Source organism: Stenotrophomonas sp. YJH_SMC_46 (assembly GCF_059370315.1).
Genome location: NZ_JCAFTO010000001.1, coordinates 109,741 through 223,439 on the forward strand (window position 1 = coordinate 109,741; position 113,699 = coordinate 223,439).

General features: G+C 66.4%; 100 protein-coding genes and 3 pseudogenes (2 of these 103 only partly in view). 48 read left to right on the plus strand and 55 right to left on the minus strand.

Going from position 1 to position 113,699, the window contains the following annotated elements; genetic code table 11:
- Together ligD and AC5P8C_RS00565 are read right to left on the minus strand one after the other, a co-directional pair.
- Positions 1-232, minus strand: the start of a protein-coding gene (gene ligD, locus AC5P8C_RS00560) for a DNA ligase D (RefSeq protein WP_495218382.1). Its footprint begins 2,318 nt before the window's first position; only the first 232 of its 2,550 coding nucleotides appear in the window; its start codon is at positions 230-232; the stop codon falls past the left edge of the window.
- A gap of 13 nt (positions 233-245) precedes the next feature.
- On the minus strand, positions 246-422 hold the full coding sequence (locus AC5P8C_RS00565; protein WP_019659710.1) for a DUF3606 domain-containing protein: 177 nt from the start codon (positions 420-422) through the stop codon (positions 246-248).
- A 248-nt stretch (positions 423-670) separates the two neighbouring features.
- On the opposite strand from AC5P8C_RS00565, the gene AC5P8C_RS00570 reads away from it, so the two are divergent.
- Positions 671-1,168 (plus strand): YciE/YciF ferroxidase family protein, encoded by a 498-nt coding sequence (locus AC5P8C_RS00570; protein ID WP_019659711.1) that lies wholly within the window; start codon positions 671-673, stop codon positions 1,166-1,168.
- A gap of 39 nt (positions 1,169-1,207) precedes the next feature.
- On the opposite strand, the gene AC5P8C_RS00575 is transcribed toward AC5P8C_RS00570, so the two are convergent.
- From AC5P8C_RS00575 to AC5P8C_RS00585, 3 genes are read right to left on the minus strand one after another with little or no spacing between them, the layout of a single operon-like run.
- A complete protein-coding gene (locus AC5P8C_RS00575) occupies positions 1,208-1,942 on the minus strand; it encodes a DNA-formamidopyrimidine glycosylase family protein (RefSeq protein WP_233652828.1) in 735 nt (244 codons plus the stop codon).
- Positions 1,935-2,702, minus strand: a complete 768-nt coding sequence (locus tag AC5P8C_RS00580; RefSeq protein WP_134734839.1) for a DUF72 domain-containing protein — start codon at positions 2,700-2,702, stop codon at positions 1,935-1,937. The genes AC5P8C_RS00575 and AC5P8C_RS00580 overlap by 8 nt, the downstream gene beginning before the upstream one ends.
- The gene (locus tag AC5P8C_RS00585) at positions 2,699-3,166 is read right to left on the minus strand and encodes a BLUF domain-containing protein (RefSeq protein WP_019659714.1); all 468 of its coding nucleotides are present in this window, start codon (positions 3,164-3,166) and stop codon (positions 2,699-2,701) included. Before AC5P8C_RS00585 ends, AC5P8C_RS00580 begins: the two co-directional genes overlap by 4 nt.
- 303 nt (positions 3,167-3,469) lie before the next feature.
- Between AC5P8C_RS00585 and AC5P8C_RS00590 the strand changes: the two genes are divergently transcribed.
- Positions 3,470-3,793 (plus strand): KGG domain-containing protein, encoded by a 324-nt coding sequence (locus tag AC5P8C_RS00590; protein WP_495218200.1) that lies wholly within the window; start codon positions 3,470-3,472, stop codon positions 3,791-3,793.
- Positions 3,794-3,914: 121 nt separating this feature from the next.
- On the opposite strand, the gene AC5P8C_RS00595 is transcribed toward AC5P8C_RS00590, so the two are convergent.
- The 3 genes from AC5P8C_RS00595 to AC5P8C_RS00605 form a co-directional block, all read right to left on the minus strand.
- Positions 3,915-4,823, minus strand: a complete 909-nt coding sequence (locus AC5P8C_RS00595) for a manganese catalase family protein (protein ID WP_019659716.1) — start codon at positions 4,821-4,823, stop codon at positions 3,915-3,917.
- A gap of 39 nt (positions 4,824-4,862) precedes the next feature.
- Entirely contained in the window at positions 4,863-5,384 is a 522-nt protein-coding gene (locus AC5P8C_RS00600; protein ID WP_019659717.1) for a ferritin-like domain-containing protein, read from the minus strand.
- Positions 5,385-5,540: 156 nt separating this feature from the next.
- Positions 5,541-5,957 carry a hypothetical protein gene (locus tag AC5P8C_RS00605; protein WP_495218201.1) on the minus strand — a complete coding sequence of 139 codons (417 nt, stop codon included), beginning with the start codon at positions 5,955-5,957 and terminating at the stop codon, positions 5,541-5,543.
- Between the two features lie 132 nt (positions 5,958-6,089).
- Here AC5P8C_RS00605 and AC5P8C_RS00610 point away from each other — a divergent pair, with 132 nt between their 5' ends.
- Positions 6,090-6,482: a response regulator gene (locus tag AC5P8C_RS00610; RefSeq protein WP_026346987.1), complete on the plus strand. Its 393-nt coding sequence runs from the start codon at positions 6,090-6,092 to the stop codon at positions 6,480-6,482.
- Between the two features lie 13 nt (positions 6,483-6,495).
- On the opposite strand, the gene AC5P8C_RS00615 is transcribed toward AC5P8C_RS00610, so the two are convergent.
- The 3 genes from AC5P8C_RS00615 to AC5P8C_RS00625 form a co-directional block, all read right to left on the minus strand.
- Positions 6,496-6,894, minus strand: a complete 399-nt coding sequence (locus AC5P8C_RS00615) for a BLUF domain-containing protein (protein ID WP_026346988.1) — start codon at positions 6,892-6,894, stop codon at positions 6,496-6,498.
- 285 nt (positions 6,895-7,179) lie between these two features.
- Positions 7,180-7,677, minus strand: a complete 498-nt coding sequence (locus AC5P8C_RS00620; RefSeq protein ID WP_019659721.1) for a hypothetical protein — start codon at positions 7,675-7,677, stop codon at positions 7,180-7,182.
- Between the two features lie 10 nt (positions 7,678-7,687).
- Positions 7,688-8,851: a zinc-dependent alcohol dehydrogenase gene (locus AC5P8C_RS00625; protein WP_495218202.1), complete on the minus strand. Its 1,164-nt coding sequence runs from the start codon at positions 8,849-8,851 to the stop codon at positions 7,688-7,690.
- A 149-nt stretch (positions 8,852-9,000) separates the two neighbouring features.
- Here AC5P8C_RS00625 and AC5P8C_RS00630 point away from each other — a divergent pair, with 149 nt between their 5' ends.
- From AC5P8C_RS00630 to AC5P8C_RS00640, 3 genes are all read left to right on the plus strand, one after another.
- On the plus strand, positions 9,001-9,189 hold the full coding sequence (locus tag AC5P8C_RS00630; RefSeq protein ID WP_495218203.1) for a hypothetical protein: 189 nt from the start codon (positions 9,001-9,003) through the stop codon (positions 9,187-9,189).
- A gap of 98 nt (positions 9,190-9,287) precedes the next feature.
- Positions 9,288-9,926: a DUF6766 family protein gene (locus tag AC5P8C_RS00635; RefSeq protein ID WP_233652825.1), complete on the plus strand. Its 639-nt coding sequence runs from the start codon at positions 9,288-9,290 to the stop codon at positions 9,924-9,926.
- 3 nt (positions 9,927-9,929) lie between these two features.
- Entirely contained in the window at positions 9,930-10,481 is a 552-nt protein-coding gene (locus AC5P8C_RS00640; RefSeq protein WP_019659724.1) for a cysteine hydrolase family protein, read from the plus strand.
- A 25-nt stretch (positions 10,482-10,506) separates the two neighbouring features.
- Here AC5P8C_RS00640 and AC5P8C_RS00645 read toward each other — a convergent pair whose 3' ends face one another.
- The 9 genes from AC5P8C_RS00645 to AC5P8C_RS00685 form a co-directional block, all read right to left on the minus strand.
- Entirely contained in the window at positions 10,507-10,740 is a 234-nt protein-coding gene (locus tag AC5P8C_RS00645) for a metallothionein (RefSeq protein ID WP_495218205.1), read from the minus strand.
- 260 nt (positions 10,741-11,000) lie between these two features.
- On the minus strand, positions 11,001-11,450 hold the full coding sequence (locus AC5P8C_RS00650; RefSeq protein ID WP_495218206.1) for a BLUF domain-containing protein: 450 nt from the start codon (positions 11,448-11,450) through the stop codon (positions 11,001-11,003).
- Between the two features lie 210 nt (positions 11,451-11,660).
- On the minus strand, positions 11,661-12,506 hold the full coding sequence (locus AC5P8C_RS00655) for an aldose epimerase family protein (RefSeq protein WP_495218207.1): 846 nt from the start codon (positions 12,504-12,506) through the stop codon (positions 11,661-11,663).
- The gene (locus AC5P8C_RS00660; RefSeq protein ID WP_495218208.1) at positions 12,496-13,533 is read right to left on the minus strand and encodes a glycoside hydrolase family 43 protein; all 1,038 of its coding nucleotides are present in this window, start codon (positions 13,531-13,533) and stop codon (positions 12,496-12,498) included. Before AC5P8C_RS00660 ends, AC5P8C_RS00655 begins: the two co-directional genes overlap by 11 nt.
- Before the next feature lie 16 nt (positions 13,534-13,549).
- Positions 13,550-15,034: an MFS transporter gene (locus AC5P8C_RS00665; RefSeq protein ID WP_233652823.1), complete on the minus strand. Its 1,485-nt coding sequence runs from the start codon at positions 15,032-15,034 to the stop codon at positions 13,550-13,552.
- A gap of 59 nt (positions 15,035-15,093) precedes the next feature.
- On the minus strand, positions 15,094-17,787 hold the full coding sequence (locus AC5P8C_RS00670) for a glycoside hydrolase family 3 protein (RefSeq protein WP_495218209.1): 2,694 nt from the start codon (positions 17,785-17,787) through the stop codon (positions 15,094-15,096).
- Positions 17,784-19,478, minus strand: a complete 1,695-nt coding sequence (locus AC5P8C_RS00675) for a glycoside hydrolase family 43 protein (protein WP_495218383.1) — start codon at positions 19,476-19,478, stop codon at positions 17,784-17,786. Before AC5P8C_RS00675 ends, AC5P8C_RS00670 begins: the two co-directional genes overlap by 4 nt.
- 53 nt (positions 19,479-19,531) lie before the next feature.
- Entirely contained in the window at positions 19,532-21,484 is a 1,953-nt protein-coding gene (locus AC5P8C_RS00680) for a sialate O-acetylesterase (protein WP_495218384.1), read from the minus strand.
- Between the two features lie 32 nt (positions 21,485-21,516).
- Positions 21,517-23,691 carry an alpha-glucuronidase family glycosyl hydrolase gene (locus AC5P8C_RS00685; RefSeq protein WP_050563253.1) on the minus strand — a complete coding sequence of 725 codons (2,175 nt, stop codon included), beginning with the start codon at positions 23,689-23,691 and terminating at the stop codon, positions 21,517-21,519.
- Between the two features lie 92 nt (positions 23,692-23,783).
- Here AC5P8C_RS00685 and AC5P8C_RS00690 point away from each other — a divergent pair, with 92 nt between their 5' ends.
- Complete coding sequence (locus AC5P8C_RS00690; protein WP_026346992.1) at positions 23,784-24,836, plus strand: LacI family DNA-binding transcriptional regulator; 1,053 nt, start codon at positions 23,784-23,786, stop codon at positions 24,834-24,836.
- A 26-nt stretch (positions 24,837-24,862) separates the two neighbouring features.
- Here AC5P8C_RS00690 and AC5P8C_RS00695 read toward each other — a convergent pair whose 3' ends face one another.
- From AC5P8C_RS00695 to AC5P8C_RS00730, 8 genes are all read right to left on the minus strand, one after another.
- Positions 24,863-27,421: a glycoside hydrolase family 3 protein gene (locus AC5P8C_RS00695; RefSeq protein ID WP_019659734.1), complete on the minus strand. Its 2,559-nt coding sequence runs from the start codon at positions 27,419-27,421 to the stop codon at positions 24,863-24,865.
- On the minus strand, positions 27,418-28,827 hold the full coding sequence (locus AC5P8C_RS00700; protein WP_019659735.1) for a sugar porter family MFS transporter: 1,410 nt from the start codon (positions 28,825-28,827) through the stop codon (positions 27,418-27,420). Before AC5P8C_RS00700 ends, AC5P8C_RS00695 begins: the two co-directional genes overlap by 4 nt.
- A gap of 31 nt (positions 28,828-28,858) precedes the next feature.
- The gene (xylA, locus tag AC5P8C_RS00705; protein WP_019659736.1) at positions 28,859-30,193 is read right to left on the minus strand and encodes a xylose isomerase; all 1,335 of its coding nucleotides are present in this window, start codon (positions 30,191-30,193) and stop codon (positions 28,859-28,861) included.
- Between the two features lie 43 nt (positions 30,194-30,236).
- Positions 30,237-31,730 (minus strand): xylulokinase, encoded by a 1,494-nt coding sequence (gene xylB, locus AC5P8C_RS00710; protein WP_019659737.1) that lies wholly within the window; start codon positions 31,728-31,730, stop codon positions 30,237-30,239.
- Between the two features lie 164 nt (positions 31,731-31,894).
- Entirely contained in the window at positions 31,895-33,424 is a 1,530-nt protein-coding gene (locus tag AC5P8C_RS00715; protein WP_495218385.1) for a tryptophan halogenase family protein, read from the minus strand.
- 14 nt (positions 33,425-33,438) lie between these two features.
- Positions 33,439-34,461 (minus strand): cupin-like domain-containing protein, encoded by a 1,023-nt coding sequence (locus AC5P8C_RS00720; protein ID WP_233652817.1) that lies wholly within the window; start codon positions 34,459-34,461, stop codon positions 33,439-33,441.
- Positions 34,462-34,464: 3 nt separating this feature from the next.
- The gene (locus AC5P8C_RS00725) at positions 34,465-35,223 is read right to left on the minus strand and encodes a SapC family protein (RefSeq protein WP_019659740.1); all 759 of its coding nucleotides are present in this window, start codon (positions 35,221-35,223) and stop codon (positions 34,465-34,467) included.
- Between the two features lie 129 nt (positions 35,224-35,352).
- Positions 35,353-38,481, minus strand: coding sequence for a TonB-dependent receptor (locus AC5P8C_RS00730; RefSeq protein ID WP_495218210.1), 3,129 nt, complete (start codon positions 38,479-38,481; stop codon positions 35,353-35,355).
- A gap of 421 nt (positions 38,482-38,902) precedes the next feature.
- Here AC5P8C_RS00730 and AC5P8C_RS00735 point away from each other — a divergent pair, with 421 nt between their 5' ends.
- Positions 38,903-39,460 carry a fasciclin domain-containing protein gene (locus tag AC5P8C_RS00735; RefSeq protein ID WP_021202392.1) on the plus strand — a complete coding sequence of 186 codons (558 nt, stop codon included), beginning with the start codon at positions 38,903-38,905 and terminating at the stop codon, positions 39,458-39,460.
- A gap of 99 nt (positions 39,461-39,559) precedes the next feature.
- Here AC5P8C_RS00735 and AC5P8C_RS00740 read toward each other — a convergent pair whose 3' ends face one another.
- Together AC5P8C_RS00740 and AC5P8C_RS00745 are read right to left on the minus strand one after the other, a co-directional pair.
- Complete coding sequence (locus AC5P8C_RS00740; protein WP_021202391.1) at positions 39,560-39,772, minus strand: hypothetical protein; 213 nt, start codon at positions 39,770-39,772, stop codon at positions 39,560-39,562.
- 106 nt (positions 39,773-39,878) lie between these two features.
- Positions 39,879-41,060, minus strand: coding sequence for a serine hydrolase domain-containing protein (locus tag AC5P8C_RS00745; protein WP_495218386.1), 1,182 nt, complete (start codon positions 41,058-41,060; stop codon positions 39,879-39,881).
- A gap of 300 nt (positions 41,061-41,360) precedes the next feature.
- Here AC5P8C_RS00745 and AC5P8C_RS00750 point away from each other — a divergent pair, with 300 nt between their 5' ends.
- Positions 41,361-42,608, plus strand: coding sequence for an arsenic transporter (locus AC5P8C_RS00750; protein ID WP_495218211.1), 1,248 nt, complete (start codon positions 41,361-41,363; stop codon positions 42,606-42,608).
- A 25-nt stretch (positions 42,609-42,633) separates the two neighbouring features.
- Here the strand turns inward: AC5P8C_RS00750 and AC5P8C_RS00755 are convergent, their stop codons facing one another.
- From AC5P8C_RS00755 to AC5P8C_RS00775, 5 genes are all read right to left on the minus strand, one after another.
- Positions 42,634-44,067: an OprO/OprP family phosphate-selective porin gene (locus AC5P8C_RS00755; RefSeq protein ID WP_495218212.1), complete on the minus strand. Its 1,434-nt coding sequence runs from the start codon at positions 44,065-44,067 to the stop codon at positions 42,634-42,636.
- A 134-nt stretch (positions 44,068-44,201) separates the two neighbouring features.
- Entirely contained in the window at positions 44,202-44,978 is a 777-nt protein-coding gene (locus tag AC5P8C_RS00760; protein ID WP_005409726.1) for an ABC transporter permease, read from the minus strand.
- Complete coding sequence (locus AC5P8C_RS00765) at positions 44,962-45,795, minus strand: ABC transporter ATP-binding protein (protein ID WP_014647218.1); 834 nt, start codon at positions 45,793-45,795, stop codon at positions 44,962-44,964. The genes AC5P8C_RS00760 and AC5P8C_RS00765 overlap by 17 nt, the downstream gene beginning before the upstream one ends.
- 13 nt (positions 45,796-45,808) lie before the next feature.
- Entirely contained in the window at positions 45,809-46,867 is a 1,059-nt protein-coding gene (locus AC5P8C_RS00770) for an ABC transporter substrate-binding protein (protein WP_111098466.1), read from the minus strand.
- Between the two features lie 75 nt (positions 46,868-46,942).
- On the minus strand, positions 46,943-48,064 hold the full coding sequence (locus tag AC5P8C_RS00775; protein WP_019659747.1) for a 4-oxalomesaconate tautomerase: 1,122 nt from the start codon (positions 48,062-48,064) through the stop codon (positions 46,943-46,945).
- A 109-nt stretch (positions 48,065-48,173) separates the two neighbouring features.
- On the opposite strand from AC5P8C_RS00775, the gene AC5P8C_RS00780 reads away from it, so the two are divergent.
- Positions 48,174-49,076, plus strand: a complete 903-nt coding sequence (locus tag AC5P8C_RS00780; RefSeq protein WP_010485668.1) for a LysR family transcriptional regulator — start codon at positions 48,174-48,176, stop codon at positions 49,074-49,076.
- Between the two features lie 61 nt (positions 49,077-49,137).
- Here AC5P8C_RS00780 and AC5P8C_RS00785 read toward each other — a convergent pair whose 3' ends face one another.
- Together AC5P8C_RS00785 and AC5P8C_RS00790 are read right to left on the minus strand one after the other, a co-directional pair.
- The gene (locus AC5P8C_RS00785; protein WP_233652814.1) at positions 49,138-49,518 is read right to left on the minus strand and encodes a hypothetical protein; all 381 of its coding nucleotides are present in this window, start codon (positions 49,516-49,518) and stop codon (positions 49,138-49,140) included.
- A 108-nt stretch (positions 49,519-49,626) separates the two neighbouring features.
- Positions 49,627-50,154 carry a DUF6622 family protein gene (locus AC5P8C_RS00790; RefSeq protein ID WP_495218213.1) on the minus strand — a complete coding sequence of 176 codons (528 nt, stop codon included), beginning with the start codon at positions 50,152-50,154 and terminating at the stop codon, positions 49,627-49,629.
- 234 nt (positions 50,155-50,388) lie between these two features.
- Here AC5P8C_RS00790 and AC5P8C_RS00795 point away from each other — a divergent pair, with 234 nt between their 5' ends.
- The gene (locus AC5P8C_RS00795) at positions 50,389-51,540 is read left to right on the plus strand and encodes a serine hydrolase domain-containing protein (RefSeq protein ID WP_495218214.1); all 1,152 of its coding nucleotides are present in this window, start codon (positions 50,389-50,391) and stop codon (positions 51,538-51,540) included.
- A gap of 6 nt (positions 51,541-51,546) precedes the next feature.
- Here AC5P8C_RS00795 and AC5P8C_RS00800 read toward each other — a convergent pair whose 3' ends face one another.
- Positions 51,547-52,419, minus strand: coding sequence for a methylenetetrahydrofolate reductase (locus AC5P8C_RS00800; RefSeq protein ID WP_495218215.1), 873 nt, complete (start codon positions 52,417-52,419; stop codon positions 51,547-51,549).
- The gene (locus AC5P8C_RS00805) at positions 52,419-53,333 is read right to left on the minus strand and encodes a LysR family transcriptional regulator (protein WP_019659751.1); all 915 of its coding nucleotides are present in this window, start codon (positions 53,331-53,333) and stop codon (positions 52,419-52,421) included. The genes AC5P8C_RS00800 and AC5P8C_RS00805 overlap by 1 nt, the downstream gene beginning before the upstream one ends.
- Positions 53,334-53,408: 75 nt before the next feature.
- Between AC5P8C_RS00805 and msuE the strand changes: the two genes are divergently transcribed.
- Genes msuE through AC5P8C_RS00820 form a run of 3 tightly spaced genes read left to right on the plus strand, consistent with a single transcriptional unit; the run spans position 53,409 to position 56,102 of the window.
- The gene (msuE, locus tag AC5P8C_RS00810) at positions 53,409-53,996 is read left to right on the plus strand and encodes an FMN reductase (protein ID WP_495218217.1); all 588 of its coding nucleotides are present in this window, start codon (positions 53,409-53,411) and stop codon (positions 53,994-53,996) included.
- Between the two features lie 57 nt (positions 53,997-54,053).
- Positions 54,054-55,031 carry a DUF1852 domain-containing protein gene (locus AC5P8C_RS00815; protein WP_495218218.1) on the plus strand — a complete coding sequence of 326 codons (978 nt, stop codon included), beginning with the start codon at positions 54,054-54,056 and terminating at the stop codon, positions 55,029-55,031.
- 42 nt (positions 55,032-55,073) lie between these two features.
- Positions 55,074-56,102: a methionine synthase gene (locus AC5P8C_RS00820; protein ID WP_495218219.1), complete on the plus strand. Its 1,029-nt coding sequence runs from the start codon at positions 55,074-55,076 to the stop codon at positions 56,100-56,102.
- Between the two features lie 740 nt (positions 56,103-56,842).
- On the opposite strand, the gene AC5P8C_RS00825 is transcribed toward AC5P8C_RS00820, so the two are convergent.
- Together AC5P8C_RS00825 and AC5P8C_RS00830 are read right to left on the minus strand one after the other, a co-directional pair.
- Positions 56,843-57,586 (minus strand): FadR/GntR family transcriptional regulator, encoded by a 744-nt coding sequence (locus tag AC5P8C_RS00825; RefSeq protein ID WP_019659756.1) that lies wholly within the window; start codon positions 57,584-57,586, stop codon positions 56,843-56,845.
- A gap of 102 nt (positions 57,587-57,688) precedes the next feature.
- On the minus strand, positions 57,689-60,580 hold the full coding sequence (locus AC5P8C_RS00830) for a TonB-dependent receptor (protein ID WP_050563254.1): 2,892 nt from the start codon (positions 60,578-60,580) through the stop codon (positions 57,689-57,691).
- 241 nt (positions 60,581-60,821) lie between these two features.
- On the opposite strand from AC5P8C_RS00830, the gene AC5P8C_RS00835 reads away from it, so the two are divergent.
- Genes AC5P8C_RS00835 through AC5P8C_RS00860 form a run of 6 tightly spaced genes read left to right on the plus strand, consistent with a single transcriptional unit; the run spans position 60,822 to position 68,832 of the window.
- Positions 60,822-62,261, plus strand: a complete 1,440-nt coding sequence (locus AC5P8C_RS00835) for a polysaccharide lyase 6 family protein (protein ID WP_019659758.1) — start codon at positions 60,822-60,824, stop codon at positions 62,259-62,261.
- The gene (locus tag AC5P8C_RS00840; protein WP_019336530.1) at positions 62,258-64,486 is read left to right on the plus strand and encodes an oligoalginate lyase; all 2,229 of its coding nucleotides are present in this window, start codon (positions 62,258-62,260) and stop codon (positions 64,484-64,486) included. Before AC5P8C_RS00835 ends, AC5P8C_RS00840 begins: the two co-directional genes overlap by 4 nt.
- Positions 64,483-65,787, plus strand: coding sequence for an MFS transporter (locus AC5P8C_RS00845; protein ID WP_019659759.1), 1,305 nt, complete (start codon positions 64,483-64,485; stop codon positions 65,785-65,787). The genes AC5P8C_RS00840 and AC5P8C_RS00845 overlap by 4 nt, the downstream gene beginning before the upstream one ends.
- A 60-nt stretch (positions 65,788-65,847) precedes the next feature.
- A complete protein-coding gene (locus tag AC5P8C_RS00850) occupies positions 65,848-66,600 on the plus strand; it encodes an SDR family NAD(P)-dependent oxidoreductase (RefSeq protein ID WP_010485596.1) in 753 nt (250 codons plus the stop codon).
- 14 nt (positions 66,601-66,614) lie between these two features.
- Positions 66,615-67,802, plus strand: a complete 1,188-nt coding sequence (locus AC5P8C_RS00855) for a GDSL-type esterase/lipase family protein (protein WP_026346994.1) — start codon at positions 66,615-66,617, stop codon at positions 67,800-67,802.
- Between the two features lie 10 nt (positions 67,803-67,812).
- Positions 67,813-68,832, plus strand: coding sequence for a sugar kinase (locus tag AC5P8C_RS00860; RefSeq protein ID WP_019659761.1), 1,020 nt, complete (start codon positions 67,813-67,815; stop codon positions 68,830-68,832).
- A 10-nt stretch (positions 68,833-68,842) separates the two neighbouring features.
- On the opposite strand, the gene AC5P8C_RS00865 is transcribed toward AC5P8C_RS00860, so the two are convergent.
- The 5 genes from AC5P8C_RS00865 to AC5P8C_RS00885 form a co-directional block, all read right to left on the minus strand.
- Positions 68,843-69,700: a retropepsin-like aspartic protease gene (locus AC5P8C_RS00865; protein WP_495218220.1), complete on the minus strand. Its 858-nt coding sequence runs from the start codon at positions 69,698-69,700 to the stop codon at positions 68,843-68,845.
- 162 nt (positions 69,701-69,862) lie between these two features.
- Positions 69,863-71,314, minus strand: coding sequence for a S41 family peptidase (locus AC5P8C_RS00870; RefSeq protein WP_019659763.1), 1,452 nt, complete (start codon positions 71,312-71,314; stop codon positions 69,863-69,865).
- Positions 71,315-71,401: 87 nt separating this feature from the next.
- Positions 71,402-72,976, minus strand: a complete 1,575-nt coding sequence (locus tag AC5P8C_RS00875) for a S15 peptidase family protein (protein WP_019336523.1) — start codon at positions 72,974-72,976, stop codon at positions 71,402-71,404.
- Between the two features lie 154 nt (positions 72,977-73,130).
- Complete coding sequence (locus AC5P8C_RS00880) at positions 73,131-74,312, minus strand: YadA family autotransporter adhesin (protein ID WP_227199427.1); 1,182 nt, start codon at positions 74,310-74,312, stop codon at positions 73,131-73,133.
- A gap of 109 nt (positions 74,313-74,421) precedes the next feature.
- Positions 74,422-77,778, minus strand: coding sequence for a S8 family serine peptidase (locus tag AC5P8C_RS00885; protein WP_019659764.1), 3,357 nt, complete (start codon positions 77,776-77,778; stop codon positions 74,422-74,424).
- 339 nt (positions 77,779-78,117) lie between these two features.
- Between AC5P8C_RS00885 and AC5P8C_RS00890 the strand changes: the two are divergent.
- The 3 genes and pseudogenes from AC5P8C_RS00890 to AC5P8C_RS00900 all read left to right on the plus strand — a co-directional run bounded on the left by AC5P8C_RS00890 (position 78,118) and on the right by AC5P8C_RS00900 (position 81,247).
- Positions 78,118-79,418 (plus strand): annotated as a pseudogene (locus AC5P8C_RS00890) (hypothetical protein).
- A 288-nt stretch (positions 79,419-79,706) separates the two neighbouring features.
- Positions 79,707-80,447, plus strand: a complete 741-nt coding sequence (locus AC5P8C_RS00895; protein WP_019659766.1) for a DNA/RNA non-specific endonuclease — start codon at positions 79,707-79,709, stop codon at positions 80,445-80,447.
- Between the two features lie 104 nt (positions 80,448-80,551).
- Positions 80,552-81,247 carry an HAD family hydrolase gene (locus AC5P8C_RS00900; protein WP_019659767.1) on the plus strand — a complete coding sequence of 232 codons (696 nt, stop codon included), beginning with the start codon at positions 80,552-80,554 and terminating at the stop codon, positions 81,245-81,247.
- 7 nt (positions 81,248-81,254) lie between these two features.
- Here AC5P8C_RS00900 and AC5P8C_RS00905 read toward each other — a convergent pair whose 3' ends face one another.
- Both AC5P8C_RS00905 and AC5P8C_RS00910 read right to left on the minus strand, forming a co-directional pair.
- On the minus strand, positions 81,255-81,485 hold the full coding sequence (locus AC5P8C_RS00905; protein WP_495218221.1) for a hypothetical protein: 231 nt from the start codon (positions 81,483-81,485) through the stop codon (positions 81,255-81,257).
- A complete protein-coding gene (locus tag AC5P8C_RS00910; RefSeq protein ID WP_019659769.1) occupies positions 81,482-81,907 on the minus strand; it encodes a VOC family protein in 426 nt (141 codons plus the stop codon). Before AC5P8C_RS00910 ends, AC5P8C_RS00905 begins: the two co-directional genes overlap by 4 nt.
- Before the next feature lie 276 nt (positions 81,908-82,183).
- Between AC5P8C_RS00910 and AC5P8C_RS00915 the strand changes: the two genes are divergently transcribed.
- A complete protein-coding gene (locus AC5P8C_RS00915; protein ID WP_495218222.1) occupies positions 82,184-84,667 on the plus strand; it encodes an aminotransferase class V-fold PLP-dependent enzyme in 2,484 nt (827 codons plus the stop codon).
- A 20-nt stretch (positions 84,668-84,687) separates the two neighbouring features.
- On the opposite strand, the pseudogene AC5P8C_RS00920 reads toward AC5P8C_RS00915, so the two are convergent.
- Together AC5P8C_RS00920 and AC5P8C_RS00925 are read right to left on the minus strand one after the other, a co-directional pair.
- Positions 84,688-85,131: pseudogene (locus AC5P8C_RS00920) on the minus strand (helix-turn-helix domain-containing protein); the annotation flags it as partial.
- On the minus strand, positions 85,128-86,054 hold the full coding sequence (locus tag AC5P8C_RS00925) for a LysR substrate-binding domain-containing protein (protein WP_043396003.1): 927 nt from the start codon (positions 86,052-86,054) through the stop codon (positions 85,128-85,130). The gene AC5P8C_RS00925 and the pseudogene AC5P8C_RS00920, both read right to left, overlap by 4 nt.
- A gap of 92 nt (positions 86,055-86,146) precedes the next feature.
- On the opposite strand from AC5P8C_RS00925, the gene AC5P8C_RS00930 reads away from it, so the two are divergent.
- The 4 genes from AC5P8C_RS00930 (at position 86,147) to AC5P8C_RS00945 (ending at position 88,970) form a co-directional block, all read left to right on the plus strand.
- Entirely contained in the window at positions 86,147-87,187 is a 1,041-nt protein-coding gene (locus AC5P8C_RS00930) for a hypothetical protein (RefSeq protein ID WP_495218223.1), read from the plus strand.
- Entirely contained in the window at positions 87,184-88,065 is an 882-nt protein-coding gene (locus tag AC5P8C_RS00935) for a TolB family protein (RefSeq protein ID WP_049481105.1), read from the plus strand. Before AC5P8C_RS00930 ends, AC5P8C_RS00935 begins: the two co-directional genes overlap by 4 nt.
- A gap of 67 nt (positions 88,066-88,132) precedes the next feature.
- Entirely contained in the window at positions 88,133-88,669 is a 537-nt protein-coding gene (locus tag AC5P8C_RS00940; protein ID WP_495218224.1) for a GFA family protein, read from the plus strand.
- Positions 88,662-88,970 (plus strand): DUF6958 family protein, encoded by a 309-nt coding sequence (locus AC5P8C_RS00945; protein ID WP_495218226.1) that lies wholly within the window; start codon positions 88,662-88,664, stop codon positions 88,968-88,970. Before AC5P8C_RS00940 ends, AC5P8C_RS00945 begins: the two co-directional genes overlap by 8 nt.
- Here the strand turns inward: AC5P8C_RS00945 and AC5P8C_RS00950 are convergent, their stop codons facing one another.
- A complete protein-coding gene (locus AC5P8C_RS00950; protein ID WP_043396014.1) occupies positions 88,971-90,326 on the minus strand; it encodes a sigma 54-interacting transcriptional regulator in 1,356 nt (451 codons plus the stop codon).
- Positions 90,327-90,722: 396 nt separating this feature from the next.
- On the opposite strand from AC5P8C_RS00950, the gene AC5P8C_RS00955 reads away from it, so the two are divergent.
- The 15 genes and pseudogenes from AC5P8C_RS00955 to AC5P8C_RS01025 all read left to right on the plus strand — a co-directional run bounded on the left by AC5P8C_RS00955 (position 90,723) and on the right by AC5P8C_RS01025 (position 104,501).
- The gene (locus AC5P8C_RS00955; RefSeq protein WP_043396017.1) at positions 90,723-91,253 is read left to right on the plus strand and encodes a FapA family amyloid fibril periplasmic chaperone; all 531 of its coding nucleotides are present in this window, start codon (positions 90,723-90,725) and stop codon (positions 91,251-91,253) included.
- Complete coding sequence (locus AC5P8C_RS00960; protein WP_049481099.1) at positions 91,250-91,867, plus strand: FapB/FapC family functional amyloid domain-containing protein; 618 nt, start codon at positions 91,250-91,252, stop codon at positions 91,865-91,867. The genes AC5P8C_RS00955 and AC5P8C_RS00960 overlap by 4 nt, the downstream gene beginning before the upstream one ends.
- 43 nt (positions 91,868-91,910) lie before the next feature.
- On the plus strand, positions 91,911-93,227 hold the full coding sequence (locus tag AC5P8C_RS00965; protein ID WP_019659780.1) for a FapB/FapC family functional amyloid domain-containing protein: 1,317 nt from the start codon (positions 91,911-91,913) through the stop codon (positions 93,225-93,227).
- A 100-nt stretch (positions 93,228-93,327) separates the two neighbouring features.
- On the plus strand, positions 93,328-94,032 hold the full coding sequence (locus AC5P8C_RS00970) for a C39 family peptidase (RefSeq protein WP_241883284.1): 705 nt from the start codon (positions 93,328-93,330) through the stop codon (positions 94,030-94,032).
- Between the two features lie 12 nt (positions 94,033-94,044).
- Entirely contained in the window at positions 94,045-94,794 is a 750-nt protein-coding gene (locus AC5P8C_RS00975; RefSeq protein WP_197577929.1) for a hypothetical protein, read from the plus strand.
- A gap of 46 nt (positions 94,795-94,840) precedes the next feature.
- Complete coding sequence (locus tag AC5P8C_RS00980; protein WP_099559295.1) at positions 94,841-96,133, plus strand: transporter; 1,293 nt, start codon at positions 94,841-94,843, stop codon at positions 96,131-96,133.
- Between the two features lie 45 nt (positions 96,134-96,178).
- A pseudogene (locus AC5P8C_RS00985) lies at positions 96,179-97,069 on the plus strand (NAD(P)-dependent oxidoreductase); the annotation flags it as partial.
- A gap of 101 nt (positions 97,070-97,170) precedes the next feature.
- Complete coding sequence (locus AC5P8C_RS00990; protein ID WP_197577931.1) at positions 97,171-98,310, plus strand: SPFH domain-containing protein; 1,140 nt, start codon at positions 97,171-97,173, stop codon at positions 98,308-98,310.
- A 20-nt stretch (positions 98,311-98,330) separates the two neighbouring features.
- Entirely contained in the window at positions 98,331-99,683 is a 1,353-nt protein-coding gene (locus tag AC5P8C_RS00995) for a TFIIB-type zinc ribbon-containing protein (protein ID WP_111098494.1), read from the plus strand.
- On the plus strand, positions 99,680-99,937 hold the full coding sequence (locus AC5P8C_RS01000) for a hypothetical protein (protein WP_019659786.1): 258 nt from the start codon (positions 99,680-99,682) through the stop codon (positions 99,935-99,937). The genes AC5P8C_RS00995 and AC5P8C_RS01000 overlap by 4 nt, the downstream gene beginning before the upstream one ends.
- 209 nt (positions 99,938-100,146) lie before the next feature.
- Positions 100,147-100,731, plus strand: a complete 585-nt coding sequence (locus tag AC5P8C_RS01005; RefSeq protein ID WP_058982870.1) for an AprI/Inh family metalloprotease inhibitor — start codon at positions 100,147-100,149, stop codon at positions 100,729-100,731.
- Between the two features lie 69 nt (positions 100,732-100,800).
- Positions 100,801-101,760, plus strand: coding sequence for a cation diffusion facilitator family transporter (locus tag AC5P8C_RS01010; RefSeq protein ID WP_495218227.1), 960 nt, complete (start codon positions 100,801-100,803; stop codon positions 101,758-101,760).
- A gap of 72 nt (positions 101,761-101,832) precedes the next feature.
- Positions 101,833-102,468, plus strand: a complete 636-nt coding sequence (locus AC5P8C_RS01015; protein ID WP_495218387.1) for a DNA-3-methyladenine glycosylase — start codon at positions 101,833-101,835, stop codon at positions 102,466-102,468.
- A complete protein-coding gene (locus tag AC5P8C_RS01020; protein WP_019659790.1) occupies positions 102,468-102,662 on the plus strand; it encodes a hypothetical protein in 195 nt (64 codons plus the stop codon). The genes AC5P8C_RS01015 and AC5P8C_RS01020 overlap by 1 nt, the downstream gene beginning before the upstream one ends.
- Positions 102,663-102,782: 120 nt before the next feature.
- Positions 102,783-104,501 carry a sensor domain-containing diguanylate cyclase gene (locus tag AC5P8C_RS01025; protein ID WP_495218228.1) on the plus strand — a complete coding sequence of 573 codons (1,719 nt, stop codon included), beginning with the start codon at positions 102,783-102,785 and terminating at the stop codon, positions 104,499-104,501.
- Here the strand turns inward: AC5P8C_RS01025 and xth are convergent, their stop codons facing one another.
- Positions 104,502-105,293: an exodeoxyribonuclease III gene (gene xth / locus AC5P8C_RS01030; RefSeq protein ID WP_312544757.1), complete on the minus strand. Its 792-nt coding sequence runs from the start codon at positions 105,291-105,293 to the stop codon at positions 104,502-104,504.
- Positions 105,294-105,453: 160 nt separating this feature from the next.
- Here xth and AC5P8C_RS01035 point away from each other — a divergent pair, with 160 nt between their 5' ends.
- Positions 105,454-107,040: an alpha-amylase family glycosyl hydrolase gene (locus AC5P8C_RS01035; protein WP_495218230.1), complete on the plus strand. Its 1,587-nt coding sequence runs from the start codon at positions 105,454-105,456 to the stop codon at positions 107,038-107,040.
- Here the strand turns inward: AC5P8C_RS01035 and AC5P8C_RS01040 are convergent.
- Positions 107,010-107,996 carry a TIGR03885 family FMN-dependent LLM class oxidoreductase gene (locus AC5P8C_RS01040; protein ID WP_233652795.1) on the minus strand — a complete coding sequence of 329 codons (987 nt, stop codon included), beginning with the start codon at positions 107,994-107,996 and terminating at the stop codon, positions 107,010-107,012. The genes AC5P8C_RS01035 and AC5P8C_RS01040 overlap by 31 nt on opposite strands.
- A 59-nt stretch (positions 107,997-108,055) precedes the next feature.
- Here AC5P8C_RS01040 and AC5P8C_RS01045 point away from each other — a divergent pair, with 59 nt between their 5' ends.
- The 3 genes from AC5P8C_RS01045 to AC5P8C_RS01055 all read left to right on the plus strand — a co-directional run bounded on the left by AC5P8C_RS01045 (position 108,056) and on the right by AC5P8C_RS01055 (position 110,006).
- The gene (locus tag AC5P8C_RS01045; protein ID WP_233652794.1) at positions 108,056-108,439 is read left to right on the plus strand and encodes a sensory rhodopsin transducer; all 384 of its coding nucleotides are present in this window, start codon (positions 108,056-108,058) and stop codon (positions 108,437-108,439) included.
- A 100-nt stretch (positions 108,440-108,539) separates the two neighbouring features.
- Complete coding sequence (locus tag AC5P8C_RS01050) at positions 108,540-109,406, plus strand: glucose 1-dehydrogenase (RefSeq protein WP_495218232.1); 867 nt, start codon at positions 108,540-108,542, stop codon at positions 109,404-109,406.
- 6 nt (positions 109,407-109,412) lie between these two features.
- Entirely contained in the window at positions 109,413-110,006 is a 594-nt protein-coding gene (locus tag AC5P8C_RS01055; protein ID WP_495218234.1) for a mechanosensitive ion channel domain-containing protein, read from the plus strand.
- 252 nt (positions 110,007-110,258) lie between these two features.
- On the opposite strand, the gene AC5P8C_RS01060 is transcribed toward AC5P8C_RS01055, so the two are convergent.
- Positions 110,259-111,347 carry a DNA glycosylase AlkZ-like family protein gene (locus tag AC5P8C_RS01060; RefSeq protein WP_495218236.1) on the minus strand — a complete coding sequence of 363 codons (1,089 nt, stop codon included), beginning with the start codon at positions 111,345-111,347 and terminating at the stop codon, positions 110,259-110,261.
- Between the two features lie 36 nt (positions 111,348-111,383).
- The gene (locus AC5P8C_RS01065; protein WP_495218238.1) at positions 111,384-111,986 is read right to left on the minus strand and encodes a TetR/AcrR family transcriptional regulator; all 603 of its coding nucleotides are present in this window, start codon (positions 111,984-111,986) and stop codon (positions 111,384-111,386) included.
- Between the two features lie 241 nt (positions 111,987-112,227).
- Here AC5P8C_RS01065 and AC5P8C_RS01070 point away from each other — a divergent pair, with 241 nt between their 5' ends.
- Positions 112,228-113,699 carry the 5' portion of a TonB-dependent receptor gene (locus AC5P8C_RS01070; RefSeq protein WP_495218240.1) on the plus strand. Its footprint extends 727 nt past the window's final position, so only the first 1,472 of its 2,199 coding nucleotides appear in the window; the start codon lies at positions 112,228-112,230; the stop codon falls past the right edge of the window.

The window sequence follows — 113,699 nt, forward strand, 5'->3', positions numbered from 1 at the left end:
CTTCCACCTCCACCGCCATGCGCTTGACCTTCGGGTCGTAACTGGGCCCCTTGGGCACGGCCCAACTCTTCAGCGCGTCCCCTACCTGAAGGCGGAAGTCATAGTGCCTCCGGCTGGCATGGTGCAGCTGCACCACGAAAATGGCGCGTTGCCCTTTCGGTAGCGCCTTGCCCGGCTCGGGCTCCTTGGTCTTGTCAAAACTGCGCTTGCGGCGGTACTCGACCAGGGACATGGGCAACTCCGCGCTATTTTCCCAGATGCTTACGGACAGCAACGACGGTGGGTCCGACCGCCGCCACAGCAGCACGAAGTTCCTTGGCGGACACGCCCAGCGTGGTGGTCCAGTACTGCAGCTCGTAATCTTCGTTGACGTTGATGCGATCCCGGTCCGGGCGGCCGGTCTTCTGCTTGTCATCGCTCATGGGAGTCTCCGCGCGTGGTCGGGCGTGAAGTGACCGTACCGCCCGGTGCATGGGCACGAGGCGATGCCATTGTGAAGCCATGGCGAAGGCCTGGCGGCACCGGCGCCAACCCGCAGTGGCGGATCCCGCATCGTGAAGGGCACGCGCACGGTTCGCGTGGACCTTCACATGCCGCCTTCACCTGGCACCTGCCTGATCGCAACCGGGAAGACCCTACGCTGATCGCTCCACTCACTGCGGAGCCCAGTATGGCTATCAAGACGGCGGAAGACCTGTTCATCCACGAACTCTCGGATATCTACAGCGCCGAGAAGCAGCTGACCAAGGCCCTCCCACGCCTGGCCCGTGCGGCCGAGAATCCGGACTTGGCCACGGCGTTTGAGACGCACCTGGAAGAGACCCAGGGCCAGATCGAACGCATCGACCAGGTTGTCGAGATCCTGGGCATTCGCCTGAAGCGCATCAAGTGCGCGGCGATGGAGGGCCTGGTGGAGGAAGGCAAGGAAGTGATCGACAGCATCGACAAGGGCCCTGTGCGGGATGCTGCGCTGATCGGCGGCGCGCAGAAGGTCGAGCATTACGAGATTGCGTCCTACGGGACCATTGCCGCGCTGGCCAAGCAGCTGGGCTACAAGGACGCCCTGCCGCTGCTGCTGGAGACGCTTGAGGAAGAGAAGGCCACCGACGAAAAGCTGACCCTGCTGGCCAAGGGCGGCGGCAACGCCAAGGCCGCGCAGGCCGCCTGATCGGCGCGCCTTGGAACCCGGCTGCCACGGACGGCGGCCTCAGTGCCTGTAAAGCACCTGATCATTGGGGCAGAAGAACGTGCGCCGCCGCGTGGTCCCCATGTAGAGCTTGCTGATTGGGCCACCGCACAGGGGACAGACCTTCTTCGTGTGCACCTGCCAATGCTTCTTCAGCTCGAAGCGCCGCTTCCATTCCAGGAAGTCGAAGCTGTAGGCGCGCGCCTGTTCGATCAGCGCGGTAAGCCTGCGTGGCGGCAGGTCGCCCAAGCGGGTGGCGGGGTGCACGCCTATACGGAACAGCACCTCGTTCTTGATGATGTTGCCCACGCCGGCAAAGACCGTCTGGTCCAGAAGCGCATCGCAGACCATGACTTCCGGCATTGCCTTCAGCTTGCGCCGGGCCAGCTTCGGATCCCAGGCATCGTTCATCACGTCCGCGCGCCAGTCGTAGACGTCGTCCAACGGCTCGTCGATCAGCCGCACGGAACACGCATAGAAGTTCAGCTCGCCATTGTCGAACAGCAGGGATACACGCGCCGGGGTTGGCTTCCGTTCGTCGATGCGCCAGCTGCCGAACATCATCAGATGGATGCGCAGTGTGTGGCGGCTGAATTCCAGCAGGAAGTGCTTGCCCCAACTGTGGACCGCCTTGACCCTTCGGCCCTGCAGCGGCGACAGGTCGATGCGGCTGTTTCCGGAGACGGTGCGGACCACGTGCCCTTTGAAATGGCTAGTGGCTTCGCGCAGCAGTACGATGGAAGGACCTTCAGGCATGGGCGTTCTCCTGCAGCAGCGCCTGCAGGCGCAGTGCGTTGCCGGTGGCATGGCCCAGTGCTGTATTGTCCAGTACGAACCAGGCAGGCCGTTGCGCATCAGCTTCGCGCCGCAGCCCTTGCGCCAGTTCCGCCAGGGCCTGTTCGCTGTACGCACTGCGATAGATCTGCGGCTGGCCGTGCCAGCGCCAGTAGCTCCACGCACGATCACCGCCGGGAACCGCTGCCGCCGGCACACGTGCCGGATCTGCGGCTACCCGTGCAACACCATGCGCGCTCAGCAGCGCATCCACGTCCGCCGTGAACCAACTCGGATGCCGCGGCTCGCACGCTACATCGGCCTGCGTGCGCGCGCGCAGGCCCCGCAGGAAGGCTTCGGCCGTGGCCGTGTCGTACACCAGGCTGGGCGGCAGCTGCAGCAGCAACGGACCGAGCTTTCCACCCAGCTCCAGCACGCCCTCAAGGAACTGTTCGAGCGGCTGCATTGCATCGCGCAGCCGACGCTCATGGCTGATCTCGCGCGGGAGTTTCACCGCGAACCGGAAGCCCTCCGGAACGCTCGCCGCCCATCGCGCGTAAGTCCTGGGCTGGTGCGGTCGATAGAAGGAAGAGTTGATCTCCACCATCGACAGGCGTGTGGCATAGCGCTGCAGTAGGCTGTCGCCCGCGCCGAACGCTTCCTGATCCGCCCGCGGCAGCGACCATCCCGCACAACCGACGCGTGGTGGGCCGGACGCAACCGGGGCGGCTGTGGCCTTCATCGTGCCAGCTGCCCGTCTGGTTCGATGATGCCACCCGCGCTTGCTTCCGTCTGCGATTGCGAAACCGACAGTAGTCGATCCAGGGCACTGGTGCCCGACTGCAGCGCCGACGCGCTGCGCACGAATCCGGTCCAGTCGGAAATGGCGATCTTTCCCAGCGCGAGCTCATCCACCCGCACGCTGCGCATCCGCCAGCGCGGAAACTGTCGGCGCCCCACCCTGCCCCGGTTCAGTTCGACGATTCCGCTGTGGCTGCTTGCAGCCAGAATGCGCGTGTACACCGCCTTGACCCCTGCCTCCGGGCCTTCCAGGTACTGCAGGAAGCGCGAGCCATCGAACAGCAATGTGCCGGTGACATCGGCGGACTCGTTGAACTGCACCGCCTCCGCCACGAGTTGCTGCAGCCGCTGTTCCGTCAGGTTGCGGGAGGCTTCACTTACATAGGCAATCGCTCTGAAGGGCATGGCACCACCGGTTGTTGCAGACCGCTCTACCTTAGCCACACCGATCGTACGCGCGGTGAGACCGGTGTGGAGGCTGCGTCGAACTGTGGCGTGTACCTTCCGCATCGCGTTGACGCACGGTTGGGCCGCGGAACGTGTGTCTGCCACTGTGCGCACGCGTGCAGGGATGTTCGTGGAGGCCGGATGAGGAATCAGAGCCTTCCGGATGACGCGACGTTGGCGGTCGTGCCACCGCCGTCTAGCGCCGGATCTGGAAGATGGTCGCTGCCGCCAATGAGGCGGCTGAGCCCAAGGAGACTTTCCATGGCCAACCAGAACCAGAACCAGGGCACCAGCAACCGCGGTTTCGCTTCGATGGACGAGGACAAGCAGCGCGAGATCGCCGCCAAGGGTGGACGTGCCGCGCACGAGTCAGGCAACGCCCATGAATTTAGCTCGGAAGAAGCACGCGAAGCCGGCCGCAAGGGCGGCGAAGCAGTGAGCCAGGACCGCCAGCACATGGCTGACATCGGCCGCGAAGGCGGCCAGAACAGTCGCCGTGGTGGCAACCAGGGCGGCAACCAGGGCGGCGGGCAGCAACAGCAGGAACGCGGCGGCGGCAACAACCGCGGTGGCCAGCAGCGCTGATCGGCGCTGAAACCCGTTGCATCCCTTCGTGGGCGGACGTGATGTCCGCCCACTTTTGTACGCCCCACGCGGCTCAGGGGCGTTGCAACCGGAGCGCCGCGAACGGGCGCCCCGGCTTCTTTCACGGCTCGCGTGGCGGCAGGTCCAGTGCACCTGCACCCGGGCCTGCCCCCAGCTCGGCCCCGGTGGCCGGCCGCGCTTCCGGGTCGGAGAGTGTGCGCAGGGTCATGGCCTGCACCGCAGCTTGTTCGCGCGGGTCCAGGTCCACCGTGCCGCCGCCGTCGCCACCATCCACAGCGGCCTGTGCGTCGCGGTCGCTGACCCGCTCCCAGAGCTCGCCGCTGTTCCAGCTGCCCTGCAGATCGTCGGCGCCGTCACCCTGCGACATGTCCATGTACAGATCGGTGAACGCCGGATCCCCCGGCAGCTTGCCCGGTGGGAAGTTGGGCTGGATGCTGTGCAACGCTTTCTCGAACGACTTCATGTGCGCGATCTCGCGGGTCATCAGGAAGCGCAGCGCATCCTTGATGCCCGGGTCGTCGGTAACGTTGATCAGGCGCTCATACACCAGCTTGGCGCGCGCTTCGGCCGCGATGTTCGAGCGCAGGTCGGCGGTGGGGTCGCCGATCGAGTCGATGTAGGCGGCTGTCCACGGCACCCCGCTGGAATTGACCAGCGCGGGGCCTCCGCCGTACAGGATCTGTTCGGTGTGGCTGGTGCTGTTCTGGCCCAGCAGCCGCATGTCCTCGGCCTCGGCAAGCCCTTCGGACTGGATCGCCTTGGGCCCACGGTTGAGCATGGCGATGATGGTGCCGATGATCTCCAGATGACTGATCTCCTCGGTGGCGATGTCCATCAACAGGTCCTTGCGCCCGGGATCGCATTCGCCAAGTCCCTGGGTGAAGTAGCGCATCGCGGCGGCCAACTCGCCCTGTGGGCCGCCGAACTGTTCAAGCATGAGGCTGGCGAGCTGCGGGTTGGATTCGCGGACGCGCACGGTATACATCAGTTTCTTGTGATGAAAGAACATGAGGGCTTCTCCGGTGGCTGGTGTGGGCTGGCTTAGGGGTCAACGCTTGGCTTGGGCGCCGGGCGTTTCGTCACGGTTGAGGAACGCTCCGACCAGCCCGTCCTGGTGGTCCTCCAGCCAGCGCGCCATGGCAACCTCTTCCTGCAGGATCTGGCCGCACACCGCCGCAATGTCGGGCGCGCCGGCGCGCTCGGCAGCGATCACCAGCGCCCTGTACGTGGCGATCTCGGTGTTCTCGAAGCCGAATGAAAGGCCCACGCTCTTGACCACCTCGTCCTCCATCAGCGTGTTGCCGGCGGCGTGGATGGCGGCGGTCATGCTCGCGAACAATCCCTTCGCGGTGGGCACGCTTCCTCCCAGCGCCTCAATGCACTGCCGCAGTGAGGCAGACTGCCCCTGCGTCTCCTGGACGTGCTGGCTGATGCGTGCGGCAAGCTGGGGATAGTTCTCGATCCGCGAAGCCATGGCCTTCATCATGGTCTCCGCTTCCTGTTCCATGGCGTAGGCGTCCTGCAGCCACTTCAGCAGGCGCTCGCTTCGGGCGGTGTTCTGGTCTGCCATCTCGATCTCCGGTGCGGGGCGACATGCCTCCGGAGACCATCGTGGAGCGAGCGCAATCACCGCGTTGTCGGGCGATGTGAGCCGCCGCAGGTTGGCATTGCACGCAGCGCTGATGCAGCGATAACATCCGCACCCCGGACTGGACCCGGGGCGCCCTCAGGTCGCCAGGGCGCTCGATGCGACCGCGCCCGCCCTGGGGCCCCAGGGGCGGGTGTTCGAAGCGCCCCCGCCGTCCGCCGCCATCACGGCCTGCATCACGCGGTGTTGAGCGCGGTGCCCACCCCCGTCCACGCCCACGACATAGACAAAACGGCCATCAAATTTGGCCTGTGCGCCTTCAAGGGCATCGTCGGCCTGCAATGCCCGCTTCAGCGACTTCATCCATGTCCGTTCAGGCGTACGGTCCAGTTCCACGACAATGGCGGCGCCGCCACAATCGAGCGGCATGCACTCGATACGCAGCACGCCTGGAGAGGCCGCTTCGTTTCCGGATAGAGGCATGACAGAAACTCCGATACAGGGGTCGGCGGCAGTATCCACAGCGCATGCCAAGAAGCCGTCAACGAAATCCATAAGGCCCTCCACGCCTCCTCCACGAGGTTGGTCACGCGCGCAAGGCTTCGCGCCGGACTGACAATGCGCACGCAGGATCTTGATGCAGCACAGCAGAAACTCGTGTTCCCAGGACAACACAGGCATGTACGCATGCAATCCGCAATGAGCCAGCGCAGATGCAACCTGCTGCTGGTGGAAGACCAACTCGACCTGGCCGCACTCATGGAGCACGCCCTTGAGGACGTCGGTGATCAGGTGACGCATGCCTACAGCGTGTTCGACGCTCTCGGGCTGCTGGACACCCAGCGATTCGACGGCGCCGTGCTCGATGTCGAACTTCGCGACGGTGTGGTCTTTCCCGTCGCTGATCGCCTGGCAGAACTCGGCATCCCCTACCTGTTCGTCTCTGCGGTCTACGACCAGTTGGTGCCGCAGCGCCACCGGCGCGCAGCCTTCGTTGCCAAACCGTTCCATGTGAGTCAATTGCAGGACACGGTTCGGCGCGTGCTGGGCGATACCTGCGCGCAGCCGCCCCCGCATTGAATCCATGCAACCGTCACCCCAGGTGCGGGGCTACCACCAGGCCCAGCTGGCGCAGCGCGCCACCACGGGAGAGGCCATCCCAGTTGCCGTGCGCGACGCTGCGGATCTCGGAGGCCTCAACCCACAGCAATCGCATCGACCAATAGGGAAAGAACCTGCCGGAAACCCTGCCGCGGCCCAGTTCGATCAGCTCGCGATGGCTGCGGGCACTGAGAATGCGGCTGTACACCACGTTGATGCTGTCTTCCGGCCCCTCGATGTACTGCAGGAAGCGGAGCCCGTCATAAAGAAGCACACCCGTAACGCCGGCTTCAAGGTTGAAGCGGGCGGTGGCCCTGGCGAGGTCATCCACATGGTCCATGGAAAGCCCCGATGTCGCCTCACTTGCGTAGGCGACTGCACGGAGGGGCACATTCGTTCCTTCTGGCGCAGGAAAAAATTTCCTGCACTTCAATGATCGCCGCGCTGATGTAGGCAGGGATGAGGTGTTCAATCGCCGGGCTACCAGTGCCCTCCCCGAGCTGCACGCTGCGATAACGCGTCGGCAGGCGGGAGCTTCTGCGCTCCCGCGCCGAGCGGTTCAGCGCCAACAGCGTTCACGGCTGTAGATGGTAATGGGCGCAGGCGCCGGCGGCCACATCACTCGGCTGGAAGCGTGGCCTGCCCATGAATACCCTGTGCGGTGATCCTCACCCGGTCAGCGCGGGCGCCTCGCTCTCGCCCTCACGCACTGGAGAAGCTCCCACAGCCAAGGCAGCACCACCAGGCCAGACGCCGGCAGCAGGACCCACCACCAGATCCCGGGTGCTGCCGGTTCCACACTGAGCGACCATCGAGGATGGGCCTGCCAGGCCACCCAGGCCAACAGGACCCACGGCGCGGCATCCAGCACACTGTGCACATGCTGCTCCGCCGGACTGATGCGTCTGCGGCCGTCTGCGCTGACGGTGTCCAGGTAGCCGGCGATTGCGTGAGCAATGACCAGAAGCGCCAGGAGCGTGACCAGCGACAACGTGTTTTCCAGCAGCAGCCACGCCAGCACGCCGCTGCCGATCAGAAGTAGCTGCACCCCATGCAACAGGCTTTCGCGCATCGCGGAGGTGTGTGGAAGGTCGGTCCGGCGGTGAAAATGGAAGTCCAGCGAACCGGCCACCAACCACAGTGTGTACACACAGCCCACGACAATCGCACTCATGGCGCCACGCTCACGGTGTCAGAACGATCTTGCGGCAGTCGTCATCCTTGGCATCAAACATCGCATAGCCCTGCGCTGCATTGGCCAGGCGCATCCGGTGCGAGATGATGTCACCCGGATCCAGCTTTCCTTCCAAGATGGCGTCGAGCAGCTCCGGCATCAGTCCCTGCACGTGGGTCTGCCCCATCTTGAACGTCAAGCCCTTGTCGAACGCGTCACCCAGCAGGAAACCGTGGATGAAGCCGGCATAGACACCAGGGATGCTGACAACGCCGCCGCGGCGGGCCGCGGCGATGCACTGCCGGATCGCCACCCCGCTGCTGCCTTCCAGTTTCACGGCGGTCAGCGCTGACTCCAGCGCACTCCCTTCGGCCTCGAAGCCTACGGCCTCGATGCAGGCGTCTGCGCCCCGCCCGCTGGTCTGGGTCAGGATGTAATCGGCCGGGTCCTCGATCTCCCTGAAGTCGATGGGGGTCACCCCGTAGGCGCGACGCGCGTAGTCAAGGCGGTAGCGAAGATGGTCCACCATGAAGATGGTCTCGGCCCCCAGCAGCCGGCAGCATGCTGCGCTCATCAGCCCCACCGGCCCGGCACCGAAGATGGCCACCGTCGAGCCGGGCTTGACCCCAGCGTTCAGCGCGGCCTGGTAGCCGGTGGGCAGGATGTCCGAAAGGAACAGAACCTGCTCGTCGGCCACGCCTTCCGGGATGCGCAGCGGGCCTACATTCGCCTTCGGCACGCGTACGAATTCGGCCTGCCCGCCGGCCACGCCGCCATACAGATGGCTGTAGCCGAACAATGCGGCCGGAGGCAGTATGCCCTTCTGGTTCAGTGCGGCGCCCTTGCCCGGATTGGTGGTCTCGCAGGCGGCATACTCGGCCAGCCGGCAGTGGAAGCACTCGCCACAGGCAATCACAAACGGAATCACCACGCGATCACCGGGTTTCACCTGGGTCACGCCGCTGCCGACCTCTTCCACCACGCCCATGAATTCGTGGCCCAGCACATCGCCATCGTGCAGGTCAGGAATCTTGCCCCGGTACAGGTGCAGGTCCGAACCACAGATGGCGGTGGCGGTCACCCTCAGGATCAGATCATCCTCGGCCGCCAGCACCGGGTCCGGCACGGTCTCGACGCGCACATCCCTGCGGCCGTGATAGGTCAATGCCTGCATCGCGGTTCTCCAGAAAGATCGGAACACCAGCATCGCAGGGCAGTCCCCCCGCTGCGGTGACATCCGGGTGTGCGCGGCGTTCATTCCGCGGCGCCGTGGCGTTAACCCGGCGCGGTGCAGGCTTCAGGTTCTCGCCGCAGGAGCTGCTCATGAACGACAAGTTGCCTTTCAATCCAACCACGGACGTGGACGATCAGTCGAAGGCCCACACGCCGGACAAACGTCGCAACGACCAGGCCAGGTGGAAGGACCACGACATGCCCGACGATGGGGACGGCCCCAAGGCGGTACCTGAAGACTACGAGCGGCAGGATCCTGACCCGACAGGCAAGCGTTGAGCCCGCCTCACATCCTCGATGCGCAGTGATCACGAGCCCTGCCCTCTTGCCCGCGCATGCTTCGGCACGGTCTCTGGAACAGCTGATCGAGGTGTTGCATGTGGAAACGCAACGGTCTCTCGCTGGTGCTGCTTGCACTCACCGTCGTGTTCATCGTTGGGCAGGCAGTTGCGGGGCAACATGTCCACAACCAGGAGTTGACGCAGCACGGGCGCGCGCCGATCGATCTATGGCACTACCTGGCGACCGGCCACTTCGTCAGCGCCACATTCGAGAACTGGGAGAGCGAATTCCTGCAGATGGGCATGTATGTTCTCCTGACCGTCACCCTTCGCCAGCGTGGCTCGGCTGAATCGCGGCCGTTGGATCCTGCACAGGAGCAGAGCCGCGTCGAGCCAGGACCTACGCCCTGGCCGGTGAGGCGTGGCGGCGTCTGGAAGGTGGTGTACGGTCATTCGCTTGCAATCGCCTTCGGGCTGTTGTTCCTGTTGAGCTTCACGCTGCATGCGTTGGGAAGCTGGCGAGCCGAGCAAGCCGAGCAGCTGTTGCGGGGCCTGCCCGCACCCGGCTTCCTGCAGCACCTGGCCAGCAGCACATTCTGGTTTGAATCGATGCAGAACTGGCAGAGCGAATTTCTCGCCGTGCTGTCCCTGGTTGTACTGACGATCTTCCTGCGCCAGAAGGATTCACCGCAGTCCAAGCCGGTCGAGGCCCCGCACGCACAGACAGGTGATTGAGCCATGGGACAGGATCCATCGACGGCCTTGCTGATCATCGACATGTTCAGCCGTTTCGACTTCCCCGGCGCGCAGGATCTTGCGCCCGTTGCGGAGCGGGCGGCCAGACAGATCCGGCGTTTGAGAGACCACTTCGATGACCGCAGGTGGCCGGTCATCTATGCCAATGACAATTTCTCCGACTGGAAGCGTGACTTCCGACAACAGGTTGCGCAGTGCAGGCGGGACGGGGGCGCAGCCGGGCGGATAGCCGAGCTGCTCTCGCCCCTGCCCGATCACTACTTTGTACTCAAGCCCAAGCACTCGGCGTTCCTCGCCACCCCGCTGCCGGTCCTGCTGGCCAAGTTGGGCGTGCGCCGACTTTGGCTCAGCGGGATGACAGCCGATTCGTGTGTGCTGGCAACCGCGTTGGACGCCAACGCCAGGGAGTTCGACGTCGTCCTGGCAAGGGAGGCCGTGGCGGGGATGCCGTCACAGAAACAGCGGGCAATGGCGCTGCTCGCCGATTCGGGGGCAGCCCGGGTGGCACGAATTGCTTCTCTGGTGCCGGCATGACCAGCGGGATGGAGCAGCATTCGGCTCAAGCCCGGTCTGCGACACCCTTTACACCGGCATGACCGGCGCAATGTGCGCAGCAGAAAATCCGGCCGTTTCCCTCGACACCGTGTCCGATGACGACGCAATCGCAGTGGGCGCAGCGCGGGGCGAACGCATGGATCGCGCATTCGAACGAATCGAACGTGCCGCTACGCCCGCCTCGCTGTACGGTGAAGCTCTTGTCGTAGTCGTTGCCGCAGACATCACAGGTAGCCATCGGGCACCTCCTGCTCTGGAAGGAGCCTGCAGTGTGGCCATCATGGATGTCGGCGGCAGTGAAAGCACCGTGTCACGACTGTGCAGGATCTTCACGCGGAGAGCGGCATGGCACCTGCCCTGCATCGTCCGTCCGGACCCGTCCAATGAACCGGCACGCCAGCATGATCTGCACGATGCAGTGATCGCGGGCAGTGCGGGTTGACTGGAAATGCAGGAGATGACTGCTCGCCCGTAGCGTACGTTGGCAATCCCCTTGCGTTATGCGGCAAGGGCGTACGGCTCCACCAGTCCCACCAGCAGATCCATTGCCGATTGCCCACCGGCCGACGTATCGCCACGCTGCACGAAGCCGACCCAGTCCGCGTGGGCCAGCGACTTCAACTGCCGGGGCTCTACCGCAAGCCAGCGCATCGGCCAGAACGGCAGGCGCCGGTTGCCCACCCTGCCCCGCTGCAGCTCCACCAGCCCTGCGTGGCTGGTTGCGCCCAGCACACGCGCGTACGCCACCCGCAACCCGTCCTCCGGTCCCTCCATGTACTGGAGAAACCGCCCGCCATCGAAGAGAAGCACGCCGGTAACGCCGGCGTCCCGGTTGAAACGTGCGGCGTTGTCGACCAGCTGGTCCAGCCTGTTGCCCTCCTTGCGCCCGTTGTCGCCCACAACAGTTGGGCTGGCTTCGCTGACGTATACCACTGCCCTGATAGGCATCGGTTGCTCCTGTGACGAATCCCCCCAGATTCCGATGGCCTCACCGTAGCCCATCCGAGGACCTGGGATGTTCCCATCGTGTGTATTCCGTGATCCGATCGCCACTATCCGACCAGCGGTGCACCTTTCCTCGGCGTGTTCAGGATCCGCAGCCGGTCGTCCTGCTGTGCCGGCACCGCAGGTTCGGGGAGACGCATGCCAGTGCCAGGCTCACGCCCTGTCCGCTGCCCACGCCAAGTCGAACGTCAACGCGAGGCGCTGGCCGGGCTCCAGCCGGTGCGGCGCCAGCGTGAAGCCGTCCGGCGGGCCGCTCTGCGGCTCCACACAGGTGGCGTGCGGCGTGCCGTCGTAGACCACCCAATGGTCGTGGTCCGAGCGCAGCCGCAGGTGCTGGCCTTCGCGTATCAGCGTGATGTCACTGTCGGCGATGAAGCAGTCATCCCAGGGACCGGTAGTGGGAGCCACACAGGGCAGCGTGGCAATACCTTCCCCGTCCCGCGGGTACATCGCACGAGGCGTGAACAGCAGCCCGTCAGGCTTCCGGAACCAGGGATGCCAGCCCAGCACCGCCGGCATCGCCTGCTCGCCGGCCTGTACCGAAAGGCGCATCTGCAGGGCGTGAGCCTGCAGCTGCAGGTCCAGCATGGCGATGCCACCGAAGGGCCAGTAGCCGTCGCGCGGTAACGCCAGCGACAACCTGGCTGCCGCCGCATCCAGCCGGTCGATCTGCCACGGTCGCGAGAAGCCCAACCCATGAATGGCGTGCCCGTTGAAGTTGAGCGGCAGCCGATGCGGCCTGCCGTCAAAGTGGAACGTTCCATGGCGGATGCGCCCCGCCCAGGGCACCATCGGGTAGCAGCCCCAGGCGATCGCAGCCACCCCGCCTTCCTGCGCATCCACCAGCCACTCCACGCCCCGGTAACGCAGGTGCGCCACGCGCCCGCCCGCCCCTGCGGCGAGCGCAACCTCCAGTCCGCCGCATCTCAGCCAGTGCAGTTCACCGGCCAGCAGCGGGGCCAGCGCATCATCCACCGGCAGCATGCGCTCAGGCCCCATACGGATTGATCGTGCGGATGCTTCCGTCCGGCTCCATGTGCAGCGGTGTGCACTTGGCCGAGCGCAGGTGGGTGATGCCGCCGGACATCAGTGCATCGTGATAGAACAGGTACCACTGCCCTTCGAACTGGCAGATGGAGTGGTGGGTGGTCCAACCGACCACGGGGGTGAGGATCACGCCAGCGTAGGTGAACGGGCCATACGGGCTGTCGCCGATGGCGTAGCACAGCTGGTGGGTGTTGCCAGTGGAGTACGACAGATAGTAGCGACCCTGATACCTGTGCAGCCACGGGCCTTCGAAGAAGCGGCGCGCATGGTCGTCCGCACGCAGCGGCTGGCCATGCTCATCCAGGATCTGCACTTCGCGGGTGGGTTCGGCCAGCTCGGTCATGCAGGCGTCCAGGCGGCCCACGCGCGGCCCCAGGGCCGGCGCGCTGCCCTCGGGTTCCTCGTGGGCCTCGCTGTACTGGTTGTCACGATACTTCTGCAGCTGCCCGCCCCAGATGCCGCCGAAGTACAGGTAGTGGCTGCCATCCTCGTCTTCGAACACGGCAGGGTCGATCGAGTACGCGCCCTTGATCGGCTCCGGCTGGGGCACGAACGGGCCCTCTGGCCGCGTGCCGATCGCCGCGCCGATGCGGAACCGGCCCTCGGCGTCCTTGGCCGGGAAGTACAGGTAGTAGCGGCCATCGCGGCAGGCGGCATCGGGGGCCCACATCTGTTTCCGCGCCCAGGGCACGTCGCGCACGTGCAGCGCCATGCCGCAATCCACGGCCGTGCTGTCGGGCGTATCCATCTTCAGCACATGGTAATCCTGCATGCCGAAGTGGCCACCTTCGTTGTCGAACGGCTGGCCACCGTCGATGTCGTGCGACGGATAGATGTACAGGCGCCCCTCGAACACGTGCGCCGAAGGGTCGGCGGTGTAGATGTGGGTCACCAGCGGTTGCGAAATGGCGTGTGCGGTGAGCTGCGCAAGACGGGCTTCGCTGGCCTGGCCGTCTTCGCCGGCATGGAGGTCGATCATGGTTGTCATCTTGGCCTTACGCGGAAGCGTCGGCGGAACGGCGACGCAGGTGGAGGTCCTGCTCGATGCGGGTCTCGGTGCGCTTGTCGATCCTGTAGAAGAACAGCAGCGCCACGGCGAGCAGGAAAGGAAGGGAGCAGTAGACGCTTACGGTCAAGCGGATGCCCTGCACCACGCCCTCAGGCTGCTGCGCCAGTCCTGCCTGGTAGCCGTAGTGCGCAAGGATGGCCGCAACCAGCGCGCCTCCGACGCTGAGGCCGATCTTCAGCCCGCACAGCATCGCCGAGAAGATGATCGCGGTCGCCCGCCGATGGTTCTTCCACTCCGAGTAGTCCGCGACGTCGGCGATCATCGCCCACAGCAACGGGATGGTGATGCCATAGCAGAAGCCATGCAGCATGAAGGCAGCGAAGGCCACCGCCACGCCCGTGGGTGGAAACAGGTAGAAGGCAAGCAGGAACAGGGTCGAGACAAACAGGGCGCCACCGAAGACGTCGCGCTTGCCGAAGCGATCCGCCAGCCGTCGTGATGCGCCGATGCCCAGGATCATGCAGAGGATGCCGCACGCGTTGAACAGGCTGAACACCGAGGTGGCCGCATCCTTCGGCCAGGTGAACGCCGCGAAACCGGCGCTGGCGAGGGCGCCATTCAATGCACGGATCAGGCCGTTGAAGCCAGAGTTTTCCAGGAAGCCGGCCAGCGCCGCTTCGCTCATGTAGTACTGGAAGTAATAGATGTAGGTGCCGCCTTTCAAGGCCAGGTTGATGAACACCAGCACGGTCAGCGCCAGCATCACCTGCCACGGGCGGTTGTGCAGCAGGTCCGACAGGTCCTGCACTATGCCGCCGGTCTGCTCGCGCGTCGGCACGATGCGTTCGCGAGTGGTGGCGAACGTGATCAGGAAGAACGCCGTGCCGATGATGGCGAATGCGGTCATGACTTGCTCGAAGCCGCGCACCCGGTCGCCATCGCCCAGGATCAGCACCATCGGCATCAGCAGCACCTGGATGATGAACTGCGCGACCATCACAGCCACGAAGCGGTAGGCCGAGAGGCTGTTGCGCTGGGCCATGCTGCCGGTCAGCACGCCGCTCAGCGCCGAGTAGGGCAGGTTGTTCGCGGCGTAGACGCAGACCAGCAGCGCGTAGGTGGCCAGTGCATAGATCACTTTTCCGCGCTCGCCCAGGTCCGGGGTGCTGAACGCCAGCAGCGACAGCACGCCGAACGGAATGGCTGTCCACAGGATCCATGGGCGGAAGCGGCCCCAGCGTGTGGATGTGCGGTCCGCCGCGATGCCGATCAACGGCGTGAACACGAACGCACCCAGCAGGCCCACCACGAAGATGATCGTGGCCGCGGTGGCAGCCGGCAGGCGGTAGACGTCGGTGTAGAAGAACGCCAGGTAGGTGATCAGGGTCTGGAAGATCAGGTTGGCGGCAAGATCGCCCAGGCTGTAGCCGAGCTTCTCGCGTACCGATAGCGCGTGTTCAGTGCTTGCCATGCAGCGGACGTCCTTGAAAAGGAATCTGGTCGAAGCGGAATCGATGCCGGCGGGGATGATCAGTCATGCGCGGGCACCACGGTGAACCTGCCCTGCGCACGTATATCGGCACTGGACGCCCCCACCCTGACCTCGTAGGCACCGGGCTGCACCGCGTACGCCGCGCGCGCCTCGTCATAGTGGCGCAGGGCCTGCGCCGCCTCCAGGGTGAACGTCACCGTGCGGCGTTCGCCCGGGGCCAGCTGGACGCGCTGGAAGCCACGCAGTTCCTGCACGGCGTCGCCGCTGCCAGCGTGCTCGCGCCGCACGTACAGCTGCACCACTTCGTCACCGCTGCGCGCGCCCGCGTTGGCCACATCCACCGCCACGCCCAGGCGGCCATCGGCACGGACACTGTCTGCATCGAGGCGAAGCGTTCCATAATCGAACCGCGTATACGACAGACCGTGACCGAACGGATACAGCGGCGTGCCGCGGAAGTAGCGATAGGTGCGGCCCTCCATGGCGTAGTCGTCGAATGCCGGCATCGCTTCGCCGGCCTTGTAGAACGTGACCGGCAAACGGCCGGCGGGATTGACGTCGCCAAACAGCGCCTGACCGACTGCGGTGCCGCCGCGTTGCCCGGGGTACCAGCTCATCAGGATCGCCGGTAGATGCGCCTGCGCCCAGTCCACGGCGATGGCCGAGCCACCGGTAAGCACCATCACCACCGGCTTGCCGGTGCCGTGCAGGGCCTCCAGCAGGGTGCGCTGCGGCGCGGGCAGCCGCAGGTCGGTACGGTCGCCACCGGCAAAGCCCGGGTAGTTGACCGTCATCTCTTCGCCTTCGACATCGCCGGTGAGTCCACCAACGAACACCACCACATCGGCATCGCGTGCGGCATCGAGCGCTTCATCGAACGGTGCCTTGGCGCCGGGCATGCGCCAGCCCAGGCGCACGCCGGCATCGCGCTGGTCGTCGTAGTACTCCAGCTTCAGCTCATAAGCACGCCCGGCCTGCAGGTCGAGTTCGACACCCTCGGCATGCAGGCGATCCGTGTTCACCCAGTGATCGATCACGCGCTTGCCGTCCAGATACAGGCGGTAGCCATCATCGCCGGCCACCTCCAGCCGGTAGCGACCGGACACGGGGGGCAGCAGCTGGCCGCTCCAGCGGATGCTGAAGCGGTCGTTGGGAATCCCCTGCCCCGGTGCCGCTTCGCCGCGTGCCAGCAGGTTGTCGGTCGGCGAGCCGCGGTCCCAGCGGAAGCCGATCTGCGCGTCGGTACGCACCAGGGCCGGAGTGCCGGACAGGTCGGGCGTGCGGAAGTACTCACCGCGCAGGCCGCGCTCGGGCGACTCCGCCGAGGGCCGCAGGTAGGTCGGCTCGATCAGCGGTGTGGCGCCGGGATCGTCGCGGCCCTCCACCAGGTCGACGCCGCGGGCATAACGCACTTCAACGCCCTTGGCCGCCTCGCGTACGCCCTGCAGGATCGTCACCGGCGCCGCCGGTGTGCCGAAGTAGTTGCCGAGCAGTGCCATGGTGTCGTCGGCAGTGGGTCCGACCACGGCAATGCGCTTGATGTCGCGCGACAGTGGAAGGATGCCGTCGTTCTTCAGCAGCACGAGCGATGCCTGCGCGGCCTTGAGGGCCAGCGCATCATGGGCCGGCGCCTGGTTCACCGAGGCCGGAATGCGCGCCCAGCGCACCCGCTCCGGCGGATCGAACATGCCCAGGCGCATCCGTGCGGTGAACAGGCGGGTCACCGCATCGTCGATCTCCGCCTCGCTGATCAGCCCTTGGCGCACTGCGGCAGGCAGCGTTGCGTACTCCTGGCCGCATTCCAGCTCGGTGCCGTTCCTCACCGCCAGCGCCGCAGCGGCTTCGCGCGTGGTGACGATACGGTGGTGCTTCCAGATATCGACGATGGCCCAGCAGTCCGAGACCACGTAGCCCTTGAAACCCCAGTCGCGTCGAAGCACATCGTGCAGCAGGAAACGGCTGGCACTGGCGGACTCGCCGTACACGCGGTTGTAGGCGCCCATGACCGCATCCACTTCGCCCTCCTTCACCAGCGCCTCGAACGCCGGCAGGTAGGTGTCATACAGGTCGCGCCGGCTGGGCCGTGCATCGAAGTGATGGCGGTCGGCCTCCGGTCCGCTGTGCACGGCCAGATGCTTGGCGGTGGCGTCCAGCTTGCGGTAGACCGGGTCGTCGCCCTGCAGGCCGCGTACGAAGGCCACGCCCATGCGCGCGGTGAGGTAGGGATCCTCGCCGTAGGTCTCCTGTCCGCGCCCCCAGCGCGGGTCGCGGAAGATGTTGACGTTCGGCGACCAGAAGGTCAGGCCCTGGTATCGGCCATGCGCGCCTTCGCGGAGGAACTGGTGGTGCTTTGCGCGGGCCTCGTCGCTGATGGTCGTGGCCACCTGCCCCATCAACGGAACATCGAAGGTCGCGGCCAGGCCGATTGCCTGCGGAAACACCGTGGCCTGCCCTGCCCGTGCGACGCCGTGCAGTCCCTCGTTCCACCAGTCGTAGGCGGGTACCCCCAGCCGTTCGATCGCCGGCGCGGCGTTCTGCATCTGCGCGGCCTTCTCTTCCAGCGTCATCTGCGCGACGAGTGCCGCGGCCCGTTGCTCGAAGCTGGCCGAAACATCCAGCCAGGGCCGCGGCGCGGCTGCGGATGCGGCGGCCGCCACACAGGTCAGTACGAACAGGGCGATCCCACCGCGCCAGGTACGGCGGCGGGCCTTGGACGAAATCGACAGCCTCATTTGCGTCTCCCGTTGCGCTCGTCGCGCGCGAAAGGACCCAGCAGTGCGCCCACGAAGCCGCCTGCCCGGTCCGTACTCAGGACGGTGCCGTCCACCTCGCCTGCGAGCAGTTGCCAGCCCTGCCCATCGCCAGTGTCGAACGAGAACGCATAGTTGCCCTCGTTGCCGGCAATCTTCAGGCGCAGTGCTGCAGGCACCGGTACTTCACGGCTGGCCAGCGTCCGCGTGCTGCGGCCACCGTCGCGCGCTTCGAGGAAGAGCGAGAGACGCCCCCCGCCAAGGTCCCGAACGCCAAGGAAGTACCAGTACGCCTCGCTCTGGAACGCCGCCAGACCGGCGGCAACTCCGGAAGCTGGCGGGGTCATCGCGGTGCTCGCCTCGAAGCGCAGATGCTGCTGGCGCCGGCCGAGAAACGCCGGATTGCGCAGCGTGTCCAGATCCTCGGCGAGCGGGTGCACGGCCAGCATGCCGGGGCGCTTGTGCAGGTCTGCCCAGGCATGCGTGGGCACGCGCACGCGCAGCCACTGGCGATCGAGCGCTGGGCCATCAAAATTGTCGCGCGCTACGAAATTGCCGGTCGACGGGGCCTGGGATGCCTCGCCCTGCATCCACGCGGGGGCCTTGGCCACATAGGGAATGGCCTGGTCAACCGGCAGGATCTGCGGCCAGCCATCCTGCCAGCGTACCGGCAACAGGTAGGTCTCGCGCCCGGTGTTGTAGTGGCGCTTCTGGTAGTTGCGGCTGGCCAGGAACACCGCCCACCACGAGCCATCCGGGCCTTCGACCAGGTCGGCATGGCCGGCATTGGTGATCGGAAGTGGACGGTCGTCCGGCAGTTCGCGCTGGGTCAGGATCGGATTGCCCGTATAGGGAACGTAGGGGCCCCACACCGTGCGGCTGCGCAGCACCACCTGCGAATGCTGCGGCCCGGTACCTCCTTCAGCGTCGGACAGGTAGTACCAGCCCTCCCGCTTGTAGATGTGCGGTCCCTCGATCCAGATGGGATTCTTTGCCGGCTCCACGCCTCCATCAACCAGCACCCGGCGCGGCCCGACCGGCCTGAATGCCGCCAGATCGATCTGCTGCATCCAGATGGCGCGGTGCCCGTCGTAGCGCGGCGGGCCGGGCGGTGCATCGTTGTTGACCAGGTATACCTTGCCGTCATCGTCGAAGAACAGTGACGGGTCGATGCCATCGATGCCGGGCAGCCAGTGCGGATCGGACCACGGACCGGCCGGATCGCGCGCGGTGGCGATGAAGTTGCCACCACTGTCGGTGGCGGTGGTGACGACGTAGAAGGTACCGTCGTGGTACTCGATGGTCGGCGCGAAGATGCCGCGCGAGACGCTCAGGCCGTCGAAATCCAGTTGCGTGGGGCGGTCAATCACATTGCCGATCTGCTTCCAGTGCACCAGGTCGGCACTTTCGAACACCGGAATGCCCGGGAAGTAGGTGAAGCTGGAATTGACCAGGTAGAACCGGCCGTTCGCGCGCACGACGCTGGGATCGGCATGGAAGCCGGCCAGTACCGGATTGCGGTAGTGGCCGGCCGGCAGCGGCACTTCAAAAGCCTGGTCATTGCCGCGGTACTCGAACCAGTCGAAGTACACCGGGGGAGCATCCGGCGGCGCGCTGGCCCGGGTGGTTGCGGCCGACAGCAGGAACAACGCCCCCAGCAGGTGGCGCGCCATCGACCTCAGGCCGGCCCTGTCGCGGGCCAGAGGGGACTGCTTGGACAACGTCATCATCGTCGGGCCTCGGCTTCGGCAATGGGAAGTTCGAACGGGCCGGCCGGCGCCCCGCTGCGGTCGCGCAGCGTGCACACCGGGCCATCGGCCCAGCAGTAGCGCACATGCGTTGCGCGCGTGGACAGCGGGCCGCGCAGCAGGATCCGGCGCGCATCCAGTCCGGCATCGGCGTACTCGCAGTGGCGCGTATGGCCCCTGGCCTCGCACAGTTCAAAGCCGATCGGACGCAGTGCGCCGGTTGCGGTGAGCGCGCCTTCGACATCCTCGAACGCGATTGACACGCCCGCGGGCGTCCGCACGGCCGTGACCGCCCGCGGACCTGACGGTGCCAGATCCTGCTCGCCGTACACCACGTGGCGGGCCACGCGCGCCAGGCGGCGCCCGAGCTCCTGCTTGTTCGGCGGGTGGATGTCGTAGGCATCGCCGATGTCGATGGCAATGGCGAGTCCGCTCCGCGCATCCTCGGCGGCGACGCGCCGCTGCGCCTCGCGCACCTGCGCCCAACCGCTGTCGGCAGGCGCAACCGGCGGCTGGCCATAGTTGGCCAGCTGCACGAGCAGCAGTGGCGTGCGTGCATCGAACTGACGCCGCCAATCGTCGCGCAGCGCACGCAACCGCGCCGCGTACGCCGCGCCATCACCCGTGTTCGATTCACCCTGGTACCACAGCATGCCGCGCAGCCCGAAAGCGCCGAGCGGTGCGATCATTCCGTTGTACAGCGTCGACAGCCCGGTGGCGGCCTGCCAGGGGGCAAATGGCGGCGCCTGTTGGCCCGGCGCCACCCGGTACTTCCACGGACCCTGCAGTGCCACCCGCTCACCGTTGTCGAACTGCAGGCCGTATGCCGTGGCGGGGCCGGCCAGGCCGCCTTCACCGTAGGTGTCCAGCACGTTGACCGCAATGCTGTTGGACCCTGCCTTCAGCAGTCCGCCGGGCAACCGGTAGCGCCTCTGGCCGGAGCCGTACTGGCTGCCCACGGACACGCCGTTCACCCAGGTCACGTCCGCCTCGTCAGCCGATGCCAGCTCCAGGGTCGCGCCGCGTGCAGCCTGTTCAGCGCTCAGCATCACCTGCGTGCGATACCAGACCATGCCGTTGTAGTCGGCAAGTGCGGGCTCGTTCCACCGCTCCCATGCGCCCAGTGTGGCCGGTGCGCGCGACCATCCGCGGTCATCGGCATCCGCCCGCCATGGTGCGTCACCTGACAGTGCGCCCTCGCGTGTGGCCCACCAGTGCTGCCAGTAGCGGCCCCAGGCTGCGCGTGCCTCCAGCGGATCACGCGCAGACCGCGCGAGGATATCGAGGGCCTCATCCAGGCCGCCCTGCCCGCGCAGTGCACCAACGCTGGACCAGGCCTCGATCCGCGAGCCACCCCACGCCGCCTCGATCAGCCCCATCGGCACGTCGACCGTGCGCTGCAGTTCGCGCGCGAAGTAGAAGCAGGTGGCGGAGAAATCGCGCACCGCATCAGGCGTTGCCGATGTCCAGGCAGTGCTGTCGTTGAAGGTCTCCTGTGCCTGCACGGCGGCGTGCTGCGGCACGGTGAACAGCCGGATCCGTGGCATCGTGGCTGCGGCGATCTCGCTGGCTGCGTTGAGCGAGCGCCACATCGGCAGCTCCATGTTCGACTGGCCCGAGCACAGCCACACGTCGCCGACCAGCACGTCGCGCGCCATCTCCCGACGCGTCCCAGCGTTTACCTCCAGCGTGTACGGACCGCCCGCGGCCACCGGGGGCAGCATCGCCTGCCAGCGGCCTGCGGCGTCCGCCCGGCTGCTCACCGCCTGCCCCGCAAACGTCACGGAAACCGGCTGCCCGGGGCTTGCGTGCCCCCAGACCGCAATGGGCCGGTCACGCTGCAGGACGGCGTGATCCCTGAACAGCGGATGCAGCAGTCCCGTCGTCTCCCGCGCCGCGGCCGGCATCGCCACTACTGCCGCAGCCATCATCAACAGCACACACCCGACCGCTCCGAACCTGCTCATCGGCCATCCCCCGGTGCGAACGGAAACTGCAACGCCTGGTAGTACGACAATGGCTGCGGCGGTGGCCGTTCGCCGGCGGGCAATGGCCGTCCGCTGAGCGACTGGAAGTACGCCACGCTGGCGTCACGCCACCATTGCGCTTCGTCGTGCTGGATCTGCAGGAACGCAGCAACGTGCCGATGCCGCTGCGGATCGATCCGGTCGCTCAGGCCGGCCCAGGTGTCCTGCATCGACCGCACCTGGCGCACACCCCGCGAATAGCGCCCGACCAGCTCATCCCAGAGCGTCCCGCCCGAGCGCATGCGGTGATCCCACGGCACATGATGGAACCACAGCAGCAGCGACTCGGGCACCCGCTCGGGGTCGCCATAGATCTCGGCGACCTGCGGGGCGTACTGGCCTACGGCGTTGCTTCCGCCTGCGCTGCGATCAAAACCGATGCCCTGGCTATCTGCGCGGTGGTAGTAGACCGACGTCCAGTCCGCACGCGGGCCGCCGTCCACCCAGGGGCCGGGGCCGTAGTGATGGCCGCGTGCCATGAGGTGATGCAGGCCCAGCGGCGTCATGTAATCCACTGCCGCCTCGCGCGAGTCCATCATCATCCGCACGATCGGGCCGGTCACCTGCAGGTCGGGCGAGAACGTCAGCGCTGCCCAGTCTTCGGCAATCGCGCGCGCGGATTGCTGCGGGTTCCAGGCCAGTCGGCCGAAGGCGTACCAGTTGGCCTGGTCGAAGTGCGAGCCACTCCAGGTACGGTCCATGCCGATGTTGGCGACGCCGGCGATACCGGTGAGTGCGTGGCCCTCCAGCGAACCATCGACCACGCGGGCAACCGTGGAGCCTTCGCCACGGGCATGGGTGTCGGCCTGCAGCACTTCTTCGTAGAGCGTTCCCAGGTACACCAGGTGCGTCGCAAAACCCAGGTACTCCTTGGTGATCTGCAGCTCCATCATCAGCGGCGTGCGCGGCATCGCGCCAAACAAGGGGTGGAACGGCTCGCGCGGCTGGAAGTCGATGGGGCCGTTCTTCACCTGCACGATCACGTTGGGGCGGAAGGCGCCGTCCAGCCCGACAAACTCGCTGTATGCCTGCTTGGCGCGATCTTCGGGGACCTTGTGCGAATACACGAAGGCCCGCCACATCACCACGCCGTTGTAGGGCGCCAGCGCGTCGGCCAGCAGGTTGGCGCCGTCGGCATGGGAACGACCGTAATCCTGCGGGCCGGGTTGGCCCTCCGAGTTCGCCTTGACCAGGAAGCCGCCGAAATCCGGTATGTGCGCATGGATCTCATCGACCTTGTCGCGCCACCAGCGCCGCACGCCGGGATCCAACGGGTCAGCCGTCGCCAGGCCGCCGAGCTCGATGGGCGCACTGAAGCGTGCGCTCAGGTAGACCCGGATGCCATAGGCGCGGAACACGTCGGCCAGCGCGGCGGCCTTGGCCAGATAGGCCGGCGACAGGCTCAGCGCACTGGCGTTGACGTTGTTGAGGACGGTGCCGTTGATGCCGAGCGAAGCGTTGGCACGGGCGTAGTCGGTGTAGCGCGGGTCACGCCATTGCGGCAACGTCTGCCAGTCCCACAGCGAGCTGCCCGCATAGCCACGCTCGACGTAGCGGTCCAGGTTGTCCCAATGGTCGAGCACACGCAGTGCGACCCGCGGCGACTCCCGCACGTTCAGCCCCTGCAGCGGCATGCCACGCTGCAACAGGCGCAGCAGGTGGAACGTGCCATACAGCACGCCGACATCCCGGCGTGCCGCCACCAGCAGCACATCGCGCCCCTCGGTCCGGACCTGCCGGATCAGGAAGCCCTCGTCGCCCAACGTCGCGATCTCGTTGCCGAACGCGGCAACCAGCGCCGAAGACTGCGGCGTACCCAGCACCAGGGCATGGTCAGTAGTGATTGCCGTTCGCATTGGCGGGGCCGTTCCCAGCAATCCAGAAAGGCTCCGCGCAAGCTCGTCGCGGGTGGCGCGCTGCATCGGCGTGCGATCCGGGGCGACCACTTCGGCCAGTTGCCGCCGGTAATCGGCAGCAACCGTTGCGGCAACCGGCTGGTAGCGCATCCACAGCGCATAGCCATCCTCCGCCCGTGCCCCGCCAGCACAGGCCAGCAACACGAGCACGGCGCACAGGCGCGTGCCGACAGCACACAACAACGGCGTTAACATGCGCCTTTGTAGACTACGTCCGGGCCCGGGGCAGCGCATCATCGTCCTTCGCACCCGCGCGGCAGCGCCACCAAGAACAAAGGGATCGTGCATTGGACAAGCCGAAGAAATCGGTTCGCCGCAGAACCGCAGGCGTGACGATCGACGAGGTTGCGGCCCTTGCCGGCGTTTCGCCTATGACCGTGTCGCGGGTGATCAACCAGGGCAAGGTGCGCGACGTCACCCGCGAGCGCGTGCTGCGCGCCGTGCGCGAGCTGGGCTATACGCCCAATCTTGCCGCCAGTTCGCTGGCCGCTGCACAGCACACGCGCATTGCGCTGATCTACACCAACCCCAGCGGCGCCTACCTGCGCGAACTGCTGGTGGGCCTGCTGCGCGTCGCCTCCAGTTCCGCCATCCAGCTGGTCATCGACTACTGGGACAACCTGGATGCCGAATCCGAACGCAAGGCGGCGCGTGCGCTCGCCGGACGCGTCGACGGGGTGATCCTGCCGCCGCCCCTGTGCGAATCGCAGGCCGCCGTAAGCGAACTGGTCAAGGCTGGCATTCCAGTGGTGGCCATCGCATCGGGGCGCCTGAGCGAGGCCCTGTCCTGCGTCCGCATCGACGATTTCAGTGCGGGCAGGGAAATGACCGAGCACCTGCTCCGGCAGGGACACACCCGCATCGGTTTCATCCGTGGGCGCGATGACCTGAGCGCCAGTGCGCTCCGTTACGACGGCTTCGTCACCGCCCTGCGCGAGGCCGGGCTTGCGGTGGAGCCTGGCCTGGTCCAACACGGTGACTACACCTACCGGTCCGGCCTGGCTGCCGCCGAAACGCTGTTGTCCCAACGCCGCCCACCGACCGCGATTTTCGCCAGCAACGACGACATGGGCGCCGCCGCCATCTCCGTCGCGCACCGGCGCGGGCTGGAAGTGCCGCGCGACCTGTCGGTCGTGGGTTTCGATGACACCTCGGCCGCCACCACCGTGTGGCCGGAACTGACCACGATCCACCAGCCCATCGCCTCGATGGCCAACGCGGCCGTCGACATCCTGCTGCGCACCATCCGCCGTCCGGCGGCGGACGCAACGGTGCTGCGCGATCATGTGATGCCGCATCGGCTGATCGCACGCGGTTCGGTAGCCGCGCCGCCCCGGTAGCGGTAGCGGTAGCGGTAGCGCAGGCATCATGTACCGCATCCGAGGGTGACCTCGGCTTCGTTCAGTGCGCCCAGCGCGACGCGTGACACGGAGATCGTCATCGCATCGCCCGTCACCACTGACCACGGTCGGTCGATCGCGTCCAGCTTGGCGCCCGCCTTGGCCAGGCACTTCAGTGGCACGCCAACACGCTTCCACTGGCCTTGTGGAAGCGCCGCCAGCGAGGCCCCGATGGCGATGCGTGCCGAGCAGCCCGCGCCGCAACCGACCGACAGCCACGCCTCACCCTGCGGCGCAGCGTCGACCCGCAGCGTGGTCAGCAGCATCAGGTCGCCGTTGGATTCGCGCTGCAGATCCAGCGCCGTGTGCGACTGCAGTGCAGCGACGGCCTCGCCATTGCCCGACCAGGCCAGGCGTCGCCCATCCTCCTGCGCCAGATGATCCACGCCGGTGATCTTCAGCCGATCATCGGGCAATGCATCCGGCACGCGGGTCACGGTCAGGCCCTGGCCTGCGGCCTGCTCAAGGCGCAGCGCCATGCCGGGGCCTGCATCACCGCGGGCGAAGAACACGCCGGTCGCGCCCTCGTTGCCGGTCGCGCCCGATGCCTCCGGCAGCGCGGCCAGGTCGCCGTTGTCGGCGTAGGTCAGGCCGAAGCCGAACGCAAACAACGGATCGTAGTCCTTCTGGCCAACGTTGTTGGCGTACTGGGTGGCAGTGCGCGGCCAGCTGAAACTGAGCTTGCCCTTGAAATCGTGCTGCACGCGGCCATCGCTTCCGCGCAGCAGTACATCGGCAATGCCGGCGCCTTCCGAGCCCGGCAGCCATGCAGCCACGAAAGCATCGGCGGCATTGATTTCCCGGTTCACCCAGAGCGGCCGCCCGCTCAGGAAGATCGCGACAACCGGTATGCCGTCGGCCTTGAGCCGCTTGAGCAGCGCCAGGTCCGTTTCGTTGCCGGGCTTGTAGGCCAGCGTCGGCCGGTCTCCCTGGAACTCGGCATAGGGGTCTTCGCCAAACACCACCACCGCGACCTCGGGCTTCACTGCATAGCGACCATCGACGGCAAGCACGGCTTCACCACCGGCCGCCCTGGCCTGGCGCGCGATGCCCTCGTAGATCGTGTCCGCATTGGGGAAGTCCTTGCGGCTGGTGCCGGTGCCCTGCCAGTTGAGCGTCCAGCCGCCGGCCTGCTTGCCGACATCGTCGGCACCGTCGCCGGCCACGAGGATCCGCTGCTTCGGCGACAGCGGCAGGAGGCCGTTCTGGTTTTTCAGCAGGACCAGCGATTCGCGCACGGCCTGCCGGGCAACCGCGCGATGTGCCGGCGCGCCGATCAGTGCGAACTGCCCACCAACGGCCCGTGTGGATGGCCTGCCGGCCTCGAACAGCCCAAGGCGGAACTTGACCCGCAGGATCCGGCGCACCGCATCGTCCAGGCGTTGCGGCGTGATCCGCCCATCCTTCACCGCAGCCAGCGTCGTCTCGTAGAAACCCTTCCAGCTGTCCGAGGCCATCGCCATGTCCAGGCCCGCGATGATGGTCGCGGGGCAGTCTGTGGCGGTGCAGCCCTTGACCTGTCCATGACCATTCCAGTCACCCACCACGAAGCCACCGAAGTTCATGCGGCCCTTGAGTACATCGGTAAGGTAGTGCCGGTGCCCATGCATCTTTTCACCGTTGACGCTGTTGAACGACGCCATCGCGGTCTGCGCGCCGGCGGCGATTGCCGGCGGATATCCGGCGGCGTGGATGCGCACCAGGTCCGGCTCACTGATGCGGGTGTCGCCCTGGTCCTTGCCGTCGGTGGTGCCGCCATCACCGAGGAAGTGCTTCACCGAGGCGATCACATGGCGGCCATCGAGGAACTCCGGCGTTCCCACCCTGCCCTGCAATCCCTCCACCATGGCGGCGGCATAGCTGGCCACCACGTCCGGCGATTCGGAGTAGCCTTCGTAGGTGCGTCCCCAGCGATCATCCTGGGGTACGGCAACGGTCGGCGCGAACGTCCACTCCATGCCGGTGACGCGGGTCTCCAGCGCGGTAATGTCACCGATCTGCCGCAGCAGCGCCGGATTGCGCGTGGCGCCCAGCCCGATGTTGTGCGGGAACAACGTGGCACCCATGATGTTGCTCTGCCCGTGCACGGCATCAATGCCGAACAGCAGCGGAATGGCCTTGCCGCCTTTCGAGGTGTCCATCGAGGCGTCGTAGAAGGCGTCGGCCAGCGCCAGCCATTCGGCCGGCGACGCGTCATAGCGGCCACCGGGATCGGAGTTGCCACCGGCCAGGATCGAGCCGAGCCGGTAGCGGCGCACGTCATCGGGGGTGACGCTGGCGATGTCGCCCTGCACCAGCTGGCCGACCTTTTCCTCCACCGTCATGCCGGCCATCAGGTCGGTGATGCGCTTCTCCAGCGCCGGGTCCGCAGCCAGGGGCCAGATGACCTCCGGCCAGGGATCCTTGTCGGTGGCTGCGGCGGCGGCAGCCCGGTCCTGGCCGCGGCAGCCGAGCAATCCCAGCATCAGTGCGGCGACCAGCGCGCCGCTGCGGATTACCAAGGCCTGCGATGTCATGGTGCTCATCCTTCCATCTGCTCCAGTTCCTTGCCCTTGGTCTCGTGCACATGCCGGACCACGAAAATCACCGAGATCACGGCAGCCACCAGGTAGATGCCGTAGGTGGCCGCCAGCCCTGCCGCGGCCAGCAGCATCGGGAACGTCACCGTGACCACGAAGTTGGAGGTCCACTGCGCCGCGCCGGCGACTGCCAGTGCCGAACCGCGGATCTGGTTCGGGAACATCTCGCCCAGCATCACCCACATCACCGGCCCCCAGGACAGATTGAAGAACACGACGTAGGCATTGGCCGCCACCAGCGCCAGCGTGCCCATGCGGCCGGGCAGCTGCAGATGCCCGTCGACCAGCGAACCGCTGGCAAACGCCACCACCACCAGTGCAAGCGACAGCGACATCCCGGCCGAGCCGAACCACAGCAGGGGTTTGCGGCCGATCCGGTCGATCAGCAGCACGGTGACCACGCAGGCACCGATGCTCAGCGCGCCGGACAGCACGTTGATCAGCAGCGCGTCGTTTTCGGAAAAGCCGACCGCCTGCCACAGCACGGCGCCGTAATAGAACACCACGTTGATGCCGACCAGCTGCTGGAAGCAGGCCAGCCCGACGCCGACCCAGACAATCGGGCGGATCCGCCTTGTCGCCCGGCTCTTCAGGTCGGACAGTCGAGGGCGATGATGGTCGTTGGACAACGAGGCATCGATCTCCTCGAGCGTGGCGCGGGCCTTGTCGCTGCCCAGCAGCCGGGTCAGCACCCGCAGTGCATCGTCCTTGCGCCGCTTCACCACCAGGTAGCGCGGGCTCTCAGGAATGGTCAGCAACAGCAGCAGGAACAGCAGCGATGGCGCGGCCTGCATCCAGAACATCCAGCGCCAGGCGGCCTGCCCGCCCCACAGCGGTTCGGTCGACGCGCCCGCTGCGGCCGCCAGCAGGTAGTTGGACAGGAAGGCAGCGGTGAGGCCGGTGATGATCGCGATCTGCTGCACGGTAGCCAGGCGGCCGCGATAGCGGGCCGGAGCGACCTCGGCAATGTAGGCCGGGGAGATCACGCTGGCCGCGCCGACCGCGAATCCACCCACCACCCGCGCGGCAATGAACCAGCCCGACGACACCGCCGCCCCGGCACCGAGTGCCGACAGCAGGAACATCACTGCCGACAGGATCAGCACGTTGCGACGGCCCAAGCGGTCGGCCAGCCGGCCTGCACTGAACGCGCCCACCGCACAGCCCAGCAGCATCGACGCGATCTCGAACCCCTGCATCCACTCACCGGACCGGAACGCCTGGTGCAGGCCATCCTGGGTGCCATTGATCACACCGCTGTCGAAGCCGAACAGAAAACCGCCAATCGTCGCCACCACGCTGATCAGTACGATCAGTCGTGTGTTCTCACCGCTGCCTGCTGCCTGGTTCATCCCCGTCCCCTTGAGTGCGCCGTTGCCGCGCTCAGCGCAGCAGGTACTGGTTGAGCAGGTTTTCGTAACGCTCCTGCTTGCCGCTGGCCTGGCGCGGTTCGCCGAGGCGGGCGGCCAGTGCCGCCAGGTCCGGCAGGCTGAGCGTGCCACGCTCGAACTCCTGGCCGGCGCCACTGTCGAAACTTGCGTAGCGCTCCTTGCGCCATTGCTCCCAGGGAGACTCGGTCAGCAGTGCATGGGCAACCTCCAGGCCGCGTGCGAACGCGTCCATGCCACCAATGTGGGCAATGAACAGATCCTCCAGGTCGGTCGACTCACGGCGCACCTTCGCATCGAAGTTCAACCCGCCCTCCAGCCCACCCTGGCGCAGCACGACCAGCATCGCGCCCACGGTGTCGTACAGATCGCTGGGGAACTGGTCGGTGTCCCAGCCGTTCTGCGCGTTGCCGCGGTTGGCATCGATGCTGCCGAGCAGGCCATGATCGGACGCGACCTGCAGGTCGTGCTCGAAGGTATGGCCGGACAACGTGGCGTGGTTGGCCTCGATGTTGAGCTTGAAGTCCTTGTCCAGCCCGTGTTCCTTCAGGAAGCCCACCACCGTGGCACTGTCGAAGTCGTACTGGTGCTTCATCGGCTCCATCGGCTTGGGCTCGATCAGGAAGTTGCCCTTCAGGCCGATGCTGCGGCCATAGTCGCGGGCCATGGTCAGGAAGCGTGCGAAGTGCTCGATCTCGCGCTTCATCTGCGTATTGGCCAGCGACGCATAGCCCTCGCGCCCGCCCCAGAACACGTAGTGCTCGCCACCGAGTTCGACCGTGGCCTCCAAGGCGGCCTTGACCTGCACCGCGGCGCGGGCCACCACGGCGAAATCGGGATTGGTCGATGCACCGTTCATGTAGCGCGGGTGCGAGAACAGGTTGGCCGTGCCCCACAGCAGCTTGACGCCGGTGGCCTCCTGGCGCGCCTTGGCCAGGCCCACCATGTGCGTGAGGTTCTTCTGGTACTGGCCGATATCATCGGCATCCGGCGCCAGGTCGATATCGTGGAAGCACCAGTACGGCACGCCCAGCTTGGTGAAGAACTCGAACGCCGCGTCCACTTTCGCTTCGGCCGTGGCCAGCGGCGAGCCCGCCTCCCACGGGAACTGCCGGGTACCCGGGCCGAACGGATCGTGCCCGGCATTGCAGAAGGTATGCCAGTAGCACACGGCAAAGCGCAGATGCTCCTGCATGGTCTTGCCACCGATGACCCGGTTTGCATCGTAGACCTTGAAGGCAAGCGGATTGTCCGAGCCCTTGCCCTCGAACGGAATGCGGCCGATGCCGGGGAAGTATTCCTTGGCGCCGATGAAGGGCTGCGTGCTCATGGTGCGTGCTCCTGTCGTTGTACGGGGTGTCGTGGAGGAGCCATCAGCCGCGCTGCAGCGGCGTGATGGCATCAAGATGACTGAGGAAGCGTGCGTAGGCCCGTGCATAGGCATCGCTGCGGTCCGGATCCGGGCGCGCGGAGAGCGTGGGATCGACGGTGACGTGCCGTGCGGTGATGTCGCTGATCGAAGTGGCGTTGCCCTGCGATCGGGCGAGCGACCACAGCGCCTGTAGCGCCGCTCCAAACGCCGCGCCTTCGGCCTGCACCGGGACCTCCACGGGCAGGCCGAACACATCGGCCACCAGTTGACGCCAGGCAGCGCTGTTGCTGCCACCGCCGGTGAGTACGATGCGATCAAACTGCATGCCCGCGCGGACGAAGGCGTCGTAGCCGTACCTCAGGCTGTAGGTCGCGCCCTCCATGGCGGCGCGGTAGAGGTGCGCCGGAGTGAAGTTGGCGGTGTCCAGGCCGGCCAGCACACCCTTGCCGAGCGGCAGGTCCGGCGTACGCTCGCCATTGAGGAAGGGCAGCATCACCAGCCCGCCTGCTCCCGGTGGCGTCGCGCGCAGGTGCGCATCGCCGTCGCGAGTGCTGAAGCCGAAGGCACGGGCCACCTGTTCGGTCGCCACGGTGCAGTTCATGGTGCAGATCAGCGGCAGCCATCCTCCCGTGGACGAGCAGAACGCGGCCCAGGCGCCGTCCGCGTCGATCACCGGCGCGCTGGAATAGGCGAACAGCGTTCCAGACGTTCCCAGGCTCATCGCCAGGCGTCCTTCGGTGACGCAGCCAGTGCCGATCGCGGCCATCATGTTGTCGCCGCCGCCAACGGCCACCTTCACCGCCGCTGCAATCCCGAGCGCGGCCGCGGCCTTCGGCGCGATATCAAAGAGGGCGTCGGGTGCGGCGATCGGAGGCAGGCAGGCGGCAAGATCACGATCAGGATCGGTGGCGCGCAGCAGTTCCTGCGACCAGGTGCGTGTGCGCACGTCCAGCCAGCCGGTTCCGGACGCATCGCCAAGCTCGCAGAACCGCTGCCCGGTCAACACGAAATTCAGGTAGTCGTGTGGCAGCAGGATGGTCGCCAGCCGCGCATAGGCGTCGGCACGGTGGATCCGGGTCCAGGGCAGCTTGGACGCTGTGTAGCCGGCCAGGATCGGGTTGCCCGCCAGCGCGATGGTCCGTTGGAATCCTCCCACGGCGTCCATGATCTGGATGCATTCGGCCGAGGTGCTGGTGTCGCACCACAGCTTGGCCGGCGCCAGTACCTCGCCAGCATCATCAACCGGCACGAACCCATGCTGCTGCCCCGATACCGCCAGTGCGACGATGCGAGCGCGCAGCGAGGGGTCGATCCTGGCAAAGCAGTCGCGCAGGGCCGACACCCAGTCGGCAGGCGCCTGTTCACGGCTGCCGTCGGCACCGCTGTCCAGCGTGAGCGGCGCGCTGGTGACGGCGGCCACCGCTTGCGCCTGCGGGTCGTAGACCAGCACCTTCAGGCTCTGCGTCCCTGCATCGATCCCTGCAACCAGACCCATCGAAACCGCCTCCGATCAACAAAAAGGTAGCGCTAACATTCCGTGGACTCAAAAAGGGGGCGTGCTGCCCGGCCCCCTCGTTGCCACCGCATGCGTCATCGCCTGCGGTGTTCCCGCACTGTAACCAGCTGCAGCGGAAAAAGCGTGCTGCAACGCAAAACCTGCTATGCGTTTGCTGCCGTCGAACGCCACACGTCAACGCCGGACCTGCAGTACTGCGCGATGAACTCCGCCTGGGTCGGCATCTGCGCGGCGGCCTGCTGCACCGGCTGCTGGATGCCCTTCAACAGGGTGCGCAGATCGGCGTCGCTCACTGCCCGCGCCAGCGGATGCGGCGGGCCTGGCGGAATGCCCTGCCCGAGCAGCACGCTGGTCCAGGACTCGATGCGGAACAGCTCGCCGGGGTCCTGCCAGGCGTGCGCACGCTCGCGCCACGCCTGCAACCGCTGCTGCAGCGATCCGGGCACGCTCATCTCGCGACACGCCTTCCACGTCGGTTCGGTGCGCTGCGTTGCGTGATAGTGCAGGATGATGAAGTCGCGCACGTGCTCCATTTCCTGGCGGCTGACATCGTTGTACAACTGCACCAGCGACGCACTGATGCCGTCGAACGGGAACAACTGGATCAGGCGCACCACCGCGCTGATCGTCAGATGGATGCTGGTCGACTCCAGTGGCTCGATGAAACCGCTGGCCAGCCCGAGCGACACCACGTTCCCGTTCCAGGCCTTCAGCCGGCGCCCGCTGCGGAACGGCACGTTCCATGGGTCGCGCAAAGGTGGAGCCCCTGCATCGCGCAGCAGTTTCGCGGCGGCCTCGTCATCAGACAGATGGCGGCTGTCATACACCAACCCACAGCCAACGCGGTGCTGCAGCGCGATGTGCCAGCGCCACCCCGCCTCGTGGGCGATCGCCCGGGTATAGGGCACCGGCGGCGCCACCGCTTCGGTCTGCACCGCCACGGCCCGGTCGCACGGAAGCCATTCGTGCCAGTCCTCGTAGCCGGTGCCCAGCGCCTGCTCGATCAGCAGGCCACGGAACCCCGTGCAGTCGATGAACAGATCGCCCTCGATCACCTGGCCGTCGTCCAGTACCAGCGCCTGAACCGAGCCGTCGTGCGCGTGCTGCCTGACCTGGGCGATCCTGCCTTCGATCCGGCGCAGGCCGTTGGCCTCGGCCCTGCCGCGCAGGAACCGCGCATACAGGCTGGCATCGAAGTGATACGCATAGCTGGCCTGCGGCTGGGTGTGCAGCGAGAAGCGGTCGCCGCGCGACGCGATGCTCTCCAGGCAGAAGTCGCCCAGGTCCGAGGGCATGCCGCGGCGCAGGCTGTCCAGCCAGAAGTGATGGAAGGGAGCCGCCCAAGTGCCATGGCCGATGGTGCCGAACGGATGGAAGAAGCGATCCCCGGGCAGCCGCCAGTTCTCGAACGAGATCGACAGCTTGAAGGTGCCGGCCACCGCGCGCAGGAACTCCTGCTCGTCAATCTGCAGGAAGCGATGAAAGGTGCGGATCGGCGGCACGGTGGACTCACCGACGCCGACCGTGCCGATCTGCTCGGACTCGACCAGCGTGATCTGCAGCTGGTCACGGAACTGATGCGCCAGCGCGCAGCCGGCCAGCCATCCCGCTGTACCGCCACCGGCAATGACCACCTTGCGGATGCGCCCTGCAGGCGTGCTCTCGGTATCCAACGCGGTGCCCTCTCTCAACGGTTGAGCCTGCCCAGCAGCATCGCGCGCATGCGGCGGGCGCGCTGCTCGTCGAACGGTGCCAGATCTCCGCGCGCGGCGTCAGGCAGGTGCTGCCCCGCGCGCTCGCCGGGGCCGAATACGTAGTAACGGAAGAGCCCTTCCCAGGCCTGCTTCTCACGCGCTGGCAGGTCGCGCACGGACCACATCGCGTGCTGCAGCGCCGCCAGCGGCGACCCCAGCCAGGCCGGCGAGCTTCGCCACCAGTAGTTCACCAGCACGTTGAACGGCTCCAGGCTGCGTACATGGTGCCACCACATGCTGGGAATGAAGATCGCATCGCCGGGTCCAAGTACCGCGCTGCGTGCATGCGCCAGCGCCTCGCGGAAACGTGGATGCCGATCGAAGTCGGGGCGCTCGAAGTCCACCACGCTGACCACCTGTCCGCCCGGCGTGGGATCGAGCGGGCCCGGATAGAGGTTGTCGATCTGGGCGGGCGGGAACAGCGTGAACTCGCGCTGCCCCACCGCGCAGCAGGCGAGGTTGTCGGGTGTGTCGAAATGGCACGAGGCCGTCACCCGGTTGCCGATCCAGATGCTGGCGGTGGCGTCGATGCCCTGCTTCGCCAGCCCGGCGTCGTTGGCCTGCGCGAATGCCGGCAGCAGTGCCCGCTCGATCGGCAGCGAGGCCACGTAATAGGTTGGCGGCCGAGGCGCATGCAGCGTCGTGGCGATCTCTTCCAGCACCTGGGCCAGACCGCCACGCCGCACTTCGAAGTTCAGCCGGGTGAAGTCCGCGCTGTAGAACGGGCGGCCCGCGATCTCGGGGCCGCCGAACGAGTACTGGATGGGCGCACCCGCATCGACGCTGCACAGGTACACCATCGCGTCGTGCACGCCGCCCAGTCCGGCCTGGACCAGTGGCCAACCGCTGGCGATGTCGCGCAGTACGACCGGCTCACCGGCGTCCACCAGGTCAGCCAATGGCAACGCGGCAGGATCGATGCCTTCCAGGATCCGCATCGGCAGGCTGGCGTGCACCGGTCAGTTCCTGACCGCCTGCGCGGTGCCGTCCTGGACGCGGAGGCGGCGCTGCTTCTCGGCGATCAGGCGGCGCATGTTATGCAGCGAGGCAAGCATCAGGTACGCACCTTCCAGGTAACCGGCGCGGTTCAACGCAGCCAGGCGCGAACTGTCCAGCGCCGCCAGGCGCTCGCGGTCGACGCCGTGCAATCCGCTCACGCCCACGCGGTGGTGCGGCGCGATCTGCACGTCGAGCGTGACCGGCTGGATGAGGCCGCAGTCGTCGAGCATCGCGAACATTGCGGCCGCGTACGCGCTGCCCTCGTGGATGCCGCGCAGCACGCCGGCGATGTGGTCCAGGTAGGGCGTGTTGCCGCCCTGCGGCAGGAACACCGGCTCACCGGCGCCGGCGGTGACGCGCGGATGGTCCAGGTCCACGTGCATCACCGCATCCTGGGTGAGCAGGCCATCCACGTAGTGCTCCTGGAACCCGATCAGGAACGGACCTTTGGCGGCCGCACCAGGCAGGTAGGAGGCATTCCAGCGCCCGTCCTGCAGGAACAGGTTCTCGTGTTGTTCGAAACCCAGCAGGGCCACGGACTGCCACGCTTCTGTCCCGCTTTCCCTGCGCAGGAAGATCGGATACTCACGCTGCAGTTCAGCGAACTCGCTGGGATAGGCCGGCACCATGCCCACCGCATCGCCGAACTGCGGCCCGAATCCGGTGGCGACCTTCAGGTCCCGATGCGCGATGTTGTTGAGCATTTCGTAGCGGGCCATCACGGTATCCAGTCCAATGCGGGTTGCTGGCCGGCAGGGTAGCGCAGGCTCGACAGGTGCGGCGACACCGTCCCGGCACGGCACCGCTGGCGGGCAGCGGTGCCGTGCCGGACGCATCGGCAACCAGGTTCAGAACTTGTAGCGGACGCCCAGCATGTAGCGCGGGCTCTGGTCTGCCAGCTTGACGATCATCTGCGACGTGCGCGAGCGCCACCGCACATCCTCACCGGTCAGGTTGATCGCCTCCAGGCTGAAGGACCAGTGGTCATCGAGCGCGTAGTTGACGCTGAGATCCCACTGCTCGTACGGCTCCACATAGTACGGATTGCGGCTGGAGCCCTGGTTGGCCAGGATCAGGTACTGATCGCGCCAGTTCCATGCCACTCGCACCGACCACCCGTACTTCTCGTACATCAGCATGGCGTTGGCGGTGTCGCTCAGGCCGGTGAGCGAGAACTGGTCGATACCCGGATCGCCGCCGTTGTTGTAGCCGACATCACCTTTCACCACCGTGTAGTTGGCCAGTACGCCGAACCCGGTGTCACCGAAGAAGTACTGCCCGCCCAGCTCCCAGCCGTGCAGCTTGGACTTGTTCTGGTTGATCGGGCGATTGACGTTGAACTGGTACAGCGGATCGTTGGCCTGCCCATACAGATCGTAGGCCGCTTCGGTGGCCAGAACCTGCGCATCGGTTCCGTTGTAGGCGCCCAGGCCGGCAGGATTGTTGCGCAGCAACGCCAGTGCGGTGAACAGCGAGGTGTCGTTGGCCGAGCAGGCGGCCGCGTTGGCCGGCCCGACCTGGGCGACGCAGGCGCCGCTGGTCAGGAAGTCCAACGCCGCCCGTGCATCCGGCCCGGAGGTGGGGTCGGTGAGGCCGTACAGGCTTTCCTGGACGACGGTGTTGCCGATGAAGTTGCTGACCGACTTGTTCCAGTAGGTCAATGACACATAGCTGGCATCGGCGAAGTACCACTCCAGCCCCAGGTCGAGGTTGTCCGATTCCAGCGGCTTCAGGCTCGGGTTCTGGGAATTGCCGCTGGCGCGCGAGGAGGGATCGATCAGCACCGAGCCGAACGGCTGCTGGGCCCCGGGTCCTGCATAGAGATTGCCGTACGGCGCGCGGGCGATGCTTTTGCCAAACGACACACGGCCCTTCAGTTCCTCGGTGAGGTCGATGCTGAAATCGAGGTTGGGCAGGATGTAGCTGTACCGCGCCTTCTCCGTGAAGGGCTGCTGCTCATCGGACAGCACGATGCGGAAATCGTTGTTGGCCTGCCACTCGATGGATTCGGGAACGGCAATGACCGAGGTCGACACCACGTCGGTGGTTTCATAGCGCACGCCCAGGCGGGTGTTGGTGCGCATGCCGCCCAGTTCCCCGTCCAGTTCCACCTGGAAGTACGCCGCCTTGGTCTTCTCTTCCACGAAGTTGTCGGCCGCGCGTTGCGGATTCACGCCCAGGCCGACGCCGTACTCGCCAGATGCCCATTGCGCGAGCTGTCCGGCATTGCCGCGCCAGGCCGGCCAGCTGTTGGCACTGTAGTCGTCGAACAGGCCGACGATGCTGACCGGCTGCAGCAGGTCCATCAGGCCTGCGGCGGTATCCCGGTCCACGTTGGCCACGCCCCAGTCACCCAGGGTGGAGTAGGCCTCGGCGGCCTGGATGCGGTGGGTGGTGGACTTGTTGGTGTCCACGCCGAACTGGAAGCGGCCGTGGTCGAAGTTCCATTCGCCATCGACGCGCGCCTGCTTGATCTCGCTGATCTGGGTCTGCGCGTTGACGCGCAGCACCTGCGTGCCAACCTCGCCTTCCTGGAAGCCCGGGTTGACCACGCCATTGGTCCCGGCGACCGCATCGGCGGTGCTGGGATACCAGACCTGGGTGCCAACCGGCAGGCCATTGTTGAAGTTCAATTCCTGCACCCAGGAGCCGCCACAATGCGGGCCACGGGTGCAGTTGTTGGTGCCGGCGATGCTCATGAAGATCGAACCACCGCCGGTCAGCGGATCATTCGGGCGGCTCTCGTTCTTCGAGTTGTGCGCATCGAAGCTGAGCTTGAAGCGGTCGCTGACATTCCAGACGGCGTTGAAGCCCAGCGAGCCCAGCTTGTACTCCTGCATGCTGCGCTGCTGTTCCAGGCCGAAATCCTTGGTGCCGGCGATTTCGCGGATGTATACCGGCGTCGCGACGGCGCCGCTGGTGTCGAACTCGACGTTGGTGTAGTTGCTGTTCTGCAACCACATGCCCTGCTCGCCGCGATTCTCGGTGATCTCGTTGGTCGAGTAGGTGTAATCCACGGTCAGGGTCAGGCTGTCCGTCGGCGCGAACTGCAGCACGGCCTGGCCGTTGACGCGTTCGCGCTCGAATTCGGAGAACGCGTAGCGCAGGTCATTGGGCCGCGCGTAAAGCTGGCCGACGGCCGGAGCATTGACCACGGTCGGGTTGCCCGGCATCGACCCTGTCCACGGCTGCACGTTCCAGTAGTTCTCCGTGGCCTGCACCGAGCCACCCTTGCGCTTCTGCTGGCTCGCGCTGAGGCTGACGCCAAAGGTCTTTTCCGGATTGCTGTAGCTGAAGATGCCCGACAGCTCCGGTGTCAGGTCATTGTCGAACGGCTGGCTCTGATCGGAGACCAGCTTCGCCCCGGCGTTGGCCACGATGCCGGCGTGATCGAGCGGGCGCGAGGTCAGGATATTGATCGTCGCGCCGATGCCACCGCTGGGCACCTGTGCCTGGCTGGTCTTGTAGACCTCGATGCCATTGATGGCCTCGGCGGCCAGCTGCGCGAAATTGAAGGCGCGGGTGCCGCCGTCGACACCGCCGATGGCGACCTGTCCAGAGGCACCGAATGCATCGGCACCCGGCATCTGCCGACCGTTGAGCGTGACCATGTTGAACTGCGGACCAAAGCCACGCGCGGTCACCTGCGCGCCCTCGCCGTCACGGCGCTCGATGGAGATGCCGGTGATGCGCTGCAACGATTCGGCAAGATTGGTATCGGGGAACTTGCCGATGTCCTCGGCGCTGATCGCGTCGACCACGCCCGCCGAGTCGCGCTTGATGTCCATGGCCTGGCTCAGGCTGTTGCGTATGCCCGTGACCTGCACTGCATCGAGCTGGGTGGGCTGCGACTGGCTCTGCGGCTGCTGCCCGGTCGCCGGTGCTGCGTCCTGCGCAAAGGCAGGATTGATGACCAGGGCGCCACCCACGAAGGTGAACATGGCCCGGGACCGGAACTTCGCCAATGCGCGGCTCATGAACCGGACCTCGGGGCCAGGGTGCCGCGGAAACTGCAAGTGCTCATGAAAGTCCCCTCTGACATACGATCGAATGGATGTACCGCCCCCTCCCAGGGGCACGCACGGGCGTGGCCCGCATTCCAAACCGAACAGCACGGGTGCTCGGGCACGCCGCGACTTACACTTGCTTTTCAAGCCTGCCAGGACAAACACGCGGCAAAGAAGGCAGCCCCTGGACCTTGGATCCCCGTCCGACTGGTAGCGCTACCATCGCGTTGCAGCGGAGAGTAATCACCCCGGTTCGCGCTTGTCACCATGCAGCGCAGCAAACCAGCAGCGCGCGGCACAGCTCATGACCCGGCTGCTGCTGCATCCGGTCAGGCTCACCCGACGTAGGAAGGATGCCCGCACTTGCGGGTCATCCAGAAAGGAACGCACCGTGAACGCTCTTCAGCGCATCGCCGCCGCAGTCGGCTTCGCCCTACTCGTTTCGTCCGGCTCCTCAGTTTTCGCCGCCAACGCCGTCATCGTGGGCGGGGCAGAGATGTACCCCACCAGGACCATCGTCGAGAACGCCGTCAATTCCAAGGATCACACCACCCTCGTTGCAGCGGTCAAAGCAGCCGGCCTGGTCGACACCCTCAACGGCGCCGGGCCCTTCACTGTTTTCGCGCCCACCAATGCGGCCTTCGAAAAATTGCCTGCAGGCACTGTCGATACGCTGGTGAAGCCGGAAAACAAGGCACAGCTGACCCGGATCCTGACCTACCACGTCGTCCCGGGCAGCTACAGTTCGGCGCAGCTTCTGGCCGATGCCCGCAAGCACGGCGGCAAGGCCACCCTCAAGACCGTGCAGGGTGAGCCTCTCACCGTGGCGCTCCACGATGGCAAGCTCTGGATCATCGACGCAAAGGGTGGCAAGGCAGGCATCAGCACTGCAGATGTCAGCCAGTCCAACGGCGTCATCCACGTGGTCGACACCGTGCTGATGCCCTAGTATGCGGCCTCATGCAACGGGCATCCGGCGCGATGCCCGTTGCCCGGGTCGGTCATGCCGCCGTCAACATGCGGATGCGCGGCCGGCATGGCGTAGTGGCTACCACACCGGTCCCAGCAGCTTCATCACTTCGGCCTCCAGTTTCTGCGCGGCCTCGTCCTGGGAGGCGACCTTGATGCACAACCCCGACTGTGCCGGTCCCGGCACCAGCTGGTAGCGGTTGATGGTGCCGCCACCTTCACCGTCCAGCGCTACGCGCGCCACTACCGTTCGGCCATTGGCGTGGAAGGTCCAGTCCTGATAATCAAACATGCTTCAGTACGTGTGCGGCCAAGATGTCATCCCACTTTAGGCGGCATGCCAGTGAAGAACGCTCCAGGAAGATGTTCAGCGCGCGTGGACATGATGGCGACAGGGCCTATTGCAGTGCCCGCGCCAACTGCAGGACATCGGCGAAGAAGGAGGGATAGTCGTCCTGAGGAGCGTTGTGGGTCTGGCGCCGGTGGATCAGGCGCACTGCGACGACACGCTGTTCCGGAACGATCATCAGGTATTGGCCCAGGTAGCCGTTGGCGGCAAAGCCGACGACCGGCCCCCGTGAGATGTCGTAGAGATCGGCGAGCTTCAGGCCGCGCGCGGAGATCTGGCTGCCGTAGCGCTGGGACCAGTCCGCGCCCAGTTGATCGGCGAGGAAGGCGACCAGCGTGCTGCGGCTTTCGAATACTCGCCCTGCGCTGGCCTGCAGTGCGCGCTGTACGTCGTCGTCCACGCCCCTTTTCACCAGCAGATCCCGTAGCCGGGGCTTGAGCTGGTAGCGTTCCCAGGCCGGTGTCCGCCACCACAACAGCCCCACATCTGGCGCACGGGCGCTTTCGGTCGTCATCAACGCGACCGACTGCTCACTCAGGAGACGTTTGCCATCCGGCGCCACGCCTCCGTCCAGCAACAGTTGCCCGATGGCGGCAAGATCGGCCGCGCGCAGGGACAGCCCGGCCATGCCCAGCGGGGTGCCTGCCTCATCCTTCATCCAGGTGTAGTGGGCAATGCCCAGGGGATTGAACAGGCGCGCGTCCAGATAGGCATCCAGCGGCTCGCCTGCCAGGCGCTCGACAACACCAGGCAGCAGGTTGGTGGCCTTGTTGTTGTAGGAGAACACGGTACCCGGGGCATCGCTCAGCTCGGCGGCCAGTGCCAGCCTGACCAGGTCCGGGGCCCCTTCCAGCTCTTCGCCCGCGTTCGCCACGTTCTGCAGGCCCGAGGTATGGTCCAGCAGCATGCGCACGGTAATGGCGCTCTTCCTGCCCTGCTTCCATTCGGGATAGATCTGGCTGACCGGCGTATCGATCGAAGCCAGCTTTCCTTCGTCCAGCAGCAACGCAATGGCCAGCGCGACGACCGACTTGGTGGCCGACATCAGGTGAACCGATTCCTGCCCCGCGGCGGGCTTCAGCTCAAGCAGCGTCTCCCGGTCGTGCATCACCAGGACCGCATCGGAATGCGCGGCGCGCGCGTTGCGCTCGATCGCGGCAAGGGCTTCGGCACGCATCGCCGCTTGGGTGGGCCCGGCGATGCCGAACACCAGGGCCAGTGCGCAGGACAACCAGCAGGATCTTGGCATCGCAATCTGGTCCAATGAGTGTGTGTGTGCAGCTTGACTACATGTGTAGTCACATTGCAGTGCCTGAAGTCATGCCGTGCTTGAGTGCTGAACGTGGGCTGGCGCCGCCCCGGCCCACCTGCAGCGCGGTCGACTGCAGCGGTCGCCATGCCGCGCCGCACGGTATGATGCGGCGACCCGGAACCTGCGATGATTGCAGCGGCCGCCCATCCGCTGATCGCGCGCGCCAGGCCCCCCCCCCCTGCGCCGGGGTCGCTGCCGGTGCCGCTGAAGCCCCACTCCATGCTCGCCCCCCAAGCCCCCCTCGTGATCTGGGCAGCGGTCGCCGTTGCCACCATCGGCCTGCTCTTCCGTCCTTTCCGCATCCCCGAATATGTGTGGGCGTTGGGCGCTGCCGCCCTGTTGCCGTTGCTGGGCGCGGTGTCGCTGCACACCGCATGGGGCGCGGTGACCGAAGGCCGCGACGTTTACCTCTTCCTGGTCGGCATGATGATGCTGGCCGAACTGGCGCGGCGCGAAGGCCTGTTCGATTGGGTGGCGTTGTACGCGGTCCGGCATGCGGGCGGATCCGGGCGACGCCTGTTCGACCTGGTATTCCTGGTCGGCACGCTGGTGACGGTGTTCCTGTCCAACGATGCAACGGCCGTGGTGCTGACCCCGGCGGTCTACGCCGCCTGCAAGGCGGCGCGCGCCAATCCCCTGCCCTACCTGTTCGTCTGTGCATTCATCGCCAATGCGGCCAGCTTCGTGCTGCCCATTTCCAATCCGGCCAACCTGGTGGTGTACGGCCAGCACATGCCGCCGCTGCTGCAGTGGCTGGCGCAGTTCGCGCTGCCGTCGGCGGCGGCGATCGGTGCCACCTACCTGGTCCTGCGCTGGGTGCACCGGCGCGAGATCGCCCAGCCGCTGGTGGCCGCGCCGGCGCATCGCCCGCTGACCGACGGCGGCCGGCTGAGCGCACTGGGCGTGCTGTTCACCGGCACCGTGTTGCTGGTCACGTCCGCCTTGAACGGGCCATTGGGCCTGACCACGTTCTGCGCGGGCACGCTGAGTGTGGCGGTGGTGGCGATCCGTCAGCGGCGCAGCCCGCTGCCACTGCTGCGCCACGTGTCCTGGGGCGTGCTGCCGCTGGTGGCGGGACTGTTCGTGCTGGTGGAAGCGGTGGCGCAGACCGGTGTCATCCAGAGCGCGGCCAGCGCACTGCAGGCCGTGGCGCAGGCATCTCCCCGCCAGGCCAGCTGGCTGGCCGGTGGCGCGGCCGCGCTGCTGAGCAACGTGGCCAACAATCTGCCGATCGGCCTGGCCGCCGGTTCGCTGGGCCAGATGGCTGAACTGCCCGCACAGACCCGTGCCGCACTGCTGATCGGCGTGGACCTGGGCCCGAACCTGTCGGTGACCGGCTCGCTGGCCACGATGCTGTGGCTGGTGGCGCTGCGTCGCGAAGGCGAGCATGTCAGCGCGCTCGACTTCCTGCGCGTCGGCGCGCTGGTGATGTCGCCTGCACTCATCGCTGCGTTGTTGCTGCTGTGACCAGAATGCAGGCGGCGGCCCGGCCCTAGAAGGCCAACTGCAGACGGGTATTGAAGGTGGTGCCTTCATCCCTGCCCGCAGCACTGCCGCTGCGGTGGCGGGTCTGCCAGCGCACGGCTTCGAACATCACCCGGCTGAAATCGTTGAGATACCAGTTCGCGCCCAGTGTCCACGCGTGGCCGGTACCACCACTGGGCAGTTCGGCATAGTCCACGTCCTCATAGCGGCCCTTCAGCTCCCACGCGCCACTGCCGCCGCGCGTCACCGGATCGGCCACCTTTACCTTGCCCCACGTGCCGGCCTTGCCCGAGTAGGACGGCAGCGCGCCCGCCAGGAACCAGCCAGCGGAGATCGCCCACGCCTCGTGGTCGCGATCATAGCGCCCGCCGGCATCGGCCCCGCGCAGGCTTCGCGTACCCCACTCGCCGGTTGCCCACGCCGGGCCGAAGAAGCCGGCCAGTTCCGCACCGTAGGCGGTGCTGCGCTCGGCGCCCACCAGCGTGCCCGGTGTGATCCTGACCAAATCGTTGAAATGCCCCGCGATGGCCGAACTGCGCACCACGCCGGTGGCCCCGGCGGGAATCTTCTCGTGGAAGGCCCATGCGCCCAGATGCACCGTGGCGTCGGCAGTGTCCAGCGGATTCCAGTGGACGCGGGTGGCCCAGGTCTGGCTGTCGTTGTCGGTGCCGGCGTTGTTGAGGTCGTTGCCGGCTACCGACAGGCTGGCATGCCAGCCCTTTCCATACACCCGCTCGGTGAGCCCGACACCGAACAGGCCGCGCTGCGGCAGCATCAGCGTGCCGACCACGTTGCGGTCCTGGAACGGCGTGTTGGACGTGCTGCTGGAGCCGTCGATACCCCGGTCATTGAGGCGGTTGCCCACGGTCAGGTCGGCCGGCAGCCCGAACAGGCGGTGGTCCACGGTGGCGTAGACCGACTTCCACGCCACCGCGTTGTCCGCGAAGTCACCTTCCACCGCCCAGCCGAGGATACCGTAGCGGCCTTCGGCGCCCAGCCGCACCGAGCGGATCTCGGTACCGGCGATGTTGCGGTCACTCACTGAGGATCCGTCGGTGCTGGATGCGTCGACGAACAGGCGTCCGCGCGGACGGAACGCCACGGCGCCATCGGCACTGCTGAACTCCGGCGCACCCTTGGCCCAGGAGACCTTCGGCAGCCTGGACTGGCTGGTTTCGAGTGCGGCCACCCGCGTTTCCAGCGCAGGCGGGGGCGGCGTTGACGGTGCGCTCGCACTGCCCTGCCCGCCCTCGACGGCGCGGAGGCGTGCTTCCAGTTGCTGGATCTGCAGTGCCTGCTGCTGCACCAGGCGTGACAGCTCAGCCTGGCTCAGCGGCGCGGGCAGCGAGGACGTGGACTGTGCGCCAGCATGGCCGCTGGCCAACAGCAGGCCGAGCGCGACCGGCAGCGCTGCCAGCGGCAGCACGGTGGAAGGGTTCATGGGCTCTCTCTCCGGCCAGCCGGCCCCCTGGCCCGGCGCTGGCCTGTTGCGGTGGTGCGGGGGAAGATCGGGGTAGGAAGCGCACGCCGCCGGATCGGCCCGGCGGCGCGGCAGGCGGGCTCAGCCCGTCCGGGTCAGCTGGTGGCCTGTGCCTGGGCGTTGGGACGCCAGGTGATCAGCTTGTTCTCGACCACGTCCAGCAGCGCGTCGATGACCAGCACGAAGGCGGCCAGGATGATGATGCCGGCGAACACACCCACAGCGTTGAAGTTGCCTTCTGCCTGCGCGATCAGGTAGCCCAGGCCCGCCGAGGCGCCGAGGTATTCGCCGATGATCGCACCGACCACGGCAAAGCCGACCGAAGTACGCAGCGAAGACAGGATCCAGCTCGCCGCTGCGGGGAAGTAGACATGGCGCAGCAGGTCACTGCGGCTCGCCCCCAGGATGCGGGCATTGGCCAGCACCACCGGATTCACCTCGCGCACGCCCTGCATGGCATTGAAGAACGTGGTGAAGAACACCAGCGTGACCGCCAGCGCCACCTTCGACCACAGCCCCAGGCCCAGCCACAGCACGAAAATCGGCGCCAGCACCACGCGCGGAATCGCGTTGAAGCCCTTGATGAAGGGATCGAGGATGCGTGCCGAGCGGCGGCTCAGGCCGAGCCAGACGCCGCCGGCCACACCCAGGCCGGTGCCGATGATGTAGCCCAGCGCGGTTTCGGTCAGCGTGATGTAGACATGCTGATAGAACGACGTATCGGACAGCCAGGTCCAGGCCTGCTGCACGATGGCGGTTGGCGATGGGAAGAAGAACGGATCGATCACGCCCAGCGCGATGCCGCCTTCCCAGCCACCGAACACGGCGACCACCAGCGCGAGCTGGATGAACTTGTCAGTCTTGGCGTGCATAGCTCTTCTCCACTTCGCCGCGCAGGCAGGCCCAGATGTCGCGGTACAGGTCGGTGAAACGGTCATCCAGCTTGATTTCGGCCACGTTCCTCGGCCGTTCCAGATCCACATCGAAACTGCGCACCACGCGGCTGGCCGGGCCGGAGGACAGCACCACCACGCGGTCGCCCAAGGCGATCGCTTCTTCCAGGTCGTGGGTGATCAGGATCACCGAGCGCCGGTCTTCCTGCCACAGGCGAAGCAGCTCGTTCTGCATGAGGTGCCGGGTATGGATGTCCAGCGCCGAGAACGGTTCATCCATCAGGATCACCTTCGGCTCGACGATCAACGCCTGGGCCATCTGCACGCGCTTGCGCTGGCCACCGGACAGCTGGTGCGGGTAGCGATGCTCGAAGCCGGCCAGGCCGACCTTGGCCAGCCACGCGTTGGCCTTGGCCTTGCGTTCGGCCTCGGGCACACCGCGGAAGCGCAGGCCGAGTTCAACATTCTGGTACGCGGTCTTCCACGGCAGCAGCGCGTCCTGCTGGAACAGGTAGCCGACCGACTCCTGCACGCCGCTGACGGCACGGCCATCGATGCTGACCTGGCCCGACGACGGCTTCAGCAGGCCCGCCACGGAATTGAGGATGGTGCTCTTGCCGCAGCCGGTCGGCCCGACGATGGCAAGGAACTCGCCGTCACCCACCTGGATGTCGACATCGCGTACGGCGGTGAATTCGCCGAAGGACATGGTCACCTTGTTGATGGCGACCATGGTCTGTGCAGGCTCCAGCTGCGGCGCGCCATTGAACTGGCGCACGGTGGCATTGAGGGCCATGGGTTACCTCCGCTTACGGTTGGGCCGCCGGCGCCGCAGCGTTGGCACGCTCGACGAAGGCATTGGTGTAGGTCCGGGACAGATCGATATCGGCCTTGGCGACATCCGTGTTGAACTCACGCAGCACCTTCAGCGGTGTTTCCAGATCGGCAGGCGTGAAGTGACCGTCCCGGGTGAAGATCGCGCGCGCGTTCTCCACCGCGCGGGCATAGGTGGCGCGGTCACCGGAGACGTAGCTGTCCGGCAGCGCAGCGACGATGTCTTCAGCACTGTTGTCGGCGATGAACTTCAAGGCCATCTGCTCGGCGCGGGCGATCTTCTCGGCCGCTTCGGGGCGCTTGTCCAGGAAGCTCTGGTTGGCGTACATCACCGAGGTCGGGTACAGGCCGCCATAGACCTGGCGGGCGCCGTCGTCGCTGCGCGCGTCGAGGAGGATCCTGCCGACCTTGCGCTCGGTGATCAGGGTGGCGGCGGGATCATAGTTGACCAGCAGGTCGATCTTGCCCTGCTCCAGCGCGGCCACTGCTGCGGCGCCCGAGCCGACCCCGATCAATGAGATGCTGTCGGCCGGAATATCGTGCTGGGCGAGGAAGTGACGGACGAAGAAGTCGGACGAGGAGCCCGGTGCGGTGATCCCGACCTTCTGGCCCTTGATGGTCTCCGGGCGCGCCGGATCGAAGGTGGCATCCTCGCGGCCGGCCATCACCAGGCCGGAGTTGCGCGAGAGCAGTACGAAGGCCACCACGTCCTTGCCCTTGGCCTGCATCTGGATGGTGTGGTCGTAGAAGCCGACGGCTACGTCGGTGGAATTGGCCACCAGCGCCTGCAGCACCTTGGAGCCGCCCTGGGCGAAGTTCTCGGTCTTCACCTGCAGGCCGACGTCCTTGAAGTAGCCCTTGGCGTCGGCAATGAAGAACGGCAGGTTGTTGAGGTTGTAGGAGCCGACGCTGATGCGCACCGGTGCGTTGTCGCTGCTGCCGGCGGCCGCGCCTTCCACGCGCCCGCTGTTGCTGCATCCGGCCGCGGCCAGCCCGGCCACGCACAGCGCGGCCATCAAGAACTGCTTGTACATCATCCCTCCCAGGAGTGAAGCATCTACGTTGTAATGGCGGGCATACGCGTCTACGCAGGCCCGTCCGGGTTCAGATCATGCCGCTGACGTCCATTGGCGGGCTTGGGTGGCACTGGCCGTGGCGGGCGCGGGCGAAGTCGCGTACACGCGCCCCTCGAACAAGCGGCGTGCGGTGCGGACCACGCTGGCAATCACCGGCGAATCGCCCGAGCTGCGACTGAGGCCCACCTCCAGGGCCCCACTCGGATGTTCGAGGGTAATGCTGCCGGGAACGGACCGGCATCCGACCAAAGTGTGGGCCAGCGTGCCCGGCGTGACGGCGGCGGTGGCCAGGCCGACCGCGCCGGTAATGGCCAGTGCGGTGTGGCATTGGTGCGGCATGAAATAGCGCACCTGCAGATCGCCGCCCTGTTGCGGCGCCGACAGCAGCACCGGCTTGGGAATGACCTTGTTGCCGGCGTCGGCGATGCCCATGCGGGCGCCCGCCTCGATGCGCAGCGCTTCCAGCCGGCGCATGAACGCCGCGTCCGCGTTCAGTTCGGCGGGCGAGGCATCACCGCGCACGCCCAGGTCTTCGGCACGCACCAGCATCATCGGCATGGCGCAGTCCACCAGGCTGGCCGGCACGCCATTGATGGTTTCCTGCGCATGCCCGCTGGGCAGCAGCTTGCCGGTGCGGGCGCCTGCCGCATCAAGGAAGGACAGCCTGACCGGCGCGGCTGAGCCCGGCGCGCCGGCAATGCGCGTATCACCGCGGTAGGCCACATTGCCGCCCGGCGTTTCCACCGTGGCGATGATCAACTTGCCGGTGTTGACGTTGTGGATGCGCACTTCGGTCTGCGGATCCTGCGCCTGCACCAGCCCACGCTCGATGGCATACGGGCCTACGGCCGCCAGCATGTTGCCGCAGTTGGGCGAGGTATCCACCACTTGCTGCTCGACCCGTACCTGGGCGAACAGGTAGTCGACATCGGCGTCCGGGCGGCTGGAGCGGTCGATGATCGCCACCTTGCTGGTCAGCGCGTTGCCACCGCCGATGCCGTCGATCTGCAGCGGATGTCCCGAGCCCATCACTTCCAGCAGCAGGCGATCGCGTTCGGCGGTGTCCGCCGGCAGGTCGCTGGCCAGGAAGAACGGGCCCTTGGAGGTGCCGCCGCGCATGAGCACGCAGGGAATGCTGAGCAGATCGTTGGACATACGTGTGCTAGATTGATGCGTATCGGGGATGAATGACCCCTCTGTGATTCGATACTGGCATGATCCCAATTGATCTGTGAATTGCTGATTTTTGGATGATTGATACCTGATGAGCATCAATTGCGAAATCCTCGATCTGCGTGCGTTCCTGCTGGTGTCGGAGACACGCAGCTTTCATCGGGCCGCGGAAATCCTTCACGTCTCCCAGCCCGCACTCAGCCGCCGGATCCAGAAACTGGAGCAGGCGGTGGGCTCGCCGCTGCTGGAGCGCACCACGCGCAGCGTCAGTACCACCGCCGTCGGCGAGAACCTGCTGCCACTGGTGCGCCGCATGCTGGAGGAATTCGATGGATCACTGTTCTCGCTGCGCGGCCGCGAAGACACCCGCGGCGCGACAGTGACCATCGCCTGCCTGCCGACGGCGGCGTTCTACTTCCTGCCCAGCGTGATGGCGCGTTTCCACGAAGCGCACCCGAACGTTCGCTTCCGCATTCTGGATATCCCGGCCACGGAGGGTCTGCAGGCAGTGGAACGTGGCGAAGTCGAGTTCGGCATCAACTTCATGGGCGCCAACGATCCGAATCTCGACTTCGACGTGCTGGCTGAGGACCCCTTCGTCCTCGCCTGCCGGCGCGATCATCCGCTGGCCCGCAAGCGCAAAGTGGAATGGGCTGATCTGGCCGAGCACCAGCTGATCACCGTGCATCGCACCAGCGGCAACCGCACGCTGCTGGACGGCGCGCTGGCGCGCGAGAACCTCAAGTTGAGCTGGCACTACGAAGTGACCCACCTGTCGACGTCACTGGGCATGGTCGAGGCGGGCATCGGCGTGTCGGTGCTACCGAAGATGGCCACGCCAGATGGGGATCACCCCACCCTGGTGACTCGCGCGATCGGCAACCCGGTGGTGTCGCGCACGATCGGCATCGTCCGCCGCCGCGGCGCCCTGCTCTCGCCCACGGCGGAGCGATTCCTGCAGATGCTGATGAGCCAGTGGCGTGGGGAGGCGTGAGCAGTCCCGCAGTTCACGCACCCATCCGTTCCGGCACACGGGGCGCTGACAGGGTCGCCCTTCATGACGAGGCCGCGAAGATCGACGCAATACCTGCAAGCGATCCCACGGCCACCCATGAGAGCGTGGCGAATGTAGTCAGCAGTACCTTCCGGTGGACGGCCTGCGCTTCGTTCTGGGCCTCCGACCGTCGCGCATAGGGCCTGGAGAAACCCAGCAGTTCGCCGGTGACAGTCAACACCCCCATCAGGATCAGTGCGGTCACGCAGAAGCCGAACATGGAGCCTATGAAGGCCAAATGGCGGGTGTCGCCGATAGCCGGCTGAGTCCCGGCCAGGGCTTCCACAAGTTGCCCCGTCCACCGTGCGGGCAACCAAGCCAGGGCGGCGACAATGCCGAAGTGACTGGCCACGTTGATCCAGAACCAGGATGTGGTCTTCATGACGTCAGCGTTTCCGGTGTTGGCCAGTGGCGGGCATCGTGACGCCTGCGCCAGCCCCGCGCAACGCTGCATGGGGAAGCCGGCCAGCGGCCGGCACTACCAGGTCAATCAGCCTGCGGTTTCCAGTCCCTTGCCCGCCGCCTCCATCCGCAACGAAGCCAGGTACCGGGCGTACTTGCCGACGAAGATGCCGGTGAATCCGCCTGTCAGCAGCAGGTAGGCGGCACTGAAACCGGCATGGGCGGACAGCGACGGCGACACCGCAAATGCGGCTTCGAAGCCGTACTTCACCAGGAAGGTGACCAGCAGCAGCGGCAGCAGGCTGAAGTCCGCGCTGCGCCAGAGCTTGCCGGTGCTGCGGTCCAGCGTCAGCTTCAAGCGATTCAGCAGCAGCCAGGCAAGCGCCGCGCCCGTTGCGATGCCGGCCAGCCACTCGCTCCAGGCGGCCAGCGACGCGCCGAAGCGATGACTGATCGACCACGCGCCCCAGACTGCGAACAGCGCGGGCACGATCGCCAGTTTGTGCAGCGAGGTTTCTGCAGGCTTCATGGCGGCGATGCCACGGGTGACCAGGAAGGCCAGGAGCAGCCAGACCCAGACCGGCGTCTGCGAGGCGAGTTGCTGGAGCATGTTCATGAGCGGTCCCCTTGATGAGTGGTGGCTGAGTGGTGGCGAGGTGCCCTCGCATTGGCGCTCACTATTCGCTTCCGCCCGGGTTGCAGCCAGTGACAGCTGTCAGCCATCGCGGATGACCCGCCGGCATGCTGCGCGTCCCCGGCAGCTGTCGGGGTGGATTCACCTGGTGCACCCTGCGCGGGCCGGCCCTCAGTCCGCGCTACCATCACCACGACGCCGCTGCGAGCCACGTGCATGTACCACGACCCTGTTCGACGTCGCCTGTGTGCGGCGCTGCTGGCCACTGGCTTCGGCCTGTCAGCACCGTCGGCGCTGGCGAGCCGGGCGACGTCGGCGGGATGCGGTTCGCTGACCGCATTGCTGCAGGCCGAACGGCAGCCTGGCATGGCGGCCGTTCTGGTCGATCACGGGCGCATTGCCGCGCTGTGCACGACCGGGCGGCTCAATGACACCCGGCCTGCACCGATTGATCGCCATACCGTGTTCGAACTGGGGTCGATCACCAAGCTGTTCACGGCCCTGCTGATTTTCCGGCTCCAGCAGCGGCATCTGCTCGACGTCACCGCGCCCATCGGCCAGTACGTGGAAGGGTTGCCTTCCGCATGGGCATCCACTTCGCTGCTGCAGCTGCTGAGCCATACCTCAGGCATTCCCAACTATCTGAATGAAGAAAATTTCCTGCGGTTGATGCCGACGAATCCAGCCCCCAGTGAATTGCTCGCAGAGGTGGCCGAGCGGCCGCTGGCGTTTGCGCCCGGTGCGCGGCACGCCTATTCCAATACGAACTACATCCTGCTCGGCCTGGCCATAGAGCATGCAACCGGCATGGACTACTGGCGGGTTCTGCAGGAGGAGATACTGTCGCCGCTGGGCATGCGCGATGCGGGACCGCGTCGTGCAGACGATCGGCGCCGGATTGCCCAGGGGCATCTGTTCCAGGATGGCCACTGGCGCGCACCACCGCCCACTGCTCCGGGCTCGGCATGGGCCGCCGGCGGCCTGCTCGCCAGCATCGACGACATGGCGCGCTTCGCTGTGGCGCTGGACCAGCATCGACTGTTGCCCGAGGCGGCCCTGAAGCGGATGTGGTGCGACACACTCCTCGCCAATGGCAGCAAGGCGGGCTGGGGGGCCGGCTGGGAAGTTTCCGATGGCGGAAAGGTAGTCGGCCATGGCGGCGGGACCGCAGGCTTTACCGGGTATCTCCGGCACCGTCCCACCGATCGAAGAACGCTCGTCGTACTGATCAATCGCGCCGGAGACATCAACCCGCAGGGCATTGCAGGGCGCCTCGACCTGGGCATGCGTCGCTGCAATGGGAGGCTTTCCAGGCCGGCGCCTTCGCTGGATCAACCCGGCACCCGGACAACGCGATCCATGCCATGACGCAGATCATCGGCGCTGGCTGATGGAAATGCGCCGCCGGTACTGCGCCACCCACTCCAGCGACGGCGCAACACCGCCGAACGGGAAGAAATGCGGGCTGACCTGGCCATGGGCGCGGGTCAGCCCCTTCACCAGGCGATCGACGAAAACCTCCGGCCCCGCCGTTCCGAGCAGCCGGCCGATCGAGATGCCATACTGGGCGAGCATCGATGCACTGGCGCCTACGCCACACATCGCCGCATAACGCAGCAAGCGGGCGATGCTGGCCGGACCCGGCACGCCGACCAGCACCGGAACGCTGATGCCGCGCGCGCGCAGTGCATCCAGCCAGGCCAGCACGGCATCGGCATCGAAGGCGAACTGGGTGACGATCACAGGCGCCATGCGGCGCGCTTCGATGGCCCGGCACTTGCGTTCGAGTACCTGCCAGCGAGCGTCGCCGCTCATCGCCGGATGGCCTTCCGGATGCCCGCCGATACCTACGACCTTGATGCCGAAACGCTCAAGACGCCCGGTCTCGATGATCGAAGCACTGTCGGCAAACGGCCCGGCAGGCGTGGCGAGGTCACCGGCGATCAGCAGGCAGCGCTCCACCCCGGCTTCGCTGGTGGCGCGCTCCAGGAAGCGTTCAAGCGCTGTGCGTGACCCGATGCGCCGCGCGGAGAGATGCGGCATCGGCTCGAATCCGAGCGCGCGCACGGTGCGCACGGCGGCCAGGCGGGCGTCGTCATCCTCGCTGGCCAGCCAGGGAATGGAGATGACCGTACCTCGCGGGATCCGATCCGCCTCGGCGCGCAGCGCGGGCATGGCCTTCGCGCTGACTTCCAGTGAAAAGGCGTTGATGAAGGCTTCCGCGTGCGCTGAGGTACCGACCGGCATCAGCGCGCCTCGCGTGCATTGCCGGCAAGCGGCGAGCTGTTGCGGGCCAGTTCGATGAAGGCCTGCAGGTAGTCGATACCGGTATCGGCCTCGCGCGCGCCGAGATAGATCTGCTTGGGGATGCCCTTGGCGCCCAGGCGCACGGGCACCACGTCCATGCGCGCGGCGTACTCTTCCACCAGCCAGCGCGGCATTGCAGCCACGCCGCGGCCGCTGGCCACCATCTGCATCATGATGTCGGTGGTTTCGATGGCCTTGTGGCGCCGCGGCGTGATGCCGGCCGGCAGCAGGAACTGGTTGTAGATGTCCAGGCGCTCGAACGGCACCGGATAACTGATCAGCACTTCCTGGCCGAGCTGGCGCGGTTTTACGTGGTCCACCTTGGCCAGGGCATGGTTCCCGGCCACCACCAGCACCTGTTCGTAGTCGAACACGGGAATGAACTTCAGGCCCGGCTTCAGCAGCGGGTCGGGGGTAACCAGCAGGTCGATCTCGTAGCCGAACAATGCGCCGATACCGCCGAACTGGAACTTCTGCTTGACGTCCACATCCACGTCCGGCCATGCCGCCAGGTAGGGCGAGACAATCTTCAGCAGCCACTGGTAGCAGGGATGGCACTCCATGCCGATGCGCAACGCGCCACGCTCGCCCTGCGCGAACTGGCGCAGGCGCTCCTCGGCCAGGTCCAGCTGCGGCAGCACCCGGTTGGCCACTGCCAGCAGGTACTGTCCGGCCTGGGTCAGCCGCAGGCTGCGACCCTCACGCAGCCAGACCTCGGTACCCAGCTGCTGCTCCAGCTTCTTCATGCTGTGGCTGAGCGCCGACTGGGTCAGGTTGAGCACGCCGGCGGCGGCGGTGAGCGAGCCCTGCTGCTCGACCTGCTGCACGATGCTGAGGTGGATGCGCTCCAGCATGACGATGAATCTCACTCATGGATAGGTGAAGTAATACCATTTTACGTCATGGAAAGGCATGACTAGGATCGGGTCATGCCTTCATCCCACCGCCCTCTCCGTATCGTCGCCGTGTCCGGCGGACTGCAGCGCCCCTCGCGGGCCACCCTCCTGGCCGAGCATCTGCTGCGCGTGATCGGCAACGACGTCCATTGCGAACACCATCTGATCGAGCTCGGCGAGCTCGCCCCGCAGCTGGCCGGCGCCCTGTGCCGCTCACAATTGCCCGAGGCTGTCGAGCGCCAGCTGCTTGCCGTCGAGCACGCCGATGTCCTCGTGGTGAGCACACCGGTCTATCGCGGCTCGTACACCGGGCTGTTCAAGCATTTCTTCGACTTCATCCACCAGGATGCGCTGGTCGACACCCCCATCCTGCTGGCCGCGACCGGCGGCAGCGAGCGCCATGCGCTGGTGATCGACCACCAGCTGCGGCCGCTCTTCAGCTTCTTCCAGGCCCGCACCTTGCCGCTGGGCGTCTATGCCACCGACCGCGATTTCGCCGACGGCCGCGTGCACAACGAACCGCTGATCGAGCGCGCTCGACTGGCGGTCCACCGAGCCATGCCACTGCTGGCCCTGGCCCGCCAGCCCGTCGCCGCCCTCGAGGCTGCCGCAGCACCCTGAATGCCGGATGCGCTCGCCCCGCATCCGGATGTCACCCCGCATCACGGAACGCCGCCCATGACGAACGACACCTTCACCTTCAGCATCACGCGCATCCCCTTCAACGAGGACTACCAGCCCGCCGAGGGCACGCGCATCACCACCAATTTCGCCAATCTGGCGCGCGGCGCTTCCCGGCGGGAAAACCTGCGCAACACCCTCAGCATGATCAACAACCGCTTCAACGACCTGGCGCACTGGGACAACCCGAGCGCCGATCGTTATGCCGTCGAGCTGGACATCATCTCGGTGGAGATGCACATCGACGGCGCCGACGGCAACGATCCGTTTCCGTTGATCGAGGTGCTGCAACCGACCATCGTCGACACGCGGACCGGCGCGCGTACCGAAGGCATCGTCGGCAACAATTTCTCGTCCTACGTGCGTGATTACGATTTCAGCGTGGTGCTGCCGGCCAGCAACGAGGGCAAGGCCACCTTCGGCATTCCGGAAGGCTTTGGCGACCTGCACGGCAAGCTGTTCAAGCACTTCCTTGGATCGGACGCCTACCGCGCCAGCTTCCGCAAGGGGCCGGTGATCTGCATCAGCGTCTCCAGCAGCAGGACCTACCACCGCACCGAGAATCATCACCCCATCCTGGGCGTGGAGTACCGGCAGGGCGAGTTCTCCGCCACCGACCACTACTTCGACAAGATGGGCCTGGAGGTACGTTACTTCATGCCGCCGGGCAGCGTCGCGCCGCTGGCGTTCTACTTCCAGGGCGACCTGCTGGGCGACTACTCGAACCTGGAGCTGATCGGCACCATCAGCACGATGGAAGCGTTCCAGAAAATCTACCGCCCGGAGATCTACAACGCCAATTCCGTGGCCGGCAAGGTCTACCAGCCCAGCCTGAAGCACCAGGATTACTCGTCCACCCGCATCGTCTACGACCGCGAAGAGCGCAGCCAGCTGGCGGTCAAGCAGGGCCGGTTCACCGAAGAGCACTTCATCAAGCCGTACCGCGCCGTGCTTGAGCAGTGGGCTGCGCGCTGATCCATCGATTTCCCCTTCGCATACCAGGACAACCCGACACCGATGAAGAAACTGCTCCCCACCTCCACCGCCGGCAGCCTGCCCAAGCCGTCCTGGCTGGCAGAACCCGAAAAGCTCTGGTCGCCCTGGAAGCTGCAGGACGAAGGCCTGGCTGAAGGCAAGCAGGATGCGCTGCGCCTGTCGCTGCAGGAACAGCAACACGCGGGCATCGACATCGTCAGCGACGGTGAGCAGTCCCGGCAGCACTTCGTCACTACCTTCATCGAGCATCTCAGCGGCGTTGACTTCGAAAAGCGCGAAACCGTGCGCATCCGTAACCGCTACGATGCCAGCGTGCCCACCGTGGTCGGCGCCGTGAGCCGTCCGAAGCCGGTGTTCGTGGAGGATGCGAAGTTCCTGCGCCGCCAGACTGCGCAGCCGATCAAGTGGGCGCTGCCCGGCCCGATGACGATGATCGACACGCTGTACGACGCCCACTACAGGAGCCGGGAGAAGCTGGCCTGGGAGTTCGCGAAGATCCTCAACGAGGAAGCGAAGGAGCTGGAAGCGGCCGGCGTGGACATCATCCAGTTCGATGAGCCGGCCTTCAATGTGTTCTTCGACGAAGTGAACGACTGGGGCGTGGCCGCCCTGGAGCGCGCGATCGAAGGGCTGACGTGCGAGACAGCCGTGCACATCTGCTACGGTTACGGGATCAAGGCCAACACCGACTGGAAGCAGACGCTGGGATCGGAATGGCGCCAGTACGAGGAATCGTTCCCGAAACTGCAGGCCTCCAGCCTCGACATCATTTCGCTGGAATGCCATAACTCGCACGTGCCGATCGACCTGATCGAGCTGGTCCGTGGCAAGAAGGTGATGGTAGGCGCGATCGACGTGGCCTCGAGCGCGGTGGAAACACCGGAAGAAGTGGCCGACACCCTGCGCAGGGCGCTGCAGTTCGTGGATGCCGACAAGCTTTACCCCAGCACCAACTGCGGCATGGCGCCGCTGGCCCGCACCGTGGCCAGGGGCAAGCTGCGCGCGCTCAGCGAAGGGGCCAGGATCGTGCGTGAGGAGCTTTCGGCGTAGCGTTTGCCAGGGCTGTGGGCGTCCTGCCGGGTACCGACCACGCCTGACACGTTAACTGCCCCAAGGGCCTTGCAGGCTGCCGCGGTGCGAGCGCCTGCTTGATGCGTGCCACCTCCCCTGTCCCGGCCTCGGCCAGGCGGCGCGCCTGCTGGCGCTGCTCCCGTGTGAGCGGCGGCGGCCGCGCCGCGCCTGCCGAAGGCGCGGCGCCCACGAGACAGGCGACCGCGTCGCGCAGCCGCAACCGGGGGCAAAGCCGAGCCGCGCACCAGCGCTCGGCATAGCGCCGGGCTTGCCGCGCATTCACCGCGTGCACCACCTTGGCCGGGGACATCCTGCGTGCATCCAGGTACACCTGGAAGCCGAGCACTGCGTGCGGGACGATGCTGGCCACGATGCGGCCGCTCCACCATAGATCCCAGCGCTCACCGCGTTGCACCCAGCCGGAGGACGCGGGGACTGCCGGGAGACCGCGAAGATCGGAGAAGGAATGCATGCAGGAAGGATACGGGCTGCCGTCGCAGGGGATGAGATTCGAAAGGGCACGTAGCCGCGGCCGTGAATCGTTCAATGGAAACGCAACGGTGCAGTATGATCGCTGCCCTCTCGGCACCGGCATGCATCATTGGCATGACACATCACCGGCGATCACCCGCCGGCATGCTCAACGATGCAACAGCCATTACCCCCGGCGCTGGCCAGGTCGCGGCACGCAGACGCTCGGCCGGTGTCCGCTCCGTCGTTCAGATCCGCGTCGTGGCCAGGAACCGTTCACGATCCTGCTGCGTGCGCCGGCGGATCTCCTCCAGCGCCTGGCTTTCGGTCGCCTGCAGCATGGCTTCGAACAGGCGCTGGAAGTGATGGCGCATCGCATTGCGTGCGGCCACCGGATCACGCGCACGCAGGGCTTCGAAGATGGCCATGTGCTCGTCGGCACGGCTGGCGCCATCATCGTGGCAGACCCGGGCATAGACCTCGGTCACCCGCGGCAGTTCGCTGCGCATGCGCCAGATCTGCTGCACGAAAAATTCCACCACCGGATTGCCGGAAAGCCGTGCGATGGCCAGGTGGAAACGGCGGTCGTACTCGCCGGCTTCGGCGTCGCTCAGGTCGCGACGGCACAGCGCTTCGGCCAACGACTGCAATTCGGCAATGCCGGCATCATCCAGATTGCTGGCAGCCAGCGCGGCAGCCTCGGCTTCGAATACCGCGCGGGCAGCGGTGAGGTCGAAGGCGCTGACATCCGGCAGCCCGCCGGACGCCTGCGTCGGGCGCGGCTTCACATGCACGCCCGAACCGATGCGGATGGCGATCCAGCCCTGTGCTTCCAGTGCGATCTCGGCTTCGCGGATGGTGACCCGGCTGACACCGAACCGTTCGGCCAGTTCACGCTCGCCCGGCAGCCGCGAGCCCGGCGGAAATTCGCCGTCCTCGATCAGCTTGCGGAGCTTGGCAGCGATGGTCTGGTAAAGGCGGTTGGCGGACATGCGGCTGACCCTTGGCGATTCCCTCCGGGTCCCTGCCCTGCCACCGCGGCCGGCAAGGGTCCGGTTGGAGCGACGGCGCGACCACTGGCCGCGCCGCCCTGTTCAGAACTTGTATCGTACACCGAAATACGCACGCCGCCCGTAGGTCACCACTTCGCGGAAGTTCCCATAAAGCGGCTGGTAGGCCACGCGCGGCTCGTTGGTCAGGTTCATCAGCTCCAGCGACAGCGACAACTGCTTGTTCACCCGGTAGCGCAGGCGCAGGTCCACGCTGGTGTTGTCATCATAGTAGCGGTTCTGCTGCGCGGTGTTGCCGGTGAAGTCCTGGTAGTAGTGCGAGCGGAACTTGCCGATGGCCTGGATGTTGAAGCGCCCGACGTCCCAGTAGATCGAGCCGGACAGGACGTGCCGCGAGAAGCCGCTGAGACCCGCCGGCGGCACGATCGCCGGAATGATCGTGCCATCACTGGCCAGCTGCTCGCCCAGTCGTGAGTCCTGGGTCCGGTAGTCGGCATCGGCGTAGTTGTAGCTGACCTTGAAGCCCAGCCCGTCGAACGGCTTGGGCAGGTACGACAGTCGATGGGTGGCGGTCAGCTCGAAGCCGGTCAGCGTGCTGTCCTCGTCGGTGGTTACCTGCTGCCGCACCGGCACAGTCACGCTCTGGCCGTCGATGGTGTAGGTCTCCGGCACCAGCGCGGTGGCGGTGCCGCCGTTGAACTGCTTCCAGTACACCGCGCCGGCCAGCATCGTGTCCGGGTTCGGGTACCACTCCAGTGACAGGTCGCCGTTCCAGGACATCAGCGGCTGTGCCGCCGGGTTGCCACTGGCGCTGATGTCATCCAGCGCATCGGCCAGGTTGCCGTAGGTGGCATCACTGCTCACGTTGATGGTGCGCCCCGCACCCAGCGCGGCGATGTCCGGCCGTGACATCGCGCGGTACGCACCGACCCGCAGCAACACGTCCGGGCGCAGTTCGAAGGCCGCGTTGAGGCTGGGCAGCAGCTTGTCGTTGCCCGCCTTGAACACCTGCGTGCTGTACTCGCCGGTGGGTTGCAGGCGGATCGTCCCGTCACCGTTGTCCTCGATACGCAGGCCGGTACGCACGCCTTCGGAGCGAACATCGGTCTTGACCCAGCGCAGGCCGAGGTTGCCGGTCACCGGCAAACCGAACAGGCTGCTGCTGAACTCACCCAGCAGATAGAGCGCGCGTGTCTTCTCGGTGATATCGACATTGTTCGGATCCTGGAAACCCGGATCCAGCCCGCTGTCGAGGCTGCCACGGAACGACTGGTACAGGCAGTTCGGATCGAAGTACGCCCACGAGGAGATCGTGTTGCCGCTGGCGGCATCCATGAAGTCATCCTGGGGGAATGGTGCACGGCAGGCCTGGTTGGCAGCGATGATCTTCGCCTTGTCGGCCGCCACGCGCTGGTCGTAGTCGGTTACCAGGGTGTTGTCGCGCAGGCGGTAGTCGGCCTGGCTGGCGCGCACGCCGCCCTTGATGCGGGTGAAGAAACCGGACTCGGGCATGAAACTGGCATCGAAGCGGCCGGCCTTGATCTTGTGGTCATTCTCCGTTGCGCTTGAGGTCACCCGCGCCGCCCCGGTGTAGGCGTCCCAGTTGGTGGGGTCGAAGTTCGGCGCCAGCGCGACACTGGGCACTTCGCCGTGCCAGTCCCAGTCATAGTCCACGTAGCCGGTGGCACCACTGCTGATGCCGGGCACGGCGGCATTGTTGACGTCGCGCTGGTTCGCGCGCAGGCGGGTCATGCGCTCGCTATCGAGGCGATTGGTATGCGAGTACGAAAGATCGGTGGACAGCTCCCAGGCCGGGGTCGGTCGCAGGATCAGGTTCAGGCCACCCCCGGTGTATTCCTCGCCACGCCAGTAGCGGTTGGAGGTGGAGTCGATCGAGGTGCTGCCATGCAGGTGGCGCACGATGCCCTCTGCGTCCACGTCGCGCTGGGTGATGCCGCGACGTGCGTTGGACAGGCTCAGATCGCTGCGGTTCTCGTACCAGTTGCGCTCGGTGTGTTCGAAGTCGAGATTCACTTCAACCACGTCATTGGGCCGCCACTGCAGTGCAGCGAACTCGCTCTGGCGGTCGTTGCGCTCCTGCTTGAGCCGGTAGATGCGGCTGCTGGGCACCAGGTAGTAAGGTGCGCCGTTGGCGATGGCCTGCGCGGACACTTCATTGCAGTTGGCATTGCCCACGTTCTGCGTGCCATCGCAGGCATACCAGGTGGAACCGCTGGTGATGCTCTCTTCCGGATCGGTGCCGTCCAGGCGCTGGAAACCCAGCGAAATGCCCAGCTTCTGCCCGTTGCCGAACTCGAACTGGTCGATGTAGCTGGCGGTGCCGCGGTAGCCGATGCCGTCGTCGTCGCGATACTTCTTGTCATACTCGGCCCAGCTGCCACGCAGATCGATCTGCGCCGCCCGCTTGCCGTACTCCAGTGGGCGCACTGTTTCCAGGCCGATGGTGCCGGCCACGCCGCCTTCGATGATGTCGGCGCGCTGGGTCTTGTAGATGGCCACCGTATTGATCAGCTCGGCGGGGAACATGTTGAAGTTCACCGAGCGGTCGCCACTGCCGTTGGTGATCTCGCGGCCATTGAAGTTGGTGCTGCTGAGGAAGGCGCCCAGGCCACGGATGGAGATTTCCGAGGCCCCGGTCTTGTCGCGGGTCGAGGCGGCGCCGGTCAGGGTCTCGATCGCGTCGGCCAGCGAGGGCGCCGGCAGGTCGCCGATGTCATCGGCCGAGAGCACATCGGCAATGACCGTGTCGTCGCGCTTCTTGTTGATCGAACTCTGCATCGATTCGCGGATGCCGGTGACCTGCACCTGGTCCAGCGTGGTGGGATCCTGCCCTGCTGCCTCCTTGCTGGATTGCGCCTGGGCCGTGGGCAGGCCCGCCAGCACGGCGAGCAGCGCCACGATCAGGGGTGTGGGGGACAACGAGATGCTGTGCACTGCTCCGGCGGGTCGCCGCATGGTTTCCTCCTCCCAAAGGATCGCCTGCATGCCAGGCGTGGGACGCAGCTTCGGCACGGCGACATGAAAATGTCAACCAATTGGTATGTGAATGTTCAAATGCCTTTGATCCATACCAGTTGATCGCAATTTAATGTGCTTCTGCAGCATGACTTTGCGCGAAAGCTGGCTTACAACAGACCCGAAAGTGGTATGCAGACCCACCCTGAAACGACGGCCGGGCCGTCCCTGGAAGGATTTCATGCGCATTCACTCGCTGGCACGTCACCCGTCCAACTATCCATCACTGTTTTGCCTGGCCACTGGTCTGGTCATGTGCCTGACCACTTCAGCGGCAAGTGCTACCAGCTGGCTCGTCCACGATGTCGCTGAGTTCACTACCGCCGCCTCGGCGCTGCAGCCCGGCGATGAGATCGTGTTGGCTGACGGCATCTGGACCGACGCCCGGTTGCTGCTGAAGGGCCAGGGCACGGCAGCCGCGCCGATCACGCTGCGCGCGCAGACCGCCGGCAAGGTCGTCTTCAGCGGGCGCTCGGACCTGCGCCTGGCAGGGAGCTACCTGCAGGTGTCCAACCTGGTGTTCCGCAACGGCTACGCACCGGGTGATGCGGTGGTGGCATTCCGCGAATCGAGCAAGGCCGTCGCCAGCAACAGCCGCGTCACCGGCCTGGTGATCGACGACTACACCAACCCCGATGCCAGCGACCAGGACTACTGGGTTTCCTTCTATGGCAGCCACAACCGCCTCGATCACAGCCAGCTGCGCGGCAAGACCAATGCCGGGCCGACCGTGGTGGTGGTGCGCGATGCCACCCAGGGCCTGGACAACCAGCACCGCATCGACCACAACTGGTTCGGCCCACGCCCAGCGCTGGGCGTCAACGGCGGTGAAACGATTCGCGTCGGCACCAGTGACATCTCACTGAGCAATTCCAACAGCACGGTGGAGAACAACTGGTTCGAAGGCTGCGACGGCGAGACCGAAATCGTCTCCAACAAGTCTGGCGGCAATACCTTCCGCGGCAACGTGTTCTATCGTTCGGCCGGAGCACTGACCCTGCGCCACGGCAATGGCAACCGGGTGATCGACAATGTCTTCCTCGGCGATGACAAGGCCGGCACCGGCGGCGTACGCATCATCAACGCCGACCAGACCGTCAGCAACAACTACTTTGAACGGCTGGCCGGGTCCAGCAACCGTTCGGCACTGGCGGTGATGGATGCGCAGGCCAATCCGCCGCTGTCCGGCTATGCGCCGGTGGTGAATGCCACGATCAGCGGCAACACCTTCGTGGACGTGGCGAAGATCAGTTTCGGCGTCGGCCATGATGAGGCGAAGGGCATCGTGGTGGCCGCCAGCAACAGCCGCTTCACCGGCAACCTGATCGTCAACCGCACCAGCAGGAACCCGCCCAATGCCGCCAGTTCGCTGGCCGGTATCGACTTCAGTGGCAACGTGCAGTCGCCGGCAGCCAGCACTGTGTTCCCGGGAGGCGTAGAGAGCCGTGGTGTCAGCCTGCAGCAGGCTGATAGCGGATTGTGGGTTGCCACGCCTGCCCTGCCCGCCGTGGGTGCCGATCCTGCGCTGGCGATGACCGCGCGCGAGGCGACCGGCGTTGCCTGGTATCCCAAGGTGGGCGAAGTTGCCCTGTCACGCACCCGCAATGGAGTTGATCGATGAGGTTGCAGCCGCTGTTCGTTTCCCTGGCTTTGGCCGCCCCCTTCGCCCTGCTGCCGAGCGCATCGCTGTTCGCAGCCCCCACTGCCGCCGTGCGACAGGCCGAGGCCGCGCCGGTGCTGGTCACCGCCGCACAGTGGCAGCAGATGGCCAGCGAAGGCCGCCGCTACCCGTGGTTTTCCAAGGAGCAGGCGCGCACCGAGGCGACGCTGAAGAAGATGATGAAAGCCGGTATCGACGTGCCGGTACCCAAGGACAAGGGCGGCGGGCGCACCCATGAACAGCACAAGCGCAACTACCAGGCGCTGCTGGCGGCGGGCACGCTGTACCGGCTGACCGGCGACAGGGCCTACGTGGACTATGCGCGCGACATGCTGCTGCAGTATGCCCAGCTGTACCCGACGCTGGGCCCGCACCCGGAAGGCCGTGGGCAGATCCCCGGGCGCGTGTTCTGGCAGGTGCTCAACGATTCGGTATGGCTGGTCAACGCCATCCAGGGCTACGACGCGATCCGCGACGCGCTGTCCGCCAGCGACCGCAACACCATCGAATCGAAGGTGTTCCGGCCAATGGCCGAGTTCCTCGTCAGCGAGCCGAAGAACTACGACCAGATCCACAACCACGCCACCTGGGCGGTGGCCGCCACCGGCATGACCGGCTACGTGCTGCGCGACCCTGAGCTGGTGGAGAAATCCCTGCGCGGCAGTCGGAAGGACGATCAATTCGGCTTTCTTCGGCAGATCGACCTGCTGTTCTCGCCCGATGGTTACTACGAGGAAGGCCCCTACTACCAGCGCTATGCACTGGCGCCGTTCCTGCTGTTCGCCAATGCCATAGAACGCAACGAACCTCAGCGGAAGATCTTCGCGCGCCGTGACGGCGTGCTGTTGAAGGCCGTGGATGTGCTGGTGCAGTCCAGCTACAACGGCTTGTTCTTCCCGATCAACGACGCCATCCTGGACAAAGGCATCGACACCGAAGAGCTGGTGGCCGGCATCGGCATCGCCTATGCGCGTACCGGTGATGACCGCCTGCTGTCCGTGGCCCAGCAACAGAAGCGCCTGCTGCTTTCGCCCGAAGGGCTGGAGGTGGCGCAGGCGCTGGCGGCGAACAAGGCCAAGCCTTTCGACTACAGGCCGATGCTGCTGCGCGACGGCCCTGACGGCGACCGCGGCGGCTTGGCCATTCTGCGCATGAACGGCGAGCGCGGCCAGGCGCTGGTGCAGAAGGACACCATGCAGGGCATGGGCCACGGCCACTTCGACAAGCTCAACTGGTTGTTCTACGACAACGGCAACCCAGTGGTGACCGACTACGGCGCGGCCCGCTTCCTCAACGTGGAAGCCAAGCGCGGCGGCATCTACCTAGCCGAGAACCGCAGCTGGGCCAAGCAGACCGTGGCCCACAACACCCTGGTGGTGGACGAGCAGAGCCACTTCAAGGGCGACTGGAAGCGCGGCGAGGAGCATGCCCCGCAGGTGCGCTTCTTCCAGGCCGATGCCGATACCCAGGTCGCCTCGGCAACCATGCGCGATGCGTATCCAGGCGTGATCTTCACCCGCACCCAGGCGCTGCTGCGCCACCCCGACCTGGGTCTGCCAGTGGTGCTGGATCTGTTGCAGGTACACGGTAACAAGGCCGCGCGCTACGACCTGCCGCTGCACTTCAACGGTCACATCGTCACCACCGGCTTCGAGGCCGAACACTTCCCCGCCCAGCGCCCGGTGCTGGGCAAGGACAACGGCTACCAGCACCTGTGGCTGGATGCACGCAGCAAACCCGGCAGCGAACCGCGTTCGCTGGCCTGGCTGCTGGACGGCCGCTTCTACACCTACCGCTTCGGCAGCAGCGCACCCGCGCAGGCGCTGCTGGTGGAAAGCGGTGCCAACGACCCGGAATTCAACCTGCGCCGCGAACCGGCCCTGCTGCAGCGCGTGGAAGGCCAGAAGGACGTGACCTTCTTCAGCGTGCTGGAGCCGCACGGCGAGTACAACGGCACCGCCGAGTACGTGCACGGCGCAGACAGCCGCATCAAGGACATCGTGCGCACCCGTGGCAGCGATGCCGAGGTGATCGAACTGCGCCTTGCCAGTGGAGCTCGCATCGCGCTGGGCGTGGCCGATGACAGCAGCGCCAAGGGCGAGCACAGCGTGACCGTCGACGGCCATGCCTACGGCTGGAGCGGCAGCCACGCGCGCATGGACCGCAGCAAGGATGACGCGAAATGAACGGCCCTGCGGTGGTGGCCAACCTGCGCAAGGTGCCGGTGCGTTCAACAGTGCGCTGGCTGATCGTGGGCCTGATCGCCGTGGCTACGGTCATCAACTACATCGACCGCAACGCACTGGCGGTGATGTGGCCGGAAATCGCCAGGGAAGTGGGCGCAACCAAGGATGACTACGCGCTGCTGGTGACGGTGTTCATGCTGTTCTATGCCGCCGGCCAGTTCCTGTTCGGGCGCCTGTTCGACATGATCGGAACGCGCCTGGGTTTCGCTCTGTCGATCAGCGTGTGGTCGATCTCCATCGCCCTGCATTCGGTCACCCATTCGATGCTGTCCTTCAGCCTGGTGCGGGCGATGCTCGGCATCAGCGAGGCCGGTGCCTGGCCAGGCGCGGTCAAGGCCAATGCCGAGTGGTTCCCGGCACGCGAGCGCGCACTGGCGCAGGGCGTGTTCAACGCAGGTGCGTCGATCGGCGCGATTGTCTCCGCACCGGCCATCGCCGGCCTGTACCTGTGGCTGGGCTGGCGCGGCACCTTCGTGCTGGTCGGTGCGATCGGCTTCCTGTGGCTGCTGCCATGGCTGTTTGTCTACCGCGCCGGGCCGGACAAGCATCCGTGGGTGAGCGATGCCGAGCGCCGGTTGATCCAGGAAGACCAGGCCGGGCAGCAGGCAGAGGTGGCACCGAAGGCCAGCGTTCGTGAGCTGCTGGCCCACCGGCAGAGCTGGGGCATGCTCGCCTGCCGCTTCCTGCTGGACCCGATCTGGTGGTTGTTCGTGTCCTGGCTGCCGATCTACCTGGCCGAAACCTTCGGCTTCGACATCAAGCAGATCGGCCTGTTCGCCTGGGTGCCGTTCGTTGGCGCGATGCTGGGCAGCCTCAGCGGCGGTTGGCTGTCCGGGCGGATGATCCGCGCCGGGCACAGCGTGGACCGCGCCCGCAAGCTGGCCATCACGCTGGGCTGCGTGATCATGGCCCCTGCCCTGCTGGCTGCCGTGCTGGCCAACCAGCCGCTGCTGGCGGTGCTGGCGATCGCTGCCGTGCTGTTCGGCTTCCAGGTGGCCATCGGCAACATCCAGACCCTGCCGGGCGACCTGTTCGACGGCCGCTCGGTGGGCACGCTGGCGGGCCTCGGTGGCCTCGCGGCCGTGGCCGGCACCTTGATCACCACCTGGCTGGTGCCAGTGCTGACCCGCCATTCCTACGCTCCGATCTTCATCCTCGTTGCCGCGCTGGTGCCGCTGTCGCTGGCCGCGCTGTGGTGGTGGACCGGTCCTATCCAGAAGCTCGACCGCCGCGCCGGTTGAGCCTGGGTCTCCTTCTTTTCCAAGTACATCCATTCCCCCGCAAACCAAGGAGTTTTCCGCATGTCGTTCCAGGACAAGGTGGCCATTGTCACCGGCGGTGGCCGCGATATCGGTCGCGCCGTTTCGATCAAACTGGCTGCCGCCGGTGCACGCGTCTGCATCAACTACGCCAATGATGAAGCCAGTGCCCAGGAAACGCTGGCGCAGATCCAGGCGGCCGGTGGCCAGGCCATCGTGCATCGCGCCGACGTCACCGATGCCGCTGCCGTTGCCGGCCTGGTCGCTGCAGCACAGACCGCGTTCGGTGAGCGCATCGACCTGCTGGTGAACGTGGCCGGTGGCATGGTGCAGCGTCGCCCGCTGGCCGAGATCGACCCGGCGTTCTTCCACACGGTGATGGACCTCAACATCACCTCAACCTATCTCACCACGCACGCGGTGGTGCCGCACATGCGCGAAGGCGCGGCCATCGTCAATTTCGCCTCGCAGGCCGGTCGTGATGGCGGCGGCCCAGGCGCATCGATCTACGCCACCGCCAAGGCGGCGGTGATGACCTTCACCCGCGCCATGGCCAAGGAGCTGGGGCCGAAGGGTATCCGGGTGAACGCACTGTGCTGCGGCATGATCGCCACCCGCTTCCACGACGAGTTCACCAAGCCGGAAGTGCGCACGGCCGTTGCCGGTGCCACCCCGTTGCGCCGCCAGGGTGCGCCGGACGAAGCCGCTGACGCCGCTGTATTCCTGGCCTCGGATGCGGCGGCGTTCATTACCGGTGCGAATCTGGACGTCAACGGCGGCACCTACTTCTCCTGACTGGAATCCTGCCCATGCAGCGCTGGACACTTCTGTTTTCATTGACGCTCTGCTCCGCCATGACGGCGCCCGCTGCGTGGGCCGCACCCGTGTGGGTCACTGCCTGGACGGCCGCGCCCGCGCCCGACCGCAAGGACGGAACGTCCGATGCGCCGGTTCAGTTCGCCGCGCAGACCGTGCGCCAGGACATGCGTGTCGGCAGCCGTGGCGATGCGCTGCGGCTGCGCATCAGCAACGAGCTCGGCACGGCGCCGCTGCGGGTCGAGGACCTGCGCGTGGGAGTGAAGAACGGCAAGGCCGCACCGCTGCCGGTAACGGTGGATGGCCGCGCGGTCATCGAGGTGCCGGTCGGAGCCGCGCTGCTGAGCGACCCGGTGCGGATGCCGGTGGCAGCGCTGCAGGAGATCAGCGTGAGTGCCTATTTCCCGCAGCCCACCCGCCCCGCCGTGCGCCGCACCGAGCTGCGGGTCGCAGATGGCAGGCAGACAGCCGTCGCCGACAGCGTGCGGCTGAGCTACCAGCAGAACGTGTTCTCGGCAGTGATGGTGCAGCGTGATGATCGTCCCCAGGTAATCGTGGCGCTGGGCGATTCCATCACGGAAGGCGCCACCGCACGTCGCGGCACCTTCAACCAGTGGCCGGAGCGATTGGCGCAGCGCCTGCAGCAGGCCTGCCCGAACCGGTTCGTGGTACTCAACCAGGGCATCAGCGGCAACAAACTGCTTGACCATGGCCGCAGCCACAGTGCGCTGTCTCGATTGGATCGCGATGTGATCGCCGTGGCCGATGCCGATCAGGTGATCCTGTTCGAAGGCATCAATGACATCCGCCACGGCGGTGGCGCGCAGCCGCTGCCTGGACGCAGTGCGGCGGACATGCTGCTGGGCTATCAACAGGTCGCGGCGCGGCTGCATGCGCACGGCATCCGCGCTTGGCTGGGTACGTTGACCCCGTTCGGCGGTTCCGAGCGCTACGAGCCCGTGTCCGCCGCCACCCGCACCACGATCAACCAGTGGGCACGCGGCGGCAACAGCGGCTTCGATGGCATCATCGATTTCGATGCCGTGCTGCGTGACCCGAAGGCAGCCGAATCGCTGCCCAACGAGATCACCCGCGACCATCTGCACCCCAACGACGAAGGCTACCGGCGCATGGCCGATGCCATCGATCTGCGCATGCTGGGCTGCACTACCCCCGAGTGAGAGAGAACCGATGAGCCACGTCGTTTGTTTCGGTGAGTTGCTGCTGCGCCTGGGCGCGCCCGGTCGTGAACTGCTGCTGCAGACGCCGCAGCTGCAGGTTCATGTGGGAGGTGCCGAGGCCAATGTGGCGGTCTCGCTGGCCAGCCTGGGCCACGATGTGCAGATGGCCAGCACTGTGCCCGGCAACGCGCTGGGCCGGCATGCCGTGGCCGAGCTGCGGCGGCATGGCGTGGGCGTGGCCGCCGTGCGTGAAGTGGCGGGTGACCGCATGGGCCTGTACTTCCTGGCGACCGGTGCGGTGCAGCGCGCCAGTGAAGTGGTGTATGACCGGGCCGGTTCTGCATTCGCAAACAGCAATGCCAGTGACCATGCGTGGCCCGCCCTGCTGTCCGGCGCGCACCTGTTGCATGTCTCGGGCGTGAGTCCGGCGCTGGGCGCCAACGTGGCCGAGTCGGTGCTGGGTGCCATCCGTGCGGCTCGCGCGGCCGGCGTCCAGGTGTCCTTCGACGGCAATTATCGTCCCTCACTGTGGCGACGCTGGGATGGCGACGCAGCGGCGATCCTGCGCGAGGTCTTCGCCGAGGCCGACATTGTCTTTGCCGATCATCGGGACATCGAACTGGTGCTGGGGCTGCACTTCCCGCAGGACGATGCGGTCGCCCGAACCGAGGACGCTGCGGCCGCTGCCTTTTCCGCGTTCCCGCACCTGCGGTGGCTGGCCTGCACCCAGCGCGAGGTGATCAGCGCCGACCATCACGTGCTCGGCGCGCTGCTGCTGGGGCGCGATGGAACCCGCGCGCAGGCCGCTCCGAGGCCGCTGCCCGGCATCGTTGATCGCGTCGGCGGTGGCGATGCCTTTGCCGCCGGCATCCTGCACGGATTGCTGTCCGGGCTAGACGCAGAAAGCACCGTGCGCTTCGGACTGGCCGCGGGCGCGTTGAAGCACGCCATTCCCGGCGACTTCAGCCCGGTAGCGGAGGCGCAGGTGCTGGCTCTGCTGGGCAATGCAGGCGCGGATGTCCGGCGCTGAGCGCGCGTGATCACTCCGCCGGCGCGGTGACGAAGCGACGATTGGGGCGCAGATAGATGCTGCCGGAACGGGCATCCAGCAGGATATTGAACTGCTGCAGTACTTCGCTGCCAAGCGTGCCGTCGCCCGTGGAGCCTTCATCATCGACAGTGATCGAGGCTTTCTGCCCTTTCAGTTGCAGGGTCGAAATGCTGGCCTCGGGCACACGCACATCCACCGCGCGGATCTTCCGGCCCGCGCTGCCGCTGAACTGTGATGTTCCAAGTCGTTCCGGAAACGCTTCCTGCAGGCGGTGGGCGCTGCCGAAGGCGTAGGACAGGTCGATGTTGCCGTTGCTGCCGGTGTCCAGGGTAAGCCAGGGTGCGAAAGTGCTGCTGCCGTTGCCGAGCGTGACCTGGATGGCTGGGATATTGTCGATCCAGCGCACGTTGGCCCGGATATACCCCGCAAGGTCGGGAACATCGTCGTGCACGCGCAGCAGGCTGCGGTCGTAGTCGATCTCCAGCACCTTGCCCTGGAAGAAGGTCCAGCCCAGTACTGCATCGAAGGGGCGCCCCGTGTAGTCGATCACCACGGCCCCCATCGGTCGCTGCACGCCGCCGATTTGCACGGCGTTGTGCGTGCTGTAGTCGAGAAGCGTGACGCCATCGGAACCGGTGTTCTCACTCTGGTCGTCAATGACCAGCTTCGCGTCCTGCTGGATGTGCCTGTCAACGGCCATGGCCGACGCGCCTGTATCGACGAGAAAGCGCAGTGGTCGCGAGCCGTTGATCGTACCCTCCACGTAGATCCGGTGATCCTTGCCCAGCTCGAAGGGTACTTCGGTGACCGCAGCACCTGCTGCGAAAGGCACCAGCATGATCAACATCGCGCATTGAAGCGCAGTACGAGGCAGTTCGCACATCCGAGGGCTCCTTCGTTCAGTAGAGCTGCAGCAGCGGTTGCCGGGCTCATTGCGGGTTGGATGCAGCTGCCGGTGGAAAGGTTTAATGTGCCGGAACTGCTTCACCGGTACGCCACCAGGACGGGATCATCGTCCGGAGATCCACGCCTCAAGTGCTGCGGTGTCCCGCATGTCGCCGGTATAGCGATGCTCGGGCACGTGCGGTTCGTTCGAACCACGCACCCGCCCCCGGAACACCTTCATCGGCACTGAAATCCTGGCCAGCCCGCTTGGCAGCCGCTCTGGCCGCACGTCCATGTAGAGACTGTCGGCCGATGTCTCGACGCCCACCTGCACCGCGCCCAACCGCTTCCACAGGTCCAGCGCATCCAGGCAGGCCGAACCACAGGCGGCATCAGCCACGATCACCACCCTGCCCTTGCGCAGCGGTGCGGCCGGGCCTGAGGTTGGTGCTGTATCTGCGCTGGCCTCGGACGGCTCGCGCCACAACGCCTCACCCCGGCCGCGTGCCTGTGCCATGCCCGCCGTCACCGACTCCAGCATGCGACGCAGCTCTGGCGACGCGTCGGGCGCCTGCACCAGCTTCTGCAGGAAGCTGCGCAACTGGGCGATGTTGGCCTCGGAGGTCCGCCACTCCACCCAGCTGGGGTCGGGCAGCACGTCCACGGCGGCCCGGCCCCAGATCAATCGCGCCAGTTCGATGCTCCATTGCGAAGCTCCGCCGCTGTTGCCACGCACGTCCAGCACCACCGACGGTGCCTGCTGCAGTGCTTCGGCTTTCGGAGCAAGCTGCTCAAGCAGGGCGGTCAGTTCCTTGAAGTTCTGCTCCGTGGGGTCGGCATTGAAGCTGCTGGTGGTGATCCAGTAGCCGCCATCGGGCATGATGCGCCAGCCGTTCGCCGGGCGGAAGCTGCGCCGGGTGTCGGCCAGACGCTCCTTGCGCTGTGCCGCCTGCAGTGGCTGCCACTGCAGTGCGTAGGATTTTTCGTGTCCATCCACCTGGAAAACGCAGGTGCGCAGCGTGGGCACGAACGGATTGCCCTGATCCAGCAGCACTTCGCCACCGCCGTGGATGCGGCTGGCCTGCAGGTTCCAGCGCCCGCTGAAGTCCCCGATCCGGCGCGCAGCCAGCGTCTGTGCATCGATGCCATCACAGGACAGCAATCGCGCCCCAAGTGGCGGATGGCCATGGCCACCATCCACGGTCATGACCAACTGCGCATCGCCGTCGAAACCGGTCAGGAACCCGGGCCACTGCGTTGGAACATCGGGAGCGTCGGCAAGCGCGTTGAGGCTGACATGCCCATCGTTGAAGAACGCCGCATAGCCTTTCATCGCCCACCAGTAGCCCTGGTAGTTGGTGACCCGACCTGCACGCGAACGTGCAAGCGCCTGGGCCTCGTCGAGCTGCGCGCCGAACCCGGGATTCCGCAGATCCACTGCGCCCGGATGACTGCCACGCAGGGCGGCGTCGGCAGCGTCCAGATCCTTCAACAGCGTGTCCGGCCAATCGATCGGCGCACCTTTCGCGGTGGGTGCCGCGAGCACCGCACCGAGCAGCAGCCATGCAATGACCATGGATTCATCCGTTTGCCGGGACAAACACGAGTCTCGCAGTTTTCCGGCCCGGTGTACCGCGCCCGCCGCAACGGGCGCGGCCGCACATCAATGCAGCGGCACTTTCAGCACCGACGGCGCATTGGCTGGCGAGGTGAAGGTCACCGCCCCACCCAGCTGGCTGATGCCCGCATAGCGCAGGTCCACGGTATCGACCACCAAGGTCAGGCGGCTGCCGGCTGGAAGGTTCCAGCTGCTCGCTTCCAGCCGCAGGTCGAGCGTTTTCGCCTGGCCCGGCGTGGCACCGCGCAAGGTGTACGGCTTGTGGCTGATCAACTGACCATTGCCCAGCACATCCTCGGCGTACAGGTAGGCGTACAGCGTGGTGTTGGCACGGCTGGGCGTGACCGTCAGGCGCACTTCCGGCGCACCGTCCAGGCGTTTGGCGCTCCACTGGATCGGCCCCTGCCAGACACCGGCGGCACTGCGGCCAACAAACGGTACGTAGGCACCCGGCGGCAGGTTGATCATCTGCAGCGCGCCGGAGGCCATCGCCACGCCGGAATTGGCCGCAGTCAGCAAACCGCTGCCGATGCGGTAGTTCCAGCCGGTGCCGCCACCGTGCTCGGCCAGGCCGCCGGTCGGCAGCAGCAAACCAGAGGGTGCGGTCAGGCCGTAGCTGACCGCACCCTTGCTGGTCGCCTGCCAGTCCGGGTAACTGCTCCAGCTGCCCTTCTGTGACTTCAGCTGCACCGCCGGCTGGCGGTCGATGCCGTTGGCCACTGCCTTCAGATAGTGATCGAACCAGTCACCCACCTGGTCATAGACTTCGTTGGGAATGCCCAGTGCACCGAGCGCTTCGTTGAGCGCGTGGTCACCGTGGCGCAGCTGCAGCTGCTTCGGGCCTTTCAGCCGGTTGAAGAAATCAACCAGCTGGCCCGGCGGGAACAGGCTGTCGTTGAAGGCGTTGGCCAGGAACACCGCCGGCTGGTTGGCGTTGATCTCGTCGATGCTGGCCGCGGGACTGCGCTGCGCCGCCACCGGCAACAGCGAATCCACCGCGCCCTGGTAGTTGCCCGCCAGAACATTGCGGTTGATCGTGGCCAGCTCCGCGCCAGGGCGTCCGGTCACCAGGCCGGCCGCAACCAGCAGTGCGATGCCCTGCGCGCTCGGGGTGTCGTTGCTGTACAGCGACGCCTGCAGATCGGCCCAGCCACTGAGCGCGGCCACGGCCTTGATGCGCGGATCGCGTGCCGCCGCCAGCAGGCTCGTGCCCGCACCGTAGGAGATGCCCGAAACGCCGATCCGGTCCGGGTCAGCGCGGGTGTTGTCCAGCGCCCAGTCGATCAGCGCGCTGACATCCTCCACCGTGGAGGGCCCGGCGATGTCGATGCTGCCGCCGGATTCCCAGAAGCCACGCGAGCTGTAGCTGATCACCACATAGCCGCGCTGTGCCAGCGACTGCGCCACCCCCACGTACTCCACGCTGGGCACCGCCCAGCTGCTGGGCATCACCAGCAGCGGATAGCGCCCGCCGCCCGCATCCTGCGGTTCGATGACGAAGGCCCCGAGAGGCGTTCCATCCCAGCCGGCAATGGTGCGATGGGTGGTCTTGACCGTCGCGGCCCAGGCAGTGGGCGCCAGGCCGGTCAGCAGGATCAACAGCAGCAATACCTTGCGCATCGTCGTCTCTCCCCGTCGGTGGTGGTGCAACGGGTTGGACCGTACCAGTGCGAATGGTGAGTGGCACCTTGCGACGCAGCATGACGTTTGCTGCACGCTCGCAGCGCTTGTTGGCTGAACAGGGGGCGCTGCACGCCCCCTGCCCTGCATTGCCTTACAGGTCTACGCCGAAGCCCATGCCGGCAGACCTCTCGCCATTGCTGAAGGCACCACCCAGCGAGAAGGAAGCACGCTCGCCGATCCGTTTACCGTATCCGATCGACAGCGCCTGCTCGCCACCCTGGAAGCCGGCACCCACCGCAATGCGACCGCGCGGGCTCTGTGAGCCGGCGGCGTTGATGGCCATGTTCAACATCGCCGAGCTCATCGCGCCCATGCGGTCGATCCGCTGGTCCTGATGACGCAGGCGGCGTTCCATCTCCTGCTTCAGCCCGTTGTTGTCCAGCGCGAACTGCGCCAGGCGCTGGTCGGTGTAGGCATTGGCCGTCGTCACCGCCTGCGCGGACTTCGTATCGGTATAGGAGTTGGCCGAGGAGAGCGTGGTTGCGCTACTGGCATCGGTATAGGCCTTTGAGGTCGTCACTGCCGCGGCGCTGCTCGCGTCGGTGTAGGCGTTGACGGAGTTGATGGTCGCCGTGGCCCGCGCATCGGCATAGCTGTTGGCCGAAGTCAGCGTATTGGCGTTGGCGGTATTCATCTGATTGAGGTTCACCGCATCGGTGCCCTGCGTGGCGGCGGCCACGTTGGTCAACTGGCGTTCGTTGCCGGCGCTGCCTACCGATACCGAGTTGGCACGGTCGGCGACGGAGCCATTGCCCAGTGCAACGCTGTCGTTTGCAGAAGCGATGGCACCATTGCCCACGGCACTGCTGTTGTTGCCACTGGCTTCGGACAAGCTGCCGAGCGCGGTGCTGTTTTCGCCCGTGGCGTTGCTGCCAGCGCCTGACGCGGTGGAGAACGAGCCCGTTGCGGAGCTGCCCGAGCCACTGGCACTGCTGAAGTCACCACTGGCGGTGGCGCTGTCGCCGATCGCCGCACTGTTGGCGCCGGAGGCGGAAGCACCTACGCCCACGGCGGCGCTCTGGTCGCCGGAGGCGCTGCTGGCTGCGCCGATCGCCGTACTGCCGGTGCCGCTGGCACTGGCGCCGGTTCCGACGGCCGCCGATAGATCACCGCTGGCATCGGCACCACTGCCGCACGCCAGCGAGGCGGCACCACCGGCGCTGGCGCCACCGTTGGACACGCCGCCGAAGCCATCGTCCAGCTGGCAGGTATCACCGGCCCACGCCGGTGCGGTTGCCATGGCCAGTGCCACGGCAAGGATGTGCTTGTGCATCGTCTTCACGGTACCCCCGAGGTCCATCAGGAAGGGTTCCCGGCAAGCGCCGGAAACGGTGGGAAACCGGCCGCCCCTGCACAGGGGCGGCCGGGATGCTGCTGGCGCCTTACGGCGTTACGGTCAAGGCGACACGGACAGCAGTCTTCGGCGTGCTCGGGTCATTGCTGCCGACACAGACGAAGCCCGAATAGCTGCCCGGCGCGAGGCCGCTGGCATTGATCTGCACCTGCGTGCTCTGGCTGCCGCCTGCGGAGATGCGGCCCAGGGCACGGGTCGGTGTGCCGATCCAGCCGGCGCCGCACGCATTGCTTCCGCCCAGCCCATAGGCCAGCCCAGGCGCGCCGGCGGTGGCGGACCAGGCACCGCTGCCATCGGGATTGATGATCGCGCTGCGGTACACGCTGTCGCCGCTGGTGGCGTTGAACCAGAACCAGCTGGTAGCCAGCGGCGCGCGCACCGAGACCACCAGCCAGTAGCGGCCTGCCGGCAGGTTCACGTTCTGGCCTGCAGCGGCCAGGTCAAGGTTGATGGTGGCAAGCGTGGCCGACGTTCTTACGCCCGGACCGCTGACGGTGGAGGTGTAGCTCCACAGCGCCAGCTGGGGGCTCGATTCCGGATTGCCCTCCGGATTGCCGCCAACATCCCGGTAGATCGACCAGTTGATGTTGGTCGAAGTTGCCAGCGAGCCACCGTTGACGAAGCCGTCAGCGACGATGCGGGTAATGCCGGTGGCCTCGCCCAGAGTGAAGTCATCGGCACCAAGCTGTGCACGTGCACCCACTGTCGCCGCATCGGTGAAGCGCGTCGAGCGACGGCCATTGGCGTTGTTTGGCGCCTGCGCTACCAGCATGCGGGTGCCCACTCCGGAATTGTCGATCTGCCATTCCAGCGGTGAGCCGCCGGTATTGGCGATCTGCAGGTTCACCGTTCCACTGCCACCGGCCGGCAGGGTCAGCGAGTTCGTCGGCGGCGTGGCGGCGATCTGCGGCGGCGGCACCGACACGGCGATCGGCAGGCGCAGCAGCGGCTGGCTGGTATCACCGCCCTGCGGTGAGAGGGTGAGCCTGGCAAAGCGCCAGCTGCCATCGTTCGGTACCGAACCGGTGGTGACGATGACCCGCACCGACTTGCTTTCACCCGGCGCCAGGGTAAACACCGATGGCGAGACAACCGCGGTCAGGCCCTGCACCTTTGCCGTCCACGTCTGCCGGGTCGGCAGCACATTGCGGAACACGCGGGTGAAGCTGCAGCTGTCCGCGCAGCTGCGCTTGCCGAGGCTGGCGATGTTGAGCGACGACACTTCACCCCCATTGGCTGGATTGGCGGCCAGGAAGTTGGTCTTGGTCTCGTTGAGCACCAGCCCTGCGCGCAGTGCCTGGTCCACCTGGATGCGTCCAGCGCCCATCGCGAATGCGTCGGCCGGTGTGACGCCATCTTCCTTCAGCACCTCCTGCCGCGCGGTCATCATCAACGCCGAGCGTGTCTCCTGCACGGTCCAGTCAGGACGCGCCTGGCGCAGGAGCGCGGCGGCACCGGCGTGATGTGGTGATGCCATCGAGGTGCCGTCCATCAGGCCGACGGCGTTCTCCGAGCCGGTCACCTCATTGCCTGCGATCACGGCCAGCACACGTACACCCGGGGCGGTCACGTCCGGCTTGACCAGATCAAAGATCCCGGCCGGGCCGCGCGAACTGAAGTCGCCCAGCACATCCGGCGTATTGCTGATCTTGCTGGCCGGATAGGCAATGCCGGCGGTTGCGTTGTTGCCAACGCTCGACGCAAAGGTCCGCAGTGCATTGGCGTCCGACTGGTCGATGGCGAAGGCGGGAATGGTCGCCCCGGCCACGTTGGGCAGGATGGGGACCGGCTGGTTGTTGCCGATCAGCACGGCGATCGCACCCGCTGCAGCGGCGTTGTTGACCTTGTCGCTGAAGTTGCACGAGCCACGGCGGATCACCGCAACGGCGCCCTGGAAGGTATTGGCCGGGAACGGCGCGCACCCATCGTTGGCACTGTCGATGCCTGCACTGACACGCAGCGGCGTGGTTGCAGGAATCGGCGTTGCGAACGGCACGCCGCCCGAGCCTTCGGTCAGCAGGATGGCAGTGAGCGCCGGCGGCACGCTGCCGGGGCCGCTGACCGCAGCGAACAGCACGATGTCGCCGCGGCCATGCGTGGCCGCCGCAGTGCTGCCGGTCCAGGGTTCCAGATGGCCCATCGTGTTCGGACCTGGGCCGGAGTTGCCGGCCGAAGTGGCCACGTAGATGCCGGCATCGGATGCGTTGAGGAACGCCAGCGAGACCGCCTCTCCCCACGGCGCGGTGCCACCGGCAATGGAGTAATTGATGACGTCGACCACGCCATCGGCGAGGGCCTGGTTGACCGCTGCCAGCGTCGAGGTGTTCGGGCAGAAGCCGCGCCCGGTGGAGACCTCGGTGTAGCAGGCGTCGTAGGCGATGATGTTGGCGCGCGGCGCAACACCGGAAATGTGGATCTGGTTGCCACGGTAGGACGCAGTGTGCGGGTTGCCGGCGGCGGTGGAAGCGGTATGGCTGCCATGACCGTTGGTGTCACCAAATCCAGGCTCCTCGCGTACGTCCGCAACGCCACACTGGTTGCCCGGCGCACCGCAGACGAAGTCGTAGCCGCCGATCAGCTTGCTGTTGCAGCGACCTTCGTCGATGCCGCCCGGCGCGCAGGTGCCGAGGTAGTTGCCTGCGCCCAGCGGATTGACGTGCTCGTAACCATCTTCGGCGCGGGCGGTGAAGGCCGGGCTGCCGAAGTTGATGCCCGAGTCGATGACGCCGACCACCACACCTTCGCCACGGAACGGCGCAGGTGTGCCGTTCCACAGCGCAGGTGCGCCGATCAACCCCGGTCCGACGTCGGTGTCCTGCTCATACTCCCTGTACTCTTCAACCAGCTGCACATCGGGAAGTGCGCGCACGCGCTCCGCTTCCTGCGGATTCATCTGCAGCACCGATGCGTTGATCGCATGCTGCATGCGCCGTTCGACCTTTACGCTGCGACCCAATGCTGCATTGATGCGGGCCTCGTGCTGTACCTGGCGGTCAGCGAGGAAGCGCACATAGTCCTGCGAGCGTGCCCCCTTTACAGCGATGCGCGGTGTCGGCGCATTGCCGGTGGCTGCCGCTGCACGCGCGGCGCTGGCGGATGGGCGCATGCGTTCCGGTGCCGCGAGGCCCTGGATGTCGCCCTTGTAGGTGGCCAGCGGCTCCTCGCGGTAGACCACGATATAGCGGTTGGAGAGCTCGGCGAAGCCGCTACCCGGACCGCGTGCCGCAGGCCCGGACGGATTGCCGGCGCGCGCGTCCACCGAGGGATTGCCGGTCTTTGACTGGGCACCGGTACTGCGTATGCCCACGGCAGCGGCGGCCAGTGCGGCACCCGCCACCAGGGTCAGTGCAACCCATTTGCTTCGTTTGATCCATGCATTGCGCATCGAATACCCCCTTTTCATTGAAAGCCCGAGATGCACGCCGGCGTCAACGCCGGCGCTGTGATGTCTGGTGCTTCAATTGCGGGTGCGGCGCGTAGTCCCCGACGCCTTGCACCCCGCTGCGCCCCGGCAGCAGAATCGACACTACCTCAAAATTTGACGCGGCGCACAGTTTTTCGTGGCAGCGGCAAGACAGAGATCAGTACGCGAAAGTATGGATGCGCGCCTGCATGGCGTAGCCATGGCCCCGGCCGCCGAAGCGGCAACGCGTTCGTTGCCCGTCGTTGAAGGGCAACGGTGTCCAGTGCTATGACTGCCTGCGCCCATCAACGCACGGATGCCATGGATATTTTCCGCACTGCACTGATTGCCGGTGTTGCCTGTGCAGCAGGACCGGCATGGTCCGCTGAATCACCGATCGCAGACGCCGACGCGCGCGGAATCTTCATCGAAGCACGGCATCTGTGCCAGGTCGATGGCGGCCAGCTGTGGGGGCAATCCCTGTGCGGGCCGATGATGCTGGTCGATCCGAAGAGCCGCCAGGTCACCGCCTCGCATGCGGATGTACACGGCGCGTTGAAGGTGCGTGGCGAGGTGTTCGTGGGCCAGCTTCCGCCCGATGCGATCGTTGCCAACACCGCCGTGGAATGGTCCGGCATACGCTGGACGCAACTGCTCTGGCCATTGCCGCAGGACGTGTCCAGGCGCAGTACGCTGCTGGCTCACGAAATGTTCCATCGGTTGCAACCGGCGTTGCCCATCACCGCGCCGACCGAAGGCGGCAACGAGCACCTCGACACACTTGAAGGACGCTACTGGCTGCAGCTGGAATGGCGCGCGCTTGCGGATGCGCTCACGGCCACCGATGCAATGGCGCAGCACACTGCGGTGAACGACGCACTCGCATTCCGCGCCGAGCGCCACCGCCAGTTCCCTGCGGCAGCGCAGGAAGAAGCGGCGCTGGAATTGAACGAGGGCCTGGCCGAGTACACCGGCGTGTTCGTCGGCAACCCAACGCGCTCCACACGTATCCAGGCGGCGCTGCATGACCTTCGCGCGCACGTTGCCGATCGCAGTTTCGTCCGCTCTTTCGCCTATGCCACCGGTCCGGCCTATGGCCTGCTGTTGGACCAGGCGGCCCCCGGCTGGCGCAACCATCTCGCCCACCCCGCCCGGGACCTCGGCACGCATCTGGCCGAAGTGACCCGGACCCCGATGCAGCGGGGTGCGACCGAGCTGCGGGCCGCTGCTGCGCGCTACGGCGGACGGGCACTGCGGCCGAAATGCTGCGCGAACGGCAGCGCATTGCGCAGCTGGAACACAACCGTGCGCGCTTCGTGACAGGCCCGGTCGTGCGGCTGGATCTGCGCAGCATGCGCATCCAGTTCAATCCCAACACGATGCAGTCGTTGCCGGGCCGCGGCACGGTATATCCAACGATGCGGCTGACCGACACCTGGGGCAGCCTGGACGTCACCGACGGAGCGTTGATGCAGAGCGACTGGAAGGCCGTGTTCGTGCAGGCACCCGCAACTGCCCACCCGCCGCTACAGGGTCCAGGGTGGTCGCTGAGTCTGAAACCAGGATGGTTACTGGTGCCGGGAACACGCAACGGCGATTACGTGTTGAAGGCGACCCCCTGACAACACCCGCAGGCATCGCGATGCTCTAGCACGCGAGCGTTTCAGCCACGTCCTGCTCCATTTGACACATCTCCAGTGCTTGCGCGCTGTCACAGCTTCGTCCTTTCATCGTTGACCGAAAGACGACAGCTTGTGACGCTTACGACACCGCACGGCCTCCACGGCCCTGTCATCGCGGTCACGTCTCACCGCAATCCGTAGCACCCGTCTCCGCAACGTCCCCCATGACCTCGCCTCGGCCCGGTCGTGGCGGACGGCTGCGCCCTGAACTTCTGCTGGAGAACCGCAATGCGCCTTGCAAGCCTCTTCTTCGCGTTCGTCCTCAGTGCCTTCGCTGGCGCTGCCCAGGCCCAGGTCGTCACCCTCAACAAGGGCGGCTTCGTGCTCACCTACGACTGCAGCATCCACAGCGCCACCCGCTACGAGTACACGCTCACCGCCGACACCGGCTCGGCCGCGCGCCCGTCCAGCTTCTACAAGGATCCGGACCTGCCGGCAGGCTGCCTCGGCCAGACCAGCACCGCCTCCTACGCCAGCATCAAGTCCGGCTACGACCGTGGCCATCTCGTCACGTCCAATCACATGGACTACAACGCGACCTACATCCGCCGCGCCAACTACATGACCAACATCGTTCCGCAGGTGTCCAGCTTCAACCAGGGCATCTGGGTGAAGGCAGAGAACGTGGCCGAGTGCTACCGCGACATCGCGCCGGTGGATGTCTATGGTGGCGTGGTCTACGGCGACGCCTCCAACGACTACTTCCTTTCCAGCCACGGCATCCCGACGCCGGAGTTCTTCTGGAAGACCATCATCACCCGTGACCCGAACACCGGCACCGCCAAGGCGATCAGCTGGATCATTCCCAACGAAGCCAATCTGGGCAGCCTCGACAGCTATCTGGTGACCATCGCCGATCTGGAGGAGCTGCTGGGTGCGAGCTACGTCGCGATCAACGCACCGGCCTCGCTGAAGAACAAGCTGCCGGCCAGCACCTGGCCGCAGCCGGCGGGGTGTGACCTGGGCTGACCGGCCGGCCGGGAATGGGTGGCACCCGGTCCGGGTGCCACGCAAGGATGGCTGTGGGAAAATGGCGGGCAATTGCACCACCGCATTGCCCCCTGGAGCTGTAGATGTCCCGTTTCCCCTTCGATGCCGTGCTGTTCGACTGCGACGGCGTACTCGTCGATTCCGAGCCGCTGGTCGCCCGCGTTCTCTCGGAAATGCTGACCGCACGCGGCTGGCCGCTGACCCCGGCGCAGGCGGGTGAAGTCTTCCTCGGGCAGTCCGTGGCCCATCTGGCAGGGCTGATCGCAGAGCGCACCGGCAAGCCGTTCACCGAGGAATGGCTGGAGGAGTTCCGCCAGCAGCGCAACCAGGCACTGGAACGTGACCTGGAAGCGATCCAGGGGGCACCCGAGGCCGTGCGTGCGATCGCTGCGGCCACCGGTGGGCGGATCGCCTGCGCCTCCGGCGCCGATCTGCTAAAGGTGAAACTGCAGCTGGGCAAGGTCGGCATCCTCGATGCCTTCGGCGACCACGTCTACAGCGGCCAGGACATGCCGAACACCAAGCCGCACCCGGACGTCTACCTGGCGGCCGCTGCCGCGCTGGGTGTGGATCCGAAGCGCTGCGCGGTCATTGAAGACACCGTGACCGGTGCGACCGCCGGTGTGGCCGCAGGTGCCACCGTGTTCGGCTTCAGCGAGGGCGGCCCGCACCACAGCACGCCCGAGGCTCTGCGCGCGGCCGGTGCCCAGGTGATCTTCCAGCGCATGGAAGATCTTCCCGCACTGCTGGCGGCCTACACCGCCGACGCTGCCGCCTGACCCGGCGTCAACCCGCAGCGCCCTGCCCGGCGCTGCGGCACCTGCCGCTGTAGTGCAGCGCAAACAGGTACAACCCGGTGAACAGCTGCAGGAACAACGGCGGCAGCGGCGAATAGGTGATCCACGCCGCAGGCTCGCCGTGCCCCAGCCCGCGCACCACGAAGTTGGCGATCACCGCCAGGGTGAACACGATCGAGGTCCAACGATGCACGGGCCGTGCCCAGCCACCGCAGCTCATTGCCGGCGCCTCGCTTCGGAACGGGCTTCGATCATCTTCCAGCCATTGCCCGATGGATCGCGGAATCCGGCGTCGACGGCGCCAAAGCGCTCGATCGGCTCCTGGGTGAATTCCACGCCCTGTGCCAACCACTGCGTGTAACGCGCCTGGCAGTCATCCACAGCCAGCACCAGGGGCGGCATTGCGCCTTTGGCCACCAGCTGCTGCAGCGAAAGCGCGGTGGCCGCATCGTGGGTGGGCGGACCCGGCACGAACAGGCCCAGCTGGAAACCGTCCTGGCCTGGGCTGCGTACCGTCAGCCAGCGGTAGCTGCCATTGCGCACGTCGGTATGCACTTCGAAACCGAGCTTGCCGACGTAGAACGCCAGCGCCTCATCCTGGTCGCGCACATACAGGCCGACCGTGTTCACCATATCTGACATGCAGCACCTCCTCTCAAGTGCGCCTACGTTACGCCCCGACGAGGCGGTTCTGCTTCTCCAAAACTGCGCCAATGGCTGGGACGGCGAACGTGAAGGAATCAAAAGTACATGGCCCTCCCCAAAAGCGGATGAATACGCAGTTCCGCGACGGCGGATAATCCGCCCCGGCATTAAGTCAACTTAATGTGATGCCAATCACGCACGCGCCTGAAGGCGCATGCGATAACCGCGCGGACCGGGATTCATCGGCACCATCACGCCGACAGGGAGCGCATCATGCAGGACGTAACGCAACGCCAATGCAAAGTTGTGTCCGACAGCCGCTGGTCGCTCAGTACCTTCATGGAATTCTATGAGCGGATATTGAGCCCTCGCATTTTCCAGCCTTACGGGATGCTGCTGGCCGGGGAAATCGCCAACGACATAGATGCAGGGTTCGCGGTCAAGGACGTGCTGGAAGTGGCATGCGGCACCGGGGTGATCACCGCCAGCCTGTATGAGGATCTTGCGCGGCCACGGGGCTTGCGGCTGGTGGCCAGCGATCTCTCGCAGATTGCGGTGGACATGGCCCGACGTGTCCTGAACCCCGAGATCCAGCAGAACGTTCCGTTGTTGGCCGACGTGGACATGGCAGAGCTTCCATTCGATGACAACAGCTTCGATGTGATTGTCTGCGGCTTCGGCCTGATGTTCCCGCCCGACAAGGCGCGCGTGGCCAGGGAGTTCCGGCGCGTGCTGCGGCCGGGGGGGCGTGTCTACGCGACGATGTTCCACTACAACCAGCTATTCGAACTCACCCGCCAGCAATCGCAGCTGCATTTCGGCATGCCTTCCCGGTTGATGGACGCGGCGCTGAGCCTGACCGACCCGTCGCCGATCACCCGCGCCTTCGCGATCGAAGGGCTGTCCCGGGCCAACGACGTGCCTGCTGGGCTGCATCCCCTGTCGTTCTCGCTCGACGCAGCCGGTGCGCGCGAGTTCCTGTTCAATGCCTGCATCCTGCTCGAAGAGTTCAACCAGTGCGACACCCGCACCCGTGAGCACTACCTGGACCTGATGCTGGCGCAGTTCGGCAAGGACGTGCCTGACCAATGCTACCGGGTGGAGGCATGGTTGCTGCGCGGCCAGGCCGATCCCGCCAATGCGGGCACGACGGTGGACATCGCGTCGCCCGACTTCTCGCCGCTGGTGCGCTGCCAGCAGCTGACCCATCGCGCGTCCAGCGCGGGCGTCGAGTGCGCAATCTCCGTGCAGGAGGCACAGGGGCTCGCTGCATTCACCGCTGCCAAGGCGGAGTTCCTGGCTGAGTATCCCGGCTTCCCCGACGCATCGGTAGAGAAGATGCGCAACGAGGAGTACGCACGGCTGGACGAGCAGCACGTCACGTATCTGGATCATGTAGGCGGAACCCTGCCACCCGAAAGCCTGCTCGAACAGGACCTGCAGGCGTTGAAGCACGCAATCCTGGGAAATCCGCATAGCGGATCGAAGGCCTCGCAGGCGGCATACCAGGAGGCGCGGGATGCCATCTACGCCTTCTTTGACTGCTCTCCGGACGAGTACGAAGTGATATTCACTGCGAACGCCAGTAGCGCGATCCGGCTTGTGGCGGAATCGTTTCCGTTCCAACCGTGCACGCAGCTGCTGTTGACCAAGGACAATCACACGTCGGTGCATGGACTGCGCGAATACGCCAGGGCCAAGGGCGCCTCGGTGAAGTACATCCCTCTGGACGACGATCTGCTGCTGCAGGACGACCTGATGCGGCGTGCGCTGCAGCGGCTGGGCGACGGCGCCCCACACCTGCTGGCCTTTCCCGCCCAGTCCAACGCGACCGGCGCGCGGCATGACCTCGCCTGGATCGCCCGCGCGCAGGCGCACGGTGCGATGGTGCTGTGCGATGCAGCCGCACTGGTCCCGCAGGCGCGGCTGGATTGCGGCACCCTTCAACCGGATTTTGTGGTGGCCTCGTTCTACAAGATCTTCGGCTACCCCACCGGCGCAGGCTGCCTGCTTGCCCGCCGCTCGTCGCTGCAACTGCTCAGGCCACCGTCCTTTGCCGGTGGCGGAGTCTGCTACTACTCAGGCCCCTGGTCGCCCACCGAGCGGCTGCTGTATCGCGATGCCGGGCAACGTTTTGAGGTGGGAACACCCAACTACGCCGCGTTCCCGGCGATCGCCCGGGGCTTTGCCTTCGTGGCACGGATGGGCGGCGCCGAAGCCCTCGCGCTGCACTCCACTGCACTGGCCCGGTGGATCGAGGTGCGTCTTGCCGCGCTTCGCCATACCGTGCGCGGCGACACACCACTTTGCCGCGTGTACGGCCCGCCGGCACAGCGAAAAGGAGCGACGGTGATGCTCAACTTTTTCGACTGCTATGGCTCGATCGTGCCGCATGCCCGCGTCAAGCACCTCGCCGACCGCTTCGGCATCACCCTGCGCAACGGATGCTTCTGCAACCTCGGAGCTGTCCAGCAGGCAACCTATGCAACTGCGGGTGCCGAGCACTGCGAACTGGACAAGACCGGGAAGATCCTCGACTGCACCGCCTTCGATGAGAAGATCCTGGACAAGGGAGATTGTGGCGCGGTCAGGATTTCATTTGGGCTCGGTTCGAATTTTGCCGACGCCTACCGCTTCCTGATGTTTGCGACCTGCCTCCTGGACACCGACGTTTCTGGTCTTGAAGGTGTGCTCGCCGCGAGTGACCCTGAAGCCGATGCCGGCAGTCCTCGTACCGCTCCTGCCGTGCCGGCCTGACGCTCCACGGCGAGTGCCACCGCCGGCGCGCGACGGCGACGTTGTTCCAGCACGGATGTGTCCAGGCGGGGGCGCTGCGCGGCGCGTGCGTGGCATTCCGGCACACTGGCCGACGCCGCCTGGGCTGCACGCTCACGCTCGCGCACATCGCCCGGGCTGTCACCGGTGATGTCACGGAAGATGCGGCCAAAGGTGCCCAGGCTGCGCCACCCGGTCTGCGCGGCGATTTCGGTCACCGCCAGATCGGTATCACGCAGCAGCGCCACCGCTCGTTCGATGCGGCGGCTGAGCAGATAACGGTGCGGCGGCAGCCCGAAGGCCTGCTTGAACGAGCGGGCGAAGTGCGCCGGCGACACCGCACTGACCTCAGCCAGGCGCGCGACGGGCCATTCCTCATGGCTGGCCCGATCCATCCGGTCCTTGGCGCGCAGCAGGCGCCGGAGCAGTTCGGGGCTCTGGCTCATGGCATTACCGCCCGGGCCAGGTAATGGCGGGCTGCATGCCGCGCCTCGGCGGCCTGCTCGACCAGCCAGTCACGGAATGCAATGACCTTGGCACTGCCACCTCGCGCCGTGGGTGCCACGAACCAGAAGCTGCGACCGTCGCAGGCCACCCCCGGATGCGCCTGCACCAAACGCCCGCTGTCCAGCTCGGCCTGGAACAGGATCGGCGAACCAATGGCGATGCCCTGCCCTGCGATCGCGGCGCCGACATCCAGATGCTCGACGGCAAAGGGCGCGACGAAACTCTCCGGTGCCGGCGGTGGAAGGTCCCCGTGCGCGGCAAACCACAGGGCCCACCAGTCCGGCCGCCCGAGCAGGGGAATTTCCAGCGCGCTGCTGCCCAGCCCACGGGCCGCTGGCAGCAGCGCCGGCGCACACAACGGTGTGAACACGCTGGGAAACAAAGGAGTTGCCTGAAGACCTGGCCATTCGCCCTGGCCATTGCGGATGGCCGCATCGAAGTGACCGGCGGCCAGATCCTGCGGCGCCGCCGACAGGTCCAGCTCCAGCACGAACTGCCGGTGGCGGGCGCGGAACGTGCCCAGCCGCGGCGTCAGCCAACTGGTGCCCAGCGTGGGCAGTACAGACAGGCGCAGTCGCGCCGCATCCATGTCTGCGGCGCGCATGAAGCTGGCGCGCAGTGCATCGAATGCCCGGGTGGCCTCCTGCGCGACGCTGGCCCCCGTCGCCGTCAGTTCTACGTGCTGTGCATGGCGCAGGAACAGGCAGGTACCGGTCTGGGCCTCCAGCCGCCGCACGTGGTAGCTCACCGATGCCGCGCTGGTGTCGAGCTCTTCGGCGGCACGCGCGAAGCTGCCCAGCCGCGCCGCCGCCTCGAAGGCACGGATGGCGGCAAGCGACGGAAGCTGGCGTTGGGTCACCATAAGTGTGGCTTAGCCTGAGCCCCGATATCTGCGTGGTCAATCCCCCCTCGTGCCCGCAACGATGGAGGCACCTTCGGTAGGGGATCACGCACATGGATCGACGGCAGTTCCTGGCCACTTTGGCCGCCGCGGCAGCGTCCACCGCCCTGCCCTCCGGGTGGGCCCTGGCCAGCCACAGCGAAGACTGGACATGGTTGCAGGGCAACTGGCAGGTCCGGCACCGACGCCTGAAGGAGCGCCTGGTCGGCGATACCCGATGGGAGTCCTTCACCGGTTCCAGCGCGGTCTGGCTCACCCTGGGCGGACTCGGCACCATCGATGACAACGTCATGGCGCTGCCTTCGGGCCCCTACAGGGGCCTGGGCGTGCGTGCATTCGATCCGGTGTCTTCCACGTGGTCGATCTGGTGGATCGATGGCCGCAACCCTGCCCATATCGAAGCCCCTGTGCGCGGCGCTTTCAAGGGCGATGCCGGCAGCTTCCGCGGCACCGACCGGATCGACGGGCGCCCCGTCGAGGTCTGGTTCCGTTGGCATGACATCCACGGCGAGGAGCCGTGGTGGGAACAGGCGTTCTCCGACGATGCCGGTGTGCACTGGGAAGTGAACTGGCGCAACTGGTTCCGCCGCACTGCTGCGGTCCCCTCTCCGCTTCCGAAGCTGCCGGATGCACCGGGCGATTTTGATTTCCTGGTGGGCCATTGGAACGTGCGCCATCATCGCCTGCGCGCTCGGCTGGCAGGCAGCGATGCATGGGACGCGTTCAACGGCACCCTGCACAACTGGCCGGTCCTGGGAGGATTCGGCAACGTGGGTGACAACCTGATGGACATGCCTGGAGCGCCGCTGCGAGGCATGGGCATCCGCGCCTGGAATGCGGCGGAGCGGCACTGGCTGAGCTGGTGGCTGGATGGCCGGGAGCCGACCCGGATCGGCGCGCCACTGCGCGGAGGTTTCCAGGCCGGTGTCGGCCGCTTCTTCGGCGAAGACCAGCACGACGGTCGAACAATCCAGACACGGGTGATCTGGTCACACATCACCCCGCGTTCGGCGCGCTGGGAACAGGCGGCCTCGACCGATGGTGGACGCAGTTGGGAAACCAACTGGGTCAGCGACTTCGAGCGACAGGCATGAAGGCGCTACTGGCCGTGATGCTGCTGGTTGCTGCGTCGCCTCCCGCGTCGCCATCCAGGGTGCTGCGGATCGTCGGCCCCGCCGAGCGCTTTGCCCCGGGCGTTGCATCCACGCAATACGACGAGATTCGACTGACCTTGAGCCCGGACGGAAAAACCGCACTGTGGTTCAGCCGCAACCGGCCCGGCGGGCCGGGTGGGTATGACATCTGGGTCTCCCGCAACGATGGGCAGCGCTGGCGGCCGGCGATGCCGGTGCCGTTCAACTCGCCGGGGCGCGACTTCGATCCCGCTTTTTCCGCCGATGGCCGCGTGGTGTATTTCTGTTCGGATCGCGCAGGCGGCCTGGGCGGCGACGATCTGTACCGGGTCAGCATTGGGAGCGACGGTCGATTCGGGAAGCCGGTCAATCTTGGCCCGGCAGTGAACAGCGCGGCCGATGAATTCGCGCCGATGCTCTCGCCGGACGCAGCCACGCTGCTGTTCTCCAGCGATCGCGCAGGCGGTGCGGGTGGCCATGACCTCTACGTCGCAGCGATGGTCCGTGACATGGCGCAGCCGGCACGGCCGTTGCCGGGAGACCTCAATACCGCAGCGCAGGAGTTCGATGCCACCTTCCTGGGCGACGGCCGGACGCTGGTGTTTGCCCGCGCCCTGGACTTCGGCAGTGCACCGGTACGCCAGTTCATCGCCTACGAGCGTGGAGGCCGTTATGACGCGGGCCTTGCATTGCCCTCCCCCTTGAACGAGGCCTCCGGCGACAGCTACGGTGCGATGCTGGATGGCTCGCGACCCGACACCTTGACCTATTCGGCGCGGCGCGCGGACGGTGCAGGGTTGGACCTGTACCGCATCCGCTTTCGGATGATGCGCCCTTGAAGGCAGATGTTGTCGATTTTCGGCGCCCCGGTTCGTCGAGAGGATGAAACCCCAGGAGAAAACGCAGATGGCCTCACACCAGTCCCTTGCCTGCGCCTGCGGCCAGGTGCGCCTGACCGCCACGGGCCAACCCATTGCCACCGTCGAATGCTGCTGCGACAGCTGCCGCAAGGCCGGCGCCATGCTGCAGGCGCTGCCCCGCGCACCGGCCGTACTGGGCCGGCATGGCCAGACGCTCTTCGTAATGCATCGCAAGGATCGCGTCAGCATCGATGCCGGACATTCCATGCTGCGTGCCTTGCGATTGTCCAGCAGGGGCGGCAGCCGCCGCGTGCTGGCGGGCTGCTGCAATACGCCGCTCTTCCTGGAGTTCAGCGGCGGCCACTGGCTGAGCCTGTATGGCCTGTTGTGGCCGGCATCGACAAGACCTGCAGTGGAGATGCGGACCATGGTCAGTGATCTTCCTGATGCGTCTGTGCTTCCTGACGATGTGCCGAACCTGAAGACCCGGTCGCTGCGCTTCTATGCGCGGTTGATGAAGGCGTGGATCGCCATGGGCTTCCGCAGCCCACGCATCGAGGTCGCGGGAGATACCCATGCCTGAGCCAGGACGGATCGAGATCGAAAGCATCACCACGCCCGGACACATCCAGCGCGTGGATCGCGCCAAGTACCTCGCCATGCGCCATGCCTTGCTGCGGGCGCTGCCCGCGCAACCGCCCGGCCTGACCGTCGCGCAGGCGAAACAGGCACTGCTGCCACACCTGCCCGCCGCGCTGTTCCCGGCAGGTGCCACCGCCGGCTGGTGGTTGAAGGCCGTGCAGCTGGACCTGGAAGCCAAGGGCGTGATCGAGCGCGTCGCGGGCAAACCGTTGCGCCTGTTCAAGCACATGGCGGCCGGTTGATCAGCGCTGTGCAGGCAGTTCCAACCGGTGCTTGCGGCACAGGCGATACACCGTGACCCGCGATATCTGCATCTGCCGCGCGCACTCGGAGACGTTGTAGCCGGTCTGGCGCAGGGTCTGCAGCAGTACATCGCGCTCGGCCTGCCCCCGTGCATCGTGCAGCATCGCCGCCGGCAGGACCGCCGCCGATGCGCCCAGCTCCAGGTCACGCTCACTGATCAGCTCGCCTTCGGCCATGATCGCTGCGCGCTGCACACGGTTCAGCAGTTCGCGTACGTTGCCGGGCCAGTCGAAGCGCCGCATGGCCTGTACTGCGGCCGGTGCAAAGCCGCGTGCACGCACGCTGTGGCGCAACCGGAAGCAGCGCAGGAAGTGCTCGGCCAGCAGCTGCACGTCGGCACCGCGCTCGCGCAGCGGCGGCATCAGCAGGCGCAGCACATTCAGGCGGTAGTAGAGATCGCTGCGGAACCGCCCCTGCGCCACCGCGTGTTCCAGTTCGACGTGGGTCGCGGCAAGTACTCGCACGTCCGCGCGCAGCGGCTGGCTGCTGCCCACGCGCTCGAAGGTCCCCTCCTGCAGCACGCGCAGCAGGCTGGTCTGCGCTTCTGCCGGCAGATCGCCTACCTCATCAAGAAACACCGTACCGCCATGGGCGGATTCGAACACACCGATCTGCCGCTTGTCGGCACCGGTGAACGAGCCACGTTCGTGGCCGAACAGCTCCGACTGCACCAGGCTGGCCGGAATCGCACCACAGTTCACCGCAATGAAAGGCCTGCCGGCGCGCCCCGACAGCGCATGCAGCGCATGTGCAGCCAGTTCCTTGCCTGTACCGGTTTCGCCGGTGACCAGCACCGGCAGTTCCACCGGCGCGAACTTGTGCAGCACCGTGCGCACCGCATGCAGCGCAGCGCTTTCGCCAATCAGTGCATGCGGTCCATACCCACTGCAGGTTGCATCGACAGGCGGATCATCCGCATCGAACTGCTGGCGCATTGCGCAGACCAGGTCCTGAAGGCCGAACGGCAGCGTGAAGCGCGCGCCACATCGCTGCAGCAACGGCAGCCAGGCCGGCGATGTGGGTCCGGCGCCCGGTGGCAGTACCGCCAGCCAGGGCAGATGCTGGTGCTGCTCGATCCACGGTTCCAGCAGCTGCAGCGACGCCGCATCGAGATGGCGCAGATCGAGTACGGCGAGCAATCGATCACGCCCACGCAGGCCTATCGCCATGGCGGGATCGGGATGGATGCTGCGCACATACCAGCCTGCTGCCGCCAGCGCACTGCGCTCGTTCGCCAACGGCTCGCCAAACCAGAGCACGCAACGTGACGTAGAAGCCTCCGGGACCGCTGCCATGCTTCCCCCAGCATCCGGACACCGTCGGCGGACTGTCAGGCAATCGCCGGCGTGCCGCCCCCCGCCGGGACCTCTACGGCCACCGGGGCGGCCTTTGTTGGGCGGATCCTAGCGCTTCCCTAAACGGCGGCGCAATGAGCAATGCGTCAAGAAATTCGTGGCTGAACCGGCACCGTTGCAGACGGCGGCGCCACCTGTAACACCCATGCAACAGTTGCCCGCCGCCCTTGCCCTGCGGTGCCTGGGGCTTCGAAATCCCAACGATTCCCCGACGTGCCTGTAACACCGTGGCAGCAGCCCGGTCAGGTGCTGCACGGTCCCGACATTGGCGGGTGGGCACTTCCAGGTTGGCACGGTTGATGCGTGGTTCCGCCGCACCCATCGCGGGAGATCGGCATGGACGGCACCACCCTGATTCGCGGCCTGGCCGCAGCACTGGCAATCGCCCTGCTGTCGGTTGGCGCGGGCGCATCCGCGTCCGGCGCCCGCCAGGGCGTGAAGGCACAGCCGGGCGAAATCGTCCTGTTGCGGGACGTCTCCGCGCGGCCGGCCTATCGCATGGCACCACCGGGCATGGCCCTGATTGCCGACCCGAAGCCACAGCGCGAGATCGCCACCGCATTGGGCGCCGGTGGCACGACGAACGGCATGGACGAGTTGAGCGATGAGGACTATGCCGGCATGGGTGCCGGCCAGGCAGCGTCCGTCGCGACACCGGGCGGCACTACCGTTGAACGGGTCACCCAGCAGGCCCTGGGCGGCACGTTGGGCCGCAGTGGCGACGGCATGGTCGGCAGCAGCCTGGGGGGCGCCATGAGTGGGCCGCTCGGTGCGGTCGGCAGCAGCACCCGCGGTATCGCCGATACCGTGCGCGGCGCGCTGGCCCAGTTCCCGCTGCAGGGCACGGCCCCGGCAGGTGGAAAATGAAGGCCCTGCACGGCTTGCTTCTGCTGCTCGCTGCCGCGCCCTGGGCGACCCGGGCCGATGACTACGGCGGCATGCTCGCCTATCTCGACGTGGCCCGCATCGACGGCCACGCACTGGCCGGGGCGACGGGTGCCATCGCCGTGAACCAGGCCGCCGGCGACCTCAACGTGCAGGCCAACCTGCGGGGTATCGCCAAGGGCGATCGCGCCGACGTGGCGATCAATGCCCGGCAACTGCAGCAGGGCAACCGCGTGCTGTCCGGGCCGCTGCTGGCCGCCGCGATCGTTGGCGGTGACGCACTGGCCGGTGCCAGTGGCATCGCATCCATCAACCAGGCCAGCGGCATCGCCAACACGACGCTCAACGTCGTCAGCGCGACGCTGGCCCGACAGGGCATACGCGAAACCGACGATACGGCCTTGGCCGCCGAGGGTTCCGCGTTGGCAGGGGGGCGGGACGACACCGGTCGCGGCGTCGCGACGGGCACCCGCAGCGCCGGTGTAGCCAGCACCGCACTGCGGGGATTCGACGGGGTCCTGCAACTCAATCAGATCGCGGGCAACGGCAACGACACGGCCAACGTACTGGGCCTGGTCGTGCAGGACCGCCCGTGACAACCACCCAACCGATGCACCACCTGATGAGAGAGAGGGCACCATGAAAGCGACCGTCAAACAGACCATGCTCGCCATGGCGATTGCCACTGCCTCGACCGCCGCTGCGGCCAATGGCTGGGACAACCAGAACGCCAACGCGAACATCAACCACAACCACACCGTCAGCGAGACCCGCAACGAAACGCACAACCACACCGACAACGACGTGCGCAATCGCACCGTCAACGTCAATGTGCAGAAGCACAGCAACATCCAGGCCGACGAACGCAAGGAAAAGAACAACCACGGCGTCGACGTGAACCTGGAGAAGGACCTGCGCCTGAGCACCGACATCAATTTCTCCGGCGACCCGAACATCACCGGCGACATCGACCTCGACTCGGCGGCCATTGCCGTGATCGACAACCGGCAGTCGATCAGCAACAACGCCACCAGCAACAGCCTGGTCACCAACAGCGCGTCGATCGGTGACAGCGTCGGCGCCGGTGCCTCGGGCAATCTGGGCTTCAATGTCGTCTCCGGCGACAACAATGCGCAGGACAACGCGGCTTCACTATCTGCGGCCGATGCGTCCTTCAGCTTCGGCATGGCCGACGCCGAGGTGTTCGTCAACCAGGCCGGCTTCGGCAACGCCACCATGAACTCCGGTGTCACCAACGCCGCAGGTCTCAGCGGCAACGCCTTTGGCGGCGCGTCCGGCAACATTGGCGTGAACATCGCCTCGGGCAACAACAATGAGCAGAAGAACGCGCTCGCGGCGTCGGTAGCGACCACGGCGGTGGCCCAGTCGAGCATCAGCTCCAACCAGGTCTCCACCGGCAACACGGTCAGCAACGCCGGCTTCGTGCAGTCCTACACCGATACCGTGCAGGTCGGCATGCGTGGCGGCGTCAGCGGCCTGACACTGGCCTATGGCGCGGGCACCTACCGCGGCACCGGCAACGCCTACCAGATGGCCAACTACTACCTGGATACGTGGAGTGGCGAGCTGCCGCACCCGGGTGGCAACAGCACCGGCCATATCGATCTGGACAACCAGATCCAGAACGCCACGATGAACCCCAACCGGCCGGGGGTGGGCGGCCTGGGCTTCGATACGCGTGAGAGTGGCACCAGCCAGTTCGTCGAACTGGGCGTGGCTGACCTGTATGCCAGCCTCAGCGGCACGGTCAGCACCACGCGGTGGGTGAATGTCAATGCGACCAACACCTCGGCCTTGTCCGGCAGTGCCTTCTCGGGCGCCTCCGGCAACATCGGCGTGAACGTTGCTGCGGGCACCGGCAACCTGCAGGCCAACAGCCTGGCCCTGGCAGTCGCCCAGCCCAGCACCGGCGGCGGTGGTGGCAGCGGCGAGTAAGCGCAACACCCCGGCCGTCCGCCAATGGCCGGGTCCCCGGGAGCCCCTGTCCCTCCTCCCCCTTGGAACGGGGGCTCCCCCCTGCTGCCGGAGAACGTAGATGATCCGTTGCCCTCCATCGATGCGCCTGCTGGCCTGCCTGTGGCTGCTGGGCACCGCATCGGCGTGGGCCGGCGAGGTCCACTTCGCCGGCGTGCTGCCCAACGGCTCGCTGCTGCAGCAGAAGGTCGAAAGCATGCAGGAGCGGCGCTACCGCAACGTGGTGCGCCAGCACACCGATTACAGCTGCGGGGCGGCCGCATTGGCGACCATCCTGCGCCATGCCTATCACCTGCAGACCGACGAAGCGACGGTGATCGAAGGAATGATGGGGGTTTCCGATCCAGCGCTGGTGGCCGAACGCGGCTTCTCCCTGCTCGACATCAAGCGCTACGTGGAATCGCTGGGCATGCGTGGCCGGGGCTACCGCATCGATGAAACACGACTGCGCACCCTTCGCGTGCCAGGACTGGTGCTGATGGACGTGCGCGGCTTCCGCCATTTCGTGGTGCTCAAGCAGGTGCGCAACGGCATCGTGGAAGTGGCTGACCCGATCCTCGGCAACCGCAGCCTGGCGCTGCCGGAGTTCCTGGCCGCCTGGCCATCGCGCGCGGTCTTCGTGGTGATCGGCAGCGACTTCGATCGCAACACCGTTCTTCTGCAACCCAGCGAACGGCCAAGCGCCCGCGCGCTCTACGCGCGGCAAGGGCCGATCACCGATGCCGAACTGGTCGACTTCGGCTTCAGCCACGCCGACCTGTTCTGAGGAGGTACGACCATGTTCCGTCAACACGTATGGATGGCTCTGCTGCTGATGGCCCCTGCCCTGCCCCTGCAGGCCGCCGACGGCAGGACGGGGCGTGGACTCACGGAAATCCCCGACCCGGAGCTGAGCCTGATGCGGGGGCGCTACACCGTGGGTGGCAACAACGTTGCCTGGTTCGGGGTCACCATGGTGTCGCAGTGGCAGGCCAGCAACGGCACGACCCTGCAGGGCAGCCTGACCCTGGGCATGGACTTCCGTGGTGCTGGCGCGCCGAAGCTCAGCTTCCAGCCCAGCGTGCATGTCACGGCAGCCGATGCGCCGCTGCCCGATACCCACGGACGCAGCATCGACAGCAGCGGCCTGGCCAATGCCAGCGGCCTGGTGCAGAGCGTGCAGGTGGCCGGCGATGGCAATGTCGCGCGCAACGTCACCACGCTGACCGTCCGCGAGGGTGGCGTGCCGGCTGTTCTCTCTGATGGCGCAGGCAACGTCACCGCGCAGCAGGCCGGCGCCAGCGCGACGGCCGTGCTGGAAGGCAACCAGGCACACCTGCTGCTGCAGGTGGATGGCCAGGGGCTGGTGCAGCAGTGGATCCGCAATGGCAGCGTCGGCCAGGGCATCGCCCTTACCGGTGACGGCCAGATCGCCAGCAACCAGCTGCGGCTGGAGCTGGTGCGCAACGCCGTGGGCGGCAACCTGCCGTTGAGCCAGAACGTGGCCCAGGCGATTGCGTTGAACCGCGGCATGGGGCCGGGCCAGTAGCAGGGCCTGGCATTGGGGGAAACGCTCCACAACGCAGGACACGAACATGCACACCCTGATGAGGATCACCCCGTTGGCGCTGGCGGCGCTGGCGGGCACCGCCCTTGCCGTGCCGCCGACGCCTGACGATGGCGCAGACGTGCAGGCCCTGGCCAACCAGCTGGAACAGCTGAAAGCCAACTACGCACAGGAAGTGCGGCGGCTGCGCGAACTGGACATGCAGGTGCAGGCCATGCAGGCACGCCTGGGCGGGCGGGTTGGCCCAGCCTCGACCCCACCGGCCGCGCCATTGGCGCAGGCGGCGGCCGCCGCGGTTCCACCGAGCAGCGAGGGCTACGCCAGTACCGCTGCCGAGGCCCAGCAGGCCAAGCAGGAGTCGCGGCGCAGCGTGGACGACGTGAAGCAGCAGCAATCGGCCCTGTTCTCCCGTCGCTTCACCGTCGAGAACAGCCTCACCTACGCCCGCTATGACCGCAAGCAGCTCACCCTCAACGGCTTCCTCGCGTTGGACGCCATCTTCCTCGGCAATATCGCCATCGAGAACGTGGAGTCCGACTCGCTGACCTATAACGTGGCAGCCCGCTGGGGCGTCAGCCCGAACCTGACCCTCAACCTGGATGTGCCCTACCTGGCGCGGCGCACCGTGTACCAGAAAGGCGGCGCCGGCGGTGCAGCGGCCGCCGTCGCGCAGGAGCAGACCAACGGCAACGGCCTGGGCGACATTGGCCTGAGCGCGAACTACCGGCTGTTCGGCGAACGCGGCTGGCGCCCGGAGACCGTGCTCACGGCCGGTGTCACCGCCCCCACCGGGCGCGCACCCTACGGCCTGGACTGGAAGGTGATCGAGCGCGATGACGACGACTACATCCGCTTCGCCGTGCCGCGCGAGCAGCCCACTGGCAACGGCGTATGGCAGGCCAACCTCGGCCTGTCGATGGTGAAGACCGCTGACCCGGCCATCCTGTTCGCCAACATCGGGTACGTGCACTCCATCCCTCGCGGCTTCAGCGACATCGACAGCAATCCGGATACGGTCAACCCAGGCGACGTGAAGCTGGGCGGCTCGGTGTACTTCGGTGCAGGTGTTGCCTTCGCATTCAACGAGCGGACCAGCCTGAGCCTGTCCTTCAGCGACCGCATCAGCGCCCGCGCCTCCACCCGCTTCCAGGGTGGCAAGTGGATGAAAGTGATCGGCAGTGACGCCAATGCGGCATCACTGAACCTGGGCGTGACCTATGCGTTGAACCAGCACACCACGCTGGTGACGTTGCTGGGCATCGGGCTGACCCCGGATGCGCCGGACTTCACGTTGGCGTTCAAGATTCCTTACATGCTCTAGCGGCCACTGCCCATGGCATGATGGGCGCTCTGCGGCCAGCGGACGTCCATCATGCGCATCGGATTCCTGGGACTTGGAGTGATGGGAACGCCCATGGCGGCCCATCTGGCTCGCGCAGGTTACGAGGTATGCGGCTGGTCGCGCTCCGACCGCAACCATGCGGCCGCGCGCACCGCCGGCATCAACGTCTGCGAGGCGGTGGACGAGGTATTCGCGGCCTGCGACACCCTCATCCTGATGCTGGCCAATGACGATGCCATCGACAACGTGCTCGATCGGCATGGCGCGGCGTTTGGCGAGCGGGTCGAGGGCCGCCTGCTGATCAACATGGGTACCAGCTCGGCAGCGTACTCACAGGCGCTGGCCGAACAGATCCGTGCCGCGGGCGGCCGCTACGTGGAAGCGCCGGTGTCTGGCTCACGCGTGCAGGCCGAAGCGGCGCAGCTGGTGATCCTGCTGGCCGGTGCCGATGTCGACCTCGCGGCAGCCGCCCCACTGGTTGCACCGATGGGCAGGCAAACGGTGTGCTGTGGTGCAGTGCCGTCCGCACTGCGCATGAAACTGGCGGTGAACCTGTACCTGATCACCCTGGTCACCGGCTTGGCCGAAGCGGTGTACTTCGCCGAAGCACACGGCATCGAGCTTGACCGCTTCGCGCAGGTGCTCAACGCAGGGCCGATGGCCAGCGAAGTATCGCGAATCAAGCTGGACAAAATGATCCGTGGTGACTTCAGCGTGCAGGCGTCGATCACCGACGTGCGCAAGAACAGTGGGCTGGTAGCCGCTGCCGCCCATGAGGTGGGCATGCATGCGCCCTTGATCGACGCCAGCGACGCGCTGTTCGCACAGGCACTGGCGTCCGGATCGGGGGCGCTGGACATGGCGGCCGTGCTGCAGGCGGTACGGGCCGGGCCAACCGGCACTGGCCGGCGCTGATCCGGATTCATGTTCCGGCACTACTGCCGTCCTCCACCGCTGCTATATTCAGTCCAGCTCGGCAGGCATGGTGCCTGCCCTCGAATCACAGGGAGTTGGACATGGGTCTGGTACAGGCGGTGAAGGGGGCGGTTGGCGGTGTGCTGGCCGACCAGTGGAAGGACTTCTACACCGTGCCGGCGGGCCTGCCGTCCACGGCCGCCCTGTTCGCGGCGGTGCCGCAGGGCACCAATGCCGGCCGCGGCTCCAACACCAGCGGCTCGTCCAACATCATCACCAACGGCTCGAAAATCATCGTGCCCGAAGGTTACGGCCTGCTGCTGTTCCAGGACGGTGCGATCACCGCATTCGTCGCCGAACCGGGTGGCTACGAATGGCGTTCGGACGATCTGAACTCGCAGTCGATCTTCGCCGGCGACGGCCTGGTCAGCACCTTCATCAAGCAGAGCTGGGAACGCTTCAAGTTCGGCGGCCAGCCGGGCGCGCAGCAGGCGGCCTACTTCGTCTCGCTGAAGGAATTGCCGGACAACCGCTTCGGCACCCAGTCGGAAATCTACTGGGACGACGGATTCCTCAATACCCAGGTCGGTGCGATCACCCGCGGCTCGTACACGCTGAAGATCGTCGACCCGATCCTGTTCGTGAAGAACTTCGTGCCGGCCAGCTACCTGCGGCCGGGCCAGGTGTTCGACTTCACCGATCTGGACAACGCCGCTGCCAGCCAACTGTTCAATGAAGTGGTCGGTTCGCTGGCCCCGGCCTTCAGCCTGTATACCAACGATCCGGGCAAGGGCAACCGCATCACCAAGCTGCAGCAGGACTCGCTGGGCTTCGCGCAGAGCCTGTCCGCCGCCGTCGAGCAGGGTTACCAGTGGAAGTCCGACCGCGGCCTGGCCATCGTCAAGACCGCCATCGTCTCGATCGAGTACGACGCCAACACCCGCGAACTGCTGAAGACCGTGCAGCGCGCCGATGCGCTGTCCGGTTCGCGCGGCAATTCCAACCTGCAGGCCAGCGTCGCCCAGGGCATCCAGTCGGCCGGCGAGAACGGCGGTGCGGCGGGCCTGGTCGGTGTCGGCATGGCCTCGGGCATGTTCGGTGTGGGCGGCATGCAGCAGCCGGTCACCCCGGCTGCAGATGACCCGGTGGCCAAGCTGAAGAAGGCAAAGGAAATGCTGGACCTGGGCCTGATCACCCAAGGCGACTATGACGCCCTGAAAGCCAAGGCACTGGGCCTGTAACAGCAGAACGCACAACCCACATGTCCGATCCCAGAAACGGCCCACCGCCGCTGCCCGGATCCGTGCCCGCGACGCCACCGCCCCTGCCGGCGGCGTCGTTGGATGGGCCCGGTTCGCCGCAGGACGTCCCTCCCCTGCCCGGCAGCTTCCCGCTGGACACGTCGACTCTGCCACAGGCCATCCGCGATGAAGTGGAAGCGCCCGATCCTGTGGCCATCGATACCTCGGCCAGCGAGCTGAAAGACGGTCTCAACCGCTGCCCGAAGTGCGGCGCCACCGACATCCGGCCCAAGGCCGGCACCGATATCCTGGTCTGCCTGTACTGCCGTCACGAATGGCATGGCGCGCGCGTGGAGGAGGAATTCGGGCTGGGCGAGGCCATCGACCAGCTGCGCGGTACGGTCATCGCCTCCGGCGCGCGTGACATCGACGCCGACACCTCGGCGTTGATGACGTTCAAGTGCACCGGCTGCGGTGCCGAGGTCACGGTCAATACCGAAAGCACGATGACGGCGCGCTGCCACTGGTGCCGCCACGTCTTCGGCGTCAACGAACAGATCAGCAATGGCGCGGTGCCTGATGCAGTGCTGCCCTTCCATATCAAGAAGGACGATGCGGTCGCGCGCATCCGCCAGTTCGTCGACAAACGCCGCATGTTCGCGCTGAAGGCCTTCAAGGACCAGTTCACCCCGGAAAACGTGGTGGGCGTGTTCCTGCCCTACATGATCGTCGACAGCAATGTAAGCGCGGCCGTGGCCGGCAAGGGCGAGATCAAGACGCGCGAGTACACGGTGGGCAGCGAGAAGAACAAGCGCACCCTCTACGACGCCGATGTCTACCAGGTCGAACGCCAGGTCGATTTCACCGTTGATGACCTGCCCCTGGAATCCTCGGCCGAGCGCGGCAATCTGGATACCCGGGCCAACACCAACAACATCATCAACACCATCCTGCCATTCGACACCAAGAACGCGGTGAAATGGAACGCTTCGTACCTGGCCGGCTTCACCTCTGAAAAACGCAATCTCGACGTGGAAAAGCTGCGGCCCCGGCTGGAAGACCAGCTTCTGTCGATTGCCCGCGCACAGGTGGAAGGTTCGGTGAGGCGCTACAACCGTGGCGTGCGTTGGGAACAGGAACAGCTGGAGGTGCACGGAACGCGCTGGGTGTCAATGTACCTGCCGGTGTGGTTGTACTCGTATCACCAGCCCGGAAAGAACGGCGGCATGTTGCACTACATCGCGGTGAACGGCCGTACCGGCGAAACCATGGGCAGCGTGCCAGTGCAGCAATGGAAGATGCTGCTGGCGGCACTGGCCACCGGCACCATCATTGAAGCCCTCGCAATTGCCTTCCTGGTAGCATCGACATGAGCGACGACAGTGGACTCTGGCTGTTGGCGGCAGGTCCAGCCGGCGCGACCGCGCTGTACTGGGCGCTGTACCGCTATTACCGCAACACGGACAAATCGCATTCCTTCGAGCACGAGACCGAAATCGAGGCACAGCCCGTGACCGGTTCGGACCAGCAGGTGGGCCGGGTCATCGGCACCGAGGAAAAGCGCATCCGCGGTGACAACGTGTACGAGTACCGGAAACGGGTGGTAAGGGTGAAACCCGACCAGTAGAGCCAAGCCATGCCTGGCTGCGGGAGGTGCCGGCCGCGGGCCGGCATTCCTTCGGCTCTGGGCGTCAAAGGGGAGCCGGCCAGCGGCCGGCACTACCCTTCAGCGGACAGCCCCTGTTCTTGGCTGGCTTGCCTCAGGGCGCGCCCTCACACCGTCTCCCACCCCACCGGTTCGATACTCGCGCGATCCACCCTTCCGAGGATCCTGCGATGGCTGCTCTGCTTGCCCGTAGCTGCCTGTCGGCGCTGTACTTCCTGGCCCTGCCCGCCCTTGCCCAGGACGCTTCGTTCGGCTTCGGCGAACAGACCACCCACACCGACCAGACCACGCAATCCAGCAGCACCCAGACCCAGACCAGTGGTTCGATGACCACGCAGACCACCACCAGTGGCAGCTCCCAGTCCGAGTCGCGCACCGAAAGCAAGGAGATCGACGTGGGCTTCGGTTTCCACGACGACAACGACGACTGGAACCATGACCGCCACCGCGGCGACCGCGATGTGCGCGACAGCGATCTGTTCGGCAGCTGGACGCTGGGCCAGGAGAACGGCAGCACCTGCACCATCGAGCTGAAGAACAGTGAGTGGTTCGGTGGCTACAGCGCCTACGTGCCTGCCGGCTGCCCGGACGGCTTCTTCTCGGCCAACCGCTGGGTACTGTCGGGCAACCAGCTGCTGCTGACCGATACCAGCAATACGGTGTACGGGCGTTTCCGCGCGTCGGGCAGCGGGCGCTGGTCGGGGTTCCGCGAGTCGGATGGAGCCCGGCTTTATCTCAATCCCAGGGGGCGTTGACCGCGACGTGCACGCGATGGGCACGGGCAGACCGCGAAGATCAGCCGTCTACCGTGCCCCGCTGCTGACATGTCCGCTCCCACCGGTTCCCGCCTTGTCATCTATGCCGCGCTCGCGGGCAACCTCGCCATTGCGATCGCCAAGTTCATCGCCGCCGGCATCTCCGGCAGCTCGGCCATGCTCAGCGAAGGCGTGCATTCGCTGGTCGACACCCTCAACGAGGTGCTGCTGCTGTACGGGCTGCGCCGCGCCGGCAAGGCGCCGGACCCGGTACATCCGTTCGGCTATGGCCGCGAACTGTACTTCTGGAGCTTCATCGTCGCCCTGCTGGTGTTCGCTGCCGGCGCCGGCGTTTCGGCCTACGAAGGTATCCAGCACATCCGCCAGCCGGAGCCGGCCACCAACCACGCGTTGAGCTACAGCGTGCTGGGCATCTCCATCCTGTTCGAGGGTGCCTCCTGGTGGGTGGCGCTGCGCGAGTTCCGGCGTACCAAGGGCAAGCTTGGCTACTTCGAAGCCTTCCGCCGCAGCAAGGATCCTTCCACCTTTACCGTGCTGCTGGAGGATAGCGCGGCCCTGCTGGGCCTGGGTTTCGCACTGATCGGGCTCGTGGCCGCACAGATCCTGGACACGCCGGTGCTTGATGGTGTGGCGTCGCTGTGCATCGCCGGCGTGCTTGCCGCCACCGCCTTTCTTCTCGCACGCGAAACCAAGGGACTGCTGGTGGGCGAGCCGGCCCATCCTGCGGTGGCTGAGCGGATCATGGCCGTGGCCGAAACCGATCCGGACCTGCGCCACGCCAATGGCGTGACCACCATGCAGATGGGCCCGGAACAGGTCGTGGCCATGCTCAGCGCGGAATTCGAGGATGACCGGCGCACGCCGCAGATCGAAGCCTGCATCACCCGCATCGAAACTGCAGTGAAGCAGGAGTTTCCGGAACTGGTGGCACTGTTCGTCAAGCCGCAGACGCCGGAGGTCTATGCCGCACGGAGAGCCGCACTGGCCGCCGGTCCTGCGCAGCAATGACACTGCGTCTGCGCCCGTTTCACCTGCCTGATGCCACAGTGCCATCACCGTTTGCCCGAGCCTGCCTCTACCGTGCCGGATTGGTTGCCTGCCTCTCTTCAGATCCTCCCGCGCAGCTTCTACCGGCGCCCGCCCGTCGAGGTTGCGCCCGAGCTGCTCAACAAGCTCCTGGTCCGTGACGATGGCCGGGCCGGTCGCATCGTTGAAGTCGAAGCCTACGCGGGCAGTGTCGATCCGGCCGCACACTCCTATCGCGGGCAGACGCCGCGCACGGCCAGCATGTTCGGTGAGGCCGGCCACCTGTATGTCTATTTCACCTACGGGATGCACTGGGGCAGCAACGTTGTCTGCGGCGAAGTGGGTGAAGGCGTGGCGGTGCTGCTGCGGGCCATCGAGCCGCTGGTGGGCCTGGAGCGCATGCGCGAACTGCGTCCCGCCGCGCGCCGCGACCACGATCTGGCCAGCGGGCCCGGCAAGCTCTCGCAGGCCTTCGGGCTGGACCGCAGCTTCGACGGCGCTGATCTGGTGACCGGCAACCACGGCATTGTCATCGTCAGCGACGGCGTGCCGCCGCCGGAGGATCCAGTGGTCGGGCCCCGCATCGGCATCACCCGCGCTGTTGATTTCCCCTGGCGTTGGCACGTCCGTGATCATCGTCACGTATCGATACAGCCACACCGCGCTCTCTCCCCGGCGAGGAAACGATGATGACCCCGCTCGACAAACCGCTGCGACGCGAACTGGACATCGATGGCCAGCCCTACACCCTCATCGTGGACCCCGAAGGACTGAAGCTGGTTGAGAAGGGGCGCCGCAAGGGCATCACGCTGCGCTGGCAGGACCTGGTGTCCGGTGATGCCGCGCTGGCTACCGCCTTGCAGGCATCGCTCCGGCAACACTGAGCCGGCGCGCGCGCCTCACGCCGGCATCACCCTGCCATGGCGATACATAACGCCGCACGCACTACCGTGATCCAAGACAGCCGCCGCAACCGCCCTCGCCACCCAGCCCTGAAAAGCGCCATGGACGAAGCCGAACGACTGCTTGAAATCGAACGACTGCACCTGTTGGATACGCCCCCGGAGCCGGTGTTCGATGCCATCGTCGCCGCCGCCCGCGCCGCGACCGGCCTGACGATGGGCCTGATCACCGTGGTGGCCGAAGACCGCCAGTGGTTCAAGGCCAACATCGGCCTTGAGGGCGTCAGCGAGACGGCTCGCGAAATTTCCTTCTGCACCCATGCCATACGCCAGGACGAGCTGTTCGAGATACCCGATGCGCGCCAGGATCCACGTTTCTCCACCAATCCGCTGGTGACAGGTGGGCCGCGCATCCGCCACTACGCTGGCATCCCCCTGGGCTCGGCGCACGGCGCACGTATCGGCACGCTGTGCCTGCTCGACCCGATGCCCGGCGTGCTGTCCCCCTCCCAGCGCGAACTGATGGTGCATCTGGCGCGGGTCACCACCCAGGTGCTGGAACAGCGCAGTACCCTGATGGCGCAGGTTGGCCAGGCGAAAGCGCTGCATCGCGAGCTGAAACGCAGCGAAGACTTCCTGGAGCGCACCAACCGCGCGGCGCGGGTGGGCGGCTGGGAGATGGACCTGGTCACCAACGAAGTGCGCTGGACCCGCGAGACCAAGCAGTTGCACGGCGTGCGCAGCAACTTTGAACCGACGCTCGACACCGCGCTGTCGTTCTATCGCGAAGACAGCCGCAACATCATCCGCGCGGCAGTGCAGCGTTGCATCGACGAAGGCACGTCCTGGGAGGTGCAGCTGCCAATGACGACCGCCGACGGGCGCGCGATCTGGACCCGGGTGGTCGGCAGCCGGCAACAGGTCGACGGCCATCCGCGCCTGGTCGGGGCCATCCAGGACATCACGGACGAGCGAGCCGCGCTCGACGCGCTGGAAGCCAGCGAAACCCGCTACCGGCGACTGTTCCACTATAGCCTGGGCCTGATCTGCACCCACACGCTGGACGGGACATTGACCTCGGTGAATCCGGCGGCGGTGCAGTCGCTGGGCTTCGAGGAAAGCCAGATGATCGGGCGCAGCCTGTGTGACCTGATGCCACCGGAAAAGCGCGAGGACTTCAAGGCCTACCTCGCCCGGATCCAGGCAAACCACACCGACGCTGGCGTGATCGAGCTGATTGCCGCCGATGGTACGCGCCACTACTGGGCGTACCACAACGTGCTCGACAACGAAGCCAGCCCGCCCTACGTGCTGGGGCATGCGCAGGACGTCACCGCGCTGAGGATGCAGGAGCAGCAGCTGCGCGACATGTCCTTCAAGGATCCGCTCACGCAGTGCTACAACCGGCGTTACCTGCACCGGCTGGATGAGCTGATTGACGAGCGCTGGGCGTGCGTGATGTTCGATCTGGACCATTTCAAGCACATCAACGACACCCAGGGCCACCGCCGCGGCGATGCCGTGCTGGTCGAGTTCGCCACCTTCCTGCGCTCGCCGCTGGGCAAGGACGAGACCGTGGTACGGCTGGGTGGCGACGAGTTCATGGTGGTGCTGGTCGCGCCCGAAAATGGCCGGTTGAGCGAACTGGAACACTGGTACCAGGACCACGCCGCGCTTTCGCCCAGCGCGTTCTCGATGGGTGCGGCCATCAACACGCCCGGCGAACCCGTGGCCGACACCATCCAGAAGGCGGACAGCCGCCTGTACCGCACCCGCGCGCGGGTACGCCGCGAGCGGCGCGAAGACCCGGCCGCACGCTGATCACGCCCTGACCGTCACCCAGGCTGGCGCGTGGTCGCTGGCCTTTTCCTGCAGTCGTACCCAGCGGTCGACGCCGGCATCCTTCAGTCGCTCCGCCAGTATCGGATTCAACAGCAGATGATCGATGCGCAGCCCACGGTCGCGCTCGGCATGTTGGCGGAAATAGTCCCAGAAGGTGTAGATCGTGGCGTCGCCGTGCACCTTTCGCAGCGCATCGGTCCAGCCCTGCGCGAGCAGCCGCTCGAAGGCATCGCGAACCTCGGGCTGGAACAGCGCATCGCGGCGCCAGGCCTTGGGGTCGTAGACGTCGGCTTCGGTGGGAATCACGTTGAAATCACCCAGCAGCAGCGCCGGGTGCGGCAGCTCGACCAGGCTGCGCGCATGCCGGATCAGGCGCGCCATCCAGCGCAGCTTGTAGTCGAACCTGGGCCCGGGCTGCGGGTTGCCGTTGGGCAGGTAGAGAGCGCCCACCACAATGCCATGCGCCGCCGCCTCCAGGTAGCGGCTCTGGGTGTCCTTGGGCTCGCCCGGCAATCGGCGGCGGCTTTCAACCGGCGTGGCCCCCCGTGCAAGAAGCGCCACCCCGTTCCAGCGCGCCTCACCCTGCCAGAGTGCACCGTAGCCGGCCCCTTCCAATGCCGCAGCGGGAAACGCGGCGTCGGTCGCCTTCAGTTCCTGCAGGGCAACCACATCCGGCGATTCCCTGTGCAGCCAGTCCAACAGCTGCGGCAGGCGTGTGCCGATGCCGTTGACGTTGAACGTCGCAATACGAAGCGTTTTGCGGCGGGACATGGCTAGAGGCTCCTCGGCGCATCGAGTGAGCGTTCACTGTGCGCGTCCGGGCATGCAGGGACCGTGGATGCCGCGTCATGATGCAATGGCGTCCGGTTCACGGACCGCTGCCATATCGCGCAGCAGGCTGGTCACCCTTGAACGGTGCTGGAGCGGCCCAATGGCGGTGCGTCCGCTGCGCGCGATCTACCAGGTCGACCCCTACCTCTTCCGCGACAGCAATGGGCGCGGCTGGGGCACTCTGGATGGCATCACCGAAAAGCTGGACTACCTGCAATGGCTCGGCATCAGCCACCTGTGGCTGCTGCCGTTCTACAGCAACGCCGGCCGCGATGGCGGCTACGATGTCACCGATCACTACCGCATCGATCCACGCCTGGGCAACGAGGCCGCGTTCCGGCGCCTGGTCGATGTTGCCGCCGCACGCGACATCGGCATCATCGTCGAGCTGGTAATGCAGCACACTGCCAGCGCTCACCCGTGGTTCGTCGCCGCGCAGCGCGGCGACCCGGCCTGGCGCCGCTGGTACCTGTGGAGCGACCACGTGCCCGACGACGGCCTGAAGCCGATGTTCCCGCCGATCGAGGCGTCTGCCTGGACCTGGAACGCCGAGGCCGGCGCGTTCAACCGGCATATGTTCTACCGGCACGAGCCAGACCTGGAGCTGGCCCATGCGCCGGTACGCGAGGAACTGCTGCGGGTGATGACGTTCTGGCTGCAGCGCGGCGTGGCCGGCTTCCGCGTGGACGCCGCTCCGTACATGGTCGAGCGCGCCCGCCACGCCGACCCCCGTGACGACGGGCTGTGGCTGCTGGAGGAAATGCGCGCCACGGCAGATGCGCAACAGCCAGGCCTGCCGCTGATCGGCGAAGCGGATGTCAGCGCGCCCCGCTACGGTGACTTCCTGCGCCAGGGGCGGCGGCTTTCGCACCTGCTCGATTTCCACCTCAACAATCATTTCTTCCTGGCCCTCGCGCGCGGCGACGCCAGCGAAGTGGCCCGGGTCATGGCCGAATACGGACCGCAGGCGCCGCCGCACACCCGCATCGCCTGGCTGCGCAACAATGATGAGCTTGACCTGGAGCAGCTGGAGCCGGAGGAGCGCGAAGCGGTGATGGAGCGCTTCGCCCCTGAGCGTGGCATGCGCATCTATGGCCGTGGCATCCGCCGCCGGCTGGCGCCGATGCTGGACGGCGACACCGCGTGGCAGGCCATGGCCTGGGCCGCACTGCTGTCGCTGGGTCAGGTGCCGGTGATCCGCTATGGCGAAGAGATCGGCCTCGGTGACTGCCTGGAGCTGCCAGAGTGCAATGCCGTGCGCATGCCGATGCACTGGCACGGTGGACCAGCGGCGGGGTTTACCGATCAACCGCGGCATGCCTGGCGCGCACCACCGGCAGACGGCCCGTACGGTTACCGCACGGTGAACGTCGAGGCGCAACGCGCGACGCTAGGTTCACTGCTGCTGCGGGTGCGCGAGCTGCTGCAGCAGCGCAATGCACATCCCGTGCTGCAGCAGGGTCCTCACACGCTCGACCCGCCATCTCCCGCGCTGCTGATGCTCCGCTACGGTGAGGCACCCCATCAGGCACTGGCACTGATCAACTTCGGCGACGAGCCGGTCGAGGTGGACGTGCCCCTGCGCGGTCCGTTGAACACGCTGGTGGGCCACGGCGCCAAGCTGCAGGATCGCCGCTGTTACCTGCAGGGCCATGGCTATACGTGGCTGGCCGCCGAGGGTGCCTGAGTGCGCAGCGCAGGCAGTACGTGCTCGGCGAAATCATCGATGAAGCGTTCCTGCTCGCGGTTCACGTTGTGCAGGTAGATGCGATCGAAGCCCAGTCCCTGCAGCTCCTGCAGCCAGGCCCGATGCTGGCCCAGGTCTGCCGAGACATGCACGTGCTGGCGCAGCACCTCGGCGCTGACCGATCGGGCCTGTGCTTCGAACTGTTCGGGCTGGTCCAGCCCTTCGGCCAGTTCCGGCGGCAGCACGTTGGCGCTCCACTGCTCCATCGCACCTTCCAGCGCCGCCTGTTCGGCGCGCGCGTAGGACAGCTTGGCCTGCAGGTACATCGGCTTGCCCCTGCCACCGCCGTCCTCGAACGCCGCCACCACACGCCGCAACTGCGCCAGTGGCTGGCTGATGGTGATCAGGCCATCGGCCCAGCCCCCCATCCAGCGTGCGGTTTCCTCGGTGACGGCCGCCCCCAGTAGCGGCAGGGGAAGCGCCGGGCGACTGTAGAGCCGTGCCTGGCGCACCCGGAAGCCACCGTCGTGGTCGACCTGCTCGCCGCCCCACAGCCGCCGCATCACCTCGGCCGCATCGCGCAGTGCCTTCTGCCGCTCGCGCTTGGCTGGCCACGGCTGGCCAGTGATGCGCTCGTTCAGGGCCTCGCCGGTACCCAGCGCCAGCCAGATCCGGCCCGGCGCCAACTGCTCCAGCGTCGCCGCTGCCTGTGCCACCAATGCCGGGTGCTGGCGCAGCATCGGGCAGGTCACCATGCCCAGGGTCAATGCGCTCTGCACCGCCAGCGCGCCGGCCCATACCCAGCTCTGGCCGGACTGCCCTTGCGCGGTCGTCCACGGGTGGAAGTGGTCCGAGCACATCAAAGCCTCGAATCCCGCCTGTTCGGCGCGCAGTGCCAGGCCAAGCAAAGTGGCGGGCGGGAACTGCTCATGCGATGCGTGGTAGCCGATGGTCATCACGGATTCCGTGCGGGGACTGGACACGATGGCAACACCCGCCGGGCTAAAACGGCGTCATGGAAACGAACGCTTCCTGCATCGGGCATCGACGCTGGGCTATCGCCGAAGGCTACATTCCAGCCTGGAGCAACGGCCCGTCACCGGAGATGCAGAGTCACGAAACCTGCTGTGTCCTCAATGCCGGCAACGAGGACGCGCATGTCACCCTGACCCTCTACTTCGAAGACCGAGATCCCGTGGGCCCCTACCAGGTCACCGTGCCGGCACGACGCACTTGTCACCTGCGCTTCAATGACCTGCAGGATCCGGCGCCGGTACCGCGCGGCACCGGCTTCGCTACCCTCGTCGAATCCGACCAGCCGATCATCGTGCAGCACACGCGACTGGATTCGCGTCAACCGGCGAACAGCATCATGACCACCATCGCCCATCCGCTGTGAAGTCCTGCGCGCACACATCCACGCCGCAACGACACCGCGCCCTCCGGCCGTTTACCGCCATGGAGGGAGACTGGCCCCGGTTTCCTTCCGGAGAGTGACGATGGCCCTGCCCGACTACCCACGCCCGCCCTTCCCCGCCCAACAGCAATCCTTCCCCGGCAAGACCGCGCAGATGCAGCCCCGGCCGGACCACGGCGAGGACAGCTACCACGGGCATGGACTGCTGAAGGGCAAGAAGGCACTGATCACCGGCGGTGACAGCGGCATCGGCGCGGCGGTGGCGATCGCGTTCGCGCGCGAAGGCGCCGACGTTGCCATCGCATTCCTCGATGGAGAGCAGGACGACGCCCGCCATGTGCAGCAGCAGATCGAACAGGCCGGGCGCAAGGCCGCGCTGGTGCCCTGTGACATCAGCGACCCGGCGCAGGCGCGCTCGCTGGTCGACCGCGTGGCCAGCGAGCTTGACGGCCTCGACATCCTGGTCAACAACGCGGCCTACCAACGCTACTACGAGCATTTCGACGACATCACCCTGGATGACTGGAAGCGGACGTTCGATACCAACGTGCATGCCGTGTTCAATCTGACCCGGCTGTGCGTGCCACATCTTCGCGGTGGCGGCGCGATCATCAACACGGCGTCGGTCAACTCCAAGCGGCCGACGCCGAACATCCTTCCCTATTCTGCAACCAAGGGTGCCGTCGCCAACCTGACGCTGGGGCTGGCCGGCCTGCTGGCCGAACATCAGATCCGCGTCAATGCCGTGCTACCCGGCCCGATCTGGACGCCGTTCATTCCCGCTGGCATGGCCGCCGAAGAGGTCGAACAGTTCGGCGCGCAGACGCCGTTCGGCCGCCCCGGACAGCCGGCCGAGCTGGCCTCGGCCTATGTGATGCTGGCTTCGGACAGCGCCAGCTATACCTCCGGCGCACTGCTGACCATCTCCGGCGGCGCGGCAACTCTGTGACCCCTCATGGCCGGATTGCCCGCCTGGATCCAGGATTGGCTGACCGTGGTTGTGCCGGTGGCCGAGGTGCTGGCCATCCTCGGCGTCGCGTGGGTGATGGTGCGCGCCCTGGCGTGGCTGCTGGTGCAGGCCCGGCAGCGCGGCAGGCTGGCTCCAGAGCTTCATGTGGGCCTGCGCCGCGGCGGTGCATTGCTGCTGTATCTGGCGGCCGCGCTGCTGATACTGGAGCGGCTGGGTGTTTCGCGCTCGGTGCTGTGGACCGCGCTGACCGGGTTCATGGCGGTCGGTGCGGTGGCGTTCTTTGCAGCGTGGAGCGTGTTGTCCAACCTGTTCTGTTCATTCCTGATCGTGGCTACGCGCCCGTTCCGCATCAACGACACGATCGAAGTGCTGGAAAGCGTGGACAAGCCGGGCCTGTGCGGCCAGGTGGTGGACATCAACCTGATCTACACCACGCTGAGTGATCGTGGCGAAGGCGCGCGCGGTTGCGTGCTGCGCGTGCCCAACTCGTTGTTCTTCCAGCGCATCACCCGGCACTGGGGTGACGGCGGCTATTCTCAGCTGCCGGGAAGCGTGCCGATCAAAGGCAAGGTGCGCTGAGTAGCTGTTGAGCCGAGCCCATGCTCGGCTTGCTGCGCGCAGCGCTCGGTACGGCGCGACCTGAACGGAGTGCAGCCGAGCGCGGGCTCGGCTCTACAGGTGCATAGCGGGCGGCCCTATTCCGCCGTCAATGCCTGGATAGGGTCCAGCTGTGCAGCACTGTGTGCCGGGAAGCAGCCGAAGCCCAGCCCGATCACAGACCAACACATCAACGCGGCCAGCACCAGATAGGTACCCATGCGCCGCTTGACGCTACAGGAACTCCGCCATGCGCTGCAGCTCGTCGTCCAGCGCACCACCAAACACCTTGTCGCGGGCCAGCGACTTGCCGGCATAACCCACGTTCGACACCAACTCACCCTCGCGCACGCTGAGATTGGCCCAGCCCACCACCTGGTCGTGCCACAACACCGGCAGTGCGTAGTAGCCATACTGCCGCTTCGGTGCAGGCGTGTAGGCCTCGAACTTGTACACCCATCCCCACAGCAGCTCGAAGCGACGGCGGTCCCACACCACCGGGTCGAACGGCGCCAGCAGGCGCACCTGTTCGTCCGGTGCATGGCGGCGCGAGCGCGGATTCTCGTCCACCGGCCAGTACCAGGTGGTGCCCTCCAGCGTGCAGCTGGCCAGTTGTTGCTTGGCCAACGCCAACGCCTGCCGGGTCTGCTCGGCCAGATGTGGGGCGCCATAGCCCAGCAGGCGCACCAGATAGGTCAGGCTGGCCGAGGGCAGCGGCGCGTACTTGCGCACCACCAGGTCGATCAGGGCGGCGGCCCGTTCAACCTGCGCCTGCTCGCTGGCGTCCGGCTCGGCGTGCTCGGCCACTGCATAGATGCGGGTGCCACTGTCGCGCCGCTGCACCCGCAGCAGGCCACGGTAGTGCATGCCGTCAAGCAGATGCGTGCTTGCGTTGCTGGTGCCGCCCCAGTAATTGGTGACCCGCCCATGCGCGAACGCCTGGTCCACCTCACGCGGGTGCACGCTGCCGCGCTCGCGCACGAAGGCCAGCACGTCGGCGGCGCGGCGTTGGGTCTCGGCGTCCCATTCGCGCTTGGACACGCGCGGGTGCATCAGTGCCAGATGCTCGCGCGGCAGGAAGCCGTAGTTCACCAGGCAATCCTCTTCCACCGGCAGGCGGGTATACCGGCGCTCAAGATCGCCTGCGCGATAGTCCTTCACCCGGTGGCGCAGGGTCAGGTCCTGCGCGCGTGCCGGCGCCCGGATCGGGTCGGCCTGCACGAAGCCCAGCTTCCGGATCGCGGTCAGCAGCGTGGTCGGCTTGAACAGGGTGCGCGCCACCGCGTAGCGGCGCAGATCTTCAAGGGTGGGCGTGGCAGGCATGGCCGCATTGTAGATCCACGCCATGCGTCGATGGCATCACGGTGATCGGTCCGCGTCCTCCGCATCCAACAACTGCAACGACCCGATCACCAGCGCCCGCATGCCCTGCTTGAACTCAGTGATCACCTGGCCCTCTTCGTCATCCGCAATCGCGTAGATGGTGTCGGCGCCGGCGATGCAGTAGAACGCGATCGTGGCCAGCAGCCAGCGTGCCTTGTCCACCGGCAGGCCGAACACATCAGCCACATGCGCCTGGTGCGAGGCAATCTTCTCCAGCATCGGCGCGGTCGCCACCGTGCGCCGCAGCAGGGAGGGCGGCAACCCGGGATGCGCCTTCACCACCTCGCACAGCGATTCCACGAACACCATCAGGTAACCCTGCAGGCCGCCCGGCGCATCGGCCGAGGCGCGGGGAATCTGCCAGCGCTGGAACACTGCCTCCGCCACCAGCCGCTTCAACGCCTCCAAATTGGCCACGCGCTTGTACAGCGCGGCCTGGGTCACCGCCAGTTCGGCGGCCACGTTGGCCATGCTCAGGTTGGGCAGACCCAGGCGGATGCCGATGTCGGCCAGGCGCTCCGGGGTGATGGTGGGCGGGCGGCCACGGGTCGGCGCCGTTGGATCGGGGTGCGTGCTCATACCCTGCTGAGGGTGCCAGCAAAAGGACCCTCTTGTCCGCTTCGCTCAATTTAGTTTATTTTACTCAACTAATTCGGAATGCGTCTGGTTCATCACCGGCGCGCCGTTGGCAACCGAGCCCAATGCTCACCTTCCCGCCAGGTTTCCACCCAGCCAACAACCCTGCACCGCGCCCCAATCCCGTGCGAGCCGATGGCCGCGCGCCAGGCGCCGTCGCACCTGCGATCCACAGGAACCTGGCATGCCCGTGTTCAACCTCACTTCCCCGCCGCGTCGTCCCGCACCCCCTGCAGACCCTGTCCTGGGGCATCCGCCGGGCGTGGCCCGGCGCTACCGGGTTTCGGCCCTGGCATTAGCCCTGCTGGCATCGCCAGCAGCGCTGGCCGAAACCGCGCCATCCACCCTGCCCTCGGTTCAGGTGCAGGAGCAGCGCCGCGTCACGGGTGACTATGCCGGCGGCCAGGTCGCGGCTGGCAGCCGCGTCGGCCTGCTCGGCGACAAGGACTTCATGGACACGCCGTTCAGCACGATCAGCTACACCGAATCTTTCATCCGCGACCGCCAGGCCAAGGACCTGACCGACGTCATCGCCGCCACCGACCCTACGGTGTTCAGCAACGGCGTCACCGGTGCGTGGAGCCAGAACTACGCGATCCGAGGCTTTGCCTCCAACACCAGCGACACCACCTTCAATGGCCTCAGCGGCATGGCGCCCTACTACCGCACCTCGCCGGAAATGTTCGAGCGCATCGAGGTGCTGAAAGGCCCCTCCGCGCTGCTCAATGGCATGCCGCCGGGCGGCTCGGTGGGCGGCGCGGTGAACCTGGTGCCCAAGCGCGCTGGCGAGGAGCCGCTGCTGCGGGTCAGCGCCAACTTCGCCTCCGATGCGCAGTTCGGCACCCATGTGGACATGGGCCGTCGCCTCGGCGCCGACAAACAGTTCGGCATCCGCTTCAACGGCGCGTACCGTGATGGTGATGGCGCGGTCGGCAAGCAGAGCAAGAAGGTGCAGCTCGGCGCACTGGGAGTGGACTGGCGCGGCGAACGTGCGCGGCTGTCGGCCGATCTGTACAGCGCCGATGACCGCGTGGACGGCCCGGCGCGCGGCGTCGGTCTGGCACCGGGCGTGGCCATTCCGCGGCCGCCGCGTGGCGATACGCTGATCAATCCGGACTGGGCCTACGTGGACAGCCAGGACAAGGGCGCGATGCTGCGCGGCGAGCTGGACATCAACGATAGCCTGATGGCCTATCTGGCCTACGGCACCAGCAAGACCGACTACCGCTACAACGGTTCGATCAGCGCGCAGATCCTCAATCCAGCTGGCGACTTCACCACGGTGATCGGCCAGCTCGCCTTCAATATCAAGAAGCAATCCGCAGATGCTGGTCTGCGTGGCAGTTTCCGCACCGGCGCTGTCGGCCACCAGTGGGCCGCCAACGTGACCCACTACCAGCACACCCAGAACGACTACGGCCGCCGCAGCGTACCCGGCTGGGACTGGACCACCAACCTGTACAACCCGGTGTGGGGCCCGGCCGCGCCGTTCGTAGCGCCACACATCTCGCATACCGAACTGCGGCTGGACAGCATCGGTGTTGCCGATACCCTGTCCTTCGCCGATGACCGCGTGCAGCTGACGCTGGGCGTGCGCCGCCAGCAGGTGGTCAGTGAGACCTTCAATGTCGCCAGCGGTGCGCGCACCTCGCGCTA

Coding starts and splice junctions, on each gene's coding strand:
- AC5P8C_RS00910 (WP_019659769.1), bottom strand. CDS start 81,907: ATGTCAGATATGGTGAACACGGTCGGCCTGTATGTGCGCGACCAGGAT.
- AC5P8C_RS00895 (WP_019659766.1), top strand. CDS start 79,707: ATGCGCCTTGCAAGCCTCTTCTTCGCGTTCGTCCTCAGTGCCTTCGCT.
- AC5P8C_RS00750 (WP_495218211.1), top strand. CDS start 41,361: ATGCTCGCCCCCCAAGCCCCCCTCGTGATCTGGGCAGCGGTCGCCGTT.
- AC5P8C_RS00915 (WP_495218222.1), top strand. CDS start 82,184: ATGCAGGACGTAACGCAACGCCAATGCAAAGTTGTGTCCGACAGCCGC.
- AC5P8C_RS00760 (WP_005409726.1), bottom strand. CDS start 44,978: ATGCACGCCAAGACTGACAAGTTCATCCAGCTCGCGCTGGTGGTCGCC.
- AC5P8C_RS00955 (WP_043396017.1), top strand. CDS start 90,723: ATGGACGGCACCACCCTGATTCGCGGCCTGGCCGCAGCACTGGCAATC.
- AC5P8C_RS00765 (WP_014647218.1), bottom strand. CDS start 45,795: ATGGCCCTCAATGCCACCGTGCGCCAGTTCAATGGCGCGCCGCAGCTG.
- AC5P8C_RS00950 (WP_043396014.1), bottom strand. CDS start 90,326: ATGGCAGCGGTCCCGGAGGCTTCTACGTCACGTTGCGTGCTCTGGTTT.
- AC5P8C_RS00825 (WP_019659756.1), bottom strand. CDS start 57,586: ATGTCCGCCAACCGCCTTTACCAGACCATCGCTGCCAAGCTCCGCAAG.
- AC5P8C_RS00585 (WP_019659714.1), bottom strand. CDS start 3,166: ATGCCCTTCAGAGCGATTGCCTATGTAAGTGAAGCCTCCCGCAACCTG.
- AC5P8C_RS01005 (WP_058982870.1), top strand. CDS start 100,147: ATGGCTGCTCTGCTTGCCCGTAGCTGCCTGTCGGCGCTGTACTTCCTG.
- AC5P8C_RS01065 (WP_495218238.1), bottom strand. CDS start 111,986: ATGAGCACGCACCCCGATCCAACGGCGCCGACCCGTGGCCGCCCGCCC.
- AC5P8C_RS00570 (WP_019659711.1), top strand. CDS start 671: ATGGCTATCAAGACGGCGGAAGACCTGTTCATCCACGAACTCTCGGAT.
- AC5P8C_RS00975 (WP_197577929.1), top strand. CDS start 94,045: ATGTTCCGTCAACACGTATGGATGGCTCTGCTGCTGATGGCCCCTGCC.
- AC5P8C_RS00925 (WP_043396003.1), bottom strand. CDS start 86,054: ATGGTGACCCAACGCCAGCTTCCGTCGCTTGCCGCCATCCGTGCCTTC.
- AC5P8C_RS00980 (WP_099559295.1), top strand. CDS start 94,841: ATGCACACCCTGATGAGGATCACCCCGTTGGCGCTGGCGGCGCTGGCG.
- AC5P8C_RS00600 (WP_019659717.1), bottom strand. CDS start 5,384: ATGGCAGACCAGAACACCGCCCGAAGCGAGCGCCTGCTGAAGTGGCTG.
- AC5P8C_RS00630 (WP_495218203.1), top strand. CDS start 9,001: ATGAACGACAAGTTGCCTTTCAATCCAACCACGGACGTGGACGATCAG.
- AC5P8C_RS00620 (WP_019659721.1), bottom strand. CDS start 7,677: ATGAGTGCGATTGTCGTGGGCTGTGTGTACACACTGTGGTTGGTGGCC.
- AC5P8C_RS00575 (WP_233652828.1), bottom strand. CDS start 1,942: ATGCCTGAAGGTCCTTCCATCGTACTGCTGCGCGAAGCCACTAGCCAT.
- AC5P8C_RS00650 (WP_495218206.1), bottom strand. CDS start 11,450: ATGCCTATCAGGGCAGTGGTATACGTCAGCGAAGCCAGCCCAACTGTT.
- AC5P8C_RS00795 (WP_495218214.1), top strand. CDS start 50,389: ATGTACCACGACCCTGTTCGACGTCGCCTGTGTGCGGCGCTGCTGGCC.
- AC5P8C_RS00840 (WP_019336530.1), top strand. CDS start 62,258: ATGAGGTTGCAGCCGCTGTTCGTTTCCCTGGCTTTGGCCGCCCCCTTC.
- AC5P8C_RS00870 (WP_019659763.1), bottom strand. CDS start 71,314: ATGGTCATTGCATGGCTGCTGCTCGGTGCGGTGCTCGCGGCACCCACC.
- AC5P8C_RS00845 (WP_019659759.1), top strand. CDS start 64,483: ATGAACGGCCCTGCGGTGGTGGCCAACCTGCGCAAGGTGCCGGTGCGT.
- AC5P8C_RS00660 (WP_495218208.1), bottom strand. CDS start 13,533: ATGATCGACCTCCATGCCGGCGAAGACGGCCAGGCCAGCGAAGCCCGT.
- AC5P8C_RS00595 (WP_019659716.1), bottom strand. CDS start 4,823: ATGTTCTTTCATCACAAGAAACTGATGTATACCGTGCGCGTCCGCGAA.
- AC5P8C_RS00730 (WP_495218210.1), bottom strand. CDS start 38,481: ATGAGCCGCGCATTGGCGAAGTTCCGGTCCCGGGCCATGTTCACCTTC.
- AC5P8C_RS00800 (WP_495218215.1), bottom strand. CDS start 52,419: ATGCCGGTCGGTACCTCAGCGCACGCGGAAGCCTTCATCAACGCCTTT.
- AC5P8C_RS00815 (WP_495218218.1), top strand. CDS start 54,054: ATGACGAACGACACCTTCACCTTCAGCATCACGCGCATCCCCTTCAAC.
- xth (WP_312544757.1), bottom strand. CDS start 105,293: ATGTCCCGCCGCAAAACGCTTCGTATTGCGACGTTCAACGTCAACGGC.
- AC5P8C_RS00675 (WP_495218383.1), bottom strand. CDS start 19,478: ATGGCGCGCCACCTGCTGGGGGCGTTGTTCCTGCTGTCGGCCGCAACC.
- xylA (WP_019659736.1), bottom strand. CDS start 30,193: ATGAGCACGCAGCCCTTCATCGGCGCCAAGGAATACTTCCCCGGCATC.
- AC5P8C_RS00995 (WP_111098494.1), top strand. CDS start 98,331: ATGTCCGATCCCAGAAACGGCCCACCGCCGCTGCCCGGATCCGTGCCC.
- AC5P8C_RS00970 (WP_241883284.1), top strand. CDS start 93,328: ATGATCCGTTGCCCTCCATCGATGCGCCTGCTGGCCTGCCTGTGGCTG.
- AC5P8C_RS00625 (WP_495218202.1), bottom strand. CDS start 8,851: ATGCAGGCATTGACCTATCACGGCCGCAGGGATGTGCGCGTCGAGACC.
- AC5P8C_RS01055 (WP_495218234.1), top strand. CDS start 109,413: ATGGCCGGATTGCCCGCCTGGATCCAGGATTGGCTGACCGTGGTTGTG.
- AC5P8C_RS00860 (WP_019659761.1), top strand. CDS start 67,813: ATGAGCCACGTCGTTTGTTTCGGTGAGTTGCTGCTGCGCCTGGGCGCG.
- AC5P8C_RS00855 (WP_026346994.1), top strand. CDS start 66,615: ATGCAGCGCTGGACACTTCTGTTTTCATTGACGCTCTGCTCCGCCATG.
- xylB (WP_019659737.1), bottom strand. CDS start 31,730: ATGGGTCTGGTTGCAGGGATCGATGCAGGGACGCAGAGCCTGAAGGTG.
- AC5P8C_RS00700 (WP_019659735.1), bottom strand. CDS start 28,827: ATGAACCAGGCAGCAGGCAGCGGTGAGAACACACGACTGATCGTACTG.
- AC5P8C_RS00635 (WP_233652825.1), top strand. CDS start 9,288: ATGTGGAAACGCAACGGTCTCTCGCTGGTGCTGCTTGCACTCACCGTC.
- AC5P8C_RS00740 (WP_021202391.1), bottom strand. CDS start 39,772: ATGTTTGATTATCAGGACTGGACCTTCCACGCCAATGGCCGAACGGTA.
- AC5P8C_RS00900 (WP_019659767.1), top strand. CDS start 80,552: ATGTCCCGTTTCCCCTTCGATGCCGTGCTGTTCGACTGCGACGGCGTA.
- AC5P8C_RS00665 (WP_233652823.1), bottom strand. CDS start 15,034: ATGGCAAGCACTGAACACGCGCTATCGGTACGCGAGAAGCTCGGCTAC.
- AC5P8C_RS00695 (WP_019659734.1), bottom strand. CDS start 27,421: ATGAGCACCATGACATCGCAGGCCTTGGTAATCCGCAGCGGCGCGCTG.
- AC5P8C_RS00835 (WP_019659758.1), top strand. CDS start 60,822: ATGCGCATTCACTCGCTGGCACGTCACCCGTCCAACTATCCATCACTG.
- AC5P8C_RS00965 (WP_019659780.1), top strand. CDS start 91,911: ATGAAAGCGACCGTCAAACAGACCATGCTCGCCATGGCGATTGCCACT.
- AC5P8C_RS00755 (WP_495218212.1), bottom strand. CDS start 44,067: ATGAACCCTTCCACCGTGCTGCCGCTGGCAGCGCTGCCGGTCGCGCTC.
- AC5P8C_RS00565 (WP_019659710.1), bottom strand. CDS start 422: ATGAGCGATGACAAGCAGAAGACCGGCCGCCCGGACCGGGATCGCATC.
- AC5P8C_RS00940 (WP_495218224.1), top strand. CDS start 88,133: ATGGCCTCACACCAGTCCCTTGCCTGCGCCTGCGGCCAGGTGCGCCTG.
- AC5P8C_RS00850 (WP_010485596.1), top strand. CDS start 65,848: ATGTCGTTCCAGGACAAGGTGGCCATTGTCACCGGCGGTGGCCGCGAT.
- AC5P8C_RS00580 (WP_134734839.1), bottom strand. CDS start 2,702: ATGAAGGCCACAGCCGCCCCGGTTGCGTCCGGCCCACCACGCGTCGGT.
- AC5P8C_RS00785 (WP_233652814.1), bottom strand. CDS start 49,518: ATGAAGACCACATCCTGGTTCTGGATCAACGTGGCCAGTCACTTCGGC.
- AC5P8C_RS01000 (WP_019659786.1), top strand. CDS start 99,680: ATGAGCGACGACAGTGGACTCTGGCTGTTGGCGGCAGGTCCAGCCGGC.
- AC5P8C_RS00930 (WP_495218223.1), top strand. CDS start 86,147: ATGGATCGACGGCAGTTCCTGGCCACTTTGGCCGCCGCGGCAGCGTCC.
- AC5P8C_RS00645 (WP_495218205.1), bottom strand. CDS start 10,740: ATGGCTACCTGTGATGTCTGCGGCAACGACTACGACAAGAGCTTCACC.
- AC5P8C_RS01025 (WP_495218228.1), top strand. CDS start 102,783: ATGGACGAAGCCGAACGACTGCTTGAAATCGAACGACTGCACCTGTTG.
- AC5P8C_RS00680 (WP_495218384.1), bottom strand. CDS start 21,484: ATGATGGCTGCGGCAGTAGTGGCGATGCCGGCCGCGGCGCGGGAGACG.
- AC5P8C_RS00820 (WP_495218219.1), top strand. CDS start 55,074: ATGAAGAAACTGCTCCCCACCTCCACCGCCGGCAGCCTGCCCAAGCCG.
- AC5P8C_RS01040 (WP_233652795.1), bottom strand. CDS start 107,996: ATGACCATCGGCTACCACGCATCGCATGAGCAGTTCCCGCCCGCCACT.
- AC5P8C_RS00960 (WP_049481099.1), top strand. CDS start 91,250: ATGAAGGCCCTGCACGGCTTGCTTCTGCTGCTCGCTGCCGCGCCCTGG.
- AC5P8C_RS00945 (WP_495218226.1), top strand. CDS start 88,662: ATGCCTGAGCCAGGACGGATCGAGATCGAAAGCATCACCACGCCCGGA.
- msuE (WP_495218217.1), top strand. CDS start 53,409: ATGCCTTCATCCCACCGCCCTCTCCGTATCGTCGCCGTGTCCGGCGGA.
- AC5P8C_RS00775 (WP_019659747.1), bottom strand. CDS start 48,064: ATGTCCAACGATCTGCTCAGCATTCCCTGCGTGCTCATGCGCGGCGGC.
- AC5P8C_RS01045 (WP_233652794.1), top strand. CDS start 108,056: ATGGAAACGAACGCTTCCTGCATCGGGCATCGACGCTGGGCTATCGCC.
- AC5P8C_RS00875 (WP_019336523.1), bottom strand. CDS start 72,976: ATGCGCAAGGTATTGCTGCTGTTGATCCTGCTGACCGGCCTGGCGCCC.
- AC5P8C_RS00865 (WP_495218220.1), bottom strand. CDS start 69,700: ATGTTGATCATGCTGGTGCCTTTCGCAGCAGGTGCTGCGGTCACCGAA.
- AC5P8C_RS00610 (WP_026346987.1), top strand. CDS start 6,090: ATGCAATCCGCAATGAGCCAGCGCAGATGCAACCTGCTGCTGGTGGAA.
- AC5P8C_RS01060 (WP_495218236.1), bottom strand. CDS start 111,347: ATGCCTGCCACGCCCACCCTTGAAGATCTGCGCCGCTACGCGGTGGCG.
- AC5P8C_RS00780 (WP_010485668.1), top strand. CDS start 48,174: ATGAGCATCAATTGCGAAATCCTCGATCTGCGTGCGTTCCTGCTGGTG.
- AC5P8C_RS00770 (WP_111098466.1), bottom strand. CDS start 46,867: ATGTACAAGCAGTTCTTGATGGCCGCGCTGTGCGTGGCCGGGCTGGCC.
- AC5P8C_RS00805 (WP_019659751.1), bottom strand. CDS start 53,333: ATGCTGGAGCGCATCCACCTCAGCATCGTGCAGCAGGTCGAGCAGCAG.
- AC5P8C_RS00830 (WP_050563254.1), bottom strand. CDS start 60,580: ATGCGGCGACCCGCCGGAGCAGTGCACAGCATCTCGTTGTCCCCCACA.
- AC5P8C_RS00725 (WP_019659740.1), bottom strand. CDS start 35,223: ATGGCCCGCTACGAAATGCTCAACAACATCGCGCATCGGGACCTGAAG.
- AC5P8C_RS00655 (WP_495218207.1), bottom strand. CDS start 12,506: ATGGGGCCTGAGCGCATGCTGCCGGTGGATGATGCGCTGGCCCCGCTG.
- AC5P8C_RS00935 (WP_049481105.1), top strand. CDS start 87,184: ATGAAGGCGCTACTGGCCGTGATGCTGCTGGTTGCTGCGTCGCCTCCC.
- AC5P8C_RS01035 (WP_495218230.1), top strand. CDS start 105,454: ATGGCGGTGCGTCCGCTGCGCGCGATCTACCAGGTCGACCCCTACCTC.
- AC5P8C_RS01010 (WP_495218227.1), top strand. CDS start 100,801: ATGTCCGCTCCCACCGGTTCCCGCCTTGTCATCTATGCCGCGCTCGCG.
- AC5P8C_RS00885 (WP_019659764.1), bottom strand. CDS start 77,778: ATGCGCAATGCATGGATCAAACGAAGCAAATGGGTTGCACTGACCCTG.
- AC5P8C_RS00880 (WP_227199427.1), bottom strand. CDS start 74,312: ATGCACAAGCACATCCTTGCCGTGGCACTGGCCATGGCAACCGCACCG.
- AC5P8C_RS00990 (WP_197577931.1), top strand. CDS start 97,171: ATGGGTCTGGTACAGGCGGTGAAGGGGGCGGTTGGCGGTGTGCTGGCC.
- AC5P8C_RS00670 (WP_495218209.1), bottom strand. CDS start 17,787: ATGAGGCTGTCGATTTCGTCCAAGGCCCGCCGCCGTACCTGGCGCGGT.
- AC5P8C_RS00790 (WP_495218213.1), bottom strand. CDS start 50,154: ATGAACATGCTCCAGCAACTCGCCTCGCAGACGCCGGTCTGGGTCTGG.
- AC5P8C_RS00685 (WP_050563253.1), bottom strand. CDS start 23,691: ATGTTAACGCCGTTGTTGTGTGCTGTCGGCACGCGCCTGTGCGCCGTG.
- AC5P8C_RS00590 (WP_495218200.1), top strand. CDS start 3,470: ATGGCCAACCAGAACCAGAACCAGGGCACCAGCAACCGCGGTTTCGCT.
- AC5P8C_RS01020 (WP_019659790.1), top strand. CDS start 102,468: ATGACCCCGCTCGACAAACCGCTGCGACGCGAACTGGACATCGATGGC.
- AC5P8C_RS00640 (WP_019659724.1), top strand. CDS start 9,930: ATGGGACAGGATCCATCGACGGCCTTGCTGATCATCGACATGTTCAGC.
- AC5P8C_RS01050 (WP_495218232.1), top strand. CDS start 108,540: ATGGCCCTGCCCGACTACCCACGCCCGCCCTTCCCCGCCCAACAGCAA.
- AC5P8C_RS00605 (WP_495218201.1), bottom strand. CDS start 5,957: ATGGATTTCGTTGACGGCTTCTTGGCATGCGCTGTGGATACTGCCGCC.
- AC5P8C_RS00905 (WP_495218221.1), bottom strand. CDS start 81,485: ATGAGCTGCGGTGGCTGGGCACGGCCCGTGCATCGTTGGACCTCGATC.